This window comes from Bacillus sp. Xin1 (assembly GCF_013314535.1).
GTDB lineage: Bacteria > Bacillota > Bacilli > Bacillales > Bacillaceae_G > Bacillus_A.
Genome location: NZ_JABUAE010000007.1, coordinates 1 through 115343 on the forward strand (window position 1 = coordinate 1; position 115343 = coordinate 115343).

The following is a 115343-nucleotide window of genomic DNA, read 5'->3' on the forward strand; positions in this document are numbered from 1 at the left end:
ATTTAAAAGAAGTCCTTTTTTCATTCCTATCACACTACTATATTACTTTTCATATTCTTAATTATTTCAATAATAACCCTCGAAGATTGATTCGCTGCAACTTTTGCAAAGCTTTCATAAGATATAGTTGCCTCATCATCTGCAGTATCAGAAATACATCGAATGACAAGAAATGGTACATCATTTATATACGCAGCATGACCAATCGCCGAACCTTCCATCTCTACACAATGCGGCGAGTATTCAGCAATTAATTTCTCTTTCAGCTGCGTACTTTCTACAAAGCATTCCCCGCTAACAATTCTTCCCTTATAAACGTTTCCTTCTAGTCCAATTGTATTACATGATTGTAATGCTAGTTCTCTCAATTCCTTATTTGCAATGAACGTTTCTTGAAACGGAAATAAATTTTTCATTTGTCCTTTATCTACATCATGATGTGTAACATTCGTAGAAATTACGAGATCTCCAACTTTCATACCTGTATATAATCCACCTGCAACACCTGTATTAATCATACAATCTACTTCGAATTTGTTTATTAAAGTTTGTGCACATGAAGCAGCATTCACCTTTCCAACACCACACCTTGTAAGAATAATCTCTTTATCCATGAAAATCCCTCGATAAAAAGGCATTTTGGCAATCGTAAATTCCTCTTGAACCTCTAGCTTTTCTAAAAGTAAGTCTATTTCAATTTGCATTGCTCCAATAATACCGATTTTTTTCATTTGTCATTTACCTCTTCTCGATTATATATAAAGTTTAAGTCACTGAACACTTTTCCGGACTCTCTCAGCCATAACGGATACTAAAAATTTTGGAAGGATAAGCTGCCTTTTTATTCTCTTAGGCTGTGTTACTAATCTATATAACCACTCTGTACCAGTATCCCTCATTAGTTTTGGAGCGCGCTTTACCGTGCCAGATAAAATATCAATCATACCTCCAATACCAATAGATAACGGTATGTTTAATTCTTGAAGATTTTCATAGATGAATAACTCTTGCTTAGGAGATCCTAACCCTACCAATAGTAAGTGTGGTTCGAATTGTTGAATTCGAAGTTTAACTTCTTCTATCTGCTTTTCATATACAAAGCCATGTTGTCCTTCAAAAATAGCATGTGGAAAACGCATTTTTAAATTCTCTAACGCTTTCTCATTACTTTCAGGTGCAGCACCAAAAAGAAACACACGGTATCCCTTTTGATTACAATGTTCTATTAAGTCATGGGTTAAATCTGCACCTGTCACACGCTCTTTCAATGTTCCCTTTAAAATTTTAGAACCGAGTATCACACCTATTCCATCTGCTGTTATTAAATCCGCAGATAGTAAAATATTTTTGAAACGTACAGATTCATTTGAAGTTTCTTTAGCAGACATCACAATTTCAGGATTCGCTGTAACAATAAACTTTGGTTTGTGTTCCTTTTCAGATAGCCAATTTTTTAATAAATCTATTACTCTCTTATACTCTAAGTTACAAAATGGTATGCCTTTTATGTATTGTTGTTCCATTTCTTACATACACTTCCCCTACGTGTTCTCTTATAATAAATGGATTAAACTTCCTCTTTTACAAGCTGTAAATACTCATCAACATCCTGATTTATTTGAAGCAATGCTTTCTCCCAAAACTCATGATCAGCAAGATCGATGTAAAAATATTGTTTCACCAACTCTTCGACTGGGCGCTTTCCAGTCTCACACAAGAATTTTTTATATTTTGAATGAAACTCACCACCTTCTTGCTTTGCAATTTCTAGTAATCCTAAACTTAGTAGATAACCAAATGTATATGGATAGTTATAAAATGGAACATTCGCTGTATAAAAATGCCCATACTTCATCCAAACAAAAGGTTGGTATGCTGTTAGAGAATTTCCATAAGCTGCTTTTTGTGAGAGTATAGATAAATTCTCTAATTCATCCGCACTTAATGGTCCCTTTTGACTTTCTTCATAAAATGCTTGTTCAAATTGAAATGAAGCTCGAATGGCCATTACATAATTAAAGCTATTTCTGATTTTCCAGCTAAGCAATGATTTTCTCAGCATTTCACTTTCTGCTGTTTTAACTAAGTAATCTACAAGTACCATTTCAAAGAAAATGGATGCTGACTCAGCCATACTCATTGGAAGATAATCATCCAAAAATGCGGTAGACTGCTCATGGCACATTACATAAAAATGCCATGCATGTCCTAATTCATGCGCTAATACTCTTACACTATCAATTGTTCCATCATACCGTAATGAAATTCGAGACTCTCCTTCGCTTAAAAAAGGAGCGCAAAATCCACTAGGAGGCTTATTATCTCTTGGCTCAGCATCTACCCAACCATCTATAATCGCGCGCTGTGCAAATTGTGCTAATTCTTCATCAATACTCTTTAAAGCATCGTATATATCCTTTACTGCTAGTGAAAAAGGGATTTCAATCTGATTATTTTCTTCTAATGTCATCAAATCATGCCAAGTAAATATCTCTTTATTACTTTTATGAAACGCTATAACACTCGATAACTTTTCCAGATTCCCTTCAATAGCATCCCACATTTCCAATAATGCATTTTTAGAGATACCGTTTGCTTGAAGAGATTGTGACAAGACTCCCTTTTCTTGCAGCAGGTTACTTTTTATATTACGCAATCTCCCCATTTGATTAAGCACGTTAGCAAATACTGTTTTCTCTTTTTCTAGTGCCTTAGTAAAAGAAGAAAATACTGATAATCTTTCATGATGAGTTTCAGCATTCATCGCAAGATAATTTGCTTTTCCAAATGAAAGTACTTCATTATTATTATGTATTTCTAATTTATTTCGTAATTGTATGTACATGTCTTCCCAAGCTTTTAATTCGTTTTCTATAAAGTTGATATTTTGATATTCGGAAAAGTTACTTTTTTCACAATTCGCTTCTTGTAGTACTAAACGAACTTCAGTTTTCAAATCATTTATTTTTGTATGTGGTAAAACAACTGTAGATTCATCTACTTGTTCAGTAGAAAGACAGTAGAAGTAATACTCTGCCTTTTCAATACTTTGTATAATTCTTGAAAGGATTGCTGAGTCTCGATTTTCTTTATATGTTGCTATTAATTGCTCAATTTTCTCTTTTTCTGTAGAAAACATAGGGTCTTTTGTTTCAGGATATAATCTTTCCAAATCCCACCGCGTTGGATGATTGATGATTTGATTCATTTTATAGCCTCCTGCTTTTACAGATACTTACAACCATGCATTCATTAGCTAATTATATACGAATTATTTTAATTTTAATATCTTGAAATATTCCGACTTTTATGCAAGTATTTTATTTTCCTTTTCTATTTCTTCTTATTTATATAGCGTGCATTTACTGCCTCTTCTTTTGGGTATGTATAGATACATTAAACACATCAACGCAACTACAATCGGAATGGCAATTACATCACCAATAAACGGGTATACCATTATGCAACATGTAAATGCTATTACAGAAAATAACTTTCCTATTCTATTCTTTATCAGTCTGATTCCTGCTGCAGTACCTACGATATACGTAACAATTCCTAACGAATTAGGGATTAATACTAATTTATCTAGGTTAATATGAAAAATAAAACTTATGAAAATCCCTGTTACTGCGATGAATCCAACTGTCATTAAGGCATATGTCGGTGTATTCCTTTTATTATTTAAATATCCAAGATACTTAGGTGCAAATCCTTCTTTTCCTAAAGAATAACCAAGCCGACTCATACTTGCTATAAATGCATTTGTTGTACCTAAGCAAATCATGAAAGCTACTAATCCAACTAACCATGCAAATTGGTCACCTAATATATCTTTGATAACGATTACTAGAGCAGTACTATTATCAGATTCTGTAGAATATGATTTCGTACCAATTACTGAAACGGCAATGCCTACATATAAAAATCCAATAATCATAATAGCAACTCCTGTAGAAAAAATGATATTCCTTTTTCTTGGAGATTTAAATTCTGGTGCTAAACTTGAAATTGCTTCCCATCCAAAAAAAGACCAAAAAATTAATAATGACGCATGTAAAATAGGTTGTATATTATTTACTGAAACCTTCATATTCATATTCTTCATTTCAATAGTAGGTAATGAGCAAACAATGGTTATGAATAAAATAAGAAAAGTTAATACGCTTATACACACTTGAAATACTCCACTCATTTGCAATCCAAAGAAATTTGAACAAATAGCTGTACTTAATATAAGAAAAGCAATTACATATGCAAAGTAAGCAGGGAAATCGAAGACTTTAGTAATATACATCCCGCCTGTTAGAGACACGATAATTTGCCCAACACTTCCAGCAATAAAAAAACACCAACCTATTATAGCTCCAACATTTTTCCCAAAAGCTTTTTCAGAAAATGTTGCAATTCCACCTGCACTAGGATACTCAATAGATAAAAAGGCAAACGTAAACGCAAGCGGGATACTAAGCAAAATCATTATAAACCAAGAAATAATAGCATCTTCCCCCGCTATACTAGCTGTCATACCTGGTAAAATAAGAATTCCTGATCCTAAAACTGCTCCTACATATAAAGCAGTTCCCTTTCGAATAGAAATCGTTTCTTTAAAATCATTAGACATTCTATGCACCCCCATTTATATTTAAATTATAGAAAGTTATTTATCTATTTTATATTCAAAAATGAACATAGTTTTTTTCTAAACTTTATATTATGAAGGTATTTTAGTTATTTATTTTCACTTTCGTAAAGGAGTACATATTATGGATGAAATCGATAAAAAAATAATTTTACTTTTACAAGAAGACGCCAGAATGACGATTAAAGAAATGACGGAACATTTACACCTTAGTCGTCCTAGTGTTACGGAAAGACTCAAACGATTACATGATGCAGGGATAATCGAAAAATATACAGCACGTATTTCTGCTGATGCAGTTGGCAAAGGCATTCAAGCGTTTTTAAGAATAGAAAACTTAAAAATCCCCTGTAAAAAATTCGAAGAGAAAATATACAACGAACATAGAATACTTGAATGTCACCGAGTAACGGGAGAAAGTAGCTATTACTTAAAAGTAGCTGTGCAATCAATGAAAGAATTAGAATCATTAATCGATATTGTAATCCCATTTGGTACCGTGAAAACCTCTATGATACTCTCCTCACCAATCCCTTATAGACCAATTATTGTAGAATAAATATAAGAAAGGAGTGGTCATAAGGACCACTCCTTTCTACTTTAAATTTTTATAAAACCATGACTTTACTTGTTTATTTCCAAATCTCATTTACCCATTCAGGATGATCAATAAATGGATTTCGGTTATGTTGATACTTTGTATAGATAATTTCATTGCGATTTCGTTCAAAATCATCAACTGGGTCTTGTTCATTCCATTTTAGTAAGACTGATAGTTTCCCCATATACGGATCTTTATTGTTATTCACTTTTTCATTCAGTTCTAAATCTATTTCACCGTTATCTCCTTCATAACGAACAGCCATGTAAAACAACATTCTAGCAATGTCACCTTTCACACTATCACGAGGTTCCCAAGAATCATTATCGTATTTACATTCTGTCGCTTCTGAATGATTCACACCGCCATTATCAAAATCCAAATTCCCGCGTGAGCTATTTACAGATACATCCGTGGCTCTTAAATGATGCAGATCCGTTCCAGGTCCTGCAGCCGTGCCAAAATCACCGTGGGATTTTGCCCAAACATGCTCTCGGTTCCAATTATCTACTCCTGAACCATTTGTAAATTTCCCTTGCGAACGTCCTGTATATAAAAGAAGTACATTATTTTTATTATTTGGATCTTCGTCAGTATCTCTTAGTGCTTCCCAAACCGCACTGTATGATATCTTTGTATGATTATCAATAATAGTATGAAGTTCTTTTTTTAACTCTGAACCCGTTCTCCCCTTCGCGCTATTATAATATGTATCATCATAATTAGTTTCGATTACCCCTTGATTTACTTTTGAAGACGAAGAAGCTCCTGCACCGTATACGGTATCTGTAAATGATAGGGATGAAGAACCTAAAATAAAAAATGAAGAAATAGTAAAAATAGCAAGTTTTGGATTTCGGAACACCATATACACATATCCCCTTTAAAATTTAATCTTAACTAATGAACGAAAACAATTCTTTCTAAACACATGAAATATTTTAAAACTACATACACATTTTTTTCTATATGATAGAAAATCCTATTCAGCCTGTATAAATTTCCATGTTTTTGGTTTTTCCGTTTTCTTTCCTAACACTATCCAGCTTTTCTCTTTTCCATTTTCTTGATAATTTACTGGGTATCCATCTGTATATAGATAATATTCAGATGGGTTATTCGGATTTGGATACACTTTAAACTGTGCAGTATTTGTTTTTTGTTTTGCAAGATGTACCCAGTTTGTCATGTTAGAGTAGTTTAGAAATACGTAATTATCATAATTTGATTGCGTCATTTTCAGCAGTACACTTTCTCCCCTATGAAGCATACCGTTATTCTCTTTATCAAATAAAAACTGAACTGGCGTACCATGAACTTTATTATCGTCTACGTAATTAGATAATAGTGCATAGTCATTCCTCGCATACACTTCAAAGGTCAAACCTCTATTTGAAAACTCACTCGGCACAATGAAGTATTTTTTATTTTCTTGTATTGCTTCTCCTTTAGAATCTTTTACTACCGTATTTTCAATATCTTCAGCAGCAGTTTTGCCAACGTATGTTTTAAACCATAAATGAATAAATCCCGCTGTATTTCTTTGCGCTTTTTCTAAACTCCTCTGAACAGCTGGCATGACTTCTTGTTGCCAAAGAGCATTGTTTCCTTTATTGTATTGAGTTTTAATATTATCATTAGTAATATTCATAATTTCTGCCTTAGCAAGTTTAGCGGTTTCATGTATCCACTGTTTCGGATCATTAGAATCGACTAAATTATATGTTCCCTTGTCATCCTTCACTTCAAATTGTGTATGAATTGTCGTCACATAATTTTCAAAGGCGCTATGAAACTTTAAGGCACTCATATCGACAGCTGTAAAATTAGCGGCATGCATTGGTTGGGTCGCATCTGTAAAGTAATGCGTTGCAACACCTAAATAATAAAAAGCTTGTTTTTGATCACCCTTCTTAAAGTATTCACCTGCTAATTTAAAATATTTATCTCCTTGCGAGAGGGCTGTTGGCTCTTCTTCCCCTTTATAGTTCTTTCTCGTATCAGGATCGTAGAAATGAGATTTCCATCCTCCCCTAATTAGCCCATCAATACCGATTGTACCTGTACCTCCATCGTTAAACTCATCAAGGTAATCAGCGTCATAAAGACCTCTTTCAAATAACTCCTTATATTCAGGAGTATTTAAAAATTGCAATTCATTTTCTTGAACCGTCTTATCTTGATTACGACTCATAATTTGAATCGCATTTCGTGCAATCCATAAATGCGTACTTTCATTAGGGTGATGCGGATGCTCTGCAGACCATCTCTTCACACGTTTATGCTCTTGATTCTCCTGTTTCATTACTTCTCCTATTCCACAAGCTTGTGCTTCTGCTGGGATTACCACAGTACCAGAAGCTATCGCCGTGACCAGAGCCAGTGTACATAATTTCTTTTTCATACGATTCTCCTAAACCTTAATTTCATCGATAACGTAAACGATTTCACTTTGAAGTAAAAATATCCTTCTACATTAAAAATGTAGTTTAATAATAACTTATATATTTCGATTTTTTTATGCAATTATACATATTTGATTACTAGCTAAAAAGGAAACAGTTCACAATAAAAATTTCTATACAACGAAACAGAAAACAGAATATTAAAAACGAGAGTTACTCTCATTTTCAATCTTCTGACACCTTAGCTAAGAAACCATTTCATTTCAGTATTCTACTTAAATAAGCGACAGAGCATATTCCTAATAGGAGTTCACCTTGTATCATTCCTTTATGTATACGAAATTCAATTTGCATATCTGCTCCCCTCTACCTTCAGTGAATCAAATGCTATTTTTAATTTAATACATTTTCGGCTGCTATTTTAAAATATTTTGCAGATCGTTTATATGCACGACTATCATAGAGATAGTTTCCTAGTTCAAGAGCCAACTCTCGAACTAAAGAATATTGCCTTTTTTCTAGCCCTATTTCAATTTCTTTTTCCATATTTTTCTCAAAACTATCATCATTTCCCCTTAGTTTAGATATTTGGGCTTTAAATCCATAGAGTTGAACATGTGCATAAGGTATATCACAAGTAGATAGAATATCAAATGCATCATCTATCAGTTTATTAACAGTTTGCCAGTCTTTTCGCTCCATATAAATTTCTATTAAATTCCGTAGTATATACACCTTATCAGCTGTTCGCGGGAGATAGTCACTCAGCTCTAAACTTTTTTCATAATATGAAATCGCATTTGCATACTCTTTCAAGCCTTGATAAATTTTCCCGTAATTATATGCAATCAAACATACATTCAAAGGATTGTTATTTGTCTTCGCTTCATTTTCTGCTTGTTTCAAAGATTCAATGGCTTGTTCTTGTAGTTTATCCTTGTTATATTGCATCGCAAGATTGATTAGCACATGTATTTTTTCATGTTCTTTATTAAATTTCCCATACAATTTATAGGCTTTTTTGGCATACATGCGACTAATACTTTGATCTTTATAAAGGTGCATACGTACTTGACTTATGTTGTAATATATATGAGCATGTTGCACCATTTCTTCAGAACCAAGCATATTTTCTATCTTCTTGTAAATTTCATATGCTATAATATAGTCTCCTTTATTTAAAAAGTATAGCCCTCTAGCCATTAAATAATATATAATCTTCCGTATCTTGTGTTTCTACTTGATCTGGAATCACTTGTGATGCCTGTTCTACAAATGGTGTTACATATAATACATTATGATTTCGGGCATGATAGTATATAAGAACTCCACAGACTTTTAGTAATAATGGTATCGAATCTGTATCACGAACATACAACTCTAACGAAGGTAGTTCAGTTTCACTGATACTTTCATTTTTTTTATATGTATCACATATTTTAAGAATATTAGATTCTATCCCTTCACTTCTTCCCTCTATTAAAAAATCACTATCAACATTCAGCTTTTGAGAAATCTTTTGTAAAAAAGAAGAAGATGGTTTAATTTGTCCATTTTCTATTCTACTTAAATAAGCGATAGAGCATATTCCTGATACGAGTAAACCCCTTATGTATACGAATTTGACGGATTCTTTCCCCGATTTGCATGTTTTCGCCCCTTATTTAAACATTCTCAATAATGAAACAACTTTTTATATACTGATGTACTCTATTTTAATTGTACTGTTGTAATTCTATAATTTTTATCCACTTGTTAAAAAAATTGGTAAAAAAGCTAATTTTTTCACTATTTTTTTCGTGGAATTTTACTACTTGTTATTAACATAAACCAAGGTTTATATTTTAAGTACGATAAACTTGCTAGAAAAAATTAAAAAACAAATAGAAACAATTGTTATTTTTATCATATCCCTAGCAGCTTGCACTTATTTTTTCACACAAATATGATGAATAAATTTCATACAATAAATTGGTATTCAATTTATCGCACTATCCTATTGTATATGGACAGTCTATTACCTATTCACAATAAAATTTTAAAAACGTAACAGATAAAATAATAATTATTTTATCAACTACAGTTTATCGATTATTGAAATCAAAAATATTTATTAAATAAGAAAGAGGGATGAATATGATTTGGAGAACACATGACAGAAAGGTACGAAAAATAGTAAGATATGCTGCAGGATTTGTTATCCTTTTAATACTAGTATCCTTTATCTATCAGTGGAATAACGGTTTAGTGATTGATACGCCTGAGAGAGTTTCTTTCGGACTAGTTCTCACTACTTTCCTTTGCAGCTTTTTACCTATTAAAAAGCAAATAAATGAATAATAAAAAAGCACTTGGGGATGGATCTCAAGTGCTTTTTTTGCAAGATAACATGTTATACTATTTAAATTATCTATATTCTTACCTGCATAACAAAAAAGGATTGATCAAAAGATCAATCCTTTACTCTACCTCATTTAAGAAGAACAATGTTAAAACGCCTGGTCCTGTATGAGCACCAATTGCTGCTCCAATTGTATTTACAATAAACACGTCACAACCAAATCTTTCCGTGATTAGTGTTTTTAATGCATTCGCAGTTTCTAAATCATCACCATGTGTGATTCCAATTGTTTGCCCCTTCAGTTCTTTACCACGTTCTTCCATAATATCAACGATTCGGCCTAAAACTTTCTTTCTACCTCTTACTTTTTCAAGCGGTACAAGTTTACCTTCTTCTACATTTAAGATCGGCTTAATATTTAATAAGCCACCGATAAACCCAGCTACTTTACTTAAGCGACCACCTCTTACAAGATACTGCAGGTCAGCTACCGTAAAGATATGCTCCATATGTTTTGTTAGAAAAGTAATTCGGTTCAAAATTTCTTCTTTTGATGCGCCCTCTTTAGCCATTTTCGCAGCTTCTATTACTACAAGCCCTTGACCTAGCGAGGCACATTTTGTATCAATAATTTCTAAATCAAGATCTGAATATTCTTCTTTAACCTCTTCTTTAATAACAACCGAAGATTGGTATGTACCTGAAAGTTCGGATGAAAAAGCTAAATATATACAAGGGTTACCTAGCTTCGCATATGTAGTAAACTTTTCTTGAAATGTTTCTAATGATGGCAGCGATGTTTTGTACGCTTCGCCTTCTCTCATCTTTTGCAACAATTGAGTCGATTCTAATGTTCCTCCGTCTAAATACTCTGTTTCTGCTTCATCATATACACGGAGTGGAATCAAATCAATATCGTAAGTTTGCAGCAATTCTTTTGGTAAATCGGCCGCACTATCCGTAATGATTTTAACACTCATTTTTTAAACCTCTATTCTATTATTAAGTATACGAAAATAAAAATAATTACCTTTAAATTATATACGTAAAACACTTGTGAAGAAATAGAAAGTATTATTAGACTATTCTATGCATGAGATAGCAAGAAATGAACTTCTTTTCAACATGATTTATATGGAGATACGAAACGATTATTTTATTACAAATCACATTATCACCTATATAATGAAAATATCAGAACTTTTCAAGGGGTGTATTTTTATGGGAATCAAGTTTGCTTCATTAGAAGATTTAGAATGGATTAATTGTCAATATGAAGACGCGGGATTTGTGCCAAGTGACTTAAAAAAGGATAAAGTTGCGATTATAACGTACAACGGAGAATATGCAGGGTTAGGACGTTTAGTATATATTGATCATAATACGATAGAGATGGGTGGTATTTACATCCTTCCCAAATACAGAGGTTATAAATTAGCTGGAGATCTCGTTTCTTTCTTAGTAAACGAAGCGAAGCAATCCAATATACCTAATATTTATTGCATCCCTTTTGAAGAGTTGGAAACTTTTTATAAAAGATATGGTTTTAAAGAAGTTAATATTAATCAAGAGACTGTTCCAACTGCTATCCTGGCTAAATATAAATGGTGCTTACAGGAATATGATAAAAATGTTTTATTGTTTAAGTTATAAAACTTTAATCAACCCTCACCAATCAAGTTTAATTTCATATAGGAAACAATTTCATGTTTTCATCAAAAAACGTTATAATGGATTGTAGCCTCTACGACTATGTTATAAAGGAGAATGAAACAATGGCTAAAATTAAAGTATATCAAGCAAAAGAAGAACATATGGAAACAGTAAAAGACATTATTGATGTTCAAGAAGAAAATCCAACTGCTGAACATTTACAAACTCTTTACACATGTGTATTAGATACTGAGGATATGGCATTGCCTGAATCATATATCGAAGAAGATATTTTAATCGATTCTATTGAAGTAATGGTGAATGTTTCTCAAAATAAAGTAAGAGATCTAGGTACATACGATGTAATTGAAGTTCAAAACAAAGGTAAAAAAACACAAATCTTATTATTAGCGGACGAAGAATACGAAGTAATTGAAGGCTAATTTATAGTGTTACATACGAAAAACTCCTTTCTCATTTAGAAAGGAGTTTTTTATGCTGTGATTTACTGATGAATGAATACATACAATTTTATCAACGCTCCGACAACTAGCAACAAAAAAACAAGAGTCCGTTGACTCTTGTTTTTCATCTTTTATGCTTTTCCACTCTCTTGTTCTTTCTTATATACCATTTTCTCGTTACCCATAAAGAAAATAAATATGAATGCTAAACCAGCAGGAACGAGTGCCCACATAAATGTATGAACGATAGAACTCGAAAGAGCTTCAATAATTTTATCTAATACTTGCGGTGGAAGTTGAGATCTTGCCCCTTCTGAAAGGATTGCTCTTGCATCTCCTATGGCGTTGCTATTCATTCCACTTCCCATTCCTGTAAATGCTTCTTCTAATTTATCTTGAAAACCTGTTCTTTGAATCATACCAAAGACTGTAATTCCAAGTGTCATTCCTAATGAGCGAATAAAGTTACTCGTTGAAGTTGCTGATCCTCTTTGGTTCATACCAAAATTATGGATTGCCGCCATACTTAATACGGAGAACGAGAAACCTACGCCAAAACCGATAATAATCATATACATAGTTAACCATACACGGCTTGTTTCTGGTGTTAATGTGCTTAATAAGAACAATCCACCTAACATAATCACAGCTGAAATCATCATAATATTACGATATCTTAACTTTGATGTTAAAAATCCACCTAGCTGCGCTGTAACAACTGACCCTAACATCATTGGTAATAGTAATAGGCCGGAATTCGTCGCGGATCCGCCATATACGCCTTGAATAAATAACGGAATATAGACAGTCGCTGACATAAACGCTGCTCCGTAACATAAAGCGATAATTGTACTCATCCCAAATAAACGCTGTTTAAACATTTCAAACGATATGATAGGTTCTTCCGCTTTTCTTTCAATAAAAATAAACATAATGATTAAAATAGCAAATGCTGCAAATAAGCTTAAAATAAAAGTAGAATCCCAATCATATTTCTGTCCACCAAGTTCTAATGCAAACATGAAACAAACGACTGCACCAACGAGTGTAATTGCACCAAACCAATCGATCTTTTGTTTTTGGTGAACGCGTGATTCTTTATAAAAGAATACAATAAAAATAAGTGATAGAATCCCTAGCGGTAAGTTAATATAAAACACCCAGTGCCAGCTAATATAGTCTGTAATATATGCACCAAGTAACGGACCGAAAATGCTAGATAATCCAAACACCGCTCCAAACAATCCACCCATTTTCCCACGTTTTTCGGGCGGAAAGATATCAAATACAATCGTAAATGCAATCGGAACAAGTGCTCCGCCGCCAATACCTTGAATCGCACGATAAATACCTAACTGCGTAATATTTTCTGATGTACCACAAAGTGCAGAACCAACCATAAAAACAATTAAACCAAAAATAAAGAATTTCTTTCTCCCATACATATCTGATAGCTTTCCGAAAATCGGCATCCCTGCCATTTCCGCTACCATATAGGCGGATACGACCCAGACAAAGTTTTCTAGTCCGCCTAAATCACCAACAATCGTTCCCATCGCTGTAACAACGATGGTATTATCCATTGATGCCATTAAAATGCCTAGCAATAAACCGGAAACTACAAAGCCAAGTTTACTATTCTTCGCAACCATATATCTTGCTCTTCCTCTTACACCTATATTTGTTTATGTTCTTTTACAACTGATTTTCCTTTTTGATTAAAACTCGTATGATATTCCACAACACTGATTTCACAGCCAGGTCCAATTGTAACATTATTCCCTCTTACTATTTCAGCTATTGTGTGTTCTAAATAAATGTCGTCCCCTTCGATAATTGATGTTTGAAGATTGCCAGTATGACTTGTGAAAGGAATAAATCTAGCTTTTTTTCGTACCGTAATCTTTTTACCACCTATTTCTCGCACTTTACTTCCTTCAAAACAGAGTATGATATGAATGTTTTCTGCATTTAATAGACCTTCACTTTCAAGTCCCCCTGTTAGTAATAACTCTTCTACTTCAATGTCCTCCTTCACATGTAAAGCCCCTTTAATATCTACAACATTTCCAGATAATCTGCCTTTGACTTCAAACATACCTCTCACTTTCATCTTCTCAACGTGGCCATTACCTTGTACTTGCGCATTCCCATACACTTTCACATATTCTGACTGTATATTTCCTTCTACTTCACTTTCTCCATAGACGACATAATTTTTTGCCTTCATATCACCGCAAACATCACTCGTTCCATACGTCTTAAATTCATTACAACTAACATGGTTAGAAATCGTTCCTTCACCACGGATTTTCACTTTATTATAAGCTCCACCTGCTGAACTACCTGATCCGTTCACAGTGAGACTATGCTGATTTTCCATATCTACTCCTCACTTCCCCCAAAAATTAAACTTGTTGAATTTCTTTTACTTTCGCATTCTTATCCACATGAAGAACCCCTGTATATTCAATCAGTCCAATCTCACAATTCGGGCCTACCGTAACATTGTTACCTCTTACTGTTTTGATTTGTACGTGATCAATATCAATATTGTCACCTTCTAACAATTCAGCTTCTAAGTGCGACCCAAACACGGTGTTAAAAAGTCTACTAAATGCTGTCGCTCTATGCCTTACTTTAATTGTTTGACCACCTATTTCTTTTGCTCTACATGTACCATGAATATCGATGTCAATTTCATCGGCACTTAGTAAGCCTCCAATTGTAAACTGTCCTTCTGACGAAAAGATATCTACTTCACAATTACCGTCAATAGTCGATTGCCCGCGGATTTTAAGCTCTTCACCTTTCAAAGTACCACCAATTGTTCCTTTACCAGCAATTTTTAAATCGTCAGCCGTTACATCTTTTGTAATCGTTGCTTTTCCATCAATTCGCATATTTTCAGCGCTTACTGTACCGTCAACTTTACCAGATCCACTAATTTTTGCGCTCTTGCTTTTTAAATCACCATTTACACTACCAGAACCGTTACATTCAAAGCTGTCACATTCAACATTCCCGTTCACAGTTCCTTTTCCGTTTAATTGTACTTTATGAAATTCCCCACCGTTAGAAGAACCGTAACCATTTATAATTAATTTTTCTGATCGCATCATTTTTCCCCCACTACAATAGTTTCGATTTTAATGCTTCTGTATATTGCATGATTGCTAAACGTACGACTATCTTTGTTCCTTTTTCAAAAAGTAAATCATCTACATTTGAAACTAAGAAACATGTAGAAACACCAAGCTTTCGAACCACAACTAATTCGCTATTCTTTTGTTTCATGATTTCATAATGTTCGTGAAGTACTTGCAGTATCATCTTGCCTTCTTCCAAGCTAATTTCTCCAGATTGAAGCAATTTCTCTAAAATAAATACATAAAGAATAGCAGCAAACTGAAATTCTGCCTGTTTATTCGTTTGTTCTATAAAAAATTGCACAACCGGTTCTGAAGCAATTCCTTTTCGGATGACGTCTTCTTTCGTTAAAGAAATCTCAGATACACTTGGTGAAAACATATTTGCTAGTTCATCAAGCGAAAGGTCTTCTTTCATCGTTTGAATTTTATCAATGCGCTCTAATATTTTTTCTTTCGGAAAAAATGTTTCTTGCCCTGTAAAAGTCGATTTTCGCACAAACCAATCTTCCGGTATTAAATTCTTTCGTTTCCACCTATATAATTGCCCGTATGAAATACCAGTCAGTTCCAATAAATCTTTTTTTGAAATTAAATCTGTACTCAACTGTATAACACTCCTTCCTGACATCAATGTAACATAACACTGTTACGATGTAAATGGGCGTTTATAAAAATATGCGTAACAATGTTCAAAGTCAAACTTTTATTCCATACAAAAAGGCCCTTTCGTACTCCATTAAATACCGAAAGAGCCCTTTTATATCAGGGTTTAAACCATATATTATAAAAATCAATCCAGCCTTGAGAGTTAATTCTTATATTTTGTACTTTTTCATGTGTACTTATGTGTTGTTTATTACGATATAAAGGAATAATATGAATGTTACGTAACAATGTGTCCTCCACATCGCGTAACAATGTCATTCGATTTTCTAAATTAGGTTCAATAAAGTACGCATGTAATTGTTCATGAAAGTCTAGAGAGCTATGCTGATTTATAAAACTATTTTTCGCAAGAAACATTTGTAGAAAACTTAGTTCTATTTGTTCACTAATTGTCGCACTATCATGAATTAAATCCGCTTGTTCCATTGTTTCCACTCGTAATAATTCCAGTGCATCGAGAAAATGTATTTCAATTGTAATTCCATACTTTGCACATTTTTTTTGAATCCACTTAGAATCTTCCACATGATCTTGTTCTTTAAACGTATACAAGTATAATACTTCGCCACTATATTCGCTCTTTTGTAGAAGAGTGTTCACATCCTCATTTATGCTCCAAGTTGCACGATTTCCTAGTAATAATTCATCTGCTCCCTCACCGCGTTCTCCCTCTAACTCGTCTATTATTTTATTACTATGAATTATTCTATATAATGCTTGCCTAAATGTACTATTTTGCAAAGGTCCTTGTTTTTTAGTATTTAACGTAACATACGTTACGTTAGATTCCATTTTAGAAAGTTCTTTATGAGGGTTCTCTATCTCTTTATGCTCGGCTTTCATCGAAACGTCATACTCATCCGTACTTTTCGGTACATTCCAAAGTTCAATTCGATCAAGAAAGGGTCGTTCACGAAAGTATGAATTATGTACTTCTAATACAAAGATAGAATCATTATTTTCTCGTAGTTTAAATGGCCCTGTTCCACTTACATTCCCTTCTTCATCTTCTGTTACAATAGAACACTGTTCTGCACCTAAAATATGTAATAACAACTTATTTTCTGTATATAAGTAAACCTCCACAATATGTTCATTTACAATATGAATTCTTTCAACATGTTGCAACATCCACAGGTACGGATTATCCTCCGTATTCATAAATCTATTGAATGAGTAGGCAACATCATGAGCTGTGAAACGTTTACCATTATGAAATTGCACACCTTTACGCAAATAAAAAGTCCACATTTTTTGGTCGTCATTATACTCCCAATGAAACGCAAGTCTCGGCTCTATTACATTGGTACTCTCGTTCACATATACAAGTGTGTCGTATACATGTTTCACCATATGACATTCTGAACGCATTGTAGCATACATAGGATCCAAAAGAATCTTCGGACGCATTTCAACTTGTAAACGAAGTACATCTTGTCTACCTTGATTCGTCATTTCAATTTGATAACCAAATATTGAATTTATCCAAGTTTGGAATTGCTTTTGCAACATTGGAAAATACTCCATATATTGTTCAACAAATTCTTTTCCACCTTTTACATCCCCCTGTTTCGTTATTTCTTTCCCCTTTTCTAAAATTAAGGAAGTTGGATCTTTTTGAAACGATACCTTTGATCGATTCCCTCTCCCGCGTCCTGGAGACCAACAAACCCATCCTAGCTCTTCTAATTTTTTAATAATAAATTTACTGTTTCTATCCGTACAAAACAATGTTTCAGATATATTTTGTAATGTTATTTCTATTTTTTCTCCCTCTGGTATCCCTTTTCCATACCGGATCCAAAGCTGAACGTACTGATCTAAAATAACCATATTCATCCCCCTAAAAGGTGAAAAATCCCACTCTTTCATTCTACCCTTTTTCATTCCTTGCTTCTATCTTAAGATTTCCATATAGAGAGGAGGAAATAAAGAATGAATCATCTTATAAAACGTTATAGTAAACCGATTTGGATTCGACTACTAGGTGAATTGTTAACAAGAACAACTGAGGCGATGTTAGCGATAATTTTTATTGTACATGTGAATAAAGCTTTAGAAGGAAATGTCATCTTGACGATGCTTCTCTTTGGCTTGCAACCTCTTTCTGATATTGTGTTCACAATCATTGCTGGAGGTGTAACAGATCGCTATGGCAGAAAGAAAATTATGTTACTTGGATTATTCATCCAAGCAATTGCAATAGGCGGATTTGTTTTTGCTGCATCAGTACCCTTTTTCGCTTTGCTATATGTACTAAATGGTATCGGCCGCTCCTTATATATTCCTGCTCAGCGTGCTCAAATTGCAGACTTAACTGCGCCAGAGCAACAAGCAGAAATATTTGCTGTTCTTCAATCAGTGGGAGCAGTCGGAGCTGTAATTGGTCCGTTCATTAGCGCCTTTATTTATGATAGTCACCCTGAATACTTATTTATGATTCAAGCTATGACTCTCCTGCTATATGCCATTCTCGTATGGACGCAGCTTCCCGAAACAGCGCCAAACATTCAAACAGCTCAAAAATCAACACAAGTCACAACAAGAAAGGAATTTATTTTTAAACATTATGCTGTATTTGGACTTATGATATCTACTCTTCCGATTAGCTTTTTCTATGCGCAAACTGAAACGAATTATCGTGTATTTGCAGAGAATATATTTCCAAATTTCTTATTCGTTCTCGCATTCATTTCAACTTGCAGAGCAATTATGGAAATCCTACTACAAGTCGGTCTCGTCAAATGGTCTGAACGATTTTCCATGCCAAAAATAATCGTTATTTCATATATTTTTTATACATTGGCAGCCATCGGTTATGGTTATTCCACAACATTATTGTCACTCTTCTTTACATTACTTTTCCTTACAATTGGGGAAAGTATTGCTTTAAATCATCTACTTCGATTTGTTTCAGGAATCGCACCGAGTCATATGCGTGGATTGTATTTTTCTATTTACGGGATACACTGGGACATTTCTCGAACATGCGGTCCAGTTATTGGAGCAATGATATTAGGTCATGTAAACGGCAGTACCCTATTTTATATTTGTGCCTGCTTATTAATCATTGGTGGAATCATACAAACTTATTTTGTTTCTTCCGTAGAACGTAACAAAGCAAAAGAGCTGTCTTTATAAAGACAGCTCTTTCTTCTTCCCTTGGCTAACCAGCCATATTATTAATACTATCCCCTGGAGAGAATACAGAAATATGATCGACTTTTCCAGTAGAACTCGGTATAACAAACTTCAGTTCAAATTGGTCATTCACTTTATAAATATATATTTTGTCATTGCCATTTACTTTAACTGACATCGGTTTCCCTAAAACTTTTTCAATGTCCTGTAAAGTAATTGTGTGAAGGTCTGAATGGTTGGAACGAACATCAAAAATTTGAGATCCTTTATTAAACCCAATAACAACCTTTTTACTTTTATAAGTAGAATACATCCCTTTACCTGCTGGTTCAGTTTTATCAGCTTTCCCCCATACCTTTTCAACGTCTTCAATATCACTTGTATGTGCAGCAAATGCAACATTTGGTACTTTTCCTTGTTTAGCTTGTTCTAATATATTTTTAATTTGATTACTTATTTTAGGATCTATAGATGAATTAGGTGGATTGGGCTTTGGTTTAGAATCTGTTGATGAACTCCCTGAATCCTTGGATGGATCTGAAGAAGGTTTTTCATTTTTCTTTTCAGCTGAATCAGCAGAAGAATCCGGTTCCACTTCAGAATTCTTCTCAGGTGTTTGCGTAGTTGATTTCTGTTCATCAGAATCCTTGCAAGCTGTTAGTGCTAGCATACATGTTAATACGAGAAAGCACATTATCAGTTTCATACAAGCTTTCATACTTGCATCCTCCTAAATTATAATCCATCACACTACATTTCAACGTAAATCCATATCCTTTTACATCTGAAAAATCCTTCAACTTATATCCCACTTCTCTCCTGAATCAATTTAATCCTTCATATAATGAAAAGTTAACTGAGGGAGATGGCTCTATGCACTACTGATTATTAGCTCATCCCCATCATGATTTTATTCATCTTTATATGGTATAGAAGTAAATCCTAGTTGCTTATCAAATTTATTTAAAAAAGAAGTAGGTATTCCTTTAAGTGAACACGTTCAAAGAGAACGGGTAGAAGAAGCTAAAAAATTATTAACTTTGACTACATATCCTTTATCCGAAATCTGTACTTGGCTTAACTTTAATGATTAAAGTTATTTCACAAGAATTTTTAAGAAATTCACTGATACCACACCTAAACAATACCGTCAAAAATATGCTGTATTGTAATAATTAAAAAAGCTGCCCTATTAAAGGGCAGCTCCAAATATGTAGTTATACTTCAATACTTTTTCCATCTTCAACGATATGGTAAAGTAAGTGTGCTAAATGATGAATCGGACCATTTTCTTCCTCTTCTTCATCTGTTTCACCTTGGAATTCAAGGTCATTTAAGTACAGCGCTAAAAATTGATAGAATAATTTCAAATCAAATCCGTAGCAAGCACTTGGCTCTTCATGATCTCCTTCATATTGCAACATTAAGTATTGCTCGTTTCCTTCTGCATCTTCTGCATCAAAGAATACAAAGAAACCGACATTTGTATCTAAATCAAATAGATGACGAGTACCATTCTCTGTTGCTTTATTAAAATCCTCTTCACTTAACTTATGTACTGTTGTTGCTTTTGCATTGTCTTCTTGATGAAAGTTTACTGTAAATGATTTCAATGCTGACACCTCCTGATTGTATATCAGTAGCATAACAGATTAGGACAAATAATACAAAAATGGATCGCTGACAATTTTCAGCGATCCACCTAATTTCACTTTCGCAATACACGGAGTAATAGGCTGACAATGAAAATTAAAGCAATGGCACCAATTAATGCTGGAATAATTGCATACCCTCCAATAACCGGTCCAAACGTCCCCAATAACGATGTTCCAAGCCAAGAACCGATAATTCCAGCAATAATATTTCCAATTACACCACCAGGTATATCTTTACCAACAATTAAACTTGCTAGCCACCCTAAAATACCTCCGACAATTAAAGACCATATAAATGCCATATCATTACCTCCTTCATTTTACAAACCAAAAATAATGACAAAAAATTATTGCTTACCATTAGTTATGCTACTTTTTTATTGAGTTATACTATTAACTTACGGATAGTAGAAATACGATTATACTAAACGATTTAAAGTGACATTCCATCGCCAACAGCCCTTTTTTTAGAGAGATCATCCATATCTTTATTCTTTTATCTAATTATTCAAAATTGAGTTTAGGGGCACATGTATAATTCCACTGTAAAGGTACCTACAAAGCGAACGAATGTTTTGACATATTTCTTAATATTCAGTAAACTTAAAATGAGTATATGAAAGAGGGAACATAAATTGAATAATGTCGATTTGTTATTATTAAACCTATCAGAAGTAAGAAGACGAAGCATAAAAGTTTGGACAACTATTCCTGAGGAGAAATTAGATTGGAGACCAGATTCTGAGGCATTAAGTTGTAAAGAGATGATAAGGCATGTTTTGGAAGCTGAATACATTTATCTGCAAATATTAAGAAATCAAGGTAATACCCAAAATATAACGTCACCTTTTGAAGCAAAAGTATTTACATCTGTTAAAGACGAGCTACATTTTGCACAACCATACCATGAACTGTTTATTGATTTTGTCAGATCTTTATCAAATGAAGAATTAGAAAATATAAAAATAGATCGTTCAAACCTAACTGAACTTGGCTACACGGGCTATATTCGTTCTTTAGGTGACATGTTACTACGAATCGCGTATCATGAAGGTGTTCATATAGGACAAATATTAGATTATATGAGAACGATGCAGATAGACCGACCGGATATTTGGGACTAAAGTCCTTGATATTTACATATTTAAGGGAATAATTCTCTTTTAATTAAGCATACCATTGTATTTTCTAACACAGATTGTTCTTGCTTCTTCATGTATTCATATATACCATCTAAGAACAATCTGGTTTCAACATTGTTCTCATAAATTCTCTTTTAAACGCTTGATAGCTAAAATCAACAGCAATTCTTTGTACAGGTCTATTATCAAATCTTTTCAGTTCAGCAATCTTTCTAAAATCAGCTACACTTTGCCCTCTTGTTTCATCATTTGTTGTACTTATCCATACAGCAGACTTTTTATATTTAAAGATATTATCATTGATTAATGAAATGAACGGTAATAGATCATGAATGGGACTTCCACCAATCCCAGGGTATTCTTTTTTATAAAAGTTTTCATAATAAAAATCAATCATTGGTTTAATTAATTTTGCTTGATCTGTTCCTTTTTGATGAATAATATTTACCATTACAGGAGTAATAAGTGCCCGTTGTGTTACATTTAATGGATAGATACTCGCATTCTTCGCGTATTTCATGACAATATTAGTAGCAATTGGATCTCCGTAAAAATTAGCTTCTGATACTGGTGTAACATTACCTGGAAATAAAAATGCACCGCCCATTATATAATAAGAGCATACTTGGTCCATTACATCTGGATACAAAAGAAATAGTGTCGCAAGTGAAGTTAAACGTCCTGTCGCCACAATAATAATATCTTCTGGACATTGTTCAATAAGCTTAATGACTTCGCAAAAGTTTTCTCTTTCCGGCCCTCTCATTTTCGGTGGAATAATTGATCCCAAACCGTGATCTCCATGGATTTCTGGAAAAAATAAAGGATTTTCCGCCGTCAATGGTCGGCTTGCTCCTTTCATTATTTTTACCTTCGTAGCATAGTATTTCTCTAAAAAATAAACATTTTCAGTTACACTTTCTCTTGATACATTACCATAATCTGCTACAATCCCAAGGATATCGATATTGCATGTTTTATCAGCATAAATTAAAGCAACTGCATCATCGATACCAAAGTCTCCAAAAAAGATTATTTTTTTATTTACTCCTCTCACCCTCCTCGCCATATTCTACTATTATTATTATGTGGAAAAGACAAGGCTGTGAAACAGTTTAAAAGAAAAAACCACCTATTTATTGGTGGTTTCCAGCTTTTTATATGATAAATATGCTAACACATTCTTACTGTTCTCATACTTCGGGTTATTTCCTTTTCTCGGCTCCCTCGTATGTGTTTTTTCAAACCCAGGAATTTCAGGCATCTTCTCCAAAAATTCAACAATTTCTTTCTCAGTTCCCTCAATACGTACACGAATCATGATGACTACTCCTTAATTCTCATTTTCTCTGTAATAAGTATAACGTACTCGTGAGAGACTGCAATATAATTATCTTTTTAAAGTTGAAGTTTTCTGACACACAAAGAGTGCCATCTCAGTATAAAATGATTCTACTTGATTATTTTTACATTGTATGTTGAAAAACTCCTTCATTTCATTGGAAGTCTTCATCATACAATCTGTTAACTTTGAACGTGTTACCTGTGGTACGTTCATCATATTGCACCACCAATCAAAATCAAATTGTTTCTCAAATGTGTAACATGATTGCATTTGCAAACCCTTTTTCTCTAATAATGAAATCCATTCTGTTTTTTTCAGCGCCCGCCTATGGCTCGGATCTCGCTTTTTCTCAATAAAGTTATAAAATGTATCGTATTCATTATTTTCAGGAGCAACATTATCAATTAATATAAATAATCCATTTTCTTCTAACGTGCGATGTACTTCAAAAATAAATTGTGAAGGATTTGAGAAATGATGCGCTGCAATACGACACACAATTGTATCAAACGATTCATTAGAAAATGGTAAATCCTCTGCATTTCCAGCTACAAATGAAACATGATCATGCCCATTAGCATGAATGAATTCTTTTGCTTTCTCCAACATTTGTTCCGTTAAATCAAGAGCGACTACACTTTTGAATAATGGTGCTAGCCTATTCGCTACATGTCCACCACCTGTAGCAATATCAAGAAGACGAGTGTTTTTATGATTTTGCACTTGCTGAACTAAATATTGTAAATCTGATCCTTTTGCATGAATTTGACTTTTAACATACTTTTCAGCATTACTACCAAACTGAGTCTTTATAAGTTCTTCATTACTCATTCTGGATCATCTTCTTTCTACATATATTTACATATTCTTTTCAGCAAGAATATATAAATATCCTCTTTTAACTACATTCTGAAGAAATCTTTCACAAAGAAATTTCCCTTTATTCCTTCGATATTCAATGGACCAAGACTTCCATTCTATTCTCACTTTTTTCTCGTTTTATATATTCACATACATTTGTACGATATACTTGTACGGTACAAGGAAGCGACAGTATGAATACTTTGTTTACCATATTTTCTTCATACTCATCCATCCATTCCTTTGCCTCTACATAGTGATTCAAAATCAATGTATAGAAACTCCTAAATTCCATTTCTGTTTTATTCACTCCTATTTCTCTAAGCAATTCTTTACATAATAACGAGCGTCTATTAATAAAATGAGGAAAGTAATATGCATAAATCATTTCACGGCACTTTTCTCTAATCATTTCTTCAAATTTCATATGATATATTTCACTCCCTACATAGAACGCCCCTCTCATTCCCCCACTATACTCCCGTAAAAAATCTTCAATTGTATGATACTTATAATCTTCGTGTGTTTGATTCATATGTACCAAAACACCACTAGAATTCACAATATATTTAGGGGCTGTTATGTAATAATAGACAACCCAAAAACAAAGTTTTTCTATTATTTCCTCTTCTTGTTCCTGTAAAAACTGATCAAGCAATTTCTTGAAAAATTGTTGTATCATCAACTCGCCTCCCCTCATACATTTTAAATTTATCCCCGTTTACTTTCCAATGTGTAAAATTTGTTTTTAACCCTACAAAAGCAAATTTTTATCTAAATCAAACAGATTGAACTTTGATTATCAAACACGTAATATAGACTCTGACTCTAAAAAATAATGATTAACATATAGGAATGAAAAGGAGGATTTATATACGATTTTTCCTAATTTATAAGACGGAGAGGTTTTGTTATGTGGCGTAATAGAAATGTCTGGATTGTTCTTATCGGTGAATTCATTGCCGGACTCGGTTTGTGGCTTGGGATTCTTGGCAATCTAGAATTTATGCAGAAGTATGTACCTTCTGATTTTATGAAATCAATCATTTTATTTATTGGATTATTAGCAGGTGTTCTAGTTGGACCTATGGCGGGACGAGTAATTGATCAATATGAAAAAAGAAGGTTCTCCTTTACGCAGGCTTTGGCCGTGTTATCAGTGTGATTTTTATGTTTTTCGCTATTCAATATGAAAGTATTGCCTTTATGATCGCATTTATGATCGCCATTCAAATTTCGGCGGCCTTTTATTTCCCTGCTTTGCAGTCTGTGATCCCACTTATCGTTCGTGAGCATGAATTATTACAGATGAACGGTGTACATATGAATATCGGAACAATTGCTCGTATTGCTGGAACCTCCCTAGGTGGTGTTCTTCTTGTAGTGATGAGCTTACAGTATATGTACGCATTTTCAATGGCTGCCTACGCTTTATTATTCCTTTCGACTTTTTTCCTACAATTTGAGGATCGAAAATCAAATATATCAAGTAACAAAGCAGCGAAAGATAATAGTTTTATGGAAGTATTCAGGATATTAAAAGGGATCCCAGTAGCATTCCGTGCACTTATTTTAAGTATTATCCCCCTTTTATTTATCGCAGGTTTCAATTTAATGGTAATTAATATTAGCGAAATGCAACATGATCCTACAATAAAAGGATTTATTTATACAATTGAAGGGATAGCATTTATGTTAGGAGCCTTCGTTATTAAACGTTTATCCGAGCATTTCCCACCAGAAAAATTACTTTATTTCTTCGCCTTTTGTACTGCTGTTGCGCACCTCTCACTATTCTTTAGTGATGTAAAATGGATGGCACTTACATCGTTTGGTCTGTTTGGATTTAGTGTTGGCTGTTTCTTCCCGATTATGTCGACAATCTTCCAAACAAAAGTTGAAAAAAGCTACCACGGTCGGTTGTTCTCATTCCGTAATATGTTTGAAAGGGTTATGTTTCAAATTGTCTTACTTGGAACAGGTTTTTTCCTAGATACAATCGGGTTACAATATATGGTTCTTATCTTTGGTGTGATTTCGTTACTTATTATTGTTATGTCTCTATCAAAACAAAAACAAGCAAGTAAAAATGCTTCTCAAGTATCGAACATGTAAAATCCATCTCAACATTGAGATGGATTTTTCCTTTATTGTAAGAGTTGACCTAAGTCTCCGGTTGTTACATTCCCGCTATTGGCTTCATCGGTATCAATATGCATATCTAATGCGTACGTATCTTTTACACGAATTAATACTTGATTAAAAACCAATCCTCTGTCTCCTTCTACTTTAACACTTACATATTGTCCATCTTTTACTTGAAATTCCTCAGCATCTTGAGACGTCATATGGATATGACGCTCAGCGATGATTACACCTTTTTCAATTTTTAAAGATCCCTTTGGACCAATGAGAGTAATCCCTGGTGTTCCATCAATATTGCCTGATGCTCGAATCGGAGCATCTACTCCTAACTTACGTGCATCTGTTTTTGAAATTTCAACCTGTGTAAACTTCCGGATAGGACCAAGAATACGGACTTTCGAGATTTCCGCCTTTTCAGTCTGAATCGTTACTGTTTCTTTTGCTGCAAATTCCCCTGGTTGTGAAAGTTCTTTTGCAACCGTTAGCTCATACCCTTCCCCAAAAAGTTTTTCTAAATCTTCGTTTGTCACATGGATATGCCGATTTGATACACCAATTGGAATTTGTTTCACCTTAAACACCTCTTCATTATGTGGTAGTATTCATACTCTTTAGCCTTCCCTTCTTTTTCTTTTTACACAACTTCGTTTTGAATTCTGACCCAAAAGTGATAAAATGGAATTATGTGTTTTCAGAATAATAAAAGAATATAAAAACTACAACAACGAAAACACAGTTTTTAGGAGGGGTTTTGATGACTTATACGTTAGCAACTAGAATGAAAGTATTTCAATCTTCTATCTTTAGTGAACTAGCAGCTTATAAAAAAGAAAAAATTGCAGCAGGTCACAAAATGATTGATTTAAGTATCGGCAATCCAGATATGCCTCCTGCTGATATTGTAAGAGAAGCTATGATACATACAGCAAGCGGAAAAGAAAATTACGGTTATACTTTAACAGGTATTCAAGAATTTCACGAATCAGTAACTGAATATTACGATAACACTCACAATGTTACATTAGATCCAAACAAGGAAGTTTTATTATTGATGGGTTCCCAAGATGGACTTGTTCACTTACCTATGGTATTTGCAAATCCAGGTGACCTCATTTTAGTACCTGATCCTGGCTATACAGCATATGAAACAGGCATTCAAATGGCAGGTGCAAAACCTTACTTCATGCCTTTAAAGAAAGAAAATGCCTTTTTACCTAACTTACAAGACATCCCTGAGGAAATTGCTAAACAAGCAAAAATGATGATATTAAACTTCCCTGGAAATCCAGTTCCAGCAATGGCTCATGAAGATTTCTTCAAAGAAGTTATTACCTTCGCAAAACACCACAATGTCATTGTGGTACATGATTTTGCCTATGCTGAATTTTATTACGATGGAAAGAAACCAATCAGTTTCTTATCTGTTCCTGGCGCCAAAGAAGTTGGCGTTGAAATTAACTCCCTATCCAAAAGCTATAGCTTAGCTGGTAGCCGCATTGGTTATATGATTGGAAATGAAGAAATTGTAGGTGCACTAGCGCAATTTAAATCAAACACAGATTACGGCGTGTTCTTACCAATTCAAAAGGCTGCATCAGTTGCCTTGCGTCAAGGGGCTGAGTTCTGCGCAAAAAACCGCATCATCTACCAAGAACGTAGGGATACGTTAGTTGACGGATTTGCTTCTTTCGGATGGCATGTTGATAAACCAGCTGGCAGTATGTTCGTATGGGCCGAAATACCAAAAGGCTGGACTTCATTACAATTTGTTTATGCATTAATGGATCGTGCGCATGTTGTTGTAACCCCTGGCCATGCTTTTGGACCTCATGGTGAAGGTTTTGTTCGCATCGCACTTGTCCAAGATAAGGAAGTATTACAACAAGTTGTTGAAAATATTAAAAATAGTGGTATTTTCTCTCTCGAAAAAGCAGATGCATTAGTCAAAAATTAATTACAAATCCCCTGCCTATTTTTAGCAGGGGTTATTTTCACTTTTCCTTTGAAAATTAGGAGGTACATATGAATATGAAAAATATTAAAGACACTCTCCCCCACCGGCATCCATTTTTAATGATTGATAGAATCACAGAAATTGAAAATGAAAAATCCGTAAAAGGATACAAACTAATTACAAGTAACGAATGGTTTATAAATGAGCATCAAAACAGTATGCCTCATATGCTAATTGTAGAGGCACTTGCACAACTTGGAGCATTCGTAGGCACAAGTGAGTCGAACGGATTAGGATTTCTCTCCTCATTAGACGGTGTAACATTTAATGGCACTGCTATACCTGGTGATAAGCTAGATTTACAATATGAAGTTTTGCGGAATAAACGAGGGTTTATTCTCGGAAAAGGAATCGCCTCTGTAAATGGTGAACCAATTGTTATAGTTGAGAAGTTATTAGTTTACATCAGTAAATAAAGAGTCAATGATATATATTTGTTTCTTATAATTACACAATGATAAGGGGTACAAAAATGAAGAGCGCCGTTGGTATTGATGCTGGAGGAACATTAACAAAAATCGCTTATTTTAATGAAGACAATACACTACATTTTGAAAAATTTTACTCCCACGAACAAAATAAGATTAAAAATTGGTTACATAGCAATACATATATTCGTAAATTATCTATAACTGGTGGTAAAGCTGAGCAATTACACACATTATTTTCAGGAGAATATCAAATAGAGTCCCTCCCTGAATTCGAAGCTACGCTTGCAGGTGTTCATTATCTCATTGATGAAGAAAAGCATTCCATAACTAACTTTGTTTTAACAAATATCGGTACAGGAACATCCATTCACTATGTTGATAACAAACAATACACTCGTGCTGGTGGAACTGGTGTTGGTGGAGGAACGATCATGGGATTAGCAAAACTATTAACAAATGTCGATCGCTTTGAAGAAGTCATCAAGCACGCAAAACTAGGATCACGGCAAAATCTCGATATAACCGTTGGAGATATTTATAGTGGAATTCTATCTCCTATTGATAATACTTTAACAGCTAGCAATTTTGGAAAAGCCGCTATCCATGAATCTGATGGTAACCACTCCGATTTACTCGCTACTCTTCAAGGTCTTGTTGGCGAAGTAGTCACTGCGCTTAGCCTTCAGTTTGCAGAAACAAAAAATCTGGATCATATCGTTTATATTGGATCTACACTATCCAATAATACACACCTACAAGAAATTATAGGTAGCTATACTGTGTACCAAAATAAAAAACCTATTTTCTTACAAGATCTTGGTTTTAGCGGGGCGATTGGCGCTTTATTGAGGATGGCAAAATAAATGAATAATAAAGAAAGGAGCCTCTGTGAAAGAAAAAACATTAATCAGAATTGAAAAAGATATCAAAAATCATGACTTAGGAAACGCTAGAGATCGACTTCATGGCTTAATTCAGGCTTACCCTGAAGACCTTTCACTTCGAAAAAAATTAGGCGATATTTATTTCCGCCTGCAATATCCAACAATGGCCGGACGCTATTGGTATCTCGAAGAAAACAAAACACCTGAAATGCTTCAAGCATGCCAACAATTTGAAAAATCGATGGACAATAGTCCCAATGAGATTGTAAGAGCTCTAAAATTTAAAGGTGATTCTGCGATAATTAATAACCTTTCCTTACAATATAATAACCCTACTATACAAAGTCGTGTAGTCGAACAAATTGTCCAAGGACCTGAAGAAAATTGGAAAGATAACTTAGTTCACTTTGGATGTATTTCTATAATAGCGGTAATATTTGTTTGTACTTGTATTGGTCTATATACTATTTTCAATTGGTTATTTTCATAATATATGATTCAATACAAAACCCTTACTTTTATCAAAAAGCAAGGGTTTTGTACTAAGACTTACAAAGGAAAGAAACTCACTAAAATGCATATCATTAAAAAAGAAAAGAACCAATTTTTTTGTTCCTTTTGTACGTCTTCTTGAACTAAAGCGTCTGTTACTTTAAGCACAATTCTTCACAATGTGTTTTGTTAATTACATCAAAAATAGACGATGCCTTATTTTAAAGCGTCGTACCTGTTAGCTAAATATTTGATTGCTGTGTATTATTTGGCATACTTCTACACCAACTAATAACAAATAAATGATTGAATTTGTCGTAAGCTTATTCCAGAATAAACCCATCTAAATCCAGTCCAAATGTAGCCTGAGACAGAGTTTCGACCAACAAATATTGGATAAAACCAAAATTGCTGAAAGCCTCTCAGCCATACATACGTGTATCTGAATAAACATCTTGCAATACCGCCTGGATCAACTGCATATGCTTCTACTTGTTGTGCGGGAACAAAAGATGGCGGTGGTGAAGTTGGCGGTCCAGCCACTGAACCTTGACCAGGTGGTGCGAACGGAAATTGTCTTTCATCAAGGGTTACATGGTAATAATTCTCCTCTCGGAATGGAGTTGAAGATAAATAAGCTTCCTGACCATATGGATTGTTGTAATACAGAGGTATATGACTAAGATACATAAAATGCACTCCTTTTCTTTTTAATCTCACATCATCATATTCTTTAGTCATTGACCTATAAACTTGTTCTCTCATAAATATATATTTATCTATAAAATAGCTATTTCTTAATAATCACCCCTGTAAACCTTACAAAATTGTTAGCTCTTACCTGGTTTTATGGAACAATGGAGCTCTTACTCTCACTATATATCACATTTTCCTAACCTCTTATGGGCATCCACACAGTCATGTAGGTTTTGACCTACATATTGTACACAAAGTAATTACCTACTGTTTTCGGAAGATTATTGGTACACCGCCTACCTTAAATCGATGGAGGTATAAAAATGATAAATTTTAATTCTTTTCATGGGACCGTCACCATGATTAATGATTTCATTGTAGGGCAAAATGCCGAAGGAGAAGGCTGCTATAAATTAATGTCTGTAGAAAACGGATTAGGGAATATAGTAAATTTCGTCGTTTCACCCACAACTTACTTTGTAGACCATGTAGTGGTGTCAGTAGGAGATAAAGTGACTGGATACTATGATGGGAATGCACCTGTTCCTCTTATTTACCCGCCACAATACCGAGCACTTGTAATGGTAAAAGATAGCCCTTATCAGAATGTAAAAGTAGATTATTTTGATAGTCAACTGATAAGTAGTGATGGACGATTACGATTAAATATATCTCCATATACCCAAATAGTATTAACAAATGGGCAACCCTACTCAAGAAACCCTACGAACCGAAATCTAATTGTTATCTATGGACCTACCGCAAAAAGTATCCCGGCCCAAACCACACCCTATAGAATCATAGTTTGGTGTTAAAGGTTATTATAGAAAATGTCTGTTTCGCAAATAGTTGTTCTAATACAAAAAACTCGTCCGTTTTTGACGAGTTTTTTGCTTTATGGCGGGGTCCAGAAACTTCATACGAAGTATGTTCCTTATTTTGGCTTTTAAAAGAAAAGATTGAACTACTATTATAAAAGGCTTTTTCAATTAACCTGCCCCGTTAGCAAAATAAGAAAAATGCGTCTCCACTTATTTTAGAAACGCACCCTTTAGCAAAAGAAGAAATTAATTAATCACCCTAGTCTTATTCCGCAGCAGATGAATGTGTTTTAGTTACATGAACTGACTGTAAGAATACATTCATCTCCCCCACAGAATAAATATATAACTCATGCATCGCGCGCGTACATGCAGTATAAAATAATTTCCGTTCACTTTCTCTGCCATATTTTTTCTTTGATGCATCATAGATGATAACCGCATCAAATTCTACTCCTTTCGATAAATATGACGGGATAATCAAAACACCTGTATCAAACGAACTTGTTTCTTTCTTAATGAGACGAACTTGTAATGATTTTTGTAGTGCAAGATAAGCTTCTTCACTTTCTTCCGCTGTTTTACAAATAACTGCAATTGTTTTGTGACCACTTTGCTTCAACTGTTCGATTTGATCTACAATCTTTTTATGATGTTCCTCTTGATTTTTCACCTCTATTACAATCGGTTGTTCCCCATCACGCTGAAACGGTTCAATTTCATCACCATTCGTAAGTAACTGCTTTGTAAATTCAATGATTTGTTTTGTGGAGCGATAACTACGCGTAAGAACAATTCTCTCACTTGATTCTTCTCCGTACAACGTACTTAACTGCGAAAATTCATTCTCTGACGCGTGCTCGTAAATAGTCTGATTAAAATCACCTAGTATTGTCATTTTTGTATGCGGAAATATTCGTTTCAAAAATGCATATTGAAATGCAGAATAATCTTGCGCTTCATCAATAAATATGTGCTGCACAGATGTATTTTTTTGCAATTCTTCCAGTTGATCTTTTAAATATAAATAAGGTGTTGCATCTTCATATGACACGTAGAAATTTTGTATTTTTTCTATTGTTTCTTTACATATTTCATTCCATCTTTGCGGTAATTTATGTTCTTCTACGAGTTGTTTAGCGAACTGCGGATCTTTAAATAACTGTATATAAAGTGCTGGTGTATGAATAAATTGTAATTTTTTCACACGTCTTTTAAGCGGTTTAAAATGCTCTTTTACAACAATCGCTGCTAGCATCTTCTGTTCCCGCTCAAAATCATCAAACGTACCATTTGAATGTTCTTCTTCTCGTTGCAATTGATGATACACTTTCGCATATGTTTCTTTATCTAATAGCTGTATTTCTTCTTCCACCCACAACTCTTTTCTCGCTATTTTTTCTTGTTTTCTTAACTCTTTTAATAACCACTCAGAAATTAATTTGATTCGATTTGGAATTCGGATTGAAGAATCAAATTCATAAAACTTTTCTTTCATTTGTTCTTTAGAGATTAATACTTCCCCTCTAAATTTTATATCTTTAAATAACATACCTTCTCGTTGTAAATAAGATACATACTGATCTACTACTTCAAGAAAATCAGTGCTTGCTTTATACTTGATTCCTTCTAATCGTGTTTCATAGCTTTTCTCTTCCATTCTTGTCAATACATATTCCATCTGTGTAAATGGATCCTCTAATTCAAATTTCTTATCAATATGACGTGCTAAATATTCTTGGAATGTCGTTTGCTTCATATTGTCTTCACCAAGTTCTGGTAGTACCGTGGAAACATAACTATTAAACATTGAGTTTGGAGAAAAAAGAACGATTTGATCAGCATGTAAAGAATCCCGATATCGATATAATAAATAGGCGACACGCTGAAGTGCTGCCGATGTTTTACCGCTTCCCGCAGCTCCTTGCACAACAAGCAAACGACTTTTCTCATTCCGTATAATTTGATTCTGTTCCTTCTGAATTGTTGAAACAATGCTTTTCATTTGTGTATTTGCGTTATTTCCTAATACTTCTTGCAACAATGTATCACCAATCGTAACACCTGTATCAAACATACTTATAATTTGACCATTTCGAATCATATATTGCCGTTTTAATGTCATGTCACCCGAAATGATATCATGATTCGGTGCTTCATATTTTGCTCTTCCTACCGAATAGTCATAATACAAGCTGGATATAGGAGCCCGCCAATCATAAACAAGAAATTGTTCTGTATTTTCGTCATAAAACGAATGGATTCCAAGATAAATGGCGTCCACACTTTGTTCACCATCTTCTAAAAAGTCTATCCTTCCAAAGTATGGTGATTGCTGTAATCTCTGTAATCCTTTTCGTTGATTATAAGCATGGCGATGACTTTGCTCTCGTTCAGATAATAACTCAGCTTGTTGTTTAATACTTGCTGCCGTCTCTATTGCCTCTTCTGTATTATCAACATTCACAGTTACATCGTCCCAAAAATGTTTTCGAATTTGGACAACATCTTTTGTTACTGCACTTATAGATTGTTCTAACGTATCAATCTGTTTCCCAATCTTTCCAATGACTTTTTCCACACGATGTTGCTCCAGCTTCCACTCTTGACCTGTTTTCTCCATATCGCCACTCCTTATCAACTAATCGTTCTCATGCTCATTGTTTGATACAATAAAAATTTTCAACTAAAAGTTTGACAAACAAGCGAATTTTTTGTTATAATTAAATTGGTTAATTATATAGTTTTTATATCTAGAATAAACAATGAGCGTTTTTCCATTTTAACACATATATATGAAAAATCAATAAAAAGGAGATACAAATTTGTATCTCCTTTTTATTTTGGAAGTCCCACTTCAAATTCTATTATTGATTCTCCACTTTCTCCAATACGTTCTACGCTCACTTTTTCAATTATACATTGCAATACATAAAAAGGCGGTTATCAGTGAAGATGTCTCCCCATCTATTTCCCTTCTCCCCTAAAATATCCATTTAATAACAATATATAATGTGTTAAACGGTTTGTTCTAGAGAAATTTTACGAATAAAGATGCCACTAACCAGGAAGTAAAGCATAATTAGCGCAATGGAAATGATGATAAACGAAGGGATATTCATCAAAACTTCAATTTTTGTAAGTGTCATTTTTAAGCCTGTGTTATAACATACACTTGTTAAGCCTATAAAAAAGATTGAACCAATTGCGCACCCAATCCAGTTAAATCTTTGCTGGAAAATAACAATACCTTGGAAAAGGCTCGCTACCGTAACATAAAGTAAAAACTGCACAAAGAATTGCTCAATTGAACTACCTAACAAGCTGTTACTTTCTGCATGATAAAATAGGCCCGGTAAAAAAAGAATTTGAAGAAACGAAAAGAACGCTGATTGTAAAACAATATAACCAATCGATCCAATAAAAAAATGTAACCTCGTTGCGCCAAAAGAAACAGCTAAGTGAAATAGATCTAACTGTATAAAGAAAGTACTCACTACAACGAAAAATATAACCACAATAGAAGGGTTGTTAATAACATCTTGTAAAAACCCAATTCGTATATCTTTTATATCTATGAAATTCGGTAAACTTTGAATAATGAATGCCAAAGCCCAAAATACGAAAATAGCTTTGTAATGATAATTGATTTGTAATTTCAACTGTTTCATTAACATCTTCACTTTACATCACCATCCGTTATATAAATAAATAATTTTTGAAGCGAAACCCCCTCAATTTCTAAACCTTCACTTTTGATATAATCATAGTCTTTTTCAGATAACTCTCCCCATATAACGCCAATTCCTTTGTTCCCAAAGCATTCTCGATGAACAACATGTTTATTTATCATAAATTCATCCATTTTATCTTTTCGTCCTAATATGTAATGGGCTTGCTGCAAGAAATCTTCAACCGCCGATTGAACAATTACTTGCCCATCCTTCAAAATCAACACATCTTCGACAATATGCGCTACCTCTTCTACTAAATGCGTCGATAAAATAATTGTTCGCGGGTGATCACCGTAATCTTCTAATAAAACGTTATAAAATAAGTCTCGGTGCGCTGCATCTAAACCAGTCGTCGGTTCATCAAAAATCGTAATCGGTGCCCGGCTCGCTAATCCTTTAATGATTCCGACAACAGTTTGCATACCGTGCGATAATCTATGGTACTTTTGATTCATATCCAATTGAAATTTTACCGCGAGCTCCTCTGCGAACGCCCCATCCCAATTTTTATAAAATAGGTTACATAACTTAAAAATCTCTTTCACTTTATAACTCAAATAAACTTCTTCTTTCACCTTTACAAAACAAATATTTTGTAATGCATGACTATTTTCATATACATTTTCACCAAATATAGATACATTGCCTTGGTTTGCGACAATTTGTCCAGTAAGAAGGTGCAATAGCGTCGTTTTCCCTGCCCCATTTCTACCAAGCAAACCATATATTTTATTCTCTTCTAGTGAAAAAGTTAATTCATTTACGGCAATCTTTTTCTTATATTGTTTTGTTAACTTTTCAGTTTTAATTGCAATTGTCATTCTTTCTCCTCCTTAGTTGCCATTTGAATCATTTGAATGAGCTCCTCTTTCGAAATTTCAAGTACTTTTGCTTCTTCCAATACTTTAGGCAAAAATTCATTTTGAAAAGCGCTTTGCCGCTTCTTTAGTACCACTTCCTTTGCACCCTTTGTAACAAACATTCCAATCCCCCTCTTTTTATATAAAATACCTTCATCAACTAACAAATTTACTCCTTTCGCCGCTGTAGCAGGATTAATTTGTAGCATCTTTGCAAATTGGTTTGTTGACGGAACCTTTTCTTCTTCAAGTAGGATCCCTTTTAAAATATCCGATTCAATCGTTTCTGCAATTTGTATGTATATTAATTTATTTTGTTCAAGAGATTGTTTCATATTTTCACCCCCTTCAGGTTCATAGGTTCATTACTTATGTAATTAACCATATCACAAGAATATATTTCCATTCAATATTTTTCCATGATTTCTATCAAAAAAGAGGCATCATACCCTTAAAGGGTGATACCTCTTTATAAAACTCCCTTTCAAAATATACGCATTTTAATCAAAATTAAAAATTTTCATTTTTTATGTTTACAATTATCCACTAATTGTATATAATTACTAACGTAAGAAAAAAATTCTAAAAGGAGGTCGAATGAAATGATGAAATTAAAATTAAATGTTGCATCTGTTTTACAATTAAATACGAATTCGACCACCCTAATGGAGAATTGAAAATCGTTCGGTATTTTCTTTAATTAACAAATTCGCCACAGGAGGTCGTATACTTTCCTGTGGCTTTTTCACGCCCTGCCGCAGGAGAACTATATCCTTCTGTGGCTTTTTTGTGCGATTTTTTAATCTCTAACACTATTTCTTTTCGAAAGGAGCAAATATCCAATGACTTTTCACGTACTATTTTTCAGCATTACAATTCAGCGAAAGCAATTATCTGAAGTCGAAACTATGCACGATCTACACATTGAAAAAGCAATGAGTGATATAAAGGAGCGTCAAACCCCTTATTCTAGTCACCTGTAATTCCTTTACGAAAGGAGGAATTCATTTATGACTTTTCATATTTTCTTTTTTACGATTACTCTTCAGAATGAATCTTTATCTGAAACTGAAATTTTACGTAAACAACAATTAAAAGAGATTATAGACGAAGTAAGAGATCGTAAAAGTTCTTATTATAATCGAATGTATTAAAAAATAATTTTCAAAAGGAGCAATCACCTGATGAAATTTCGAGTATTCTTTTTAACCATTACGATTCATAAAAGTAAATTTTCTGAGTCTGAAATGTTACATGAACAGCAAATCCAAACGATTATGAACAAAACAAAAGAGCGTCAAGTTTCTTATTACAACCATATGTAATAAAAATTTATATACAAAGGAGCAATCACCTAATGAAATTTCGAGTATTCTTTTTAACCATTACGATTCATAAAAATAAATTTTCTGAGTTCGAAATGTTACACGATCAACACATTCAAAACGCTATGGATGAAGTGAAAGAACGTCAACTCCCTTATTGTAGTCACCAATAATTCCTTTACGAAAGGAGGAATTTATTTATGAAATTTCACGTTTTCTTTTTAACGATTACAATTCAAAAGAAGCGATTATCTGAAGCTGAAATTGCGCAAGAACAGCAATATAAAAAGATTATGGATGACATCCGAGATCGTAGAAGCAAATACTATGCACATCTATAATGATCTAACTTAAAATAATGAAAGGAGAAGATTAAAATGTTAATGGTACGCTGCAGGGAAATGATTTGGATTATTGAGAGGGATTCCACATAGTCTAATTTGCATTTAAAAGGCTAATTCTTTCAAAAAAACGAGTAAAAATTATACAATAAAAATGCCTAATTCCCATTTTAAAACTAGGCATTTTTATTGTATTTAAAATCATCATAAAAAAGACACATCACTTAAAAAGCAATGTACCTTTTATGATTCCTATGAATACTTTTTATTTCCGATTATTTCTTTTCATCTTAAATAATCTCACCAAGTTTGAAACAATTGTTTTCGTCACAGCGTAAACTGGTACTGCTAAAATCATTCCAATAATACCAGCGAAATTACCTACACCAAGAATTAATACAATAATTGTTAAAGGATGGATATTCAATTTCGAACTCATTATACGCGGTGAAATGATGTTGCTCTCAAATTGTTGCACGATGGTTACGATAACGATTACCCAAGCTGCTTGCACTGGGGAAACAAACAAAGCAACAATAACTGCTGGCGCCGCCCCAATAAAAGGTCCTAAATTCGGGATAATATTTGTAAATGCCGCTATAATACCTAAAACAAAAGCATAGGGCAAATCAATAATAACATATCCAATAAATGTAAATGCACCGACAAATATACAAACGAGTGCTTGTCCTTGAATATAGGCAGACAATGTTTCTCCTGTTTCTTTTATAATATGAAGTCCTTCTTCACGATACGATTCCGGTAAGAAACTAACAGCCTTCCCTGGAAATGCATGTCCATCTTTAAACATGTAAAACAAGATGAATGGTACTGTAAATACAACTAATGCAACGTTTGTAATAATACCAAATAAAGCCGTTGCACTCGACGTTATCGTGTTTGGTATTTCCTTTAAATACTCAATTGCGTTTTGTTCAATCGTTTCAATCGATACATAATTTTGTGTAGCTAACCATTCAAATAGCCTATGATGCGATAACTCTTGTATGTATACTTTCCCCTCTTTAATATATGTTGGCATATTTTTCACTAAATCCATCAGCTGCTGTGAAACCGTCGGAACGACTACACCAATTGCAATTGCTGTCAATGTAATGATAAAAACATATAACAACAATATCGCTAAACTTCTAGGAACTTTTTTCGCCTCTAAAAACACTAAAACTGGATTAAAGATGAAGTATAAAAACAAGGCGATTAAAATTGGGAAAAATAAAGTTGAAATGAATATGCCAATCGGTTGAAATAAAAATGATATTTTTGTGCAAATAAATATAATTCCTACAACCATTAGCACTTCTAATGTCCAAAAGTGCACTTTCGATTTCAAAAAAACGGCCTCCTTTAAACTAGCACTTCCCTATATTGTATCAAAACACCTGGGAATTTTACACGCTATTTTTTATCTTCAATGTTCCAAAATACGAATAAATACACTACAATGAGATTACATACAAATTTGCAGGGTAAAAGGTGATAAATATGACGCAATGTATCATTTGCAGAAATGAAACGAAAGAACTTAGTGAACAACATGTTATCCCAGAGATTTTATGTGGATACTATATTACAAATTCAATTTGTGACACTTGTTATGAACATCTCATAACAAACGTGGATCGACCATTAATTCGGCATAAACTGATTCAATACAAAATTGAACAAATGAAGCAACAAATTGATTCTCCTCTTTATACGAATGAGTATGGTCAAGAATTAGCTGCAGCAGAAACTGAAGAAGTGGAAACAAATGACGAAATATACTATTCTAATGAGTTAATTATGAAACTATGTAAAAAACATGATATTTCATTACATAATGAAATTTGGAAAGAAGAGCGTGTAACGAAAGTAGCTAGTTCAATTCAACGTGAACTACTTTTAGATAACCGTAAATATAAAATGAGTATCTTAAAAATGGCTTATACATTCGCAGTACAGACAATTGACGGTTATTTTAATGATCCAGATGCAATTGATATTTCTACTATTATATCTAATGTTGACTTTATCGAATTAAAAGAACGAAGCATTGTTCGTGATTTAAGTAAAAGTTCATTGTGGAATACTCTCAATACAACTAGCGATAATCACTATTTTATTTTATTAAGTGATAAAGACGGCTTATTCTGTTTCATCCGTCTATTTGATATTTTTGATGTTGTTGTCCATCTTTCTAGAAAAAAATATCAACTTTCCTCTCCAATTGTTGGAGTGAATGATGTAGAAAAACAAGAATTCTATATTGAGAGTTTAAAACAATACATGGATGAGTTATTTAAACAAAAGAGTACACAAGCTACTCGTGTTTAAAAATAATGAAAGGAAATAACAATGATTATTCCTATTTTACGAAGTTTTAATGAGGAAAAGGCAAAAGAATTTTATATACATTTTCTAGACTTTAAATTAGATTGGGAACACCGCTTTAGTACTGATGCTCCTTTGTATATGCAAGTTTCCTATCTGGATAACATTCTTCACTTATCTGAACATCATGGAGACTGTTGTCCAGGTGCTGCAGTTAGAATTGAAATCTCACAGATCGAACAGTTTCACGATAAATTATTATCCAAACAATATAACTATTCCTGTCCTGGCCTTGAAGTTACCCCTTGGGATGCGAAAGAAATGGAACTATTAGACCCATTTGGTAACAAAGTTATTTTTTACGAATTGAATCATAGTTAAATCACAATTATTCAAAATAAGAACATACGGTCTCCTTTCTTGATGAAAAGACACTATGTTATAATGAATATGAAAAGAACAATACAATCACATAAAACAATTATAAATTGTATATAAATAAAAAAGACTAGTGTGCGGCTACACACCAGTCCATGTAACTTAGCAGATTGGATTGTTCATTTATCCTATTTGTTTCTTACAAACGAGACAACCCACATTCTATTGGCGTAGGTGGGTTGTTATTTTTTGAGCTTATCGATTAAAACGACAACAAACGTTAACAGTGCAACGAGAAATAATCCGCCTTGCAATAATAACGCAATTTCACTCATTCATTATCACCTCCCTTCTAACTGGAGAAGTGATAATTGAACAACCAACCATACCATAAGTTACCTCTTAATTTTACCATATTTTTTAATAGTTTACGATGAAAACCAGCAAGCGAGGAGCTTGCTGGTTTATTCTTTTCTCTCTATTTTTTTAATACATATGCATCCGCTATCATTTCTCCAACAATTTTATCTTTTTGATTCGCCTCATTATTTGATAGAGATAAAAGTGGAAATAATAATTCTGCTACTTTCTAGCTATGTTTACATCACCTATCTTGTTCTATTTTTTCAACAATTGCCTCATAAAATTTTCGTTCATCGTCCACATTTACATGTACGCAATTTACCTTTTTAGTAAACCCATATAATAACTGCGCTGTTAACGGTTCTTTTAATTTTATTTCGAAAGTAGCCGGTTCTTTAATAAATTCCATTACCGTTGCTTCGAATACCTCTTTTTCTTCTTCCTTCGTTAATGCTTCACCTCTATAAAAGGTAATTTCTTCCATTTGAGAAAATGGTACAACAATCTTCCTACCAAATCCGACTTGAATAATCATTTCTGTTTCCGTCATAATATAGGGATTCGTACGAATTGCTTGGATCTCAGCTAAAAAATATAGAATTCCATATATATTTAAAATGAGTAAAATCCAAGCTAAGACCGGATTCCATTGATGAAGTAAATAATGAAATCCAATACTTTCAATTAATATTGCATGAATAAGCATAATATAAAATGGGATTGCCCCAGTCTTTTTATGATACGAAAAAACATACTCGCTTTCTGACATCTTTGTACGCCAAGAGAATAAAGCGTAGTAAAGTAATTTACATTCCGAAACGATTACATTTACTACAGTATTTCTTTTCAATGCAGTATCAAATGCTTTATCAATTGCAAAGGAGAATGATGGATATTCATTTTTATATTGTTTATAACATCGTATAATCTTCGGTAATGCTCTAGCAATCTTATATAGAATAAATAACTCTAAACATAAAAATGCTAGTTCACCTGCAATTAAAATGTATGTCACAAATGAAAACGATTGGAAATAATCGCTCGGAATAATAAATCTTGCTGCAATATAACCCGCTATTACAACTGGAAATAGATGCTTTAAAGAATATCGTTTTCGTATGATAAAGAAATACGTAATAACTGGAATAACAATGAGAAAATCAAATAAAGACCCTAATACCATTTCTTTTGGCACAGCGGGTACAATAGGAAGTGCATATGCGAGATAATTTGATAGTACAATTAAAGCGATAACAGCAATCCATATACTTTTTCTTGTACGTGAAATAGATTCACTCATACAATCCCACCTTTTTATTTAAAAATCTTATGAAGATGATCCTTATAAAATAGAATAGCTCGTTCGTATTCTTTTACACTTTCTAGTTTTACAACAGTTTCAAGCAATAATTTCATTGCTTCTTCATAAGCTTTTACGTTATATTTCGCTATAGAAAGAAAGACTTTCATCACATCATTGTCTGGAAATCGTTTGAGCCCAGCTTCTAGCGTCACAATCGCTTTATCATATTCACCAATGCAACGATATGTACTTCCGAGTCCAATATACGCCCCGCATAATGACTCCCCAGCAAGTCTGTTAGCAATTGCCTGTTCATAGTATGAAGCAGCTTCTGTTTCAAGCCCCATCGCATCATGTGTCCATGCGCATTGGTAGAGGAATTCTGGATTTTCAGTAAGCTTAGCTAATCCAACTAGTATGTCTCTTGACTCTTCGTATTTCTGTTCATTTCGAAGTTGAATCGCTTGCTCAAGTAACTGTTTCACCTACATCTCTCCTTATTTGTTCTAAAATATGTGCTACACCATCATTATCATTACTATTCGTTACATAACATGCCAATTCTTTTAATTCCGAAATCGCATTCCCCATCGCAATTGGATAACCACATTCTTTAAATAAACCGATATCATTCCAATCATCACCAAATGCCATTACTCGTTCTGCACTTATCTCATGCTTTTGACACCAATTTAACACAGCATTCTCTTTCGAAACGTTACGCCCCATAATTTGGATGAGCTGATTTTGATCAGTACAAATTACGTTTACGTTATAAACGACTCAAACTCCCCTCTTCTACACGATTACATAACTGTTCTAACCTATTTACAATCTCTTTCGCCGTTTCGACTTTCCCTTCACATAAAGCAACATTTCCATCTTCTCCAATCACATGATGAATGGCTGCATGTGAATATAACGAATGCGGAGAATTTGCTATCATAAGATTTGCTTTCGCCTGCCTCATTCTTTCACTTGCACGTTGAATTAGCCCTACCTCATTGACATCGCTTTCAAGTTTGAATCCAACTAAAACCGTTTCCGGATCCCATTGTTTAATTTGTTTTAATATTTTAGGCGCTTTTTGAAAATGAATAATTGGTGCTATATCACTTGAAATCTTCCCATTCATATCAAGTACATTTCCATCTTGATCACAAATTTTATCAACGATCCAATCCGATCCAGCAGCTGCCATAATAACTGCATCGATCTTCTCATGTGTAATAATACTCTTCATTTTATCTTGTAAATCAATAATTCCCTCAAATGGATGTAATTCTAATTGGTTATTTATAGCATTCGGCTTTTCAGCAAAATAACCATGTAAGTATATAACATGTGCTCCTTTTGATATCGCTTCTTCAGCAAGCATTCTCCCAATTGTACCTTTTGCTAAATTTGTATGACCGCGTACTTGGTCCCATTTCTCTAAACAGCCACCACTTGTAATTAAAATCTTTTTCCCCTTCATCATAACCATCCCTTACTTATTTTTCGAACGAAACCATTGTACACCAAAGCCAACAATTTCTCGTTGTTTCATTAATCTACACGTTGCATTTCCAACTTTACCAATTGTTACAGCGTTTATTTGCTCAAACTCTTTTCCAATCTTAACAAATATATCAGAATCATAGTCCATTTCATCGAACTCTTTCCATACCCTTGTACCATTTTCTATAATTGGCGCTCCAACTTTTACTAATTCACGTGCTCCTGTACGTATTTCAGATAAATGTACGGATGTGTTAGAATCATAGCCTACACCTAACAACAATACACACCCATCTAAATCATATATTTTCTTTAATGGTGAGTGCTCTCCAAGACTAATGGAAAGGGGATGATCAGCTATAATATCCTCTGCATGTTTCCCCCATGCTGCAAAACTATTTAATGGATGATTACTACGCTTTACATTTGGATATGTTCGAAAACATTCCACCACTTTCCCCATTGCACGTGTAGGAGTTATATCCGGATTAAATGCTGGAACATTGTCTCGAATAATTTGCCACCAATTTTCTGGAACAGGAGGCCTTGCCCAATTTTTTGGATCTGATAAATCTGACGTTTGCGTTGGCATGACAATTGTACCTTCTTCTGTAATTACGTTCATCAACGCTTCAACTACTGAGACTGCTCCACCAGCTACCCAACCAATTGAACTAAGAGAAGAATGGACGATCACTGTCATTCCTTTTTTTAGTCCTAATGTAAGTAAGTCATTTGATATCGTTTCAACTGTATTTGGTAATTGAGTTCCCGCCACTATGTCATGTATCTTCATGATTACTCCCCCGTTTGCTTTATCTCAACTCTTATAAACTTAAATTTTGAACTCACACCTACTATTTTATCATATTTTTCTAAATTTTTAATCTAAACAAACTGAGAGCTCCTAAGAAATTCTGTTCATACTGACTTATGTATCCTAGACAACTGAACCATAGTACCGCTTCATATACACTTGTATTGTTATGGTAAATATTATACAATAAAACCGACTAGTCGGTCTATAAAAAGGAAAATTATGAAAGACTATCACAACCTTGCATAGCGGCAACATACATAAAAGGTCTTTCTGAGTCTATTTTCAGAGGAGATGAAACCATATGTTCAACTGGATCTTTGTATTCAGCATTGCTATACCAGGAATGGGTGCATTTTTCTTATCAAAGATCCAAGATGGAAATATTATTTTACCTAGCAACATTGGTGAAGCCGTTCTAATTGAAGTAATTTTCTCCTTCGGACATGTTATTATGTATTATGGATTCTTTAGAAAAGTTATTGATAAAGAAACGTTTCCACAAATTGAACATCAGCGCCATGGTGCAGGATTAGGAGCCAGATTCCTATATGGTGGAGTTGTTGAAGAAATCATCTTCCGATGGGGTCTTATGTCACTTTTCATCACGTCGATTAGCTTTTTTCATGATGTCACTCAGATTATCGTAATTCTTGGGATTATCCTATCTAGTATTCTATTTGCAATCACTCACTTTCTAGGTGTAAAAGGAATGAAAAAATCAAGATGGCTATATTCTTATGCTGTATTAGGAAATTTGTGGGTAGGTATTTTTTGTGGCTGGCAATTCTGGTCGAACGGTTTAATTTCCGCTATCATTGTTCATATGCTTTTCCATCTATTATTGTATCCTTGTGAACTGTGGTATCGTAAAAAGATAGGGAGTGATGAAACGAACGCTGTAAATATGTAACATTGTAAACAATTGAACATGTATGAACTACCTAAATATGATAAAAGCCCCCTTTTGTATTCACTTTAGAAGGAGGCTTTCAATCGTTTAAAAATAATCAAAAAAGCATGGTGGTGAATCCGGAATTAAATTCTCAAGCACCTCTATCATTTCATGACTTCCTTTTATCCTTCCGATGTCATATAAAAATATAGGACTTTTATAACTTAACAACATTGTTGTTAAGGTTTGAATCGTTAAAGCTACGCCATCAATGTCATTTACTTCTTTCTGATATGTTATTTGTAATTGCTTCTCATGATCCCATTTTAAAATAAAGGTTCCTTTATTCCACTCCAATATAGGATCATCTATATGTAAGACTAATTTTTCTGTTTCTACATTTTTAAATGGATATTGTTCTAGAAAACCAATGACGTCCACAATTCTTCCCATGTAGTAAGGCGCAATTGCCTGTTTGATTTCGCTATCTTCAAGTAAGAAAGCGACTGGTTCATGAACGCATGTCTTTCCTTTCACATAATACACCATCGAAAAATGAGCACTAATGAAATTCCATAACCCTCTTCTCGCCTCTTCATTTAAGTAAATCATTTCTTCTATATAAAATTTTTCCTCAAGGACTCGATAAAATAAGTAGCCATGGGGAATATCTTCATCTGTGTAAAAAATCGCTAATTGCAAATCAATTGTTTCCTCGCGAAATCGTTCTTCCCATGCGAGTGTATTTCGAACCATCGCCCCATTTGTTTTTCTCGCAAAATCATCATAAATTTTTTCTTTTTCTTTACTTTTTAATCCAACTCTCCTTACTCGCCCACTAATGTTGCCACGGTACTTCGGAAGCTGTGTATCTTTAATTTGGTATTCAATGATATCAGAAATAATTTCCCATCCTTTTTTCCGGTAATAAGGGATTGAGTAAGGAAATAAATAAGAAATATACTGTCCATTTTCTCTCATCGTTTTTAAGCTTTCTTTCATTAATGAATTCATTAATCCATGCCCTGCGTACTCTGGATATGTCCCAACTCCAGTAACTCCCCCCATTTCATAAATCACACCATGAATATTGACTTGAAAAGGAAGAACGACAATTTGAGAAATTAATTTATCATGATCAAACCAGCCTAAAGCGGTCCCTGGCTTTAACTGATGGCTTTTCTTTTGCACCATTTTCTCTTCATCATTAATCATTTTTTTAGAAACTTGGAACACGTATTTCATCAAATTTGAAAACTGTTCCACTTCACTTTCTTTAATCGGTCTCATAACCAAACCTTTATAGTACTTCTCATTCATTTTCATATGCTCCTTTGTAACATAAACTAAAATATTATATTCTTTTTTTCATTTAGTTAGTATATACAAAAGATAATGAAAACAAGCATATAGCATCATAAAGACTACGCTTTCAAATTAACACTCCTATTATTTCACCCAATAACAATGAAACCTTTCTACACCTGGGTACTTCTCTCCTAAACTTGTAACAGTAAAGCCACATTTTTTATAAAATCCTACCGCTTCATCATCTGTTTCTGCTTCCACATAAATTAATCCATGCATATGAATCACTTTCTTTATCATTTCGAAAGCAATTCCTTTATAACGACTATTTGGAAAAACTGCTATATGGCATATTCTCGCTTGTTTTTCAGCATAAAATTCCATGCCAATACAAGCTATCGCTTTATAATGATATAGTACAGTATTTCTATTTTCTTCATAGAACTTCATAGCTTTTTGTAAACTTTTTTCCTGGGGTCCCACAGCATACTTTAATATCGGAACCATTTTATCCTCACTTAGATTCCGCTCAATAGCAACCATACTCTTCCTCTTTTACAATACAGAATTATTCCGCTAGTCATGAACAGTAAAACACTCAGCTCCAAATTCGGTAAAATGAAAGAAAAAGGCACCCTTACCTCTGTAAGAAATTTGCCTTTTTCGCGTTCTAACACTCTATAGCACTTTTTATAATTCCACAATTCCGCTTCCTTTTTCAGCATAACCCATATCGCCAACAGACTCGACTGTATATTCTCCATCTTTATAGAGAATTTTAGTTACACTTGCATTTTTTACCCCCATTTTTGTTTTACTACTATCAAGTATTTCTACTAATGCGGTGATCATCAATCCATGAGCTACGACTAAAACGTTACCGCCTCCATTTTGGGCCGTGTCTTCACTAATTGTATCGATTTCTTTTTTTATACGAGTTGAAAATACCTCCCAATTTTCCGCTTGTTTTGTAGAATCTGCTTCTGCAATAAAATTCGTAAATTCTTTAATAGAAAGCTCCATTGGTTCAGTTATATCTTTAACACCGGCAGTATTTTTAATAGCCTGCCTCATATTTTCAACCTTATCGCCTTCAAAAATCCCAAAATTCAATTCACGCAAACCTTTCCGTTGTTCAAGTTTTAACTTTGACTGTCCACTATACTTTAATACTAAGTTAGCAGTTTCAATTGCACGGCCACTATCACTACTATAAGCATCAACAAAAGGTATATCTTGCAATCCATTTCCTAAACCTTTCACTACTTCAATTCCCTTCTCTACTAATGGGGAATCTGCCCAGCCTTGTATACGTTTATTCGTGTTTAATATTGTTTTGCCATGTCTCGTAACATATAACGTAACGATGTTCTCTTTATTTTTATGTGTTGTATTCATATCTTTTTCCATATTTCTCTCCCTTTAGACTACTTCATTTATTTTAATCTTCATTCCTTTCCAAACCCAAAAACATCTCAGTAAACATAAAAATCTGCTTCATTTACTAATATATTATAAATTTAGTTTATAACGATTCATATTATATATTATGAAAACGCAACAAAAAAGGAACCGACTCACAATCATAAATCAATTCCTTTTCACCCTTTTTATACTGTTATCTTTTCTCCCGTCTTCATAACACCTGCAACCTGAAAGGTCAGTCCTATTGTTATCTATCTTGAAATCTTGCTAATTTCTTTACTTAATCACTAAAATCTGCAAACAGGAAATCAATCTCTTTCTCATCATAAAAATCACCATCAGCAATAAACTTTTCAATTTCAACTGTACCATCTTCGATAAATTCAATCTCCCATCGTTGGCCTGGCACAGCTATTTCGACCATAAGACTTTCCCTTCTCACTTTACTTAGTTTATAGAATATATGATTGTCTTCTAATCTATTTAAAAAATGAATGAATTCTTTTAATTTCATGTAATTTCCTCCATATAAAAAATATTAGCTCTTTATTTTCAAAGAGCTAATATTTTTTCACGCTGTTATCTTTTCTTCCTTTTTCATAACAACTGCAACATAACTATGCAAAATCATTCCTACAACAACAAGGCTCATTCCAATCCATGATAATGATGATGGAAATGGAGCTGATAGCCAAATTAATTCTCCTAGTAATGCAAATAAAACTTCACCAGATTGTGTCGCTTCTACAGTCGCTAATTTCTGCGGATCATCTTTTACAAGATCAGTTGCAAAGAAAAATAATACAGTAGCAATTAAACCAGAACTAATCGCTACGATAAAGCATTGAAAGACTTGATTACTTGATGGTAATCCACTTGTTGCAACCTCATATCCAGATAGCAAAAACCAGAACGGTAAACTTGCTAATGTCATTCCGAGAACGCGCTGAAAGACATCTAATTCTCCTTTACACACCTGCATCATTTTTCGGTTTCCAAGTGGATAAGCAAACGCTGCTACTATTACTGGAACTACACATAACATGGTTTCACGAATCCCTAAAGAAGAAGCATGTTCTACTTGCATAAGAAGAACACCAAGTAATATAACCGCAGACATCATCAATTCTTTCATTGGAACTTTTTTATGTAGTGAATTTGTTGCGAATAATGGCGTTAATAAAATTCCTGCTATAATTGTAATTTGCCATGTGGAAGCAACTAGCCACCCTGGTCCAAATGCACCAGCAAAACTAAGTGGCGCGTAAAAAAGACCGAAACCGACAATGCTCCATAATAGCCACTCTTTCGGATTACTTTTCATATATTGAAAGAGTTGCTTTAAGTTTCCTCTATACATGACAATTATGACAAGTAGCGGAACCATAAAGTAATACCGCAGTGATGCACTCCAAATCCAGCTTCCCCCTTGTAAGTCCATCGCACGGTTTAAAATAAACGTAAAGGCAAAGAAAAACGATGCCAATACTCCCGCTGCAATTGCTTTCATCCTAAAACCCCTTATATAATTTTCTTATACTATATAACAGAATACGATTCATTTAAAATAAAATTCGAAAATTTCATACTAAAAATGGTGCTTTTATACGTTTTTCCCGCATTAACGGACAGTAAGACTCCCACCTCAAAATTTGGCAAAAGCAAAGAAGTTAGGTGGGAAATCGACTGTCCGTAAAAACCCGATTAGTGAGGGCTGATAATCAGCGGAGGATGAAGCTCCCGACTGATTAAAGTCTCACTTTATTTCTTGTCTATACGATTTTCGCAATCGGCTTATGTGAGCTTGATGATAGCGGTTATGATCAGCTATATGCCAAATCCCCCACCTAATCGTAGCCGTTTGACCATTTTCATAATAGACTTCGCGAGTTAAATCTACTTCTGTTAGTTTCATACATTCATCATAAAACATATTTTGAACATTTTGATAATCTTGCATGAGTTCTTGTAAAGAACCTTTTTTGATATTAGGTAATTCTCCTTTGTCATCAAGCATAGGACCATATTTCCTTTGCAAGAAAGCAGGAATTTGTTCACCTTTCAAACGATACACCCAATGTAAATCTACGACTGCTAAATGCTGAAGAAGCTGTCCGATGCTATTTTCATCATTAAAAGGGCCTTTGTAATGCAATTCGTCTTTTCCTACCCCTTCAACTAGATTTCTTAATCTTTTGAATGTATCACTTACAGTAGCATATAATACTGCAACGTTAGAATTCATGTCTCTTTCTAAAGATAAATCTTTCACCGCAATTCTCCCATCCAACTCTTTATCTTTTCATTGATCTCATTTGCCTGTTCATGATGAATATAATGATTTGTACTTGGAAATATAATATGTTCCGTTCGTGAAGATATTTTTAACAGTTCAATCTGCGTTTTTTCCCAATTTTCATATCCATTATTCGCTGCGGAAAATTGTACTATTGGCAGGATTCCTAACTCCCCATTTTCTATTATCTTTTTACCGTTTTTACTCATCCACTCTAATTCTTCTTTCATATTTCGATTATTTGTATTTTTAAGAGCCATTGAAATTTTAAGTTTCTGTAATTCTTTCGGTAAATTTGGGATATCTATAAATACTTGATCTATAATTCCGAATAATGATAACGCCCGCAATATTCCGAGATTTTTAGCTATATTCATTGTGTGCCAACTAACTTTCCTATCTATATCCATTTTAAAATTCTGTGCGTATTCTGGACTAATTCCATCGATAAAAACTAATCCCGCAATTTCGTTGGGATATACTTGTGCATACCGAATACTTTCTAAAGTTCCCATTGAATGTCCTACTAATATAAAGGGAGGTTTCTCACCTGCTTCTATTAATAATGAATGTAATTCGCTTACCACTGTATCAATATCCCTACTTCTCTCTGTTTGTTCACTATATCCGTAGCCAGGTCGTTCATACACAACTATTCTATTTTCTTTCTCTAGTTTATTATATAGTGGGTAAAAATCCGCATACGGTGTTGTCGTACCGCTTCCTGCTGTCATAATTATCGTTGGTTTATTTTCATGTTTCCCTGTTGTAAAAATATGTATATCATGATTGTTAACTTCAATTATCTTACCAGGTACTTTTGTATCGTTATTTACACAAACAGCTTGATACAGTGTGCTAGCAATAAAAACAATTAACGCGACAAACAATGCAATTCGCTTCTTGCTTTTAAACATTAGATACTCCTTTTTTATATACTGTCAGAGAAATAAAACCATTAATTCGTCATCACGATATATACCATTCATTTTTAATGCCTTTGTTTCTATTCCATACGTTTTAAATCCCATTAATTGATACAATTTTTTCGCTACTTCATTAGCTGAAACAACCCCTAAATTAATTTGCTCTATTTCTAGTTCTCTTGCTTTTTCAATTAACGCTCGAATTAAATCTTTTGCTAACCCCTTTCCTCTACTTTGATGATCTACATACATCGCAACAAGATGTCCTTTATGTTTATAAGCTGCTTTTTGCTCCGTAAGCAACGTGACTACACCTAGCAGTTGATTCTCTTCATTAAAAGCACCGAATGTGTAACTCGTTTTTGAACTTAAATTTTGAGTAACTTCCTCCACGGGATTTTCTTTTTGCATCGCTTCCTCATACGTTGTTACAAATGCGTCTGGATTTATTTGCAATGCTTGTAAACGTAAATCCCAATATTGTACTGCATCTAAGTCTGATAAAACTCGAATCATTTATATACATCCTCTCATCATTAAGTTTCTAAATTCAATCCACTTTTGTTTACATAATAATATTATACATTACATTCTTTCTTGTTAAGAATTTCATATTCTTCTTTCAACATACTAAAGCGATAACGATTAATAAATACACCTTCTCGCAATCTATCATTTCTCATGATTCCTTCACAAACAAACCCTGCTTTTTCATAACTTCTCATCGCTTTTACATTATCAGCATCTACACGTAGCCAAACTTTCTCTAAGCCAAATTCATAAAATCCAATTTGTAACATGCGATGTAACGCTGCAAAACCATAACCACGTCCCCAGTATTCTTTTCTACCAATCGCAATTCCTAATTCAGCATTTTTGTTCGTTGTATCAAAGTTTTTTAAATCGACCCATCCAATATGCACACCATCTCCAGTAACGATAGCTCGCTGTTCATACCCATTTTCACGATTCATACACATCTCAATCCATCTTCTTGTCTCATCACGTGTAAAAGGTGGATATTGATCGGGTACAACTAAATGTTTTGTTACTTCTTTATCTAATGACCATTGATATCGATCTTCTATATCATCTAATGTAAGTTCTCTTAATACAATAACTGGTACACTCATTTTTCTATCTCTCCTTTATTTCCCTACAGAAAACCCCTCAAACAACCTGCCACCATATTTTTCTAGCGTTCCTTCTATAAAATCAATCAGTTTCAGCTTCTCACCAGTTCTATAAAAATGATCAAAAGCTTCAACAAACTCTTCCGCAAATGTTTCATTATACGTTCTTAATACCTTAATAAACCATTTAGAATTGCCAATCCATTTTCCGTTTACTCTAAGGACATATTCATGAACTAAATCAGCGAGAAGATTCGCGATAAACAATTCCTCTTCCCTCTTTGTTGCCCCAATAAAATCGTCTAGCGCATCGGTAATAAAGTAACGCTTCTGTCTCATAAGCCCTTCTGTCCACTTTTCAGGACCTTCATTTAATAATTGCTGTGCTTCCTGTTTTAAACTCGTTACAACTGCTTCCTTCCCTTTTAAAACAATCCCTTCCGAAACCATTTGCGGTAAACAAGGTCTCCCCCTCTCACAATCACTTTTAAAATATTTTTTATACGTTTCAAAATTATGTACAAACATTTCCACTGGCCAACCGTTACTAATAAAAGATTCGCGATAACAGTTTGATAGATTACGATCAATAATTACAATATCAAGATCAGAAGTTTTTGTTGCTTCTCCTCTTGCAACGCTTCCTCCTAATAAGGCAACATCACAATTTGGAAATTGAGATTCAATAATTTTTTGTGCGGCATCAATTGCTTTCATGCTGTTTTCCTTCTTTCATTTTCTTTTTTATTTCTCCTTGCCTTAAATATGTACTTACGATATATTCGACACTATTTCTTATTTTCCTAGTTTTTTTCTTTCAATTCGGTATGTGAAATTTAATTTACCTTAAAAAAAACAGGAATCACTTTATTCGATTCAGACTATATTCAGCCAAAACGTCTAATGGATTGATTATTCTCTTCCCTGTTTCCTGTTCACACTTTTCAGCAGCATCTACCATTGATAATTGAGCAACCGAAATAATTTGATTTTCATCTTCTATGAGCTGATATATATATTTATTCACTCTATCATCATATTCTTCTTTACATCCCTGCATAATTAATTCAAAAGTATCTTCAATAATCCTTACTTTAATATCTATAGATTTCTGTTTTTGCTGTGCGTATCGATTCAGGCGCTCCACTGTCCCAGTGACAGTACTAGGATTTGTGAATAATATCGTTTGCGGCCCTTCAATATTACATATCATTTCAAAGAATGATTCATCAATTTTTAATATAGGTTTTGCAATTAAAAACTCTTCCTCCTGTATTAGCGTGATATAATTTGTACATGTAATTAGAACTGCATCAATATTACTTTCTGCTATCCACTTCAGCTGATCCTTCAACTTGTTTTGGGCTTGCTTTCGTCCAAACCCTTTATCACTTTCCATCCTCTTAGATAATATGGGATCTACAAAGTGGATTAATTCTATCTCAAATAATTCAAATGCCCTCTCTATATACTCAATATTTGAATGATGGGCATGTAAACAAGCTAGTTTTTTCACTTTTATCACACCTTTTTCATTTTTGCTTTGTTCATATAAATTGTTGATATTTTGAGATATAAAAAGCCACCACCTACAAAAGTGGTGATTTTTTTCGTATTTTACTGTTTAAAATGCTGTATAACGACTCCTTTACCATCTCCAACTTCAATTTCTGCGAATACTCCATTTATAAAATTGATTTGTGGAGGGACATGACCACAGTCTATATCATAAATAATTGGAATTTGAAGCTCATCAGTAAGTTCTCTATATACATCTTCAACAGTATAACCATCGATTGAATGGTTTGCAGAGCTACGTCCAAAAAGTATACCTGGACAATTATCAAACCAACCTGCTAGTTTCATTTGAACCAATGAACGTCGTAAATCAGTAGTAGTTAGGTCGCAATTTTCCAAATACCAAATTAAAGGTTCGTTATCAAAATGCTTCTCCCTAAAATCTTGTACTCTACCAAATGGTGTGCCAATGAGATGTCTAATCACATCAATACAACCACCAAGTAATCGACCTTTAATGTTTATTTTTTCAGTTGAAACTGTTTTCCAGTTTGTATTTTCTGTTAAGTGAAAAACACACGGAGATGGATTATTATGTTGCCACTTCTGTTGATATTTCTCTGAAGAGTATTGGGTGATTGAAGTCCCTGTTCCCGCTGACAAAACGCTTTGCCACATTGCTGTTGTGTCATCGGAGTATTCCCCTCTTACATCTACTAGATTTGTCCCATGAGCAGTGGCTATTCCAGTATTTAAAGTAATTGCTAACAATAAAACACTTACATCCGAATATCCTAATACCCACTTATTATTTGTCAAAATCAATTTTTTCGAGTATTTCAACCAGCAGTTCCCCACCCCAAGGAGGAATTATGATATCAATGCTCTCGTCCTACATCATGTCAATAAAGTGAAACTTCAATCAGTGGGGGTTTTCTCCATCCCCCACTGATTGTTAGTTGAACCAATCGGGCTTTTACGGGCTGTTTATCTCCCACCTAAACTTCTTCGCATTTTCTTAAGTTTTGAGGTGGGAGTATTACAGCCCGTTAATGCGGGATAAATTCATTTGCCCTCTTCGTAGCAGTAGAAGACTTAGCTTTCTCTTGTGTCCAAACCGTTTGTATACCCTTTTCTTTCCATACTTTCACAAGCTTGCTTAAATATATTATGTAATTCTGCGTTTACACCTGAAGAAGGTGCTGTTACACCAATTGTTGCCCCTTTTTTAAGAACGGATATTTTATCATCTCTATCTCTCCCGTATTTTCCTATGCACCTAGAGTAAATTTAATATAGTCAGTTTGATAATGAACAACAGCTACTTGTCATCATTTCCCCTTTTATATTCGTTACATTCCCATCAAAAACCTTCATTATAAAAACTGCTAAACAACAAAATCTTGCACACCTTTTTTGCAATTTGTTTTGCATTTACCTCCCTAAAATTGCTAATATAATAGAGTAGAACTATTATAGAGAGAAGGAAAATTATGCACAATAGAATTCGAATGACAACTTTAGTAAAGAGGGCACTGTTGATTTGCGTCGGAGTATTATTTTTATACGAAGCAGTTTATGGATCAACTCATATTGCTTTAGCAAGTACGGAAGATGAAACGAAATCTGTTCAACTTGTAAGTGAAATTCAAACGGCTCTAACTCCAAAAGAAGCACCAAAGCAATATAACGGGCAAGTTAGAAAAGTTGCTTACTTAACATTTGATGATGGCCCTGGTAAGTACACTGCCGAGCTGTTAGACATGTTGAAAAAAGAAGATGCGAAAGCTACATTTTTCCTAATTGGAGCAAATGTTAAAGCATTCCCTGATCTTGTAAAGCGTGAAGACGCTGAAGGGCATTATGTTGGTATGCATAGTATGACACATAACTACAAAAAGCTTTACACAGAAGGTCTTTATGCAGATGAAATGAAAGAGGACCAAGGATTAATCGCTGGAGTTATCGGAAAATCACCAGTATTAACTCGTCCATGTTACGGATCCATGCCAGGATTAAATGAAGCGCTTCGCAATAAAGTTGTTGAAAATGGTTTGAAAGTTTGGGACTGGACAATCGATTCATTAGACTGGAAATATAATAAGATGCCAGTAGATGCTGCTGCTGCACAAATTGCACAAAATGTTCTTGCTGGTGCAACAAATCCAACAGAGGTCATTTTAATGCACGATATTCATCCACAATCTGTGAAAGCTGTACCTGCTATTATTAAAGGTCTAAAAGAAAAAGGTTATGAACTGGAAAGTTATCAAGAAGATGAACATTTCCCATTAAACTTTTGGCACGATAATCGTATGTAATAGAAAAGACTTGATTTCTTTTATTGGAAAATCAAGTCTTTTTTCTTTTTATTTATTTAGAATATAGAAGTTATTATTTTTGCAATTTCACTTAGTGAACTACCCGCCACTTAGTAACTCTTACGAGTTTACTTGAAGTGGGGGCTTCTCGGTTAGTCGTTCCTTTTGACAGCTAACGAATTCGTCCTAAGACAGCCGAGCTAACTCCCTTGTTCCAAAGGTTATTTTGTTGCTATTTATGCTAATGCTACATCGAGAAAGGCAATCTATTTCACTCATCTATATCGCTTTATACAAATAAATTTCCCAAGCGGATGTCTTTGATGTAAACACTTTCTCAAGGAATAAATTGTTTTCTACTGCATTTTCAATAGGGACAGCAGAAAACATGTATCGACCACCCATTTTCTTAAAATGCTCTATATTTAATTGTAAATTTTCCAAGCGTTTTTTTGAGTTTTTCTTAAACATATAGTGTTTTCCAAGTTCATCGGTGAAAATATAACAGCGGCCACCCCACTCGTCAAAATACGTACGAATCGTTTTATTTTTCGCCAGCTCCTTCTCGATTATTTTTCGAAATTCATATTTATATGATAGTGGATAAAAATTGTTATATGTATCAAGTGTATAGAATCCGTTGTACTGAGCGATAGCAGGATGTAAACCAAGACTAGCGACACGGTACTGCTCCAAAGGTAAACCGATATACTCTTTTATCTCCTGAAATTGTTTTTCTGCAAAAAATTCCTTTACTGAAGGTTTACTTTGAAAAATAATTTCCTCATTAAAAAAGCTTAACAAAATAATTTGAGCTATCACAAAACCTGTCACAGCGTGTCTCCATATTTTCCCTTGTAACCATAAAACTTTTAACCCAAGAGCAAATAAAACATAAATAACTAACGGGCGCAAAAAATGATAACGTGCAAAATTAAACGTATCCAAAATGTGAAAACGTTTTGTTAATGGAAGCCAACCTTTATAAAACCAAAAAGCATACCAAATTGACAATCCTATGTTAAACCAGAACAAAAAAACAAAGACTTTTTCTTGCTTCCATCGCCTCTTGGAAATGATAAAGTACAACGCAATAAGTATGACAGGTAAAATAACAAATGTATGGACTGTCATGACATGGTTATGTCCTAAAAGAAAATTTTTCACTGTAAGACGGAGAGACCGCCATAACGATAATCTTGCATGAAAATATTCATCTCTGCTGTTAGGTGCAGTGGATAAGAAGAAGGAAGATACTAAGCGATATTCTACAATCATGTAAATGAGCGTCATATAAACAATTGAAAAAAGAAAACGAAAGTTCCATTCTTTCTTTATTACTACGTCCACTAACCAAAGAATCCCCATCCCGCTTAAAAAGAAGAAAAAACCTAAAACAATACTCGAATATAGAGGAATAAGAGTGAGTACGAAATAGTTCTTCCACGATCTTTCCCCTTTTCGAATATTTAAAACTGCCCAAAGTGCAAGAGGCATTCCGAGAGTACTAAGCATTCCTGACGGCCAAAAAGGAGTTAGAGCAAAAGCCAATGAAACTCCAACCGAAATGACCATCCATTCCTCTCTAGGTAAAAAATGATGTTTTAAAAGAAGATACATCCCTATAAAAGCAACCACTCTTGTAATCGTCTGACTTAATGCATACGCAACCATATTTGGAAAAAAAGCATACAACCAAACAATACCACTAAATTCCGTGCTAAATGCGTTTCTTGATAATTGATTGTTTATCACCTGTGGAATTGTAGCATCAATCGGGCCTATTATCTCCCCGCTCCTTGCCAAAACCTTATACCAGGATAAATTGGAATCAAGATTATCATGAACGCGAATATGCGCATTTTCTCCAAGAATAAATAAAGGAGACAAATAAAGAAAGAGTATAATTGCTGCAAAAACAAGTAACTTTTTTTCCTGGTTGTTCTGGATTGAAAACATTCACTACACCTCAAGAAATTCTTAAAAAGTTTACTTATAAAATTTCCAAAACGAAAGAAATTATCCCCTCGGTAATCAAGTTGCTATCAATTTTTTATAAACAAGAAAAATCTATTCTTATTGTTAAAGTAAGGAATGATATATTTCGGAGAGGAATTTTATCGTATAAAAAAAGAATACTATCAATTTGCGTAGCTGCTAGTTTATTAGTGCCAGCTTCTTTTTATGGGGAAAGAAATGTACAAGCTGAGAATAGCAATACTGTACAACAGCTATACAAAGTAAAAATGGCTGGTTAAAAAGAAGGAAGTTCATGGTACTACTTAAATCCTCATTGTTATTACATGTATACAGGTTGGGATATAATTGATGGGAAATTCCATTATTTTGCTCAAAATGAGGCTTGGCAGTACTCTGAATCGTAAGTGGCTCAAATGCTAGATAGAATTCTTTATTTAATCTAAATGATAAAAAGGATTGTGGCAGTGAGATACACATGCTACAATCATTTTTATTATATTTAAGATATATTTGTTTTTTCCTTATTGTATAAAGTTACATCATCTTCTTCTATATTCACAGTCTCTTTTACAACATAAATTGGTCGGTTCTTACTTTCGTCATAAATACGAGCGATATATTGACCAACAATACCAAGACCGAGCAGTTGCATACCGCTGAAGAATGTGATAGCAACCATAAGAGAAGCCCACCCAGTTTGGATGTCTTGTCCAATAATTTTAACGATAACTGAGTATATTAAAACTGCTATAGAAATTAATACAGAGATTAAACCTAAAGTCATAACCATTCTTAATGGCTTTGTAGAAAATGCGATAACACCATCTGAAGCAAATTTAATCATTTTCTTTAATGGATACTTCGTTTCACCCGCAAAACGTTCATCTCTTTCGTACTCAATATATGTTTGGCGGAATCCAATCCAAGACATCATTCCACGTACGAAACGATTTCGTTCTGTCATTTGTTTGAATATATCTGCTACTTTACGATCGATAAGGCGGAAGTCACCTGTGTCTTTAGGAATATCGATATCAGACATGCAATTTAAGAAGCGGTAGAAATATTTAGCTGTAACAAGTTTAAACCAAGTTTCACCGTTACGCTGTTTTCTTCTCGCACAAACAACCTCATAACCTTCTTCCCATTTTGCAATAAGTTCTGGGATAACTTCAGGTGGATCCTGTAAATCAGCATCAATGATTATGATAGCATCACCTTTGGCAACATCAATTCCTGCTGTTACAGCTATTTGATGTCCAAAATTACGAGCAAAGTTTACGATTTTAGCACGAGGATCTTCGGCTGAAATACCTTTTAAAATTTCCATCGTCCGATCGGTACTACCATCATTTACAAAGACAAATTCATAATTAATATTATTTTGTAGCGTAACAGACTTTAAGCAATTATAACACTCTTGTGCTACTTCTTCTTCAAAATACATAGGAACGATGATTGAGATAAGTTTCTCCAAGTTTTTATCCTCCTTGTAGCAGCATTATATATTAATTTATTAGAAATGGTTTTGTTTGTTGAATGTCCAAATTTTATTAAGAAAAAAGTTCATAATCATACCAACACCAATAGAAAAAAGTTGTGAGATAAACTTATTTATGAAAAATTTATCAACTAATATGAACAGGCTAATTGTATTAAAAGTTAATACAATTAAATTTACAGTTAGGAATTTAAAAAATAATGATACATCTTTATTTTCCGATTCAAAAACCCAATTTTTGTTCCAATAATAGCTGTTAGCAACACCAATTAAATAAGCAAAGCAGTTAGCGATAAGGTAATTCATACCAATTTTAATGAGAAATATATAGCTAATAATTGTGATAAGCGTATTTAATACTCCTATTAGGCTAAACTTTAAAAATTTCTTCATAATGTAGTATCCTCATTTTTATAAAAGATATAAAAATATATGTATAATAACCATCTTAAGTTTTTGTATAAATCGATGATTACTTTAACGATTTTATTATTTAAGCCAAGTATATGCAGTGGCTAATTGTATGACAATGGAACTGAAGACAAATAAAGGAGTGGCAAGGTTGTTTACACTTTTAAATGGATTTTCTAATTTTTCAACACGTTTTATATATGCTCTCTATGGGATTTTTGCTGCGGTATTAATATTTACTTATTTTACAGATATAAAAAAAGATAATTATCTGATTTTATTATTGGGTTTTCTAGTTTTATGTACGTTAGGAACCTTTATGTTAAGAAAAGGTTCTTTATATCTTGAAAAGTTAAATGAAAAGAAATGTTTCATTATATTACTACTTACTTGTTTTGTAGTGAAAGTAACATGGATTTGTTTGTACAAAATTGAACCACTTGTCGATTATGCAACTTTCTATAATACAGCGGAATCTTTAAGTGCAAATTTCCAAATTGAGAATCGGTATGTAGCATTATTTCCACATATTTTCGGATACTCATTATTTTTAAGTGTTTTCTTCAAAATATTTGGAACAAGTTATATGATTCCACCTATTGTGAATGTTATTCTAACTACGATATCAATGGCATTCATATATTTCATAGGTAGAAAAATTGATGGAGTAAGAACGGCAACCATAGCGAGTATATTTTGGATTCTGCTACCTTCACAAACAATTTATAATATGTTTGCAATGTCGGAACCCCTTTATTGCACTGAGCTATTGTTAATTTGGTTTATTATGATTACTATTGATGAAAAGTTATCTAAAATAGGTATGATGAAGCTCATTTTTTACTCTCTTTTATTGTCCCTATTGCTTGCATTAATGAATATGGTACGCCCAATTGCAGCGGTACCTATTATTGCATTAATTGTTTGGGTATTTGTTATTGATATAAAACATCTTGGTCATAAAAATATCCTTTTTAAAAAAATTGTATATATATCAACGGTGCTAGCTGGCTATTTTGTATTTTCTTCAGTTGTACACAACTATACAACTGCACGATTAGGCGAAGAAATAGCAAAAGCACCTGGGTATAACATGTATGTAGGGTTTAACAAAGAAAGCTTAGGAACGTGGAATGAAGAAGACTCAAAGTTACTTATGTATTATAGTGAAAAAGAAGGCTGGACTGCTAACGATGCTCAAAAACAGATGTTAGAGGATACAAAGGATAGATTGAAAAATGATAATATTGATTTTGCTAAATTGTTTTTTGATAAATTCATTATTTTCTTAGGTCATGATAGGGCAGCAGTTTTATACGCAAGCCCGGTATTAGACCATCAGCTCCGATATATGATTATATGTGATATTTTTTATTATTTCTTAATTGTTATTTCGCTGTTAGGTGTATTTATTACATTTAAAGATAAGAATAAATCAGCAGCGCTCTTTATTTGTCTTTATACTATTGGTTTAACAATGGCGCAAATGCTGGTAGAAGTTGCAGGACGATATCATTATTCTGTTACAATGTCTATAGTTATTTTAGCTGCTTTGGGTATGAATCGTCTATACAAACATAGTAATGTCCGTTAGTATGACAGAATTAAATATATGTAAACGTCAAGTAACTCCAAAATATACAATAAAAGTTGGTTTTGGAGTTATTTTTTGTTTACTTCACTTTTTTTCGGCACTCTGCATCTAGTTGGAAAATCTGTTGACCAGGGCAAGACTTTATCAATTTCTTCTTTATTGTTTAAATTGATATTGAGGAGTGTTTCAAACAAATAAAGAAGATAATGATAGGGACTTAAATTGTTCTCTTTTGCGGTTTCAATCACTTTCTACTAATATAGTATCCCGTATCTCCTATAAAATTAAGTCCGAATTTTTGTTTCTACATTGTGCAAAAATTGTACTCTTTTCATATAGTTATCATACTCTACAAGTACGGTATGTGAAATTACATCGCGCTCAAAAATAAAAAAGCCCCCTCACAAGGATATTTATCCTTATAAAGGAGACTACCGTTACTTTATTACGTTTAACCTTCTTGCTACGTAGTTTCTACTTTCTTATTATTTTTATCACGATGATTATAGTTATACTTCGAACGATCTACTGGCGTAAATCCTTCTGGTGTATAGAACCTTAATAAGGCTCCGTTTACTACTTAATCAGAAAATTTAAGTGTTTGTTGAACCATTTGTTCATTTTGTTTAATCTCATCCGTTACCTCTACTGAGTTCCCGGTATTTGTATCATAGTATTTTCCGTTCAGTGCAGTAACAGACGGACTTACATAGTTGCCATTACGGAATGCCACAACTTGCTTATGCTCTGGTGATAATAAATCGGTACCGAATTGGATATAATTTTTTGTATCCGTACCTAATAAATGTAGTAACGTTGAAAGCACATCAATTTCTCCGCCATATTGATGTTGAACTCCCCCTTTCATACCTGGTACACGGATAATTAATGGTACACGTTGCAACTGTGCATTTTCAAATGAATTCATTTCTTTACCCATTATTTGCGACATTGCTGCATTATGGTTATCTGAAATACCGTAATGATCTCCATACATAACGATAATGGAATTATCATATAAAGCAGATTGCTTCAAATAATCCATAAAGCTTTTTACTGCTTCATCTAAATAGTGTGCTGTTTGGAAATATGTATCTACAGATAAATCACCTGTTTGGGCTGGTTCAATTGTCGCTTCTTCCTTATTCATTGGATAAGGAAAATGATTTGATAGTGTAATAAATTTCGTATAGAACGGTTGTTTTAACGTTTGTAACAACGGAATAGATTCATTAAAGAATGGCTTATCTTTCAAACCATAGTTTACAACATCTTTCTCATTCATATCATAATAGGTTGCGTCAAAGAATTTATTGAAACCAAATGATTTATAAGTTAGTAATTTATTCATGTTAACAAAATAGTACCTACAATTGAATATTTACAAAAAATAAACCCCTTGCTCTTCAATCTTAGAGCAAGGGGTTTATCTAATATATTATTTTCCTTGATACATTGCATCTACTTGCTTTTGAAGTTCTCCATTTTCTAAGAACTCATCGTATGTTGCTTCTTTATCGATTACACCGTTTGGCGTTACTTCGATAATACGATTTGCAATTGTTTGTACGAACTGATGGTCATGAGATGTAAATAGTAATGTTCCTTTAAATGCGATTAAACCGTTGTTTAATGCTGTGATAGACTCAAGGTCTAAGTGGTTCGTTGGATCATCAAGTGTTAATACGTTTGCTCCGCTTAACATCATTTTAGAAAGCATACAACGAACTTTTTCTCCACCTGACAATACAGAAACATTTTTCTTAACTTCTTCACCAGAGAATAGCATACGGCCTAAGAAACCACGTAAGAAACTTTCTGTCTCATCTTGTGGAGAGAACTGACGTAACCATTCAACTAAGTTATATTCACTGTTCTCGAAGTATTTAGAGTTATCTCTTGGGAAGTAAGCTTGTGATGTTGTAACGCCCCACTTAAACGAACCGCTATCTGGCTCCATTTCACCCATAAGAATTTTAAATAATGTTGTCATTGCAATATCATTACGTCCGATAAATGCAACTTTATCACCTTTATTTAATGTGAAGTACACATTATCTAACACTTTTTCTCCATCAATTGTTTTTGAAAGACCTTCTACAGTTAATAAGTCATTTCCTACTTCACGCTCTGGTGTGAAGCCAACGAATGGATAACGGCGTGATGATGGTTTAATATCATCTAATGTAATTTTATCTAATAATTTTTTACGAGAAGTCGCTTGCTTCGCTTTAGATGCGTTTGAACTAAAGCGTGCGATGAAGTTTTGTAACTCTTTTACTTTCTCTTCTTTTTTCTTATTTGCATCTTGTGTTAGTTTTAATGCTAATTGGCTTGATTCATACCAGAAGTCATAGTTACCAACATATAATTGAATTTTACCGAAATCAAGATCCGCCATGTGCGTACATACTTTATTTAAGAAGTGACGGTCATGAGATACAACGATAACAGTATTTTCAAAGTTCATTAAGAAGTTTTCTAACCATTGAATCGCTTTTAAGTCTAAATGGTTGGTAGGCTCATCTAGTAATAGAATGTCAGGTTGGCCAAATAAAGCTTGAGCAAGTAATACTTTTACTTTTTCTGCCCCCGTTAACTCAGACATTTTTTTATCATGAAGATCTTCCCCAATGCCTAGTCCTTTTAAAAGGATAGCAGCTTCAGATTCAGCTTCCCAACCGTTTAGCTCAGCAAACTCACCTTCAAGTTCTGCCGCGCGCATACCGTCTTCATCGCTGAAATCTTCTTTCATATAGATTGCATTCTTTTCTTGCATAACTTGATAAAGACGTGTATGACCCATAATTACTGTTTCTAATACTGGAAACTCCTCATATTCGAAGTGGTTCTGTTTTAATACTGCTAAACGCTCACCCGGCGTAATATGTACATCGCCTGTTGATGGGTCAATTTCTCCAGATAAGATCTTTAGAAATGTTGATTTACCAGCACCGTTTGCTCCGATTAAACCGTAACAGTTACCCGGTGTGAATTTTATGTTAACATCATCAAATAATTTTCTGTCTGCAAAGCGCAATCCTACGTTACTAACTGTAATCATGTGTTTCCTCCAATTTCGATACTTTTATATACATACTTCACTTACTATAACATACTTAGTCATCTAAAGGTATATCTAATCATCTTTCTATTTCAACAACCGAAATTTTCTATTCGAAACAAAAAATAAAAAAACACTTAAAAGAAGTCATAAAGAAATGGTTTATGTAATGGAATCAAATGTTCAAGCTCTTTTACTTCTTCCTCAGTTCCTAAAAGAGTACCTATTTCGTATAACTCTAACGGACGCTTATATCCAAATAACATTGCTGATAAATCATTTATGTTTAGATGGATTCCTCCTATGTTTCGCTTTTCTGTTTCTCCTTTATTAATCATTACTATTTCTTTGTTCTGTAATTGAACCGTTACATTATTCCATGGTGCAAATGAGTCTGAAATATGTAAAATGACTTCATTTTGTTGATTACTCCAAACAAATGAATATTGATTTAAAAAATGCTCCACGTCTACAATTCGAACCATAAAATAAGGAGTAAGTTCAGCCTTAACTCGAGGCTCTTGTAAAGCATACAGTAATGGCTCTGTTTCACTTAGTATCATCTTAAGTTCTTTTATCATCGAATCGTGTTGACAAATAAAATTCCAAAGGCCATTTCTAGCTTCATTGTTCAGCGGAACAAATTCTTCTACTGTCATTTTTGAATCATTTATTTTGTACAACATATAGCCAGTAGGTTCATTTTCTTCATTGTAATAGACCGTTGCCGTCAAATCATGATAAACTGCCTGCTTCCACCATTCACGGCTACGAATTAACATACCTGCAAACCGTTGCGCAAACGTTTCATATATTGCCTCAATTTCATTTGGATGATTATCTTTGTTAAAGCGTCTTATATTCCCTTTTACATGCTTTTGCATCACTAAATCACTCTTCGTCATTGAGCATATGAAACGATTGACAAATAGTTCCCATCCATACTTTCTGTAAAATGAAACCGCAAATGGATGTAACATGGATACACTCAATCCGTCTTGTTTCATTTTTTCCAGCGCATACTTCAATAGTTCTTTTACATGTCCATTCCGTCTATACTCTGGGTATGTCGCTACTCCTGCAATTCCACCCATTTTAAAAATTTCATCACCAATATTTATTTCTAACGGAAGAAGATGTAATTTTGCTGCAAGTTGACTTCCTTCCAAAACCCCAAACAGTTGATGGTGTTTTTTCATTAATGTAAGACGCTGTTCAATCTGATCTTCCGGTACTTTATATTGAAAAGCATATTCAGATAAGGCCATCGCTTCTTTATATTGGTGCTCTACTAATTCAACTACTTTCATAAATATCTCCTCCTATCCCCTTTATTACATTCGTACTCATACAGATAAAATCCTATCAAAAAAATTAGAAATATCGATGTAATATATAAATATTTTGATACAAAACAAAAAGCTGTACCTACTAATCACTTTTATCATGTCTCCTGTATACCATATAAAAATAAAACTTTAATCAGTGGGGATTTCGTCATCCTCCACTGATTATTAACCCTCATCAATCAGACTTTTATGGACATTTGATTTCCCCACCTCTCTTCCTTGTTTCTCTCTGAATCTAGAGGTGGGCGTCTTACTGCCCGCAAATAGCAGGATAAATAAAGAAGGAGAGAAGAAATACTTATGAGCTCTTATTACGATAAATTAAATAGATTGAATGCAACTAGAGATTTCCTTTCTCAAAGAAGAAATCGAAGTCTTAGAGGAGAAAATTCCGAGTCTACAAGGCCATCAGCATTTAGAGCCGTCAACATGTCTACACTTCAACAAATACCTGCCAATACTACAGTTAAAGTTTTATATCCTAACATACAATTTGATTTAGCAAATGAATTTAACTCCGCTGCATCTATGTTCATTCCTGAAACAAAAGGTGTTTATTCATTGACTGCAAGTGTTCTTTTCTCACCTAGTAATTTCAATGAGGCCTACAGAGGAAGAATAAATATTCAAGTAAATGGCCATGAGGTGGCTGCTGATAATGATTTCTTTGGAGCAAATATCGAGATTAAAAATATCATTTCCGTTGCTACTATAACTGAATTAAAATGCGAGGATGTTGTTGAGGTATTTTTTATATCTAGTGTAGCTGGTACAATCAATTTACTTAATAGCATTACACGTTTTGAAGGAGCGAGGTTCCCTTCTCCAACGACTTAATCAAAAACGTCTATAACAATCATGTTATAGACGTTTTTACATTGAAAATGTTACATAATTTGTATGTAACATTTCGTTTAAATTGTGTAGACAGAGTTGCTTTTTCAACACCTTGGAAACAAATAAATCTTTGTTCTGTACACATTTTTGCCAAATTATCGATAAAATTTCAGCTTCATATAATTACTTCGTATCAATCATTTTCTTTTTATAATTCTGTATTTTACTCGTTAACCCTATTAATGCAGTTGACCACTCCCACAGCTAAAGCGTGTGGACTTTCCCGTTCACAAACTCTGTAAAAGGGAAATGCCGACAACTGCTGCAACTTGTATATGCGTTAATACAACCGAAGGAATTAAAGCTGCAAATGTCCCTCCTAAAATAAGCGCTGCTGATAATACGACTCCTCCTATATGACGAGATGCTGTTACAATTTTTGTTATTGAACCTCCTTCCAATTCGTTATAGCGTATCATCAAGAAGGTGCTATAAATTCTGAGGGTTACGGATTAGTAAATGAAATTATATCGGTCGCAACTTAAAATATATCAGCGATTCGACACGAGATATCGATTTACAAACAAATAACGACATGCGTTCACATAAAAAAGCAGATACATTACGCATCTGCCTCTCATCATATTATTTCGCTAACTTTTGAAGTTCTTCGAAAAACGTAGGATACGATACCCCTACTGCTTCTGCATCTTGAATTGTTGTTTTTCCTTCAGCTATACAGCCGGCGATTGCAAGCATCATTCCGATGCGATGATCACCGTAACTATGTACTGTATTGCCTGTTAAAGCTGATTTACCGTAAATTATCATTCCGTCTTCTGTTGCTTCAATGCGAGCTCCTAGTTTTGTTAGCTCAGCAACAACTGTGTCGATACGGTTCGTTTCTTTCACTTTTAGCTCATGTGCATCTTTAATAACCGTAATTCCCTCAGCTTGCGTTGCCGCTAATGCGATAACTGGAATTTCATCGATTAACCTTGGAATCATATCCCCGCCAATTTCGATTCCTTTTAGTGAAGATGTTTCAATTGCAATGTTTGCAGCTGGTTCTGATGCTCCTTTGTTAATTGGTTCTACAGTAAACGCAGCACCCATGCTCTCTAAAACATCTATAATACCTGTACGAGTCGGATTCATTCCTACATTTTGTAATACTAGTTTACTGTTTGGAATAATCGCACCTGCAACTAAGAAAAATGCCGCTGATGATACGTCACCTGGCACTTGAACATCTGTTCCAGTTAGCTTTTGGCCACCTGCTAGTTTTACAGTTTTCCCTTCACGAGTTACTGTAACACCAAACGCATCAAGCATTCTTTCAGTATGATCGCGTGAAATGTGCGGTTCTGTAACAGTTGTTACACCTTCTGCCCGAAGGCCTGCAAGTAAAATAGCTGACTTTACTTGTGCGCTTGCAACTGGGGAATTGTATTGGATTGCTTTTAAATCTCCACCTCTTATTGTTAGTGGTGTGTACGTCCCGTCTTCTCGACCATCAATGTTGGCGCCCATTTGCTTTAATGGATCTGTTACACGTTTCATCGGTCTTTTTGCGATAGAAGCATCACCTTGTACGCAAGAAAAGAATGGCGTGTTTGCCAATATTCCCGACATTAAACGTATCGTAGTTCCAGAATTACCAACATCTAATACAGCTTTTGGTTCTTGTAAACCTTCAATTCCTTTTCCGATTACAGTAACTTCATCACCGTTTTGTGTAATATCTACTCCCATTTCTTTAAAGCAAGAAATCGTACTTAAACAGTCTGCACCAGGTAGGAAGCCTTTAATTGTTGTTTTTCCCTCTGCAATTGCGCCGAACATAACAGCGCGGTGTGAAATGGATTTATCACCAGGAATTGTAATGATACCGTTCAATCCGTTATTAACAGGTTGTATAGTTCTTTCTTTCACGTTTTCACCTTCTTATTTAAATTGTTTCATATGTTTGGTATTCTTCTTTTCCAAGCGCTAGTTTTGCTTTCATACGATCTTCTTCTCTTTGGAAGCTAATACGTAATACCCCAAGCAATCCTTCACGCGCTTCTAATATTTGCAAGTTCTTAATACTAATTTCTTCGCGCGCCAGAATACTCGTAATATGAGCTAATGCTCCTACTTTATCTAAAACATCGACGTATAAGTCGTGATAGGCAGGAATAGCTCCTCTTTTTCTCACTGGTAAAGAATCACGATATTCTTTCGCATCTGCAAAGTAGTTTTGTATTTCATCTCCATCTCCTATAGAAACCGTCTTATATAACTCTTCCATTTCAGAGATCCACTCTTTTAATAATACCATTAAATGCTCACGATTTTGCTTTACAATGTCACTCCACATTTTCGGACTGCTAGATGCGATACGTGTGATATCTTTAAATCCACCAGCAGCTAGTTGATGAATGAGCGGATTATCCCCTGCATGTTTCTCGACTTGTTTTACTAAACCTGCCGCAATAAGATGTGGAAAATGACTAACGATTCCTGTTACATAATCGTGTTCTTCTGTATTTAAGACGAGAAAATGTGATCCTGTTCCTTTTAACCATACTTTTAGCTCTTCCACTTGATCATTTGGCACATGATTCATCGGTGTTAAAATGTAAAATGCATTTTCAAATAAATGTGCCTTTGCACTTTCCACACCAGTTTTATGAGACCCTGCCATCGGATGTCCGCCAATAAAAGAAACTTTCTTTGAAAATAAAGCTTCCGCTTCATTCATAATTGTTCCTTTTGTGCTCCCTACATCGGTCACTATTACATCATCTCGTAAGCGAAATAACGCTAGTTTGTGTAATAACTTCTTTGTTTCTTCAACTGGAGAGGCAAACACAATTAAATTTGCCTCTTCACATGCACGCTGTAAATCTATTGCTATTTCATCTACTACATGCAATTCTTTCGCACGCTCTACCTGCTCTTTAAATATATCATAACCTGTTATCGTTACATCGTGCTCTTTCTTAATTGCTAATGCAAGAGAGCCTCCTATTAATCCTGTTCCAATTAATACTACCTTTTTACACATTGGTCTCATCTCGAGACTTATGTTTTTTATTTTCAAAGTGTTGTTTTAACACTGAAATCACTCCTTCATTTTGTTCCCTTGTTCCGATTGTAATACGAACGCCGTTTGGGAATGGACGAATAATAAACCCTGCGTGTGCGCAAGCTTCATAAATTTCTCCAGCATCATCTACCGGCAAGAAGATGAAGTTTGTTTGCGACGGATAGAATGGAATTTCATTTTCCTTACAAAAACTTTCGTATTGCTCTAATCCTTCTCGGTTTACACGAACGATTTCTGTAATGAATTCTTCATCCTTACAAGCGATTGTTGCTGCTTTTTGTGCAAGTGAAGAAACATTAAAAGGCAAACGTACAACATTTAATTTCTTGATTAACTCTTCCTGTCCAATTGCATACCCTACGCGAAATGATGCTAAACCGTATGCTTTAGAAAATGTTCGTAATATAAGAAGATTTTTATGTTTTTTCAATAGCGGTATGCTCTCTGGAAAGTCTTTCGCTGTGACATATTCATAGTACGCTTCATCGATTACAATTAGTGCACTGTCATCCACGCTATTTATAAATTCATTTAATTTTCGCTCATCAATATATGTGCCCGTTGGATTATTCGGGTTACAAATCCAAACGATTTTTGTGTTATTATCGATTGCCTTAGCGATTGCATCTAAGTCATATGCCCCTTGATTTAGCGAAACTTCTTTCACTTCGCACCCCTCAATAATTGCATGATGACGATATTGCGGAAACGTTTCTCCCGCTGTTACAATATTTTCCCCTGCGCAAAGTACGGCGCGGCTGATGATTTGAATCACTTCGTCAAGTCCACTTCCGCACATGATTTGTTCCTTTTGAATTTGCAGTTTTTCTGCGATTGTTTCGCGGAGTTCTACAGCTCCTCCATCAGGATATAAGGCATGTTCATGCCACGCTTTTTGTAAATTTTCCATAACACGTGGCGAACAACCAAATGGATTTTCATTTGACGCTAATTTTACAAATGAATGATCCCCATATACTTCTTTCATTTGCTCTGGTGATTTACCTGGTTTATATGGCTGTAATGATGATAATTGCCCTTTTACCTTCATTTATAACTCATCCTTTTTAAAATTCTTTTGCATATTTGTTATGCTGCGTAATATTTTGCTGGATTAATTCCATGCGATCTTTTCCGAATTGTTCAACTAATGCATCTGCAAGCTCCCATGCAACAACAGCTTCTGCGACAACACTTGCCGCCGGAACTGCGCAACTATCTGAGCGTTCAATACTTGCTTGAAATGCTTCTTTCGTATCAATATCTACACTTGCAAGTGGTTTATATAATGTAGGAATCGGCTTCATAACACCTCTTACAACAATCGGCATTCCCGTTGTCATACCGCCTTCTAATCCACCTGCGTTATTTGTTTTTCTTGTATAACCTTTTTCTTCATCCCATAGGATTTCATCATGTACTAAACTTCCTGGCTTCCTTGCTGCTTCAAATCCAACACCAATTTCAGCACCTTTAAAGGCATTAATACTCATGATTGCGCCTGCAAGTTTTGCATCTAATTTTCGGTCATAATGTACATAACTCCCAACGCCGATTGGCATCCCTTCTGCAATGACTTCTACAATTCCACCAATTGAATCCCCGCTGCTTTTCGCAGTATCAATCGCATCCATCATTTGTCGCTCTACCTCTGTATCTAGGCAACGTACAGGTGAATTTTCTGTAATGTTTTGGATGTCTTCTATTGGTAGTTGACCTACACGATTTGCTTGTACTCCACCAATTTCAAGAACATGTCCAGCAATTTGTACACCTAATTCTTTTAAAATTTGCTTCGCAACCGCGCCAGCAGCTACTCTTACAGTTGTTTCTCTTGCAGAAGAACGTTCTAAAACATTTCGTATATCACGGTGACCGTACTTAATTGCACCGTTTAAATCTGCATGTCCAGGGCGTGGTTTTGTAATTGTACGTTTCATCTCTTTACTTTCTTGCTCCGAGATCGGTTCTGCTCCCATTACTTTCGTCCAATGTTTGAAATCATCATTTTTTACGATTAATGTAATTGGTGAACCAAGTGTCACCCCATGGCGCACGCCACTTACGATTTCTACTGTATCTGTTTCAATTTGCATCCGTCTTCCGCGGCCATGCCCTTTTTGTCTTCTTAATAATTCCTTATTAATATGTTCTGCTTGTAGCGCTAATCCTGCAGGTACACCTTCTAAAATAACGGTTAACTGCGGACCATGTGATTCTCCAGCTGTAATGTATCTCATTTCTCTTACCCCTTTATTATTTTTTTGTACAAAAAAATCCCTACTGAGCGCTCAGTAGGGACGATGATTATCGCGGTACCACCCTAATTGTAGACTACATTCGTCTACCTCTTATCATTTTTAACGATCTATGAGACCGTCTTTCCCTTCATAAAGATTATTATCTTTACTACGAAAAAGATGCTCTAGGGCTGTAATTCATGCTTATCTTTGTACTGATTCTCAGCATCCATCAGCTCTCTATAAACAGGGAGATAAGCACTACTGTTTCCCTTTCAATGCATATTTAATATGAAATTAAGATAATTTATTTTTGAATCCTTTTAACTCTTCCATGAATTTATGGAACTCTGGAATATCCATTTGCTGCGCTGAATCAGATAATGCAACTGCTGGATCTGGATGAACTTCTGCCATTACTGCATCTGCACCAATTGCTAGTGCTGCTTTTGCAGTAGGTAATAATAAATCTCTACGTCCTGTAGAATGCGTTACGTCCACAACAACAGGTAAATGTGTTTCTTTCTTTAAGATTGGTACAGCTGAAATATCTAACGTATTACGCGTTGCTCTTTCGTATGTGCGGATACCGCGCTCACATAATATAATCTGATCATTTCCTTGTGCGATGATGTATTCAGCTGCATTAATGAACTCATCAATTGTCGCTGCTAAACCACGTTTTAATAACACAGGTTTATTTACTTTACCCACAGCTCTTAATAAATCAAAGTTTTGCATATTTCGTGCCCCGACTTGAATGACATCAACGTAATCAAGAGCCATTTCTACATCGTTTGGATTTAAGATTTCACTAATAATCGCTAAATCAAATTCATCAGCTACTTGTCGTAAAATTTGTAGTCCTTCTACCCCTAATCCTTGGAAATCGTATGGTGATGTTCTCGGTTTGAAAGCACCGCCGCGCATTAATTTTAATCCTTGTTTTTTCATCGCTTGCCCTACTAGGCGAACTTGCTCTAAGCTTTCTACAGCACAAGGTCCCATGATGAATGTTTGCGTTCCATTTCCTAATAACTCACCTTTTACATCAACGATTGTATTCTCTTTTTTCTTTTTACGTGAAACAAGTAATGCTTTACGGTTGTCATCTTCTTGCAGTTCTAAGCTCGCTTTGAAAATTGTTTTGAAAATGTGTTGAACTGTTGAAGTTTCGAAAGGACCTTCATTGTGTTCTGCGATCATATCAAGTACTTCACGCTCACGGACAGGATCAAAACGTTTCGTACCTTGTACTTGCTTTTGCTCCCCAATCTTTTGAACGATTTTACCTCGTTCATTTAAAAGCTCTAGTAACTGTAAATTGATTTTATCCACCTGTTTACGTAATTGTTCTAATTCATGATTTGCCATTTTAAAATCCTCCTTTTAATGTTGAAAATTATTGCAAGAGAATAAAGATTCCCTATTTTCTGAATTGAATACTTACAAAAATTTATTATGAGATCGATACCGCCTTTTCTGTGTACAAAAAATCCCTACTGATCTACTCAGTAGGGACGATATTTATCGCGGTACCACCCTAATTGTAGACTGATTTCGTCTACCTCTCTTCACTGTTAACGATCGTTCGACCGTCTTTCCCTTCATAAAGAAAACAAATCTTTACTACGAAAAAGATGCTCCAGGACTGTAATTCGCACTTGTCTTTGTACTGGTTCACACCAACCACCAGCTCTCTGTTACAGGGAAACAACTACTACTCCTTTTCCTTTCACCGCATATCATATTCCATTGTCAAGCCATACCACAAAAAATACAAAAAGTCCCTACTGATCCAATCAGTAGGGACGATATTTATCGCGGTACCACCCTAGTTGCAGACTAATTTCGTCTACCTCTCTTCACTGTTAACGATCATTTGACCGCCTTTTCTTCATAAAGAATATATGTCTTTAATCCGAAAAAGATGCTCCAGGACTGTAATTCATGATTATCCCTGTACTGATTCACACCAACCATCAGCTCTCTGTTACAGTAAGATCCTCACTACTGTGATCCCTTCATTGCACTTTGTTTATCCAAATGTTTTTTGAAATTGAATAAGTTATGATTCGTATTATAGAATGCTTTTTCAAAGACTGTCAATAACTTTTTATTTATTTTTTAAAAATCCACTCTTTACCCATTATCCATCTTGTAAATTTGCCATTATAATCCCGATCCGAATCATTTCGTTTTGAATAGATATTAGTAATTTATTCTCCACTTGGTACTCTGTTAACAATTGCTTAATTTCGATGATTTCATTTTCAAAATCGTTTGCTTCATGAAGGTTTTGTAAGAGCGAAAAAAACAACTCACCATAGGCTTCTACATGGTCTTTTATATTCTTTTTCTTTTCCAAAACAGACAAAAATAGTTGCCTTATTTCTGCTTGATTGTAACGTTCTGATGGTGGCGAAAAATGGGTAAGAATTGTTTGCAATCCCTTTTCTGCAACTTCATCCATACATAAAACAAAGCGTAAAAACATGACATACTCCCTGCCTGTTATAGAACTCATTTTTGGACGTTCCATTAAAAATTCAGCTAACCAAGTTTCCCAAAATTTTTGTTGTTCTCTCGCGCTTAATGTTTTCACATAATAACATAAATGTTCCATAAACTTCATTTTGTCATTTTCCGTTTCTTGTATAAAAAGTGGATATAACCAATCTGCTCGCTGCTCCCAATATAATACACATTTAATAAAAACAAAACTAAGCCACTTTAAGAACACTTCTTTTGTATGTGGATGTAACAAATATAAATGCTGAGCCGCATATGTAATGTATCTCTTTATCTCTTTAAATAACGGTAAATTTATTTGTGTATAACAGAGTCCTGCCCATGCATATTTGATTGCTTTTTCTTGTTTTTTTAAATCGAGATACGGCAGCAGATTTTTTCTACACCATTGTTTCTCAATATGATATAAAAATGTTATATCTGCTGTTAACCGTGCAAACATGAAATTTGTACTCTGTGAACATGTTCGCATTTGTTCTTCAAATAAAAACAAGTACTCGTAAATATTTCGGTCGTATAAGTGGTCATATGCGAGTAACTTTAACAATACTGACGTCATCTTTCCAATAGGATGCTGGATAGACTCATTATAAAAATCATGCTCTTCTAATTTGAAATTCAAATTACTTTTCATTACTTGAGGAAATACAGAGACGGAAAATCGTTTCACAACACGTATACTATCCTCTTGAAATTCTTCTAATCGATTGCTAATTTCATAAAGAAAACTGCTAATTAACCAATGAAAAGATGTATTTCTTACAAATTGTTGTAAGAGTGGAATGATTTTTTGTATTTGTTCATTTGTCAGCTTGCGATTATTCCTCCATGCTCTAATGCAAACAAACCATACTTCATTACTTACTTTACTTTCTCCTGCAAGTTGATACGCAAGTGAAATACTCCACTCTGTATTTAATTTACATGCTTTTGATAACATCTCTAAAAAATGACGTTGTTCAAAAATACCGTCATGAGAAAAGAGCCTAACTTGTTTCATCATCTCATGGTCTTTCAACTGCAATAACCCATCGGCTGTTACATTACATGTAATACTTTGTACAGCATCCTCTACTTGTTTTTCACCGTAACGTTCTGGGGAAAAATGAGGGTGTTTTTGTTTCATTTTTTTATATGCTTCTGCTGTACAATTACTATCTGGATCACATGTATAAAGTAAATCCATAATAAGACAAGCATCAAAAGCCCTCTCATTAACAAGATGTTTCATAACCTTTTGTAACACTTCTTGCTTACTTTGTTCCGAAGCAAGTGAATAATGTTTCTTTAAAAACTTAAATACTTCATGCCTATATGTAACATGTAAAAGTAACTTTCGCTCTAATAACCATTTGATTTTTTCATCGTCAGTCGCAAATATATTTTTACTCATCGCAGCTATGGCAATTCGTTTTTGTAATATACTATCAGTTTCAATCATTTGGGTGATATAGTAGTTAGCCTTCCACTTATTATTCTTACATAAATAGGTGAGACACTCTTTTACAATACGAATTAAAAATGTAAAATCTTTTGGCTGTAAATCATGCTCTGAAAATTCGACTGTATTATATGTCACACCGTCCTTTTTCTCCAGTGCAGCCTGTCTTAAAAATAACATTTGCATTTTTTCTAATCCCATAACCATAATAGGATCGACAAAATACGCGATATGCGGTTTCATTCTTTCATCCCAAATCTGTTGTACAAATGAAAATACCGGAACTGGTAAGCGACTTGTCTCCTCTAATTCAATCGAATCTTGCATATCGTGTTCCCATTTCCTAACACGTTTTAATTTAATTTTTCCGTCCAAAATAAATGCCAATAATAAGATGAAAATCTCTTTATGTTCAGGAAAGGAACATTTATGTAACAAGTATGAAACTAATTCTATAGAGTTGCTATTTTTTTCTGCTGTTTCTAGTAAAAGTAATGTCCATTTTGCGAATAGTAGCGGTTCAATTGGCTCTTTTGTCTCGTTTAAATACGTACAAATCGTTCGCCAAAACAAAGGAGAAATTTTCGAGTGATTTCTATAAATAAGCTGAAATAATTCCTTTTGATGGCTAAAAAGAAATTGTTTGACGAGCCAATCAGCCAGCAATTCATCCTCTTCGTTATGAATAGCAGACAGCAAAAATAAATTTTGAAGTTTTCCTTCTGCCTCTAACCATTCTACCCACTCATAATCGCGAGCAAATTCTATAAAATACCGAAGTGTTTCAATTTTTTTTACTGATTGTTTTATATATGATAATTGCTCTTGTTCAACTGAAGGCGGAACTGTCACAATATCGCGAATCCGCATTCTTTTTGTAATATAATTATCTCCCATTAATTCAGCCCAGCGCTTCACCGCTTGCACCAGGGCCTGGTGATTGTTTGCTTTATTTGGATAGACAATAGGCCTTACTCCTAAATGCTCCCAATGATATGTATTATCTCCTTGTGCAACAAATGCATAACGTCTTGTACTTGGTGGTAAACCGGTTGCTAAATATTTCATAACAGGATCATTATGACTATATCCGATGAATAACACCGTGTAATTTGAAAATAGATCAACTAAAAATCTTCTTGCCCATCCTTCCGTCAAGTAAGCCCTTCCAAAGTCGCCATCTGTTAATATTAAATTTTCTTTTTCCTGTTCTACATTACCATGTATATATGCTAATCCTTTAAACGCTCTACCTGTTGGAAGTGCAGGTGCATAATATATATTGATATCTCGATTCATTTCTCGGATTACACTTGTAAAATGTTGATCGAAATTTGTTGTTACAATGCGAACATCGATATCATCTGAAAAAAGCCGCGGAATTGCATAATGTAATGGATTCGGTTTTGAATTTTTCACATCAACAAGATTTTGTGCCACTTGATGTACATCTTTTGTCTTCGCAACTTTTCCGAGATAATAATCATGCGGTTCTGTATTTTCACGCTTTTCAACATATAAAGCTTCCGCAATTTCATCCACTAAATCATCGAAATTTGGTAAGTTTGATTTCCCTTTCATAGAAACTCCTGCTCCGACAAATAATACAAGCCTTCCTTGCTCAAGATTATCAAATAGTTCATCTGGAATTTCTACTTCTGAAGTAATCCACATCCGGATCCCCCCTTACCTAAAAATGTCATATACTCTCATTTTACTATAACATTTTTTCTTTATTTTTTTAATATTTTGACAAGGTGTTTCACATGAAAAAATTTTATTTACAATCATGTAGAAATGTATGAACTTCTTGTTTTATACCAAAACTATGTAAAAACAGGAGGTGTGCAACTTGAGCAATTTTACTATTGTGCTTATCAAATTTATATCATGTATCATTGCTTTTGCTATTGGACTTGATTTGTTTTTCGATGCAACATTTGTTGATGTTATTTCCTTTAGCCTGTTTGTAACAATTGTTTCTTATATGTTTGTTGATAAAATCATTTTGGACCGCGTTGGCAATTCCGCTGCGATTATGGCTGACTTTTTGTTAACATATTTAAGTGTGTGGATTTTCGGTAATATTTTATTGGACAATTATATGCAGATCGCATGGGGAAGTATTCTGTCCGCTATTGTTTTTACATTATCTGAAGTATTTGTCCATCGTTTTTCTCATACGCATGAAAGACATAAAAGTGATCGAATCAACATGAGTGGCCGGTTTGCCTATGGAACTGAGTTTGCTGAGGAACAAAATGTTTTAGATAAAGATAAGAAAAAGTAAAAAAATAAGGATGTCACAATCTATATCATGACATCCTTATTTTTCATTAACGATTCTTTCGGTAGTATTGCTCCATAACAGATTATGGAAACATTTCGCCACCTGTTGTCACTATTTCCTTTTAATTCGATCTTATGCTTCTATCTTTATGTTTTTGAAATCCACAACATCAGCAAATGCACCCAATACTGCATTATGATGCTTAACAATTTCTTCCGCACTTAATTGCTCCGAATCAAATGTACTATGTGCATCACGAACCAAAGTTACTTTGTATCCTTCACTAAAAGCGCTACGCGTTGTTGTATCCACACAGTATTCTGTTTGCATACCTGACATAATGACATGTTCAATTTCATTATCTTGCAATATTTTATGTAGATTTGTTTTATAGAATGAATCTGGTGTTTCTTTTTCGATCATGATGTCACCATCTTTCGGTGCAATGGCCGAATGAATATTCCATTCCGGTTTTCCTTTTGCTAAAGGATGACCTTGGGGCCCATTATGCTGGACATAAATAACAGGAATTTCATGTAAACGACATTTTTGAATTAACTCTTGCAACGTTTCTAATAACTCCTGCCCTTTGAATACTGGTCCACCTGCTGTATACATACCTTCTTGCACATCTATTACTAAAAGTGCCTTCTTCATTCCATACAACTCCTCGCCGCTTATTTTTTATACTCTACCATCCAGCAATCTTCTAAATTCCCTTCATGCAGCTCATGTTCTTTTAAAATTTTCACCTTTTGGAATCCACACTTTTCATAACAATGAATCGCTCGTTCATTACTTACTCTTGGATCCATCGCAATTGCTTCTGCCCCTAATTCATCGGTTATATATATGATCGCGGCTTGTACAAGCTCTGTACCGATTCCTCTATTCCAATGTGTTGGCTCTCCAATAAATTGGTCCATGCCCCATATATTCTGATTTTCTCTATATCCATATAACTCTTTCCACTCTGCATCTATCGGGTAAATTTGTATGTAACCAATTGGTTCTCCAGCATATTTCACTAGACACCTTTTCTCATCACTCTTTGGAGTATGGATAAAATGCATACGTACTTTTTCTGGAGATTGTGGATTATCTCTGCCTTCGTAATACTGTAAAACTTCTGGATTTGTTAACCATTTTGAGATTGTATTTACATCATCTTCTGCAACATATCTAATCGACAATTTACCTATTTGTAATAACATACTTTTCCTCCTTATTCATAACATTATAATATTCTAGACTCATTGAGTTTACTCCTTTTATTAGACAGTGAGTACGATACACCGACTTGCCATCATACCTTCGTATCAGTTTTTATTCAAAAAAATACTACTCTTGCTGGATGTTATAGAAACTTTAATTTAGTAATCTATAGATATCAAACCAACATAGGAGGAATAAATATGTCTAAAGCTTTTAATTCAAAAGAACAACAACAAGAAGAAATACATGCAATCCAGCATACAATTACTGAAGTTGAAAATGCATTTAATGCACATAATGCGGATGAATTAGACCGCCACTTCACCTTGAATGCCACATGGGTTAACGTATTTGGCAAGAAGCTATCTGGTTGGAAACAAATCAATGAGACACACAAAGTTCTTTTAGCGGGACCTCTTCGTGATTCATATGCTTGTTATACAGTTGAAAGTATTACATTTATACGTTCCGACGTAGCTATCGCACATATTAGACAATATCCAACAACCTCTGAAGGAAAAATAATAGAAAGTGAGCAAGGCAGTCTTGCTGTTTATGTAATGGTCAAAGAAAAGGAAACGTGGAAAATTGCTGCTGGGCAGAATACACTAGTTCAATAGCTTTTCCCATATCCCTATTTAGAGTGGAGGTTACGACTTATGTCTCAAGTAACTTTGAAGAAAATAACTTCTGACAATTGGCGAGAGGCTCTCACGCTTTCTGTAAACATTGAGCAGCAAAAGTTCGTTTCTGAAATTACACCACCTGTTGCTATTGCACTTGCTAAAGCATATATTAGGCCGGATGATAGGATGATTGAACCTTTTGGAATTTATCATAATGAAAAAATGGTTGGTTTCTTTAATTTGCACTACGAACCGGATTGTCAAAAGGACTTTTGGCTGTTTCATTTTTTTATCGACAAAGGATATCAAAGAAAAGGGTTTGGAGTCGCAGCAATAAACGAATTAATTAACCATTTAAAAATCGTTCATCCGTCTTGCCATCGTCTTCGCTTAACTGTACATCCTGAAAATGCTTCGGGCCAAAAATTCTATTCAAATCTGGGATTCACCGATGATGAAATTCTCACATACGGTGAATCAACCTTTTTCTTGTATTTTATTTCAGCATGATAACGAATAAAGAGTGCCATGAAACGCTCTAATGACACTCTTTGTTCGTATGGAGTACTATAGGTTATATTGGACTGTCTTAAAATCTCAAATACCAATATATTGCAACTTCATCACTTTGCTCATTTATCCCTTTATATACAAGAAAATCAAAGCCACCTATTACGAATCCACAACTCTCATAAAACTTACATGCTCTAACGTTATTATTTTGTGTCTCTAGCATGATTCCTAGCATTTTACCAGTTTGCGCCCAATACTTTGCCCGCTCAATTAATTTTCTACCAACTCCAAACTGTCTAAACTGCTTATCTACTTTTATATCTTCCACGTAAGCAAAACCATTCCAATTCTTCTTTACTATAATCATTCCAATCATTTGGCAATTTATAAACGCCAAATAAATGATTTTATCTGGATTATTAACATATTCGCTATAATCTAAATCATTCTCTTGCTCCTCCTTATATATATCTTCTGAATAATTTTTCTCAAAACCTGGTATGTCTTGCACAGTGTATTCTATTTGATGACCCATCGCCTCTAATGAAAGAACTAGCTTAGAATCAACCGTAAAACTATCATCAATTTCAGGAAATTCATTCAAATCTTCTAATTCTAGTTTCCTAATAAAAATGTCCATCTTTATCTCCTCTAAGTAAAACATTATATATTCCTCATACTAAATATTTATAGCAATTCCTGCAATGAATAAACTAACCATTAGGAGAAAAGGCGTACCAATCATTGCTCCTCGTAGATGCATCTTATAATCTTTATATCCCTTCATCCCTTCTGTACTAGGAATAACAACAAATCTCGGATTAATCCGGCAAAATATAAGCCAATCTAGAATGAGTAAATCAACTAAGTTAAAAATCATTAAAATTCCAAAAGAATGTAAGAAAGCATCTATAAACAATACTTCCTTATGTTGATTTAGTAAAAAGGTTGAAATGAAGGGTGTCCCAAAAAGAATTACATTATATACAATTCCAAAGTATACAGTTTGTCTTTTTTCAGTAATTGTTTTTGGCAGAACAACTTTTTGAATATCCTTAGGATATTCATTTAACCATAGACGTGGATTATAATATAATGATCCCAAAATCATTACGGATAGTATAATAGACATAATTGTTCCAACGAGCAACATTTGTTCATATTGACCCATAAATCATTCTCCTCCTTACTCGTAATTACCGCAAAAACATTAAATTACTCTGTAAAGACTCATTCTATTAAAAATCCTATGTATTCCCACATCAGAAAATTAACATAAATCTTTGCTAAATAACTTTTTCATTTCTATATTTATAATTGATTTCTTCCAGCATCCACTCTTGATTCTTGACATATCATTTCAAACTTCATAAAGTGAAATTCTAATTGGTGTTTTTCATCTTCACTGATTTTTAGCCCATAAATATTTGGCTAAGTCTATATAAACTCACACAAGAACAGGACTGGTAAAACAAATGAAAATTGAACATATCGCGATTTGGGTAAATGATCTAGAAGCAATGCGTACTTTCTATACAAAGTATTTTAATGGAAAAGTAAATTCTTTATATCACAATGAAGCTAAACACTTCGAATCTTATTTCATTACATTTGAATCTGGAGCACGTCTCGAAATTATGCGAAAAAAAGGAATAGAAAACACGCCTACTTCTGATTTAATTGGATATGCCCATATCGCTTTCTCTGTTGGTAGCGAAGAAAGTGTGAATCAACTAACCAAAACATTACAAGAAGCTGGATATCCGGTATTAAATGGACCACGCTTCACTGGAGATGGCTATTATGAGAGCGTAATTAGTGATCCAGAAGGAAATCAAATCGAGATAACTATCTAGCAAAATACATTTATTATTTGATATTTTGATTACGAAATACAATAACACTAAAAACCGTTCGAAAATTTCGAACGGTTTTACTACCTAATAATGTTGCATTACAAGGGTTACGTGGTATGCAAACTATGATATATTAAATTTTCACTGATTGTTCTTCTTGATAGATAATTTCACCATCAATAATAGTTGTTTCTACTTTTAAATCTTTAATTTGGTTTGGGTTGACACTTAAAATACTGTCATTTAATATAACTAAATCCGCCAACTTTCCGACCTCTATGCTTCCTTTTATTTCTTCTTCAAAACTCGCATAAGCACCATTCCAGGTGTATAGTTTAATAGCTTCCATTACGCTTATAGATTGATTAGTACCAAACTCCATTCCAGACTTGCTTTTTCTATTAACAGCAACATGAATTCCTAATAAAGGGTTATAATCAGTAACTGGCGCGTCCGATCCACCTGCTGCCATGATGCCGCGATCAATAAAATCACGAACAGCGTACATGTGATTAACACGATCACCATAGTGCTCTACATATATCTCTCCGAATTCATATGGAAATGGAGGATTTGGAATAGGAACCACCTCGAGTTTTTTTATTCTCTCTTGTAAATCTGGTGAAGAAATTCCCGCGTGCTCGATCCGATGACGGTGGTTTTTTCTTGGTGATTCCTCCAACGCCTTTTCTACACAATTTAAATACATTTCAATGGCTTTATCGCCTTGTGCATGTACAGTGATTTGATAACCTTTTTTATGTGCTTCACCTAAAACCTGATAGATTTCTTCCTCACTATAATAAAGAATACCATAATTGTTAGAGTCACTGGCGTACGACTCACGGGTTGCAATTGTAGGCCCGGTGCTACTTCCATCTGTAAACAATTTAGCTGGTCCAACTTTGAATCTCTCATCTCCGGTACCAGTTACCACACCAGCTTCGACCATTTTATGAACAAATTCATGGGAGTTATTTATCTGACATATCATTGCATATATTCTGACACGAATATCCTTACTCTTCACAGCTTGTTGTAGTAAACGGAAACTCTCAGGTCCGTCATATCCACCTGCATCATGTATACTTGTTATGCCCGCTGCAACGAAATGATCTGATGCGATTTTCACAGCCTTCATCAGTTCACTTTCTGTATAACTTGCAACCTCGCTCATTTCCATATTTGCTGCTTCAATTAACTTTCCTGTAAGCCTTCCTGCCTGATCCTTTTCAATAACTCCCCCATTAGAATCCGGTGTGTTCTCATTAATTTGCGCAATTTCTAATGCCTTGCTGTTCACCACGCTTATATGGTTGCAAGTACGCGATACCATAATCGGGTGTTCAACTGAAATTTCATCCAGCTCAGTGATTGTTGGATAACGCTTTTCCTTCACAGCTGTTTCATTAAAGCCCCAAGCACGTATCCATTCACCTTTTGGAGTTTCTAAGGCCTTCTTTTTCAGGTCCTCTAATAAAGCCTCAATAGAATCAATATGTTCAGCTTTACAACTTACCGCCAACTGATTCAACCCTTGAGAAATGAGGTGAATATGAGAATCAATAAATCCAGGAAGAAGCGTTTTTCCTTGCAGGTCAATTACATCAGTTTTTTCTCCTATAAAACTCTTAACCTCCTGATTTGAACCAACAACTGCGATACGATTATCTTTTATTGCTACAGCTTCGACTACTGTATTCTTTTGGTCCACTGTAATAACCTCTCCATTTATCAATACAACATCAGCTTTCATAAACTCAGCCCTTTCGGAATTACTCTTTTAGAGTGATTAGCTCAGTATTTAAGGCTATATCTCTCGATATGCTATTCTGCTTTACTATTCTGAATTTCTTATCCATTAAATACGCAGGAGCATTCATCTGCTTAGCATTTTCCCACTCCCCATTTCACATTATTTCAGATTAATCTCATGGTTCATTTTATAATTCTTTTTCAAAAATACTGGACAATTCCATTCACAAACAAGGTCCTTAGCCAAGGAAACGACCCAACCCTTTGTTAAATGATACTTTTTCCCATCAACAGTAATAAACACTTCACCGTCTGTCACATAGAAAACTTCCTGTTCTTCTACATGCCACGTTCCTTTATTCGGTTCGCCTACCCATGGTTCCCATGTATAGGCACCTAGTTGCTCTGCTTCTTCTGCTGTAAGTTTTTTCGCAAAAAACATGATGATCCCCTCTCTTTCTAATTGGTAATTTTGACGGAATACATTCCTATAAATCTACTGTCTTAACATTTGGATCTTTTAAACGTTTAAACTCTTTTTTAATAAAGTATATGGCAATGAGAACACCTGGAATTTCTGCAGCAGGAGCAGCGTACCATACACCTTCTACACCCCAGAATTTCGGGAAAATAAATAGAAACGGTAACATGAACAATAATATTTTGCTTACACTAATAAACGTTGCGGACCAGTTTCTCTCTTGTGATTCGAAATAACCAGAGATGAGCAAGCTGACTGCACTAAGTGTAAACAAACAATTGAATACAACTGTCGTCCAAATGCCCAGTTTCTGCAGTTCAGGATTACCACCGGAAAAAAATGACACAATTGGATCTGCAAAAATGATTAGGACGGTTGTCACAATCACAAAGAAGGAAACTGTAAAAATGAGTCCCATCTTAATTGCTTGTTTCACACGATCAAGGTTGCCCGCACCGTAATTATAACTAATGATCGGTTGAAGTCCTGTCATCCCACCAAGCGCTGCTAAGGCGAGCAGATTTGTAATGTAACCGTTTTGAATCGTGAAAGCTGCAACGTGTAGACCACCACCGTAGCTTTGCAGTAAGTTGTTGGTGAAAATAATTGCAATAAACATCATGAACTGACTCGAGAAAGATGCAAATCCCGTCCAAACTACTTCACCAATCTTTTTGAGATTAATCATCATATCTTTCATTTTTGGCTTAAGTTTTGTTTTACCAAACCAGAAATAAAAGATTAGGAGAACAGGAATTGATTGCGAAATCGTATTAGCCCATGAAGAACCCATCATCCCCATATCATACTTCGTTACCATAATCCATTCTGCAATCCCAGCAACAACTGCTGCGACTAACCAACTGTTCATTGATAATATAGGTTTTTCATCGATATTAGTTAAAATGCTTAATACAACGGCCAATATCGTTAATGGCAATGAAATCCATAACAGTCGGCTATATTGCACCGCATATGGAAGCGCTTCATTACTTGCTCCAAATAAGATCATAATTTCATTTTCAAAGACCACTCCAAGTACAGCTAAAAAAGTGGAAAGGAAAAGAGTAAACCATAAGGTTTGTCCCATAATCCCTCTAGCTTCTTCGATTCTCCCTTTTCCAAGTCGAAGTGAAATAACCGCTCCGGCTCCCACACCCAAAAGAACGCCAAGCATACGGGTAATAACCATGACCGTAAATCCAATTCCGATCCCTTCGATTTCCAGCTCTTGAAAGCCACTGACGAAATAACCATCGACAACCGCTACAACTCCTAGAATCACGTTAGCCATAATTCCTGCCAATGCAAACCGTAAATATAGTAACGGAATACTTTTGGTTCCCAGCACTGAATCATACGCCGGCTTATTCATTACTTCTAGTTGCTCTATCTTCGATGACGGACGGTTGTCTACTATTTTCATGAGCATGTCCCCTTATAAATAATTTATATAGCAAGTTAAACTCAATTAATTCGCATACCATCCTACAGGTTTGGCATGCTGGTGGATATTGATTTGCTTCGTTTCCATAAAGTGCTCCAGCCCAATGGCACCTAACGCTCTGCCGATTCCACTTTGCTTATATCCTCCCCAAGGACCTTCAACATAAGCGAGATGATAACTATTAATCCAAGTAATTCCCGCACGCAATTTACTAATGACACGTTTTGCTCGATCCATATCTTCAGTAAATACAGCACCGGCTAAGCCATAAATGGAATCATTCGCTTTTTGGATGGCATCTTCCTCATCTTTAAATTTCTGTACAACAAGGACTGGACCAAAAATTTCTTCCTTAACAATACACATATTCGCATTTACATCAGCAAAGATTGTTGGCGCAATAAAAAATCCTCGATCAAGCCCATTTTCTGTTAAGCGCTTACCACCACAAACTAATTTTGCACCTTCTTCGATTCCTTTCTTGATATAATGTAAAACTTCATTCATATGAGACTCGTTTGTGAGAGCTCCCATTTCAATGTTCTCGCTTTCCCCGTTTCCAACTACAATTTTGCTCGCACGCTCGGCCAGTCTTTCAACAAACTTATCGTAAATGGTCTCTTGTACAAGCAAACGGGATGCAGCTGAACAAACTTGCCCAGCGTTGTGGAAAATACCAAACATCGCATTATCGACTGCAGTTTCAAAATCTACATCGTCGAACACAATAAGTGGAGATTTACCACCCAGTTCAAGTGTAATTTTTTTCATATTGCCCGCAGCTGCGCGCATAATACTTTGACCTGTTTTTGTTCCACCGGTAAAGGCAATTTTGTCAACATCGTGGCTCTCTGCAAGCTCATTCCCAACCTTTGAGCCAGGTCCCAATACCAAGTTTGCCACTCCGTCCGGAAGTCCAACCTCTTCGATAATTCCAAATAATTTGAATACGCTTACAGGAGTAACATCAGCAGGTTTAATTACAATTGTATTCCCTGCGGCGAGTGCAGGAGCAATTTGCCAAACGGCTAGCATAAGCGGGAAGTTCCAAGGGACAATAATTCCACAAACACCAATCGGTTCATGAATAATAATTGTTTCCGAAGAATCAGTACGAGTGTAAGATTCCTTTTTCATACCTTTGATCAAGTCAGCATAATAGCGGAAGCATTGAATCGATACTGGAATATCCACATGGGTTGTTGCACGAATAACCTTACCGTTATTTTCAGTTTCCAAACGGGCAATTTCAGCTGTCTTCTCTTCAAGACGGTCTGCAATCTTATATAGATAGTCAGCTCTTTCATCAGCCGATAAATTCGACCAGATCCCGCTGTCAAACGCTTTACGAGCCGCCTTGATTGCTATCTTCGCATCATCTGCTGATCCATAAGCAGACATTGCGATAATCTCTCCGGTTGCAGGATTGATAATGTTTCGTCTAGCACCGGATAATGCTTCTACCCATTTCCCGTCAATGAACATGTTAATTTTCATAAACACCTCTCCTTTACGCAATAATATCTACCAGCTTGAAACCAATATGTGCTAGATTGACCAGCATCGTTTTCTGATTATAGAACGGGAATGATTTAAGGCGTTCCTTTTCAAATCGGTATCCACCTGCACTCCCCGTAACGATCCATTGTGCCAATAACTTACCAAACAATGTCGAGAGAGATGCGCCATGGCCCGTATAACCCGTTGCGAAATATGCGCCTTCTTTGGATCTGCCAATAACTGGGAACGTATCAATTGTAACCCCGATAAATCCACCCCACCGGAAATCAATCTTGCTTCCTTCTAGTTTTGGCATTATTTTAACCATGGCATCGTAAACATTTTGATAAACAGCATCGCCTAAGTTTGGACGAATATCGCCACCGCCAAATACGATCCGATTATCTGGTGTACGTCGGAAATAGTAAAGGAAACTGCTTGTATCAAAAACCATGCGATCTTTAGGAATAACGGCACTCACCAATGATTCTGGAAGCTGTTCAGTAGCAATAATACGTGCTGAAATTGGCAGTACGCCTTTATTCAGTTCAGTCATGATTTTTCCAGAGTAACCATCTGTAGCCACAATAATGTCTTTCGCAGTAACTGCACCTTTTTCTGTTACAACTTTCACACTGTTTCGACCGTACTCAATAGATAGTGCTTTCGAATGCTCAAAGATTTTTGCACCGATCGATTTAGCTGCTTCTCCCAAACCAATTGCATAGTTCAGTGGCTGGAACGAGTAACTCGAGTTGTCGACTAAGCAGCCATAATAATGTAGGGAATCGATCTCTTGATGCAACTGACTTCGATCAAGTACGCTTGATTCGTACCCGAAATTTTTGTTTAAGTATTCGCTTTCATGTTTCAATCCTTCAAAATGCTTGGCTTTGTAAGCCGCCACAATGTGACCTGTCTTTCTAAAGTTACAGTTGATTTGATGCTCGTCGATGATGTTTTTAACCAGTTCAACACTAAACAGGGAGAGGTCGTTAAGCTGTCTCGCTTCGTCGGCACCATACTTTTTGGCAAGCTCCTGCATCGTTGGCTTATAGCCTGGCAATACCATCCCGCCGTTACGACCGCTTGCGCCATATCCGATTGTTTCCTGCTCAAGGACAATGACACTCTTCCCTAATTTTTGCATATGATATGCAGAAGAAAGACCTGTGAAACCTGCGCCAATAATAACAACATCCGCCTCTTCATTTCCTTCAAGAGGTTTTCCTTTGTCATAGCTATTCGCAGTCGCTGTCCACAGTGAGAGAGTATCCATTCGATCCATCTTATCCATAGCTAAACCTTCTCCTTTCGTGACATGTATGTTACAATACAGTCAAAAATATTCATAATATTCACACTTATCGAATTAATAATATGACTTGGAGCTTCCTCCAAGTCAATAGCCATTTGAGAGTTTTTTGAATTCATTTTGCGAAAAAAGTGGAGTAACTCCACTTTTTTCATCGGGGGGACATCTATGAAGATTGGTACATTTGCAAAGCTCTTTCATGTTACGACCGATACCGTTCGTTATTACATTGAACTGGGATTATTAATGCCAGACAAAAAAAATACCCAGTATCAAATGAACCAATTGTGTCTCGACGACATGGCTTTTATTACTGAGCTGAAAAAATTTCATTTTTCACTACTAGAAATTCAACAAATTTTATCGTATCAGCGTGTCACAAACTTCTCGGACCATGAGGATATCGACTACTACAACAATTTGCTCATTGATAAAAAGAACCAGCTGACCAAGAAAAAAGAAGACCTATCAAAAGCTATCCAATTGATTGAAAAAGCGGTTCAAACCAACTCGCCTTCATCCAAAGAAGAGAATCTTACAGGGATCCCACTTTCCTTTGTAAATCTGCTCTATTGTCCGAAGTGCCACATTCCGCTTGAAATGAAAGATGTAACGATTAAAAAAGTCTACATTCAAACGGGGAGTTTAACTTGTACCTGTGGATACGAGGCAGCTATCGAGGAAGGTATTATCATTACCGCGAACTTGTATGAGACGTCTCCTTATCCATCTTATTTTTACGATAAAGAAACGATTAAAGAGATCAATCCCAAAATGATTAACTTATTTGAAAAAAGTAATTTTTGGTTTCAAAAAATTCTACAAAATGTAGATTTGAAAAACAAATTAATCGTGGAAACCAACGTTGACGCTTTTGTGTCACTACCCAAATATATCGATGTTCTTGAAACGAGTGCATCCTATGTATTCAGTGGCTATTCGCTTGCAATGCTCAAGAAGGTTAGAAAAAGAATTGAGCGTATGAATCCGAAGCCAAACGTCCTTTATATTTTGAATTCTGATTTAAATCTGCCATTGAAACCGCTTAGCATCGATATTTTTGTGGATAGTTTTACAGCAACTGATTTTTCACTGCTCAATCCGCAGTTCCCAATTCATGTTCTAAAAAACTATTTTCATAGCAGTTCAACAATTGTCGGCGGGTACTCCTATTATGATAGCTCGGCCAAATCCTTGAAAAACATTTCAGCCTTATATCCAAATTCCCACGAGCATATTTTATATCCAAAATACTTAGAAGAAAATTTATCAGTCAACGGATTTCAAATCACGCAAAGTGAAAATATCGGTTACTGTACAGATCCAGGACCTTTTTTTGATTATCATGTAATAGATGAAAAATTCCACACGCTAATGTATTTGGCTAGTACGAAAAAATAGCACACAAAACACAAAATCGCTTTAGTTATTGGAGACAGAGAATTAGATTTATTACCTGCTAAAGAATTAGGAATTTCAACATGTATGTTTCAAAGTCAAAGTGATTTAGCTGATTATCATTTACAGAATTACTCAGATTTTTTTAATACTGATATTTCGTTAGCGAAACGAGTGATTGGTTAACAATACATACAGAAAAAGGACCAGAGTTTGGCTCTTTTTGAAGGGCTTTATGTTAAATGTTCACTTCAAGTATTTTAGTACATTGTCTTTATTTTTTCTGAATATATCGAAACGAAGAATTTATTACTTGATTATAATTACATTATGTAAATCAAAAAGTTATATTCTCTCTTTATTTTCAACATGCAAGTCGTAATTTATTACCTTTACTCACTTTACTATAAATAGATGCTAAAAATTAAAAAGACAACTAATTTGACAATAGTTGTCTTTTACTTTTGACATGATCATATAGACAAATCTAGCACAAAGTTTTATTTTCTAATCTCCAACTAAACCACCGTGCATGACCATCTGTTTCTCCAACGGTCTCATTATATTCTTTTCCATTTATAAAATAATCGAGATGAAGATCTCTATCCCACATGTTGTTGTAAAGGTGGAAAACATCCCGTTTCGCACCAATGTCTTTCACTTTTTCTACTAAGTTATGTTTTTTACTCTCCGATATTTGATTCGCTACATGTGTATGGAAAATACAAATCACCGAATCCTCTGGAACTTGTTCTGCAATACTTGAAAGAAGAGCTACTCCATCCCCTTCTATCAGTTTCACAGATTGTTTTTTTAAACAAGCTGCTGCGTGATCAAACATTTCAAGCCTTTCTGTATGCTCTGGCCAAATAAGTGAGCGTAACCATAAATAGTCCTCCTCATTATTTAGATCATTTATATGTAAATCAAGTCCGATTTTTTCTGTGACAGAAGGACTTTGTTTTAGGAAAAATGGCTGATTCTCTCCTTTTATTTCCGATTTCAAGTGAACGTTAGAGTCTTTATTTCCAAACACCTCTTCTGTTCCATACGAATAACTATATTGATCCCAAAGCAGCTGTAAACCAGCACTTGTCCCGATTTCAATTAAAGCTAAAGGTTTATTAACTTTATGAAACATATAACAAAAACTCGGATATAAATATGTGCACCTTCTTACTTCGTTTGTTTGTACTAGTTTCGTTTTTAATATAGTGATAATCTCTTCTCTATGAAGCTCACAAAAATCTTTAAACAAAGGAAAGACTTGCTCTAAATTTTTTTCAGGGTTTATAACAAGACTTTCATAATAGTTTTTCAGCTTATGGTTATGCCCTTTTAATAATAAATAATGAATGGCACCAAGCAATAAATTAGGAGTTGGCTGACCAAGTTGTGCATGTGATGCTAATGTAAGAATTTCTTCATCTTCTGAAATTTTTACTGATAAATGTTCGTATAAATCGCTTGATCCTTTACATTCTTTTATAGAAAAATTTTTGAATAAGTTGGAAATTTGTTCTTGGGTAAGCATTCTGTTTCCTCCTAATTAACATAATTCAATATTCAGAATAATTTTAACATAAATTCTTAACATAGAATATTTTTACAAATATCATTTAAATCTCAAATGAATTTTATACATATATCTCCACACCATTCGGATCTGTTTGTTTCCTTAGATAGAAAGAACGCAAATATACATGTTTCAATGTCGTTTTATTACCACGAACGGTTTCAATACTATTTATTTCTTTTCGAAATAGAAACGAAAGGTCCCGTTCTAACCCTGTTTGCTTTGTTGCCATTATAACTTTCTGTAATTCGTCTATACTCCCGCCATAATCTATTACATCAAGATGTGTTTGAAGCTCAATGCGAAATCCATATGGTGTTAAAATAAAAGTTCTCCGTTCTCCCACATCTACTTTCCAGTGTAGCTTTTCTGCTTGCTTACAAATTGTTTCGCACTCCTCTTTTGACACGAGAAAACCAATATGATCAAATGAAACCTTTTTCCCATAGCCAAATGTGATATTTATCTTGCCTTTTCTAGCTTCAATAATCCGAAACAGTATCTGTTTATCTCGAAAATCATCCCATGTTAATGGTGGATCAAATTGTTGAAATTCTCCATTATACTTTCCGATTCTTGTAGAAATGCGGAAACCACATTTTTTATAAAAGTTCTCCATTTCTTCTAAATGAGGCGTCCAAAAATGATAATGAAACAGCATTAAAATCTCCCCCTTGCATTCTATATCTTTCATATAATTGTATAAACATAGTGTTATCATCACCTCTCTCTAAAGTGGTAATTATATAAAAATCCCCTCATACTTTTGTATGATAAGTTTCAACAAAATCAAAAGAAGTTCATTCCCTTATACACAGGAATGAACTTTCCATATTAAAAATTGTACTTATCAATATTATCTTTTGTAAACACAACTCGTTCCGGTAATACGATAATTCCATTCCCATCCGCTTCGTAGTCATAACCTTGAATAGAATTCGGTTCCACTTTTACTTTACCTATATTCGGAACTTCAAAGCTATCCCCAACTTTTAATTTCTTTCCTTTTACCACAATTTCATTTGCAACATAAGTTGCAAGTGCACCTTGTTGTTTTACATCCCATAATCCAAATTGCTGAACGGTTCCTCGTTTTACATAGTCACGCATTACATTAGGTGTTGAAAACCCTGTCACAACTACCTTTTTATCCATTTTCAAGTTTTCAGCAGCTTGCGCCATTGCTGGAAGTGCCGTTGCATCTGGACAAATGATAGCATTAATATCTGGATACGTTTTTAAAATACTTTCTCCAACCGATAATGATTTTTGTGCGTTATTTTCCCCGTACTGCGTCGTTACAATTTCCCAGTTTGGATATTTTTCTTTTATAATCTCTTTTGCTTTTGTTACCCATTGATTTTGATCTGTTACAGTCGGACTTGAATAGAAGAATGCTACTTTTCCTTTATCTCCGATTTGTGATGAAGTCATTTGAATTAATAGATTTGCAAGTTGCTCCGGCGTTCCTTGACTTATATAAAATGAACGATCTTTCGGATTCACATCAGAATCCCACGTTAATACTGTCATTCCCTTTTTCTTTGCTCTCTGTAATGATTGTGAAAGCCCATCAACCGATGTAGATGAAACCATTAACGCATCATAGTTTTGATTAATAAAATTATTTATATATTTCACTTGGCCTGATACGCTCGCTTCTGATGGTCCATCATACTTCACCCGCACGCCTAACTTATCTCCCATTTCCTTTGCGCCTTCACCACCTGATGTAAAGAAGCCAACCCCTGTTAATTTTGGAATGAATGCAAATCTCACATCATCTGCTTTTTTCTTATCTGCTGTTTTGCTAGAACATGCGATTAAGCCGATGATACAAACGCACATAATCATAAAAATCCCCAGTTTTCTTTTCATGACATTTCCCCCTTATGCAATTTCCTTCTTCTCCACATAGTGAGTTGCTGTAATTTGAAATGCCTAATAATAACCGAGAGGATAAGTATAATACCAATAACTACATTTGACTGTTCGTTTGTTAAACCTGTCATTTGTAAACCGTACTGCATCATACCAATAAATATACTTGCTAGTACTGTTCCAAGAATACTTCCTTTTCCCCCAGTGATGAGTGTCCCGCCTAATACAACTGCCGTAATAACCGGCAAAATTGTCTCGTTTCCAATATCAGCTCGAGCTGAGCCGAAATATGCTGTTAAAAAAGCTCCTCCTAATCCACCTCCTAACCCAGACAGAATATAGGTAAGAATGACTACCTTTTTTGTTCTGATACCAGAATATCGAGCTGCCTTTTCACTCGCACCTGTCAATATGACAAAACGCCCATACTTTGTTCGATGAAGTAAGATTGTAAATAAAACAGTCAAAACGAAAAGTAACCATAATAAGTTAGGAATTCCTATAAAATTCCCATTTGCAAGCTGCACGTAGGCATCTGGTAAACCACTTATCCCTTCATATCCACTGGCATTTGATCCACCCGAGATAACAAGAGCAATTCCTGAGTATAAAAACATCGTTCCCAGTGTAACAACAAGAGGTTCTACATCTGTCATTTTAATAATTAGCCCATTGATACAACCGGCTAGACAACTAATAACCAAAGCAATAATCACAGCTAAAATAACCGGAATTCCATTTATCCAAAGTACCCCAATAAGGATTGAGGTAAGACCCATAATCGAGCCTACAGACACATCGATTCCACCTGTTACAATTACAAAAGTCATTGGAATTGCGGCAATCGTAATAAAAACGAAGTCATTCATACTGAAAAGTAAATTACTAATATTAAAGAAATCGCTGTTTAACAAATCAAAGAGAATGAACTCTATAATAAGCAATACTATAAGAACTCCTTCCCATCTTAAAAACCCACGTGCATACTTCATAGATTCATCCTCCTTTCTTCTAAACGGTGCTTTTCTTGCCATTTTTTCAAAATACTATCTACTATAATAATGAGCAAAAGTAAAAAACCTGATATTGCGCTATTCCAAAAAGCAGGTATTTTTAAAAAAACTAGTGAACTACTTATAACTTCTAAAAAAATCGCTCCTAGCGCTGCTCCAAATATAGAACCTGTTCCACCTTTTAGATGAATTCCACCTAGTACAGCGGCAGCAATTACTTGCAACTCAATTCCAGTACCAGTTTGATTTGGTACAAATCCGATATTCATAACAAATATGCATCCTGCAAGTCCTGCGCTTATTCCCGAAATAATAAATGCATATATTTTCACCTTATCTACCGGTATTCCGATGAGACGTGCTCCATCTTCGTTATCTCCAGAAGCATAAAAATATCTCCCAAAAGGAGCTTTCGTTAAAAAAATGTATAATAATAGTAAAATAGCTAGAACGCTCCATACTGTAACAGGGAGACCTAATATCATGACAGAAGACATTTGTTTATAAGAATTAGGAATATCTTCAATCCATTTGCCACCTGTATAGATCAACATCGTTCCTCTAATAACTCCTAACATTCCTAATGTCATAATAATTGCCGGTACACCGAACTTGGCGACCCCTATTCCATTTATCAGTCCAATGAAAGCCCCAAGCAAGATTGCAGCAATCATTGAAATGAGAATACTATTACCATTTGTCAAAAACATCCCACAAATCGCTGCGCTTAATCCCATAATAGATCCGACTGAAACATCGATATTTTTCGTAAATAATACGAACGATTGACCAATAGCTAGTATGACTAAAATAAGACTTGATTTCATCATTAAAGAAAGCGAGCTAAATTGAACAAAACTAGGATTTATCATTCCTACGAAGGCTATGTAAATAAGTAATAAAATGATAATAGAAGTTTCATGTATTTTAAATATATTTGGAAAGCGTTTCATTCCGTTACACCTTCCCTTCCCCCATATGCGAGACGTGTAACTTCATTTATACAAACTTCTCCTTTCTCTAAGTGAGAAACAAACTTCCCATTTCTCATCACATATACTCTGTTTGCCAATTGAACAATTTCTTCTACATCTGAGGAAATCAGTATAATTGCAAGTCCTGATTGTTTTAAACTTTGAATTACCTCATACACTTCTAACCTTGCTTTCGCATCAATCCCGCGCGTTGGTTCATCTAAAATAATTAATTTTGGGTTACAAGCAAGGTATTTTGCTAATACAACTTTTTGCTGGTTTCCTCCCGATAAAGATGTCATCTTTTCATTTATATGGGAAGCAACAATCCGAAACTTATTCATATACGATTCTGTTAAAGCGCTTTCTTTTTTGTGATTTAAGAAAAAGTGGCTCATTCGTTGTAAGGAAGCTGCCGTTACATTCTCTTTAATAGACGCAATTGAAAAGATACCATTTCCCGCTCTATCTTCTGGAACATATACCATCCCTTTATCTAATCTTTCATTCGTTGAACATTTTGTAATTGACTCCCCTGCTAATGAAATTGTCCCAGACAGTATTTTCCTTAATCCATATAGTACTTCTGCTAATTCCGTTCTCCCTGCCCCAACCATACCAGCAATTCCTACAATCTCCCCAGCATGTACAGTTAGTGATATATCTTGAAATGCATAGCTCGCCAAACTTGTTACCTCTAATATTTGTTGAGAAAGTTTCGTAGTTTCTTGTGGTATCTCTTTCTTCTCTTCATGTTTATAATCTTTAGGTAATAATCCCTCCATTAGCATGTCATATGTATAGTCTGATACATCCCCTTGACTCACAATTATTCCATCACGTAAAATAGCTACCTTATTAGCAATCTCAAAAATTTCTGGGAAACGGTGTGTAATATAAATCATACCGATTCCTTTTTCCTTTAAATTTCTCAGCAGCACAAAAAGACTCTTTATTTCATGAGTTGTTAATGTCGATGTTGGCTCATCTAAAATAAGAATCTCGGCTTCTCTTATTAATCCTCTTACTATTTCTACTAATTGTTGTTGCGCAATAGATAATGAACTCCCAATTGCATTTAGCTCTATATTCCACCCTAAACTTCTTATCAAGTCCTTTACTTTTGTACGAAGTTCTTTATTCTTTGCTTTTATTCCAATACATATATTTTCTTCAATTGTCATATGAGGAAAAATTAACGGTTCTTGTGGAATTAAATAAACACCAGTTGCATGTGCTTCTGCTGGATTAGAAAAACTTTGCACCACTCCTTTTACATATATCTCCCCGGCATCATAAGAGTATAAGCCTGTTAATATTTTCATCAATGTTGATTTTCCAGCACCATTTCCTCCTACTAGAGCGTATACATCTCCGCGTTGTAATTCTAAAGTAACCTCTTTTAATACATGTTGATCTGAAAATGATTTACTAATTTGTTTCACCTCTAATAAAGGCACGTTCTCCACATCTTGTTACCCTCCTTTATGTGGAACAATTTTTGAGAAAATGATTTTTTGTTCTACTTGTTTTGTAGCATTGTATATCTCTTTTTTCATATCTAGAACACATTTTTTCTTGAAATCCCTGCTTGTGTCTAGCGGTATAATCTCAAAATGAAATACATATGTTTAAGCATCGGTCAATTGTTGAAAGGAATGAAGAGAATGTCACAGCTGAACTTTGAAGAAAATTTGTTAACAAAAGTAGCCTGGTATTACTATAAAGATCATTTAACGCAGCAAGAGATCGCCTCCTTGCTTCACATTTCACGGAATAAAGTCGTTCGTTTATTAGATAAAGCGCGCACCGAAGGCATTGTTACATTTCATGTAAAAGGCACTGGCTTACATTGTTTGAGTATTGAACGTGAACTCATCCGGACGTTTCATTTAAAAGACGCTTTCATTATCCCTACACCAATGGAGAATTCTACCTACTCTTTAGGAAAAGCTGCCGCACAGTATTTAGAAACTCATCTACAACAAGGAGATTTACTTGGGATTGGTTGGGGAGAAACAATATCAAAAATGCTAGAAAACATTCATTTTGAACCATCTATGCAACTTTCAATTGTTACCCTTACAGGCGGTGTAAATCACTATCTTCCTAGAAAACAAAATTATTTAAATCACGTGCAAGGAGAACTGCATATCATTCCTACTCCATTTTTAGCATCTACGGATGAAATGGCGCAAAGTATCCTTTCAGAACCGTCCGTTAAAGATATGCTGCATGTCGCTTCGCTTGCTAATACAGCAGTAGTCGGTATTGGTGGTTTATCTCAAGATGCAACGATTTTAAAAAAAGACAAAATAACGCTTCGTGAAATGACCTATATACGTAGTCAAAATGGTGCCGGAGATATTCTCGGACAATTCTATAATGCATATGGAGAATTGCTTGAGCTCCCTCACCATACTCGACTAATCGGTACACCTCTTTCCATTCTTCGAAAAATGAAACATGTAGTTGGTGTAGCTGGCGGCGAAGAAAAAATAGATGCCATTTACGGAGCCTTAAAAGGTAAATTCATTCATACCTTAATTACAGATGAAGAAACCGCCCTCTCTCTATTAAGAAAGGAAGGTGAATCATAATGTCTTCTCTATTAGCTTACGATGCAGGTACTGGCAGTATCCGGGCTGTCCTTTTTGATTTAGAAGGAAATCAACTTGCGGTGAGTCAAAAAGAGTGGCTTCATAAATCAGACCCTCGCTATCCTAATTCTATGAATTTTGATGTGGTAGAGAATTGGAAACTCGTTCAAGAATGTACAAAAGATGTCCTTCAAAAAAACAATACACCCCCTTCCTCTATTAAAGCGATTAGTGCCACAAGTATGCGGGAAGGTTTTGTTTTATACGATAAAGAAGGCCGTGAGATATGGGCATGTGCGAATGTTGATGGTCGTGCTTCTCATGAAGTAAGTGAGTTAAAACAAATCCGCTCCCTTCTTGAAGAAGATTTATATGCAAAATCAGGGCAAACCTTTTCTTTAGGTGCTTTACCTAGATTGCTTTGGATACAAAAGCATCAACCCGACATATACGATAAAGCCCACTCCTTTACAATGTTAAACGATTGGATTCTTTATAAATTGAGTGGTGTACTGCAAATAGACCCTTCAAATGGATGTACCTCTGGTATCTTTAATTTACAAAATAGAACTTGGGATAATTCAGTTGCTAAACAATGCGGGCTTTCTTTATCATTTTCTCCGACTGTCAATGAAGCTGGTACAGTCATTGGTAGTGTCACAAAACAAAGTGCGGAGCTGACAGGGTTACAAGTAGGAACACTGGTAGTTGCTGGTGGCGGTGATGCACAGATGGCTTCACTCGGTTCGGGAATCGTAAAGCCTGATCAAACCTTTATTTGCGGGGGTAGCTTCTGGCAACAAGAAGTAAATATAACAAATCCAAAAACGGATCCACATGCTCGTATTCGTGTGAATTGCCACGTGATTCCAAAACTTTGGCAATATGAAACCATCGCGTTTTTCCCTGGCCTTGTTATGCGATGGTTTCGTGATGCTTTTTGCCAAGAAGAAAAACAACTTGCAGATGAACTTGGTGTGGATGCTTATGAATTATTGGAAGAACAGGCAAAGCAAGTACCTGTCGGCTCATATGGCATTATGCCGATCTTTTCAAATGTAATGAATTATATTTCCTGGCGTCATGCTGCCCCTTCCTTTATCAATTTAAGCTTAGATGCTGATAAATGTGGGAAGAAAGAATTGTTCCGTGCAATTGAAGAAAATGCTGCATTTGTAACACTTGGTAATTTAAAGTTAATAGAAGCATTAACCGGAAAATTCCCTTCTAAAGTGATATTTGCGGGCGGTGCTGCAAAAGGCAAACTATGGCCGCAAATCGTTGCGGATGTTCTCGGAATTCCTGTCAAAGTACCAGTTGTCAAAGAAGCAGCTGCTTTAGGAACAGCCATTGCGGCAGGTGTTGGTGCAGGTATATATGACTCTATGGAAGCAACCTCTCAGAAATTCGTAAAGTGGGAAAGCACATATGAACCGAATGCTGAGCATCACAAACTATATCAACAATTTTATCAAACATGGAAATCCGTTTATGAAAAACAACTCCCGCTAGCGGATGAAGGATTTACATCACATATGTGGATTGCACCAGGTGCATTGTAATCCATTACATAAAGGAGTGAACAACATGCTTAAAGTGAATGAAGAGGATTTCTCCTATCGCTTTGGTAACCATGGTCCTAAATATTTATTGAAAGGCCCTAATATTGACCTTGGTATTGTAGTCATTCAACCTGGTCAAGAATTTCAAAATCATTATCATACAACTTGCGAAGAAATTTTTTATGCGCTAGAAGGTGAAATTGATTTCTACATTAATAATGAAAGAGTTCCTGTAAAACAAGGTGACGCCTTACAAGTTCGCCCTCATGAATCCCACTACCTGATTAACCATTCAGACCAAATCTTTAAAGCTGTTTTTATTAAATCACCACATTTACAAGAAAAAGATACGGTACAAACAAAAAATCCCAAATTAACGAAGGAGTGATTCACAATGACTTGGGGATTTCAAAATCGATTAAATACAATATTACCTGATGGAAAGGCTGTTATGTTAGCGATAGATCACGGTTACTTTTTAGGGCCAATTCATGGATTAGAGCAGCCATTAGAAACAGTAAAAAACTTACTTCCCTATACAGATTCTCTCTTTTTAACAAGAGGTGTACTCAATTCCTGTATTCCTGAAGACTGCAAAACACCGATGGTACTGCGTGTTTCAGGCGGAGCAACTGTAGTTGGTAAAGATTTAGCAAATGAAACGATCGTTACACCAATTAAAGAAGCATTGCGACAAAACGTGGTCGGAGTCGGCGTATCTGTTTTTGTCGGTTCGGAATATGAAACACAAACCGTTGCGAATTTAGCTAACGTTGTTTCCGAAGCACACGACTACGGATTACCAGTTCTTGGTATTACAGCCGTAGCAAAGGAACTACAAAAACGAGAAGCTCGTTTCCTAGCACTCGCATCACGTGTATGTGTAGAAATGGGGGCTGACATTATTAAAACATATTACTGCGAAGGATTTGAAAAAATCACAAGCACTTGCCCTGCCCCAGTCGTCATTGCAGGAGGACCAAAATTAGATTCGATTGAAGACGCATTAACCATTACGTATCAGGCATTGCAAGAGGGTGCAATTGGGGTTGATATGGGACGCAACATTTGGCAGTCTGAACATCCAGCGGCAATGATTCAAGCGATACATGGTATTGTCAAAAATGGCTTACATGTAAAAGAAGCACTTGAATTATATAATGAAGTGAAGAACTAGATTGAACTACCACCACCTACCTTGAAGTGACCCCGTAAAGTTAGACAGGTTATTTCGTTAGGCGGCGATTAAGGTCTGAATTCGGTATTGCACTGGACTCAGACCTTTTAATTTCGCCATAATTCGTTTGTGATTGTAGTAATCTATATAGTACGCTAGTTCTTTCTTAAATTGTTCTACACTTTCAAATTCCTTCAAACGGTATTTCTTCATACGTACCAGACATTTCAAGCCCAATTCTTTCATGATACGTTGCACCTTTTTATGGTTCACACGTTGGCCTCGATTTCCGAGTTCATCTCGAATAAGGCGATATCCATAACGTCCTTCATTTTCACTATAAATCGATTGAATTAAGATTTTCAGTTCCGCATCTTTATCCGGTTTCTCAGCGTTTTTCACCCAGTAATAGTATGTGCTACGTGGGATATCTGCGAGTTGTAGGAGTGCTTTCACCGGGAATTCAGTCCTTAGTTCATAGACTACTTGTGTTTTGTCTTGTTTGGTGATTTTTCCTTGTTTTGAACTAAGGCATTCAACTTTTTTAAGTACGCATTCTCCATACGCAAACGCTCTAATTCGATTTGAAGTGCCTCGATAGATCTTTCAGCTGGTACTGATTTTGTCATTTGTTTATCTGTTTCGCTTTTCATAGATTGACGCCCCTTTTCCTTTGGTTTTAGGGCGTCGATTCCACCAGATTCAAACTGTTTTTTCCCAAGTTCGAATCATCTTCGTTGTAGATATGTTGAAAATCGCAGTTATTTCCCGGATAGACGTCCCATGTTCGATCATATAATTCAGTACGTCTCTAGTTTATACTGCATAGAATACGCTGTATAGCTTTTTATAAAAGCCTTTACTCCATGATATTCATATCGTTTAATCAAAAGTAGTAAATCACCTTTAGCCATGCCAAGTGTATCGGCGATTGCCCTGCATGATTCATTTCCATTTACATAACGCTGAACAGCTGCTAATTTTTCTGATTCAGAGAATTTCTGCATATGAAAAGCACCTCCAATTGTTAGATTGCCGCGTCTAACAATTGGGGTGCACTTCACGTTTAGCGGAGGGGGGCTTCTCGGTTAAAATGATAAAGAAGGAGAAAAAACCATAACGGATTCTCCTTTAAGGTGGTTCCATCCTGTGCTTTTTATTTGAATATCCCTAATTGTTTTATTTATATTTAAATAGAACACTAAATAAGAACTGTTATACCCAACAAAGAACCGTGGAACAATTTCCACGGTTCTTTGTTTACATCTAGTAGCCTTTATTATGTAATGGGGCAGCAAAAAAGTGAAATCCTAATATAAAGGCTTCACAGCTAATAGCAGATACAACTAATCCAGCCAAGTCATTGGGTAATACCCCAATATCAATTGATTAATACATATCTATTCCCCAAAAAAACATATGAACATATTATATTATAGTACAACTCTTTAACAACCACTCTAAGAAGGGGGCTATCTATATGTTTGAAGACAAATCTAAAGTTAATTACCCATATGAATTTGCAGAAACTATAACGACACCAATTAAAAAACCAAATTATACAAAATTTAAAAATAGTACAAACACACAACCTTTGGTTATTTCAAAACATTACGTTGAAAAACCTCTATACTCCGAAAGAATCAATACCCCTAAAAACAAATAATCAAAGTTCTTTAAAAAAAAGACTACATCCATATATAAATGTAGTCTTTTCCTTGCTCTGTCTGCAGACGGACTTTATAATTTTTTTCATCCCTGGAAAGATAAAGTCTGGGGTCCAATTTATTTTCCAAGATTTCTTATCTCCATCTTTTTCTTGCACAAGTTTTGCTTCATGTGAGAAAGAGATTTTTCCTCCTGCTGTATCCATACTTACAGTAAATAAAATGACCTTATTTTCCGTTTTATCTTTAATTACTTCCTTTCTTTTAACTTTTAAATTCTCAACTCCAATACCTTTGTGAATTTTTTCATTTTTCTCTGTAAACTCTTTTTTTGAAATGGATTCTTTTGCGTGTTTTGACAGTTGATCATACATATCTGCAAATTTTTTGTCATTCCATAATTTTATATATGTTTCAAATGCTTGTTCCGAAGTTTCGCCTTTATTGCATCCTACCAATATAAATGTGAAACAAAAGAAAAGTAGTATCCATTAAAGAATTAAATTTCACTGTTACTGATTAGAATTCACTATATTAGTAGCTTCACCATTCATACGTTGGTTTTTCAAGTCAAAGTATATATCTAATATATCCTTTCCAATTAATGAATTAATACCGCTTTTATCATTGTGAACCCAAGGGACTACTACAGAAAATGCTATTTCTGGATTATCGTATGGAGCATATCCAACTAATGTTAAATTGTAACACTCAATACGTTCTCCCTTCTCATTCCTTCCAATTTTACTTTCTCCTCCATATACTGTCTGAGCTGTTCCTGTTTTCCCAGCTGGTTTATATGGTGCCTTTTGGAAATATTTCACACCAGTTCCATCGCCTTCTTGAAATACCCATCTAAAGCCTTCTTTTACTCGATCAATATACTCCGATTTCACTTCCACTCGATTTAACACAACAGGTTCTATAGATTGTACAACTTTTCCAATTTCTTCTTTTTTGCTTGTTTGTTCTCGAATCTCTTGGACAATTTGAGGCTGCATTCGGTATCCATCATTTGCAATGGTTGAAATATATTGTGCCAATTGTAGTGGTGTATACGTATCATACTGCCCAATAGAAAAATCTAATAAAAATCCTGGTTGGCTATCTTTCTGTCTCGTTTGTCCAGTTATTTCATTTGGTAAATTAATTCCTGTTGGGACGCCTAAACCAAATTGTTTAAAATAATAACGCATTGTGTCAAATGCTGCTTGTTTAATATCCAATGAACTATTTGGTACATAATTCACTCCAGCTATTTGTAAAGCGGTATGAAACATGTATACATTTGATGATACTTGTAAAGCCCTTAAATCATTAATATTTCCAAACCCAGATACATTCCATGATTTTTTAACTCTCGTACCTTTAAACTTCATAGGTGTGTCATAAAATTGAGTCCCTGGTTGTATAGCTCCGGTTTCGTATCCAGTTAATAAAGTAGCACCTTTTACAGCTGATCCTAACTCATAAGAAGTTACCATGTTGCCTAATGCAAAATCTTCTACTTCTGTTTTCCCATCTTTTTCTACCAATCTCTTACCAGCCATAGATAATAGTTGTCCGGTTTTCGGATCCATCATGACAACAAAAGCACGATCCATTAATGGTTCAGAACTCTTAAAAGCTTTTAAATTTTTTTCTATACTTTCTTCTACTTTTTTTTGTAACTCCATATCGATTGTTAAAGTTAAATTGTTACCACTTTTTCCTTTAGAGACTGTTTCCGTTTGAATAACGTTTCCTGCTTTATCAATATTATTTTTAACTTCTTTTTTTGTTCCATGTAATACATCTTCATATCGTTGTTCAATATAACTTTTCCCCACGCGATCGTTCCGATTATATCCGCGAACCAAATAAGAATCTAAATGATCTTTTGGCAATCCTTCTTCAGCGCTTGTTATATTACCTAATACTGAACGGAATAAATCACCATTTACATAGTTTCGTTCCCAATCAACTGTCGCATCTATTCCTGGAAATTTTGCTAAATTTTCACTTATCCTCGTATACTCTTGCTCTGTCACGTCTTTTTTAATAATTTGTGGTGTCATTTGATAACCAGAACTCATTTTGCTTTTAATAACTAATACTTTTAAGTCTTGTGGCGTGAGCTCTGCTAATTCATCTTCTGTAATGCGCTTTCGTCTTAACTCTTCGATTCTCTTGTCTAACTCTTTCCCTTCTATACCCTTTTCTCTAAATTTTTCCTCGTCTTGCTTCGTGACCTTTGCTTTAGCACGCTTTTTATTTAATTGCATCCAATAATCTTTTTTATCTACTTCAGTTAATTTATTTATTTCTTCTTCCGATATTTCAAGTATATTTGCAATATCTTCTGCAGTTTTTAAAACGTCTTCAGAGCTTACTCCCTTCAATCTTGTATACGTAATCGTACGAAGCGCTCTATTATCAACAACCGGTTTCCCTTCTCGATCATAAATTTTTCCACGCGGAACTGAAATACTCGTTGTTGCATTTTCATTTTTTTCCACTTGATTTTTATAGGTCTCTCCGTCAACAATTTGTACTTTTCCGAGCTGAACAATAATAGCCGAAAATAGTATAAATACGCAGAAAAATAGAATGTTTAATCGGATAGATATCGATGTCTTCTGCTTCTTTCCTGTTCGTTTTTTCATACATCCTCCGTATATATTTTAATAAATTTTGTTCAGATTACAGTTTTGTATGCAAATTCGTGCATACGTTATCCAATCTTAGTAGCATCTCATTCAATTACTGAAATGAATAGATGAAGATGGAACCGCTCCTCTATTTACAAAAAGAATAAGAGAAACTACGTTCAATCATAAGCAGTTCCCCTTATTTTTTATAAATATATCTAAAACAAGTGTTAGACTGTTCCTCTATAGTATGTGGCCGTCATATCATATTAATTTTCGTTATTTTTTAATAAATTCAATGTATGAGTAAATAAACGCTTATCTCCGGGATCTCCATGTCCTGGTACAATCATATTTATATCATTGTATTTCTTTTCTACTTTTTTAATTGCCTTTGACCAATTAGATACATATGAACCTGGAGTCTGTACAATCTCTTGTGTATCTAATGATTTTATTAAACATCCTCCAAATAGGATTTTATACTTTGGTAACCACACTGTAATGTTATCTTGTGTATGTCCTTTTCCTGGATAAAATGTTTCCACGTTTATATCACCAAATCGCATATTATCACGTTTCTTCAAGTCACCAAGAGGCTTATCAAAACCTTGTTTCTCTGCTAAATCAGCAGTTAAAGCCGTACTGTGTACCTTGACACCTTTTTTAATCAGCGTTTTAATTCCTCCTATACGATCGTCATGAGCATGTGTCACAATTGCTTCCGTGACCTCTTTTGTAGGAAATTGCTTTTTTAGTATTTGAAGCAGTTGATCTGTAAGATCATCATTCCAAGGTGTATCAATCAGTACCAATCCTTTAGATGTTTCAAGAATTAAACCATTTGCAGGAATACGTGTTCCGTTTACCACTCCAATACTCGTATGCATCCATACCTTTGGATGCAACTGTGAAATAGATACATCTTTCTCTTGATCTTTATTTTTTATTTGCTCTACTTTTTCAGCAGCCTGTACTGGAAATATCGAACTAGCAAATTGGCTAAATCCCAATATACTTGCGCATAAACCTACTTTTAATATTATTTTCTTTTTCATTATCATTGCTCCTTTCTTAGCAACTTCTTTCTCTAAAAGTGCTATTACACCTAATAGACAATCCACATGATAAATTTGTTCCCACATTTACAAAAAAAATAATAAATTTTAATATAGAATAGAATCTGGGTAAGGGAGGATTTTATGTTACATAAAAAATCGAAGAGGTGGATAATTTTAACGAGTTTTTTCATTTTAGGAGTTGTTTGGACGTTTTTATTCACAACAAGGTTTATTTCGTTTACTATTACAACTTCTGCAGCTGAAAGAGGAAAAATTATTGACCAAAATGGAGTCATACTAGCCACAAATAAAAAAATAAAGTCTTTGTATTATGTCTATAATAATGGTTGTCCAACCAATCAAGAAGTAGCGAAGATATCAAGTTTTCTAAATCAGTTTTCATCCAAGTTTAACCATAAAATTTCAGTAGATGACACACATTCACAATTACAAATATCTTGTAAACATCATGATAAAAATGAAATACGATTACTTACAAACCTAAATGATAAAGAGTCCGCATTTATAAACGAAAATAATTTCCAAAATGTAATAGTAAAAAATGAAGTGGTACGTGTTTATCCACATCATGAAATTGCTTCACAAGTAATTGGGTATGTTGACTATGAAAAAAACAACTCGGATTCTAATTATGTTCCTGTTGGTAAAAACGGAATTGAACTTCAGTATGAAAATGATTTAAAAGGGAAACCAGGAAAAACTCTCACTTTTAAATTGAAAAATAAAAAGTTCTTATGGAACATACAAAGTCCTCAAAGAGGAAAAGATATTCAGCTAGCACTAGACTATAAACTTCAGCAAAAAACAGAAGAAGCACTAAGATCCCAAATTCAGAAAACCCCTGATGCTACTGCTGGTTATGCTGTCGTAATAGATGTTAAAACAGGAGAAATATTAACTATGGCTAACTCGCCAGTTTTTGATCCAAATATGTTCAATACACCTTTATCATCATCTGAAAAAGAAAATGTCAAATTACTTGCCCAAAATAAAACAATCCAAAAATTAAAATATGGTGATTCCTATGTAAATATGGCATCAACTATAAAACCGCTTACTATATTAATTGGGTTAAACGAAAAGCTTTTTCAGCCTGAAGATACATATTTAGATAAAGGGCGTTTTCAGTATAATAATCAAAATAACATCACCAATGCTGCTGGAACTCCAACTGGTGAAATTACACCGAGTCAAGCTATCATTAATTCATCAAATACATTTATGACAGCAAAAGTAGCAATCCCATTATTCAACAAAAATAATGGGAATTTAGAAAAAGTAGCAACCTTGTGGACAAACTATTTAAAACAATTCGGCCTTCGCTCCAAAACAGAGATTGATTTACCCTTTGAAGAAGAAGGACAATATAAGTTGCATGCATCTAGTGAGTTTGAGAGTGGAATTTCTGCCCTATTGAATGCTTCTTGGGGCGCAAATGAAGTGCACACCCCTCTCCAACTCGCTCATTATGCAGCTACTCTTGCAAATAAAGGAGACAAATACAAACCTCAAATCGTACATGCTATCATGGAAAACGGCGATAAAAGAACAAAAGAATTTAAACCAATTTTAGAAAGTTCTAATCATTATCCTTCAAGTTCTTGGAATGTCTTACAAAGTGGAATGAGTCAAAATATACAAGAAATTAAAAACTTGCCCTTTGACGTTTCTGGTAAAACAGGAATAACAGGTTCGCCAAACGAACAAGAAAAGGTTATCAATCATTCTCTATTTATTTCATATGCTCCTACTAAAAATCCGCAAATTGCTGTTTCTGTCATTATTCCTGGTGGTAATTCTGAAACAAATAGTGCAGCCCTTGTTGCAGCGGAAATTTTAAAGGCTTGGGATACTCTCCAAAAAGAGAATAAAAAATAAAGAAAAAGGTTCAATAAAGTGAACCTTTTTCTTTTACCATATAGAATCTATACTCTTTATTTTCCACATGCCATCATTTTGTTTTTCAAAAATGAAAGAATACTGGATATCTATTGATACATAGTCTTCTTTTACATAGCCAGTATAACCATTCATTGTAGTTATTTTTATATATCCATCATTCTTCACCTTCTCCGGAATCCATGCTTTTACCGTTTCGTTGGATACCTGGTATAAAACGCTTGAATCAGGTTTTGGTTGAGTTAAAATTTTTGTCTCTTCACCAACAACAGTAGCATATAAAAAACGTTCCTGCTTCGTTTGGTTACTTTCTGCCAATCCACTAGGTATTTTATATACTGTTTTCGTATCATTCACAAATTCTCCCCCCATTGCAAGAGCTACTTGTAAATCATGAAAAATACTATCATCAAACTTCCATTCATTTTCACTATACTGTTTTCCCTTAAAAACAAATTCTTCATCCAGTACTCTATATAAATCGTTCTTATTTTTTAAGCTCGTGTTTTGATTTAATTCATCCATAAATTGTTTTAGTGATTGATCTTGATTAGATTCATCTTTCATCTTCACTTCAATTTGAGTACTACTTTGCACTGGTGGTTCATTTTTGCCCGGCCAGAATTGTTGAAAGTTAAACAGCACAGCCGTAAAAACTAGAACAACTGCAGCAGTGAACACCTTTATACGAAATGGCCGTCTAATTTTCGGACCATCTTCCTCCCTATTTTGGTATATAGATTGTTTTATTTTATAAATAAATTCCTCTTCGTCTTGAGGCTGTTTCACTGGCCCGCTTTTTAATTCTTTATACCAATCCGGCTTTCTATCATTGTTCATAATTCATCCTCCGATAATATTTTTGAAACTCGTGCACGAGCGCGATGTAGCCTAGATTTCACAGTTCCAATAGACACGCCTAATGTTTCAGCAATTTCATCATAAGATAATTCATATTTTGCATCTAGTATTAATACTTCACGATGTTTTTGTGGCAATTTTAATACACTGTCCCAAACTTCATTCATAGTTTCTTTTTCTAAAAATTGTTTTTCTGCTGACGGATATTCCTTATCATTTCGAAAGAAACTTACTAAAGAAATCCTCTTAAAATAGGAGGACTTCAAATAATTTAAAGCTGTATTCCTTGTGATTTTTAATAACCATGTTTTAACAGACGACTCATTTCGAAAGGAATTCCATTTTTTAAATACTTTTATAAACACCTCTTGCGTTATATCATCTGATAAATGGGTATCTTTTGTAATAATAAATGAATAATTCCATACATCTTGCCAATGTTCTCTTATAACATAATCAATTTCATCATGGTTGCAATTTTCAATAACCTTATGTTCCATCTCAACACCTCAAGCTTATTTGCATAAGCATAAACACCTTTCCTTATGTTTTATTATTGACTCCATTATATAGACAAGATAAAAGTTGCTTTTGTTCCATTTTCTATTAAAAATCATACTGAAGAGTTCTGTCATGAAAATCCCAAGATACTTGTATGCAATCTTATAACATTTGACATACGAATTGCTTCTCTTTTTCAAGTACTCACATATCCAATTACTTGTATAGAATCTACCATTGCCCTGCAACAGATTGTATCATTTAGAAATATGTACATTCACCCTATATGTGGATAGAATTATCATTTCATGTCTATTTTGCTTAACCTAGCTTTTCAAAAGTACTGACGATACCTTTCACCAGCAAAATAAGATTGAGTCTCCAAAGGTCTCTTTCTCATGTTGTTTACATGTTTAATATTATTTGTGTTTCTTTAAACATTTACACGTATCAATCAAATAAAAAAGTACACCACTACATATCGTGTGATGTACTCTTTTCATATATTATAGATAAGACATTGATATTTAAAAACTTTATGACACTTCCATGTCTTTTATTTCACAAAATTTATTTCCTTTTTTGATTAAGACTGCTGATACGCAGATTTCGATGATTTCACATAATAAACCGCATGCTCTACTTGAATAATATGATCCGGCTTCGGCTTCCCGCGGCTTGCTCTATGTCCTCCTAAGTGCTCTTCACTTGTTTCCCAGTTTTTCCATGCTTCTTCTGATTCCCAGCGAATCATTACAACAACTTCTTCGTCCCCTCTTCTGACCTTTTTAACAAGAACGCTTAAGTCGATAAATCCTTCAAATTTTTCAATGATTCCTTCTCCAGTAAAATGTTGCACAACAAGATCCGAAGTACCTTCTTTTACTGTAAATGTTTTTGTTTCGATAAACATAGATCCCACTCCCTTTGTATGTAAATATTTCTAGTATTCTTTTATTATAATTGATTATGATAATTATTTTCAATTAAAATATTTAAGCGGATTTTTCTCGAATCGGTTCATCGAGAAATTTAAAATATGAAAGCATGATACCAGCGAAAGATGTCACACATATAATCGATCCGATACATATGTACAACGCCCTTACTCCCCATATTTCACTCAATATCCCTCCAACTAAAGTACCTAATGGCATCGCACATCTTATTAAGAATAATCGTACCGAAAACACTTTTCCCATCATTTCATTTGGCACTGTTTGCTGGCATATGGTCGTGTTGTGAACATTAAAAACCGCCATACATACGCCTGCTACAACTTCGATAATGACTGCTAACATAACGCTATAATTGAGACCTAATGAAACATAAGTTGCGCCTCCTATGAATAACGCCCCAAGCATGAGATAGCGCCGACTATTATACTTCACTTTTCCTACTAGCATAGAACCGATTACATACCCAAAAGGAAAACCTGCTAAAAAATAGCCATACGCAGCGTAACTTGCCGATAGTTCATCTATTATATACGGTAAATTCGTAACCATCGTTACTCCCACTCCAAATTGAACAAATGTGAGGAAAACTCCTAACCAAACGATAATGGGCTGTTTGAAATAGTATGTGAACCCTTCAATAGATTGTTTGAACCAACTTTTACGAACTGCTTGAGTCACTCTATGCTCCTGTATAAATAGCAGTAAAGTACCACTTATAAATAGAAATAAGCAAACGAAAAATAAAGTTAGCTTTACTCCTATAAACTCAACAACAACTCCCCCTAATACAGGGGCTAAAAACATCATAAGACGAACCATTCCATCAATATACGCATTCGCTGTTTGCAATTCTTCTTTAGATACAATTGTCGGTGTAATAGCTTGATTAGCTGGTACATAAAGTGGTGTAATCAAACCAACTATGATTTGTACAACAAAAATATGCCATACCTCTATACTGCCAGCAGTCAACATGAATAGAGGAAGTAAAAAAACGAGTCCACGTACCCACTGTGTTATAATCATAATCCACTTTCGGCTCCATCTATCAATAAAAGGACCGATAACAAGTTGCAAGAGAAGTGATGGAATAAAATAAAGAAGCCACATACTTCCTAGGGCCATTTCCGATCCTGTTAATTGGTAAATCAGAATGGAATTACATAACGTACCAAATGCAACGCCTAATTCTGAGATCGCGCTACCAATCCACATAAAGAAAAATGAGCGATTTCTTAACATACTTTTCTCCATTTTGCACCAACTTTTCTTTTTTTCTCCTCCTATTGTGCGTATTCTAGAAAGGTAAAACATTTTTACCTTTTGATGTACAAATTCATAACGAACGAGTTAAATAGATTTCTAATTCTTTCGAAATAGCCTCTACCATCTTCTTCTTCAACGTATACTTAGCACCTTGAATATCAACTAACTTCGCTGATCTTAAAATCTTCAAATGATGGTGCACAGTCGATTTCCCAAGATTTAATTGTTCCGTTATTTCCTGCAATGTACGATCTTGTTCAAACAATAATTTTACGATGCGCAATCTTGCTTCATCGCCAAGCGCCTTATGTTTATGGACTAAAAAATAGCTCGGCTCATATGGATCTTCTGGATGTATGCTTTCATTTGCGATTGGATAATGAAATATTTTTGTACCTTCTATATCCGCTTCAATATTCCAAGGACGATATGTATATTGAGGAATGAGAAGAACATGATATACACTTGGCTCTGGAAAATATGTAACGCCGCCTGTTGCCCATTCAACAAACTCTTCGGCTTGCATCTTTTCCTTCATTTCACATTTTGTTTTATAGTCTTGTTTTAGTATGCGTGATAGCTTTTCTACTTCCGGTTCTATAACAGCTTCATACCAGCCTGTCATAACAGCGATGAGGTGTTCTTTAAGTAACTGTATATCCACTTTACAAATAAACTCGATGTAAGCAGGGAAAAATGGATTGCTGCTCGTTACTTCTTGTAATTCCTGTACCGCCTCCATACCGCCATTTGCTGCATTCTTTCTCTTTTCTTCATATTTATAGCCGACAAATGGAATGCATATATACTTTAATTCAAATTCTGACAACAAATTGATATACTGAGTAAACTCATATAAATCTTGAAAATCTTCTTGATATAGTAGTTGCAGCAACGCTTTCCACGTATTATGTTTCTCTACAAAATGTAAATGCTCTTGCATTTCTACCGATACAGATTGTCTCATCTCTTCCCATTCATTTCGAGATTTTTCTAACGTATCAATCAGCCTCGTATTCGTAATCGCTGCAATTCCTAAAGCGCATTCGAAAAGTATCGAATACTTTACTTGAACGTCATATGTTTCTCTTTTTCTACTTGTTACATGTAAAACTTCCATTGTATCCCTCCTTATTTTGTTACGTATTAAATTCTACAAACATCGAATTTTACCTTCTATAATTTTAGAATATTAAAAATACATCGATAAAACAAAATTATATTATCAATTTATAGATATAATTCATGTTATAATATTTTAAAAGTTTCGGAGGGAATAATGATGAAAGGAAATACAAAAGAGGTACAAACAAAAGACAAAGTGATCCGCTATACACATATAGACATGGGTTTCAAAACGATTTGCTTTATGTTTTCAGGTTCCGGTTACAATTACGATAAACCTTTGTTTTATTATTCGACGATGTTAATGCTTCAAAACAAAATCGATGTTGTCCATATTCATTACTCCTACGATAAACAAATGATGGAAAAACCGATTGAAGAAATAACAAAAATAATGATGGATGATATTCACCCTGTAATGATAGAAGTGTTAAAAAACGGGCAATACAACAACTCGATTTTTTTAGGAAAATCACTCGGGACAATTCCAATTGCGAATCACTTAATGAAGAGAGAGGAATTCTTAAAGTCAAAAATGATTTTACTCACCCCTCTCATACATTTCGATTCGATTTTTGACTCAATCTTGAATAGTCGTCATGAAGGGCTTTTCGTTATCGGGGATAAAGACCATTATTACAATGTAAATAAAATTGATCAATTAAATAAATCAAGCGTAACAATTCATGTTATCCCAAATGCAAACCACTCCATGAATGTTGGAGAATTTGAAACAGCCTATTCAATTTCAGCTGTTTCAAGAGTGATGGAAAAACTTCAAGAAACTGTTAGGAATTGCTAAAATACATATAAAAAGGATAGTAATTGTGTCATAGCCATCCAGTAAAAAAAATAAACTACCTGCCCCAATTCAGCATAGGGAACAGGTAGTTTATTTTTTCACTCCGATCTACGAAGCTATAATGAAGCGAACTAAAAGTATTACGTTGATTATTGAGAAGGGTGGCTCGTTCATAAAAAATAAAAAAGGTATAAATCATACGACAAAAAAACGTATAGGGAATTTAAAGATTTGCATACGAAATAAACCATAATGGATTACCGCACAAACAAAAAAATCCGCATTTGCGACTCTTGAACTTATAGAACTAACGCATGCGTTAGTTGAATTACTTACCGTTTAATCGCATCAACAATTAGCGATGGAAAACCAAGTTTATCTCCTTGATTTCTAGAATCATACCTTTTTGAACGGAAAATGACACCATCTTTCGCATCCCATTCGTTGTAATAAAATTGCCCATTTTCATCACAATATTCAAGTAAAACTACTTCAAATCCAGCAGTTTCAAACATTTTAGTTAATGTTTTATAATTATGAACTATTTTATGGCTTGCAGCTGGATGGTCTTTAGGTCCAGGTCCGCCTACTTGAACTATATTTTGGTAGGTTTCATCTGGGAAAAATGCATCAGGGACGCCACAACGAATATGACCTGATGGTTTTAAAAATTCATAACAAATTTTAGCTGCTTTTACACCTTCTTCAAAAGTAAGATGTTCCCATACATGCTCAGCTAAAATAGCTGAAATGGAATTATATTCAAATCTTTCTTCCCAGGTAGTTTCAACTAATAAGTTAAGTTCATCTTCTTGAGTTTGAATCCAACCTGGATTATTGTTAAATGCTCCAGCTCCAACTACTACTTTAATTTCGTTTTGTTTGATTACCATCACTTTCACCTCATAAAAACTTTAATTCATTTCCCATAACAATAAATAATTCGATATATACAAATTAGATAGCATTACTAGGATGACAATGTGCTAATTCTCGTTTTGGGG

The 115343-nt window shown here is 34.5% G+C and carries 112 protein-coding genes, 13 pseudogenes and 3 other annotated features; of the genes and pseudogenes, 38 read left to right on the plus strand and 87 right to left on the minus strand.

The features are described 5' to 3' along the window. Positions 1-29: 29 nt before the first annotated feature. The 4 genes from HRG09_RS09240 to HRG09_RS09255 all read right to left on the minus strand — a co-directional run bounded on the left by HRG09_RS09240 (position 30) and on the right by HRG09_RS09255 (position 4624). A complete protein-coding gene (locus HRG09_RS09240) occupies positions 30-731 on the minus strand; it encodes a 5'-methylthioadenosine/adenosylhomocysteine nucleosidase (RefSeq protein WP_174100518.1) in 702 nt (233 codons plus the stop codon). A gap of 39 nt (positions 732-770) precedes the next feature. Next, positions 771-1523: a WecB/TagA/CpsF family glycosyltransferase gene (locus tag HRG09_RS09245; protein WP_174100519.1), complete on the minus strand. Its 753-nt coding sequence runs from the start codon at positions 1521-1523 to the stop codon at positions 771-773. A 44-nt stretch (positions 1524-1567) separates the two neighbouring features. Next, positions 1568-3208, minus strand: coding sequence for a M3 family metallopeptidase (locus HRG09_RS09250; RefSeq protein WP_174100520.1), 1641 nt, complete (start codon positions 3206-3208; stop codon positions 1568-1570). Between the two features lie 135 nt (positions 3209-3343). Beyond that, on the minus strand, positions 3344-4624 hold the full coding sequence (locus tag HRG09_RS09255; RefSeq protein ID WP_174100521.1) for an APC family permease: 1281 nt from the start codon (positions 4622-4624) through the stop codon (positions 3344-3346). Between the two features lie 142 nt (positions 4625-4766). Here HRG09_RS09255 and HRG09_RS09260 point away from each other — a divergent pair, with 142 nt between their 5' ends. After that, the gene (locus tag HRG09_RS09260) at positions 4767-5201 is read left to right on the plus strand and encodes an Lrp/AsnC family transcriptional regulator (protein ID WP_174100522.1); all 435 of its coding nucleotides are present in this window, start codon (positions 4767-4769) and stop codon (positions 5199-5201) included. Positions 5202-5274: 73 nt separating this feature from the next. On the opposite strand, the gene HRG09_RS09265 is transcribed toward HRG09_RS09260, so the two are convergent. From HRG09_RS09265 to HRG09_RS09275, 3 genes and pseudogenes are all read right to left on the minus strand, one after another. Further along, positions 5275-6111 (minus strand): endonuclease I family protein, encoded by an 837-nt coding sequence (locus tag HRG09_RS09265; RefSeq protein WP_174100523.1) that lies wholly within the window; start codon positions 6109-6111, stop codon positions 5275-5277. Positions 6112-6225: 114 nt separating this feature from the next. Then, a complete protein-coding gene (locus HRG09_RS09270; RefSeq protein WP_174100524.1) occupies positions 6226-7647 on the minus strand; it encodes a zinc dependent phospholipase C family protein in 1422 nt (473 codons plus the stop codon). Between the two features lie 394 nt (positions 7648-8041). Next, positions 8042-9297, minus strand: a pseudogene (locus HRG09_RS09275) (helix-turn-helix domain-containing protein). A 487-nt stretch (positions 9298-9784) separates the two neighbouring features. Here HRG09_RS09275 and HRG09_RS09280 point away from each other — a divergent pair. After that, positions 9785-9988, plus strand: coding sequence for a hypothetical protein (locus HRG09_RS09280; RefSeq protein WP_174100525.1), 204 nt, complete (start codon positions 9785-9787; stop codon positions 9986-9988). 120 nt (positions 9989-10108) lie between these two features. On the opposite strand, the gene HRG09_RS09285 is transcribed toward HRG09_RS09280, so the two are convergent. Next, positions 10109-10969 carry a DegV family protein gene (locus tag HRG09_RS09285; protein ID WP_174100526.1) on the minus strand — a complete coding sequence of 287 codons (861 nt, stop codon included), beginning with the start codon at positions 10967-10969 and terminating at the stop codon, positions 10109-10111. 241 nt (positions 10970-11210) lie between these two features. Here HRG09_RS09285 and HRG09_RS09290 point away from each other — a divergent pair, with 241 nt between their 5' ends. Both HRG09_RS09290 and HRG09_RS09295 read left to right on the plus strand, forming a co-directional pair. Beyond that, complete coding sequence (locus tag HRG09_RS09290) at positions 11211-11642, plus strand: GNAT family N-acetyltransferase (RefSeq protein WP_174100527.1); 432 nt, start codon at positions 11211-11213, stop codon at positions 11640-11642. 122 nt (positions 11643-11764) lie between these two features. Further along, positions 11765-12085, plus strand: a complete 321-nt coding sequence (locus HRG09_RS09295) for a hypothetical protein (RefSeq protein ID WP_001062726.1) — start codon at positions 11765-11767, stop codon at positions 12083-12085. 152 nt (positions 12086-12237) lie between these two features. Here HRG09_RS09295 and HRG09_RS09300 read toward each other — a convergent pair whose 3' ends face one another. From HRG09_RS09300 to HRG09_RS09320, 5 genes are all read right to left on the minus strand, one after another. Further along, complete coding sequence (locus HRG09_RS09300) at positions 12238-13758, minus strand: MDR family MFS transporter (protein WP_174100528.1); 1521 nt, start codon at positions 13756-13758, stop codon at positions 12238-12240. A 23-nt stretch (positions 13759-13781) separates the two neighbouring features. Continuing rightward, positions 13782-14489 carry a polymer-forming cytoskeletal protein gene (locus HRG09_RS09305; protein WP_174100529.1) on the minus strand — a complete coding sequence of 236 codons (708 nt, stop codon included), beginning with the start codon at positions 14487-14489 and terminating at the stop codon, positions 13782-13784. 25 nt (positions 14490-14514) lie between these two features. Continuing rightward, positions 14515-15225, minus strand: coding sequence for a polymer-forming cytoskeletal protein (locus HRG09_RS09310; RefSeq protein WP_174100530.1), 711 nt, complete (start codon positions 15223-15225; stop codon positions 14515-14517). Between the two features lie 13 nt (positions 15226-15238). Beyond that, a complete protein-coding gene (locus tag HRG09_RS09315) occupies positions 15239-15862 on the minus strand; it encodes a YhbD family protein (RefSeq protein WP_174100531.1) in 624 nt (207 codons plus the stop codon). Between the two features lie 158 nt (positions 15863-16020). Beyond that, complete coding sequence (locus HRG09_RS09320; RefSeq protein ID WP_174100532.1) at positions 16021-17811, minus strand: ABC transporter substrate-binding protein; 1791 nt, start codon at positions 17809-17811, stop codon at positions 16021-16023. Positions 17812-17859: 48 nt separating this feature from the next. Here HRG09_RS09320 and HRG09_RS09325 point away from each other — a divergent pair, with 48 nt between their 5' ends. Continuing rightward, positions 17860-19065, plus strand: a complete 1206-nt coding sequence (locus HRG09_RS09325; protein WP_174100533.1) for an MDR family MFS transporter — start codon at positions 17860-17862, stop codon at positions 19063-19065. 25 nt (positions 19066-19090) lie between these two features. Here HRG09_RS09325 and HRG09_RS09330 read toward each other — a convergent pair whose 3' ends face one another. Continuing rightward, positions 19091-19783 (minus strand): YjgB family protein, encoded by a 693-nt coding sequence (locus HRG09_RS09330; protein ID WP_174100534.1) that lies wholly within the window; start codon positions 19781-19783, stop codon positions 19091-19093. A 223-nt stretch (positions 19784-20006) separates the two neighbouring features. On the opposite strand from HRG09_RS09330, the pseudogene HRG09_RS09335 reads away from it, so the two are divergent. Continuing rightward, positions 20007-20237, plus strand: a pseudogene (locus HRG09_RS09335) (helix-turn-helix domain-containing protein); the annotation flags it as partial. A gap of 45 nt (positions 20238-20282) precedes the next feature. Here the strand turns inward: HRG09_RS09335 and HRG09_RS09340 are convergent. Together HRG09_RS09340 and HRG09_RS09345 are read right to left on the minus strand one after the other, a co-directional pair. Continuing rightward, the gene (locus HRG09_RS09340) at positions 20283-20678 is read right to left on the minus strand and encodes a cytosolic protein (protein WP_174100535.1); all 396 of its coding nucleotides are present in this window, start codon (positions 20676-20678) and stop codon (positions 20283-20285) included. Positions 20679-20773: 95 nt separating this feature from the next. Further along, entirely contained in the window at positions 20774-21022 is a 249-nt protein-coding gene (locus HRG09_RS09345; RefSeq protein ID WP_174100536.1) for a GlsB/YeaQ/YmgE family stress response membrane protein, read from the minus strand. Between the two features lie 333 nt (positions 21023-21355). On the opposite strand from HRG09_RS09345, the gene HRG09_RS09350 reads away from it, so the two are divergent. Further along, a complete protein-coding gene (locus tag HRG09_RS09350) occupies positions 21356-21844 on the plus strand; it encodes a DinB family protein (RefSeq protein WP_174100537.1) in 489 nt (162 codons plus the stop codon). 109 nt (positions 21845-21953) lie between these two features. Here the strand turns inward: HRG09_RS09350 and HRG09_RS09355 are convergent, their stop codons facing one another. The 4 genes from HRG09_RS09355 to HRG09_RS09370 form a co-directional block, all read right to left on the minus strand. After that, positions 21954-22919, minus strand: a complete 966-nt coding sequence (locus tag HRG09_RS09355) for a nucleoside hydrolase (protein WP_174100538.1) — start codon at positions 22917-22919, stop codon at positions 21954-21956. A 75-nt stretch (positions 22920-22994) separates the two neighbouring features. Continuing rightward, positions 22995-23183 carry a YvzF family protein gene (locus HRG09_RS09360; RefSeq protein WP_174100539.1) on the minus strand — a complete coding sequence of 63 codons (189 nt, stop codon included), beginning with the start codon at positions 23181-23183 and terminating at the stop codon, positions 22995-22997. A 69-nt stretch (positions 23184-23252) separates the two neighbouring features. Beyond that, complete coding sequence (locus HRG09_RS09365) at positions 23253-24038, minus strand: class I SAM-dependent methyltransferase (RefSeq protein ID WP_174100540.1); 786 nt, start codon at positions 24036-24038, stop codon at positions 23253-23255. 124 nt (positions 24039-24162) lie between these two features. Next, positions 24163-24750, minus strand: coding sequence for a hypothetical protein (locus tag HRG09_RS09370; protein ID WP_174100541.1), 588 nt, complete (start codon positions 24748-24750; stop codon positions 24163-24165). 231 nt (positions 24751-24981) lie between these two features. On the opposite strand from HRG09_RS09370, the pseudogene HRG09_RS09375 reads away from it, so the two are divergent. Then, positions 24982-26183, plus strand: a pseudogene (locus HRG09_RS09375) (MFS transporter). Positions 26184-26215: 32 nt separating this feature from the next. On the opposite strand, the gene pduL reads toward HRG09_RS09375, so the two are convergent. Then, positions 26216-26785, minus strand: a complete 570-nt coding sequence (gene pduL / locus HRG09_RS09380; RefSeq protein WP_174100542.1) for a phosphate propanoyltransferase — start codon at positions 26783-26785, stop codon at positions 26216-26218. 182 nt (positions 26786-26967) lie between these two features. Here pduL and HRG09_RS09385 point away from each other — a divergent pair, with 182 nt between their 5' ends. The 4 genes from HRG09_RS09385 to HRG09_RS09400 all read left to right on the plus strand — a co-directional run bounded on the left by HRG09_RS09385 (position 26968) and on the right by HRG09_RS09400 (position 30032). Continuing rightward, complete coding sequence (locus HRG09_RS09385) at positions 26968-28167, plus strand: LL-diaminopimelate aminotransferase (RefSeq protein WP_174100543.1); 1200 nt, start codon at positions 26968-26970, stop codon at positions 28165-28167. A 68-nt stretch (positions 28168-28235) separates the two neighbouring features. Continuing rightward, positions 28236-28643, plus strand: coding sequence for a 3-hydroxyacyl-ACP dehydratase FabZ family protein (locus HRG09_RS09390; RefSeq protein WP_174100544.1), 408 nt, complete (start codon positions 28236-28238; stop codon positions 28641-28643). 56 nt (positions 28644-28699) lie between these two features. Next, on the plus strand, positions 28700-29521 hold the full coding sequence (gene coaW / locus HRG09_RS09395) for a type II pantothenate kinase (RefSeq protein ID WP_174100545.1): 822 nt from the start codon (positions 28700-28702) through the stop codon (positions 29519-29521). 25 nt (positions 29522-29546) lie between these two features. Then, positions 29547-30032: a DUF6584 family protein gene (locus tag HRG09_RS09400; protein WP_174100546.1), complete on the plus strand. Its 486-nt coding sequence runs from the start codon at positions 29547-29549 to the stop codon at positions 30030-30032. Between the two features lie 290 nt (positions 30033-30322). Here the strand turns inward: HRG09_RS09400 and HRG09_RS09405 are convergent, their stop codons facing one another. Then, positions 30323-30724, minus strand: a complete 402-nt coding sequence (locus tag HRG09_RS09405; protein ID WP_174100547.1) for a hypothetical protein — start codon at positions 30722-30724, stop codon at positions 30323-30325. Between the two features lie 329 nt (positions 30725-31053). Here HRG09_RS09405 and HRG09_RS09410 point away from each other — a divergent pair, with 329 nt between their 5' ends. After that, a complete protein-coding gene (locus HRG09_RS09410) occupies positions 31054-31545 on the plus strand; it encodes a hypothetical protein (RefSeq protein ID WP_174100548.1) in 492 nt (163 codons plus the stop codon). Between the two features lie 271 nt (positions 31546-31816). Here HRG09_RS09410 and helD read toward each other — a convergent pair whose 3' ends face one another. From helD to HRG09_RS09430, 5 genes and pseudogenes are all read right to left on the minus strand, one after another. Next, on the minus strand, positions 31817-34174 hold the full coding sequence (gene helD, locus HRG09_RS09415) for an RNA polymerase recycling motor HelD (protein WP_174100549.1): 2358 nt from the start codon (positions 34172-34174) through the stop codon (positions 31817-31819). A 215-nt stretch (positions 34175-34389) separates the two neighbouring features. Next, positions 34390-34479, minus strand: a pseudogene (locus tag HRG09_RS28795) (2'-5' RNA ligase family protein); the annotation flags it as partial. A gap of 89 nt (positions 34480-34568) precedes the next feature. Next, on the minus strand, positions 34569-35228 hold the full coding sequence (locus tag HRG09_RS09420) for a DUF4052 family protein (protein WP_174100663.1): 660 nt from the start codon (positions 35226-35228) through the stop codon (positions 34569-34571). A gap of 2 nt (positions 35229-35230) precedes the next feature. Then, positions 35231-36106 (minus strand): ABC transporter ATP-binding protein, encoded by an 876-nt coding sequence (locus tag HRG09_RS09425; RefSeq protein WP_174100550.1) that lies wholly within the window; start codon positions 36104-36106, stop codon positions 35231-35233. Next, the gene (locus HRG09_RS09430; RefSeq protein ID WP_174100551.1) at positions 36103-36480 is read right to left on the minus strand and encodes a GntR family transcriptional regulator; all 378 of its coding nucleotides are present in this window, start codon (positions 36478-36480) and stop codon (positions 36103-36105) included. The genes HRG09_RS09425 and HRG09_RS09430 overlap by 4 nt, the downstream gene beginning before the upstream one ends. Before the next feature lie 507 nt (positions 36481-36987). On the opposite strand from HRG09_RS09430, the gene HRG09_RS09435 reads away from it, so the two are divergent. The 5 genes from HRG09_RS09435 to HRG09_RS09455 are packed head-to-tail and all read left to right on the plus strand — an operon-like array spanning position 36988 to position 37811. After that, positions 36988-37128 carry a YrzI family small protein gene (locus HRG09_RS09435; protein ID WP_174100552.1) on the plus strand — a complete coding sequence of 47 codons (141 nt, stop codon included), beginning with the start codon at positions 36988-36990 and terminating at the stop codon, positions 37126-37128. 27 nt (positions 37129-37155) lie between these two features. Then, positions 37156-37299 carry a YrzI family small protein gene (locus HRG09_RS09440; RefSeq protein WP_174100553.1) on the plus strand — a complete coding sequence of 48 codons (144 nt, stop codon included), beginning with the start codon at positions 37156-37158 and terminating at the stop codon, positions 37297-37299. 30 nt (positions 37300-37329) lie between these two features. Further along, positions 37330-37470: a YrzI family small protein gene (locus HRG09_RS09445; protein WP_174100554.1), complete on the plus strand. Its 141-nt coding sequence runs from the start codon at positions 37330-37332 to the stop codon at positions 37468-37470. A gap of 32 nt (positions 37471-37502) precedes the next feature. Further along, positions 37503-37643, plus strand: coding sequence for a YrzI family small protein (locus HRG09_RS09450; RefSeq protein ID WP_174100555.1), 141 nt, complete (start codon positions 37503-37505; stop codon positions 37641-37643). Between the two features lie 27 nt (positions 37644-37670). Beyond that, positions 37671-37811, plus strand: coding sequence for a YrzI family small protein (locus HRG09_RS09455; protein ID WP_174100556.1), 141 nt, complete (start codon positions 37671-37673; stop codon positions 37809-37811). A 265-nt stretch (positions 37812-38076) separates the two neighbouring features. On the opposite strand, the gene HRG09_RS09460 is transcribed toward HRG09_RS09455, so the two are convergent. Then, a complete protein-coding gene (locus HRG09_RS09460; protein ID WP_174100557.1) occupies positions 38077-39162 on the minus strand; it encodes an AI-2E family transporter in 1086 nt (361 codons plus the stop codon). Between the two features lie 152 nt (positions 39163-39314). Here HRG09_RS09460 and HRG09_RS09465 point away from each other — a divergent pair, with 152 nt between their 5' ends. Both HRG09_RS09465 and HRG09_RS09470 read left to right on the plus strand, forming a co-directional pair. Beyond that, positions 39315-40145, plus strand: a complete 831-nt coding sequence (locus tag HRG09_RS09465) for an HNH endonuclease (RefSeq protein ID WP_174100558.1) — start codon at positions 39315-39317, stop codon at positions 40143-40145. A gap of 21 nt (positions 40146-40166) precedes the next feature. After that, positions 40167-40523 (plus strand): glyoxalase superfamily protein, encoded by a 357-nt coding sequence (locus HRG09_RS09470; RefSeq protein ID WP_174100559.1) that lies wholly within the window; start codon positions 40167-40169, stop codon positions 40521-40523. A 239-nt stretch (positions 40524-40762) separates the two neighbouring features. Here the strand turns inward: HRG09_RS09470 and HRG09_RS28800 are convergent, their stop codons facing one another. From HRG09_RS28800 to HRG09_RS09495, 7 genes and pseudogenes are all read right to left on the minus strand, one after another. Beyond that, the gene (locus HRG09_RS28800) at positions 40763-40855 is read right to left on the minus strand and encodes a putative holin-like toxin (protein ID WP_001289320.1); all 93 of its coding nucleotides are present in this window, start codon (positions 40853-40855) and stop codon (positions 40763-40765) included. A gap of 143 nt (positions 40856-40998) precedes the next feature. Continuing rightward, positions 40999-41109 (minus strand): annotated as a pseudogene (locus tag HRG09_RS28805) (alkanesulfonate monooxygenase); the annotation flags it as partial. Positions 41110-41124: 15 nt separating this feature from the next. Beyond that, entirely contained in the window at positions 41125-42183 is a 1059-nt protein-coding gene (locus tag HRG09_RS09475; protein ID WP_174100560.1) for a hypothetical protein, read from the minus strand. Positions 42184-42197: 14 nt separating this feature from the next. Continuing rightward, positions 42198-42671 carry a tetratricopeptide repeat protein gene (locus HRG09_RS09480; protein ID WP_174100561.1) on the minus strand — a complete coding sequence of 158 codons (474 nt, stop codon included), beginning with the start codon at positions 42669-42671 and terminating at the stop codon, positions 42198-42200. Further along, positions 42655-42948: an HAD family hydrolase gene (locus tag HRG09_RS09485; protein ID WP_309232088.1), complete on the minus strand. Its 294-nt coding sequence runs from the start codon at positions 42946-42948 to the stop codon at positions 42655-42657. The genes HRG09_RS09480 and HRG09_RS09485 overlap by 17 nt, the downstream gene beginning before the upstream one ends. A 10-nt stretch (positions 42949-42958) precedes the next feature. After that, positions 42959-43672: a phosphopantothenoylcysteine decarboxylase domain-containing protein gene (locus HRG09_RS09490; RefSeq protein ID WP_174100563.1), complete on the minus strand. Its 714-nt coding sequence runs from the start codon at positions 43670-43672 to the stop codon at positions 42959-42961. A 3-nt stretch (positions 43673-43675) separates the two neighbouring features. Beyond that, complete coding sequence (locus HRG09_RS09495) at positions 43676-44482, minus strand: AAC(3) family N-acetyltransferase (protein WP_217447985.1); 807 nt, start codon at positions 44480-44482, stop codon at positions 43676-43678. Positions 44483-44807: 325 nt separating this feature from the next. Between HRG09_RS09495 and HRG09_RS09500 the strand changes: the two genes are divergently transcribed. Continuing rightward, the gene (locus HRG09_RS09500; RefSeq protein ID WP_174100564.1) at positions 44808-45416 is read left to right on the plus strand and encodes a CPBP family intramembrane glutamic endopeptidase; all 609 of its coding nucleotides are present in this window, start codon (positions 44808-44810) and stop codon (positions 45414-45416) included. An 87-nt stretch (positions 45417-45503) separates the two neighbouring features. Here the strand turns inward: HRG09_RS09500 and HRG09_RS09505 are convergent, their stop codons facing one another. The 12 genes and pseudogenes from HRG09_RS09505 to HRG09_RS09560 all read right to left on the minus strand — a co-directional run. Beyond that, complete coding sequence (locus HRG09_RS09505; RefSeq protein ID WP_174100565.1) at positions 45504-46718, minus strand: GNAT family N-acetyltransferase; 1215 nt, start codon at positions 46716-46718, stop codon at positions 45504-45506. Between the two features lie 129 nt (positions 46719-46847). Then, positions 46848-47249, minus strand: coding sequence for a GNAT family N-acetyltransferase (locus HRG09_RS09510; protein ID WP_174100566.1), 402 nt, complete (start codon positions 47247-47249; stop codon positions 46848-46850). A 147-nt stretch (positions 47250-47396) separates the two neighbouring features. Then, positions 47397-48116, minus strand: a complete 720-nt coding sequence (locus tag HRG09_RS09515; RefSeq protein ID WP_174100567.1) for a histidine phosphatase family protein — start codon at positions 48114-48116, stop codon at positions 47397-47399. A 295-nt stretch (positions 48117-48411) separates the two neighbouring features. Further along, a complete protein-coding gene (locus HRG09_RS09520) occupies positions 48412-48645 on the minus strand; it encodes a hypothetical protein (RefSeq protein ID WP_174100568.1) in 234 nt (77 codons plus the stop codon). A gap of 57 nt (positions 48646-48702) precedes the next feature. Beyond that, on the minus strand, positions 48703-49641 hold the full coding sequence (locus tag HRG09_RS09525) for a DMT family transporter (protein ID WP_174100569.1): 939 nt from the start codon (positions 49639-49641) through the stop codon (positions 48703-48705). Positions 49642-49887: 246 nt separating this feature from the next. Then, positions 49888-50403 carry a DinB family protein gene (locus HRG09_RS09530; protein WP_174100570.1) on the minus strand — a complete coding sequence of 172 codons (516 nt, stop codon included), beginning with the start codon at positions 50401-50403 and terminating at the stop codon, positions 49888-49890. Then, a complete protein-coding gene (locus HRG09_RS09535) occupies positions 50400-51344 on the minus strand; it encodes an alpha/beta fold hydrolase (protein ID WP_174100571.1) in 945 nt (314 codons plus the stop codon). The genes HRG09_RS09530 and HRG09_RS09535 overlap by 4 nt, the downstream gene beginning before the upstream one ends. Before the next feature lie 24 nt (positions 51345-51368). Continuing rightward, a complete protein-coding gene (locus HRG09_RS09540) occupies positions 51369-51869 on the minus strand; it encodes a GNAT family N-acetyltransferase (protein WP_174100572.1) in 501 nt (166 codons plus the stop codon). 62 nt (positions 51870-51931) lie between these two features. Continuing rightward, positions 51932-52486 carry a GNAT family N-acetyltransferase gene (locus tag HRG09_RS09545; protein ID WP_174100573.1) on the minus strand — a complete coding sequence of 185 codons (555 nt, stop codon included), beginning with the start codon at positions 52484-52486 and terminating at the stop codon, positions 51932-51934. Between the two features lie 15 nt (positions 52487-52501). Continuing rightward, a complete protein-coding gene (locus HRG09_RS09550; protein ID WP_174100574.1) occupies positions 52502-53203 on the minus strand; it encodes a nucleotidyltransferase domain-containing protein in 702 nt (233 codons plus the stop codon). A 145-nt stretch (positions 53204-53348) separates the two neighbouring features. Continuing rightward, positions 53349-54002 (minus strand): hypothetical protein, encoded by a 654-nt coding sequence (locus HRG09_RS09555; RefSeq protein WP_174100575.1) that lies wholly within the window; start codon positions 54000-54002, stop codon positions 53349-53351. Between the two features lie 101 nt (positions 54003-54103). Continuing rightward, positions 54104-54896: pseudogene (locus HRG09_RS09560) on the minus strand (S66 family peptidase); the annotation flags it as partial. Positions 54897-55497: 601 nt separating this feature from the next. On the opposite strand from HRG09_RS09560, the gene HRG09_RS09565 reads away from it, so the two are divergent. Continuing rightward, a complete protein-coding gene (locus HRG09_RS09565; protein ID WP_174100576.1) occupies positions 55498-56325 on the plus strand; it encodes a peptidoglycan-N-acetylglucosamine deacetylase in 828 nt (275 codons plus the stop codon). A 279-nt stretch (positions 56326-56604) separates the two neighbouring features. On the opposite strand, the gene HRG09_RS09570 is transcribed toward HRG09_RS09565, so the two are convergent. After that, complete coding sequence (locus tag HRG09_RS09570; protein WP_174100577.1) at positions 56605-58284, minus strand: DUF6044 family protein; 1680 nt, start codon at positions 58282-58284, stop codon at positions 56605-56607. Here HRG09_RS09570 and HRG09_RS09575 point away from each other — a divergent pair. Next, positions 58275-58583, plus strand: coding sequence for a hypothetical protein (locus HRG09_RS09575; protein WP_174100578.1), 309 nt, complete (start codon positions 58275-58277; stop codon positions 58581-58583). The genes HRG09_RS09570 and HRG09_RS09575 overlap by 10 nt on opposite strands. 221 nt (positions 58584-58804) lie before the next feature. Here HRG09_RS09575 and HRG09_RS09580 read toward each other — a convergent pair whose 3' ends face one another. Both HRG09_RS09580 and HRG09_RS09585 read right to left on the minus strand, forming a co-directional pair. Next, positions 58805-59782 (minus strand): glycosyltransferase family 2 protein, encoded by a 978-nt coding sequence (locus tag HRG09_RS09580; RefSeq protein WP_174100579.1) that lies wholly within the window; start codon positions 59780-59782, stop codon positions 58805-58807. Between the two features lie 39 nt (positions 59783-59821). Further along, positions 59822-60199, minus strand: a complete 378-nt coding sequence (locus HRG09_RS09585; RefSeq protein WP_174100580.1) for a GtrA family protein — start codon at positions 60197-60199, stop codon at positions 59822-59824. A 169-nt stretch (positions 60200-60368) separates the two neighbouring features. On the opposite strand from HRG09_RS09585, the gene HRG09_RS09590 reads away from it, so the two are divergent. Continuing rightward, positions 60369-61811 (plus strand): glycosyltransferase family 39 protein, encoded by a 1443-nt coding sequence (locus HRG09_RS09590; protein WP_174100665.1) that lies wholly within the window; start codon positions 60369-60371, stop codon positions 61809-61811. A 68-nt stretch (positions 61812-61879) separates the two neighbouring features. Here HRG09_RS09590 and HRG09_RS28815 read toward each other — a convergent pair. The 4 genes and pseudogenes from HRG09_RS28815 to HRG09_RS09610 form a co-directional block, all read right to left on the minus strand. Next, positions 61880-62059: pseudogene (locus HRG09_RS28815) on the minus strand (transposase domain-containing protein); the annotation flags it as partial. Positions 62060-62274: 215 nt separating this feature from the next. Next, positions 62275-63144 (minus strand): annotated as a pseudogene (locus HRG09_RS09600) (LTA synthase family protein); the annotation flags it as partial. Positions 63145-63249: 105 nt separating this feature from the next. Further along, entirely contained in the window at positions 63250-64875 is a 1626-nt protein-coding gene (locus HRG09_RS09605; RefSeq protein ID WP_174100581.1) for an ABC-F family ATP-binding cassette domain-containing protein, read from the minus strand. 137 nt (positions 64876-65012) lie between these two features. Then, positions 65013-66185, minus strand: a complete 1173-nt coding sequence (locus HRG09_RS09610) for a GNAT family N-acetyltransferase (RefSeq protein WP_174100582.1) — start codon at positions 66183-66185, stop codon at positions 65013-65015. Positions 66186-66524: 339 nt separating this feature from the next. Here HRG09_RS09610 and HRG09_RS09615 point away from each other — a divergent pair, with 339 nt between their 5' ends. Then, positions 66525-67061: a hypothetical protein gene (locus tag HRG09_RS09615; protein ID WP_174100583.1), complete on the plus strand. Its 537-nt coding sequence runs from the start codon at positions 66525-66527 to the stop codon at positions 67059-67061. Positions 67062-67244: 183 nt separating this feature from the next. Here the strand turns inward: HRG09_RS09615 and HRG09_RS28820 are convergent. From HRG09_RS28820 to HRG09_RS09650, 7 genes and pseudogenes are all read right to left on the minus strand, one after another. Beyond that, positions 67245-67555 (minus strand): annotated as a pseudogene (locus HRG09_RS28820) (MMPL family transporter); the annotation flags it as partial. A gap of 151 nt (positions 67556-67706) precedes the next feature. After that, a complete protein-coding gene (aroA, locus tag HRG09_RS09625) occupies positions 67707-68996 on the minus strand; it encodes a 3-phosphoshikimate 1-carboxyvinyltransferase (protein ID WP_174100585.1) in 1290 nt (429 codons plus the stop codon). Between the two features lie 16 nt (positions 68997-69012). Beyond that, positions 69013-70113: a prephenate dehydrogenase gene (gene tyrA, locus HRG09_RS09630; RefSeq protein ID WP_174100586.1), complete on the minus strand. Its 1101-nt coding sequence runs from the start codon at positions 70111-70113 to the stop codon at positions 69013-69015. Continuing rightward, positions 70106-71206 carry a histidinol-phosphate transaminase gene (hisC, locus tag HRG09_RS09635; RefSeq protein WP_174100587.1) on the minus strand — a complete coding sequence of 367 codons (1101 nt, stop codon included), beginning with the start codon at positions 71204-71206 and terminating at the stop codon, positions 70106-70108. Before hisC ends, tyrA begins: the two co-directional genes overlap by 8 nt. Positions 71207-71222: 16 nt before the next feature. Then, entirely contained in the window at positions 71223-72395 is a 1173-nt protein-coding gene (gene aroC, locus HRG09_RS09640; protein WP_174100588.1) for a chorismate synthase, read from the minus strand. 53 nt (positions 72396-72448) lie between these two features. Then, positions 72449-72683: a binding site (T-box leader), on the minus strand. 9 nt (positions 72684-72692) lie between these two features. Next, positions 72693-73769, minus strand: coding sequence for a bifunctional 3-deoxy-7-phosphoheptulonate synthase/chorismate mutase (locus tag HRG09_RS09645; protein ID WP_174100589.1), 1077 nt, complete (start codon positions 73767-73769; stop codon positions 72693-72695). Between the two features lie 139 nt (positions 73770-73908). Beyond that, positions 73909-74143: a binding site (T-box leader), on the minus strand. A 56-nt stretch (positions 74144-74199) separates the two neighbouring features. Next, positions 74200-74432: a binding site (T-box leader), on the minus strand. 112 nt (positions 74433-74544) lie between these two features. Beyond that, the gene (locus tag HRG09_RS09650; RefSeq protein ID WP_174100590.1) at positions 74545-78042 is read right to left on the minus strand and encodes a DUF4020 domain-containing protein; all 3498 of its coding nucleotides are present in this window, start codon (positions 78040-78042) and stop codon (positions 74545-74547) included. Between the two features lie 178 nt (positions 78043-78220). Here HRG09_RS09650 and HRG09_RS09655 point away from each other — a divergent pair, with 178 nt between their 5' ends. Continuing rightward, a complete protein-coding gene (locus HRG09_RS09655) occupies positions 78221-78658 on the plus strand; it encodes a YndM family protein (protein ID WP_174100591.1) in 438 nt (145 codons plus the stop codon). Positions 78659-78790: 132 nt separating this feature from the next. Here the strand turns inward: HRG09_RS09655 and HRG09_RS09660 are convergent, their stop codons facing one another. Next, a complete protein-coding gene (locus HRG09_RS09660) occupies positions 78791-79315 on the minus strand; it encodes a cysteine hydrolase family protein (RefSeq protein WP_174100592.1) in 525 nt (174 codons plus the stop codon). Positions 79316-79335: 20 nt separating this feature from the next. After that, positions 79336-79872 (minus strand): GNAT family N-acetyltransferase, encoded by a 537-nt coding sequence (locus HRG09_RS09665; RefSeq protein ID WP_174100593.1) that lies wholly within the window; start codon positions 79870-79872, stop codon positions 79336-79338. Between the two features lie 201 nt (positions 79873-80073). Here HRG09_RS09665 and HRG09_RS09670 point away from each other — a divergent pair, with 201 nt between their 5' ends. Next, the gene (locus HRG09_RS09670; RefSeq protein WP_174100594.1) at positions 80074-80493 is read left to right on the plus strand and encodes an SgcJ/EcaC family oxidoreductase; all 420 of its coding nucleotides are present in this window, start codon (positions 80074-80076) and stop codon (positions 80491-80493) included. Positions 80494-80532: 39 nt separating this feature from the next. Further along, complete coding sequence (locus HRG09_RS09675) at positions 80533-81009, plus strand: GNAT family N-acetyltransferase (RefSeq protein ID WP_174100595.1); 477 nt, start codon at positions 80533-80535, stop codon at positions 81007-81009. 79 nt (positions 81010-81088) lie between these two features. Here HRG09_RS09675 and HRG09_RS09680 read toward each other — a convergent pair whose 3' ends face one another. Further along, positions 81089-81652, minus strand: coding sequence for a GNAT family N-acetyltransferase (locus HRG09_RS09680; RefSeq protein ID WP_174100596.1), 564 nt, complete (start codon positions 81650-81652; stop codon positions 81089-81091). Between the two features lie 39 nt (positions 81653-81691). Further along, the gene (locus HRG09_RS09685) at positions 81692-82183 is read right to left on the minus strand and encodes a nitroreductase (protein ID WP_174100597.1); all 492 of its coding nucleotides are present in this window, start codon (positions 82181-82183) and stop codon (positions 81692-81694) included. A 304-nt stretch (positions 82184-82487) separates the two neighbouring features. Here HRG09_RS09685 and HRG09_RS09690 point away from each other — a divergent pair, with 304 nt between their 5' ends. Next, a complete protein-coding gene (locus HRG09_RS09690) occupies positions 82488-82868 on the plus strand; it encodes a VOC family protein (RefSeq protein WP_174100598.1) in 381 nt (126 codons plus the stop codon). A gap of 133 nt (positions 82869-83001) precedes the next feature. On the opposite strand, the gene HRG09_RS09695 is transcribed toward HRG09_RS09690, so the two are convergent. The 5 genes from HRG09_RS09695 to HRG09_RS09715 form a co-directional block, all read right to left on the minus strand. Continuing rightward, positions 83002-84624 carry an amidohydrolase gene (locus HRG09_RS09695; protein ID WP_174100599.1) on the minus strand — a complete coding sequence of 541 codons (1623 nt, stop codon included), beginning with the start codon at positions 84622-84624 and terminating at the stop codon, positions 83002-83004. 159 nt (positions 84625-84783) lie between these two features. Beyond that, positions 84784-85065: a cupin domain-containing protein gene (locus tag HRG09_RS09700; RefSeq protein ID WP_174100600.1), complete on the minus strand. Its 282-nt coding sequence runs from the start codon at positions 85063-85065 to the stop codon at positions 84784-84786. A 46-nt stretch (positions 85066-85111) separates the two neighbouring features. Then, the gene (locus tag HRG09_RS09705; protein WP_174100601.1) at positions 85112-86530 is read right to left on the minus strand and encodes an MATE family efflux transporter; all 1419 of its coding nucleotides are present in this window, start codon (positions 86528-86530) and stop codon (positions 85112-85114) included. 45 nt (positions 86531-86575) lie between these two features. Continuing rightward, a complete protein-coding gene (locus HRG09_RS09710; RefSeq protein ID WP_174100602.1) occupies positions 86576-88048 on the minus strand; it encodes an aldehyde dehydrogenase family protein in 1473 nt (490 codons plus the stop codon). Between the two features lie 13 nt (positions 88049-88061). Continuing rightward, positions 88062-89348, minus strand: coding sequence for an NAD(P)/FAD-dependent oxidoreductase (locus HRG09_RS09715; RefSeq protein ID WP_174100603.1), 1287 nt, complete (start codon positions 89346-89348; stop codon positions 88062-88064). Between the two features lie 186 nt (positions 89349-89534). On the opposite strand from HRG09_RS09715, the gene HRG09_RS09720 reads away from it, so the two are divergent. Both HRG09_RS09720 and HRG09_RS09725 read left to right on the plus strand, forming a co-directional pair. Then, positions 89535-90767 (plus strand): MerR family transcriptional regulator, encoded by a 1233-nt coding sequence (locus HRG09_RS09720; RefSeq protein WP_174100604.1) that lies wholly within the window; start codon positions 89535-89537, stop codon positions 90765-90767. Next, positions 90768-90950, plus strand: a pseudogene (locus HRG09_RS09725) (HAD family hydrolase); the annotation flags it as partial. A gap of 301 nt (positions 90951-91251) precedes the next feature. Here HRG09_RS09725 and HRG09_RS09730 read toward each other — a convergent pair. The 6 genes from HRG09_RS09730 to HRG09_RS09755 all read right to left on the minus strand — a co-directional run bounded on the left by HRG09_RS09730 (position 91252) and on the right by HRG09_RS09755 (position 97677). Continuing rightward, entirely contained in the window at positions 91252-92298 is a 1047-nt protein-coding gene (locus HRG09_RS09730; protein ID WP_174100605.1) for a DUF2332 domain-containing protein, read from the minus strand. Between the two features lie 103 nt (positions 92299-92401). After that, positions 92402-93001, minus strand: coding sequence for a VOC family protein (locus HRG09_RS09735; protein WP_174100606.1), 600 nt, complete (start codon positions 92999-93001; stop codon positions 92402-92404). 173 nt (positions 93002-93174) lie between these two features. Then, the gene (gene lsrB, locus HRG09_RS09740; protein WP_174100607.1) at positions 93175-94218 is read right to left on the minus strand and encodes an autoinducer 2 ABC transporter substrate-binding protein LsrB; all 1044 of its coding nucleotides are present in this window, start codon (positions 94216-94218) and stop codon (positions 93175-93177) included. Next, positions 94215-95213, minus strand: coding sequence for an ABC transporter permease (locus HRG09_RS09745; RefSeq protein WP_174100608.1), 999 nt, complete (start codon positions 95211-95213; stop codon positions 94215-94217). Before HRG09_RS09745 ends, lsrB begins: the two co-directional genes overlap by 4 nt. Next, positions 95210-96187: an ABC transporter permease subunit gene (locus HRG09_RS09750; protein WP_174100609.1), complete on the minus strand. Its 978-nt coding sequence runs from the start codon at positions 96185-96187 to the stop codon at positions 95210-95212. Before HRG09_RS09750 ends, HRG09_RS09745 begins: the two co-directional genes overlap by 4 nt. Continuing rightward, a complete protein-coding gene (locus HRG09_RS09755) occupies positions 96184-97677 on the minus strand; it encodes a sugar ABC transporter ATP-binding protein (protein WP_174100610.1) in 1494 nt (497 codons plus the stop codon). The genes HRG09_RS09750 and HRG09_RS09755 overlap by 4 nt, the downstream gene beginning before the upstream one ends. Before the next feature lie 180 nt (positions 97678-97857). Between HRG09_RS09755 and HRG09_RS09760 the strand changes: the two genes are divergently transcribed. Genes HRG09_RS09760 through lsrF form a run of 4 tightly spaced genes read left to right on the plus strand, consistent with a single transcriptional unit; the run spans position 97858 to position 101547 of the window. Beyond that, positions 97858-98808, plus strand: coding sequence for a sugar-binding transcriptional regulator (locus tag HRG09_RS09760; RefSeq protein ID WP_174100666.1), 951 nt, complete (start codon positions 97858-97860; stop codon positions 98806-98808). Further along, positions 98808-100370, plus strand: a complete 1563-nt coding sequence (gene lsrK, locus HRG09_RS09765) for an autoinducer-2 kinase (RefSeq protein WP_174100611.1) — start codon at positions 98808-98810, stop codon at positions 100368-100370. The genes HRG09_RS09760 and lsrK overlap by 1 nt, the downstream gene beginning before the upstream one ends. Positions 100371-100395: 25 nt before the next feature. Continuing rightward, positions 100396-100758 (plus strand): cupin domain-containing protein, encoded by a 363-nt coding sequence (locus HRG09_RS09770; protein ID WP_174100612.1) that lies wholly within the window; start codon positions 100396-100398, stop codon positions 100756-100758. Between the two features lie 6 nt (positions 100759-100764). Next, the gene (gene lsrF, locus HRG09_RS09775) at positions 100765-101547 is read left to right on the plus strand and encodes a 3-hydroxy-5-phosphonooxypentane-2,4-dione thiolase (protein WP_174100613.1); all 783 of its coding nucleotides are present in this window, start codon (positions 100765-100767) and stop codon (positions 101545-101547) included. A gap of 57 nt (positions 101548-101604) precedes the next feature. Here lsrF and HRG09_RS29805 read toward each other — a convergent pair whose 3' ends face one another. Together HRG09_RS29805 and HRG09_RS09780 are read right to left on the minus strand one after the other, a co-directional pair. Then, positions 101605-101760 carry an IS3 family transposase gene (locus HRG09_RS29805; RefSeq protein ID WP_483862107.1) on the minus strand — a complete coding sequence of 52 codons (156 nt, stop codon included), beginning with the start codon at positions 101758-101760 and terminating at the stop codon, positions 101605-101607. Further along, positions 101746-102554, minus strand: a pseudogene (locus HRG09_RS09780) (helix-turn-helix domain-containing protein); the annotation flags it as partial. The pseudogene HRG09_RS09780 and the gene HRG09_RS29805, both read right to left, overlap by 15 nt. 473 nt (positions 102555-103027) lie before the next feature. Here HRG09_RS09780 and HRG09_RS09785 point away from each other — a divergent pair. Beyond that, positions 103028-103213, plus strand: coding sequence for a hypothetical protein (locus HRG09_RS09785; protein ID WP_174100614.1), 186 nt, complete (start codon positions 103028-103030; stop codon positions 103211-103213). Between the two features lie 46 nt (positions 103214-103259). Here the strand turns inward: HRG09_RS09785 and HRG09_RS09790 are convergent. The 3 genes and pseudogenes from HRG09_RS09790 to bla all read right to left on the minus strand — a co-directional run. Beyond that, positions 103260-103702 (minus strand): annotated as a pseudogene (locus HRG09_RS09790) (NTF2-like N-terminal transpeptidase domain-containing protein); the annotation flags it as partial. Positions 103703-103726: 24 nt separating this feature from the next. Continuing rightward, positions 103727-105859, minus strand: coding sequence for a peptidoglycan D,D-transpeptidase FtsI family protein (locus tag HRG09_RS09795; protein ID WP_174100615.1), 2133 nt, complete (start codon positions 105857-105859; stop codon positions 103727-103729). Positions 105860-106113: 254 nt separating this feature from the next. After that, positions 106114-106902 carry a subclass B1 metallo-beta-lactamase gene (gene bla, locus HRG09_RS09800; RefSeq protein WP_174100616.1) on the minus strand — a complete coding sequence of 263 codons (789 nt, stop codon included), beginning with the start codon at positions 106900-106902 and terminating at the stop codon, positions 106114-106116. Between the two features lie 144 nt (positions 106903-107046). Between bla and HRG09_RS09805 the strand changes: the two are divergent. Further along, positions 107047-108826: pseudogene (locus HRG09_RS09805) on the plus strand (peptidoglycan D,D-transpeptidase FtsI family protein). 11 nt (positions 108827-108837) lie between these two features. Here the strand turns inward: HRG09_RS09805 and HRG09_RS09810 are convergent. The 5 genes from HRG09_RS09810 to HRG09_RS09830 form a co-directional block, all read right to left on the minus strand. Continuing rightward, positions 108838-109665 (minus strand): SH3 domain-containing protein, encoded by an 828-nt coding sequence (locus HRG09_RS09810; RefSeq protein WP_174100618.1) that lies wholly within the window; start codon positions 109663-109665, stop codon positions 108838-108840. Continuing rightward, positions 109662-110186 carry an RNA polymerase sigma factor gene (locus HRG09_RS09815; RefSeq protein WP_174100619.1) on the minus strand — a complete coding sequence of 175 codons (525 nt, stop codon included), beginning with the start codon at positions 110184-110186 and terminating at the stop codon, positions 109662-109664. The genes HRG09_RS09810 and HRG09_RS09815 overlap by 4 nt, the downstream gene beginning before the upstream one ends. A 587-nt stretch (positions 110187-110773) precedes the next feature. Further along, complete coding sequence (locus HRG09_RS09820; protein WP_174100620.1) at positions 110774-111100, minus strand: antibiotic biosynthesis monooxygenase family protein; 327 nt, start codon at positions 111098-111100, stop codon at positions 110774-110776. 82 nt (positions 111101-111182) lie between these two features. Next, positions 111183-112400, minus strand: a complete 1218-nt coding sequence (locus tag HRG09_RS09825; RefSeq protein ID WP_174100621.1) for an MFS transporter — start codon at positions 112398-112400, stop codon at positions 111183-111185. An 82-nt stretch (positions 112401-112482) separates the two neighbouring features. Continuing rightward, positions 112483-113532 (minus strand): ArsR/SmtB family transcription factor, encoded by a 1050-nt coding sequence (locus HRG09_RS09830; protein WP_174100622.1) that lies wholly within the window; start codon positions 113530-113532, stop codon positions 112483-112485. 162 nt (positions 113533-113694) lie between these two features. On the opposite strand from HRG09_RS09830, the gene HRG09_RS09835 reads away from it, so the two are divergent. Then, positions 113695-114339, plus strand: coding sequence for an alpha/beta hydrolase (locus HRG09_RS09835; protein ID WP_174100623.1), 645 nt, complete (start codon positions 113695-113697; stop codon positions 114337-114339). A 332-nt stretch (positions 114340-114671) separates the two neighbouring features. On the opposite strand, the gene HRG09_RS09840 is transcribed toward HRG09_RS09835, so the two are convergent. Beyond that, positions 114672-115232, minus strand: a complete 561-nt coding sequence (locus HRG09_RS09840) for a class I SAM-dependent methyltransferase (RefSeq protein WP_174100624.1) — start codon at positions 115230-115232, stop codon at positions 114672-114674. Positions 115233-115343: the final 111 nt, after the last annotated feature.

What these genes read in the sequence shown, in the direction of transcription:
- HRG09_RS09240 (WP_174100518.1), bottom strand. Translation starts at nt 731, where the DNA reads ATGAAAAAAATCGGTATTATTGGAGCAATGCAAATTGAAATAGACTTA.
- HRG09_RS09245 (WP_174100519.1), bottom strand. Translation starts at nt 1,523, where the DNA reads ATGGAACAACAATACATAAAAGGCATACCATTTTGTAACTTAGAGTAT.
- HRG09_RS09250 (WP_174100520.1), bottom strand. Translation starts at nt 3,208, where the DNA reads ATGAATCAAATCATCAATCATCCAACGCGGTGGGATTTGGAAAGATTA.
- HRG09_RS09255 (WP_174100521.1), bottom strand. Translation starts at nt 4,624, where the DNA reads ATGTCTAATGATTTTAAAGAAACGATTTCTATTCGAAAGGGAACTGCT.
- HRG09_RS09260 (WP_174100522.1), top strand. Translation starts at nt 4,767, where the DNA reads ATGGATGAAATCGATAAAAAAATAATTTTACTTTTACAAGAAGACGCC.
- HRG09_RS09265 (WP_174100523.1), bottom strand. Translation starts at nt 6,111, where the DNA reads ATGGTGTTCCGAAATCCAAAACTTGCTATTTTTACTATTTCTTCATTT.
- HRG09_RS09270 (WP_174100524.1), bottom strand. Translation starts at nt 7,647, where the DNA reads ATGAAAAAGAAATTATGTACACTGGCTCTGGTCACGGCGATAGCTTCT.
- HRG09_RS09280 (WP_174100525.1), top strand. Translation starts at nt 9,785, where the DNA reads ATGATTTGGAGAACACATGACAGAAAGGTACGAAAAATAGTAAGATAT.
- HRG09_RS09285 (WP_174100526.1), bottom strand. Translation starts at nt 10,969, where the DNA reads ATGAGTGTTAAAATCATTACGGATAGTGCGGCCGATTTACCAAAAGAA.
- HRG09_RS09290 (WP_174100527.1), top strand. Translation starts at nt 11,211, where the DNA reads ATGGGAATCAAGTTTGCTTCATTAGAAGATTTAGAATGGATTAATTGT.
- HRG09_RS09295 (WP_001062726.1), top strand. Translation starts at nt 11,765, where the DNA reads ATGGCTAAAATTAAAGTATATCAAGCAAAAGAAGAACATATGGAAACA.
- HRG09_RS09300 (WP_174100528.1), bottom strand. Translation starts at nt 13,758, where the DNA reads ATGGTTGCGAAGAATAGTAAACTTGGCTTTGTAGTTTCCGGTTTATTG.
- HRG09_RS09305 (WP_174100529.1), bottom strand. Translation starts at nt 14,489, where the DNA reads ATGGAAAATCAGCATAGTCTCACTGTGAACGGATCAGGTAGTTCAGCA.
- HRG09_RS09310 (WP_174100530.1), bottom strand. Translation starts at nt 15,225, where the DNA reads ATGCGATCAGAAAAATTAATTATAAATGGTTACGGTTCTTCTAACGGT.
- HRG09_RS09320 (WP_174100532.1), bottom strand. Translation starts at nt 17,811, where the DNA reads ATGAAAAAGGGTAGAATGAAAGAGTGGGATTTTTCACCTTTTAGGGGG.
- HRG09_RS09325 (WP_174100533.1), top strand. Translation starts at nt 17,860, where the DNA reads ATGAATCATCTTATAAAACGTTATAGTAAACCGATTTGGATTCGACTA.
- HRG09_RS09330 (WP_174100534.1), bottom strand. Translation starts at nt 19,783, where the DNA reads ATGAAAGCTTGTATGAAACTGATAATGTGCTTTCTCGTATTAACATGT.
- HRG09_RS09345 (WP_174100536.1), bottom strand. Translation starts at nt 21,022, where the DNA reads ATGGCATTTATATGGTCTTTAATTGTCGGAGGTATTTTAGGGTGGCTA.
- HRG09_RS09360 (WP_174100539.1), bottom strand. Translation starts at nt 23,183, where the DNA reads ATGATTCGTGTACGTATTGAGGGAACTGAGAAAGAAATTGTTGAATTT.
- HRG09_RS09365 (WP_174100540.1), bottom strand. Translation starts at nt 24,038, where the DNA reads ATGAGTAATGAAGAACTTATAAAGACTCAGTTTGGTAGTAATGCTGAA.
- HRG09_RS09370 (WP_174100541.1), bottom strand. Translation starts at nt 24,750, where the DNA reads ATGATACAACAATTTTTCAAGAAATTGCTTGATCAGTTTTTACAGGAA.
- HRG09_RS09385 (WP_174100543.1), top strand. Translation starts at nt 26,968, where the DNA reads ATGACTTATACGTTAGCAACTAGAATGAAAGTATTTCAATCTTCTATC.
- HRG09_RS09390 (WP_174100544.1), top strand. Translation starts at nt 28,236, where the DNA reads ATGAATATGAAAAATATTAAAGACACTCTCCCCCACCGGCATCCATTT.
- coaW (WP_174100545.1), top strand. Translation starts at nt 28,700, where the DNA reads ATGAAGAGCGCCGTTGGTATTGATGCTGGAGGAACATTAACAAAAATC.
- HRG09_RS09405 (WP_174100547.1), bottom strand. Translation starts at nt 30,724, where the DNA reads ATGTATCTTAGTCATATACCTCTGTATTACAACAATCCATATGGTCAG.
- HRG09_RS09410 (WP_174100548.1), top strand. Translation starts at nt 31,054, where the DNA reads ATGATAAATTTTAATTCTTTTCATGGGACCGTCACCATGATTAATGAT.
- helD (WP_174100549.1), bottom strand. Translation starts at nt 34,174, where the DNA reads ATGGAGAAAACAGGTCAAGAGTGGAAGCTGGAGCAACATCGTGTGGAA.
- HRG09_RS09420 (WP_174100663.1), bottom strand. Translation starts at nt 35,228, where the DNA reads ATGTTAATGAAACAGTTGAAATTACAAATCAATTATCATTACAAAGCT.
- HRG09_RS09425 (WP_174100550.1), bottom strand. Translation starts at nt 36,106, where the DNA reads ATGACAATTGCAATTAAAACTGAAAAGTTAACAAAACAATATAAGAAA.
- HRG09_RS09430 (WP_174100551.1), bottom strand. Translation starts at nt 36,480, where the DNA reads ATGAAACAATCTCTTGAACAAAATAAATTAATATACATACAAATTGCA.
- HRG09_RS09435 (WP_174100552.1), top strand. Translation starts at nt 36,988, where the DNA reads ATGACTTTTCACGTACTATTTTTCAGCATTACAATTCAGCGAAAGCAA.
- HRG09_RS09440 (WP_174100553.1), top strand. Translation starts at nt 37,156, where the DNA reads ATGACTTTTCATATTTTCTTTTTTACGATTACTCTTCAGAATGAATCT.
- HRG09_RS09445 (WP_174100554.1), top strand. Translation starts at nt 37,330, where the DNA reads ATGAAATTTCGAGTATTCTTTTTAACCATTACGATTCATAAAAGTAAA.
- HRG09_RS09450 (WP_174100555.1), top strand. Translation starts at nt 37,503, where the DNA reads ATGAAATTTCGAGTATTCTTTTTAACCATTACGATTCATAAAAATAAA.
- HRG09_RS09455 (WP_174100556.1), top strand. Translation starts at nt 37,671, where the DNA reads ATGAAATTTCACGTTTTCTTTTTAACGATTACAATTCAAAAGAAGCGA.
- HRG09_RS09465 (WP_174100558.1), top strand. Translation starts at nt 39,315, where the DNA reads ATGACGCAATGTATCATTTGCAGAAATGAAACGAAAGAACTTAGTGAA.
- HRG09_RS09470 (WP_174100559.1), top strand. Translation starts at nt 40,167, where the DNA reads ATGATTATTCCTATTTTACGAAGTTTTAATGAGGAAAAGGCAAAAGAA.
- HRG09_RS28800 (WP_001289320.1), bottom strand. Translation starts at nt 40,855, where the DNA reads ATGAGTGAAATTGCGTTATTATTGCAAGGCGGATTATTTCTCGTTGCA.
- HRG09_RS09475 (WP_174100560.1), bottom strand. Translation starts at nt 42,183, where the DNA reads ATGAGTGAATCTATTTCACGTACAAGAAAAAGTATATGGATTGCTGTT.
- HRG09_RS09490 (WP_174100563.1), bottom strand. Translation starts at nt 43,672, where the DNA reads ATGGTTATGATGAAGGGGAAAAAGATTTTAATTACAAGTGGTGGCTGT.
- HRG09_RS09495 (WP_217447985.1), bottom strand. Translation starts at nt 44,482, where the DNA reads ATGAAGATACATGACATAGTGGCGGGAACTCAATTACCAAATACAGTT.
- HRG09_RS09500 (WP_174100564.1), top strand. Translation starts at nt 44,808, where the DNA reads ATGTTCAACTGGATCTTTGTATTCAGCATTGCTATACCAGGAATGGGT.
- HRG09_RS09505 (WP_174100565.1), bottom strand. Translation starts at nt 46,718, where the DNA reads ATGAATGAGAAGTACTATAAAGGTTTGGTTATGAGACCGATTAAAGAA.
- HRG09_RS09510 (WP_174100566.1), bottom strand. Translation starts at nt 47,249, where the DNA reads ATGGTTGCTATTGAGCGGAATCTAAGTGAGGATAAAATGGTTCCGATA.
- HRG09_RS09515 (WP_174100567.1), bottom strand. Translation starts at nt 48,116, where the DNA reads ATGGAAAAAGATATGAATACAACACATAAAAATAAAGAGAACATCGTT.
- HRG09_RS09520 (WP_174100568.1), bottom strand. Translation starts at nt 48,645, where the DNA reads ATGAAATTAAAAGAATTCATTCATTTTTTAAATAGATTAGAAGACAAT.
- HRG09_RS09525 (WP_174100569.1), bottom strand. Translation starts at nt 49,641, where the DNA reads ATGAAAGCAATTGCAGCGGGAGTATTGGCATCGTTTTTCTTTGCCTTT.
- HRG09_RS09535 (WP_174100571.1), bottom strand. Translation starts at nt 51,344, where the DNA reads ATGTTTAAAAGCAAGAAGCGAATTGCATTGTTTGTCGCGTTAATTGTT.
- HRG09_RS09540 (WP_174100572.1), bottom strand. Translation starts at nt 51,869, where the DNA reads ATGATTCGAGTTTTATCAGACTTAGATGCAGTACAATATTGGGATTTA.
- HRG09_RS09545 (WP_174100573.1), bottom strand. Translation starts at nt 52,486, where the DNA reads ATGAGTGTACCAGTTATTGTATTAAGAGAACTTACATTAGATGATATA.
- HRG09_RS09550 (WP_174100574.1), bottom strand. Translation starts at nt 53,203, where the DNA reads ATGAAAGCAATTGATGCCGCACAAAAAATTATTGAATCTCAATTTCCA.
- HRG09_RS09565 (WP_174100576.1), top strand. Translation starts at nt 55,498, where the DNA reads ATGCACAATAGAATTCGAATGACAACTTTAGTAAAGAGGGCACTGTTG.
- HRG09_RS09570 (WP_174100577.1), bottom strand. Translation starts at nt 58,284, where the DNA reads ATGTTTTCAATCCAGAACAACCAGGAAAAAAAGTTACTTGTTTTTGCA.
- HRG09_RS09585 (WP_174100580.1), bottom strand. Translation starts at nt 60,199, where the DNA reads ATGAAGAAATTTTTAAAGTTTAGCCTAATAGGAGTATTAAATACGCTT.
- HRG09_RS09605 (WP_174100581.1), bottom strand. Translation starts at nt 64,875, where the DNA reads ATGATTACAGTTAGTAACGTAGGATTGCGCTTTGCAGACAGAAAATTA.
- HRG09_RS09610 (WP_174100582.1), bottom strand. Translation starts at nt 66,185, where the DNA reads ATGAAAGTAGTTGAATTAGTAGAGCACCAATATAAAGAAGCGATGGCC.
- HRG09_RS09615 (WP_174100583.1), top strand. Translation starts at nt 66,525, where the DNA reads ATGAGCTCTTATTACGATAAATTAAATAGATTGAATGCAACTAGAGAT.
- tyrA (WP_174100586.1), bottom strand. Translation starts at nt 70,113, where the DNA reads ATGTGTAAAAAGGTAGTATTAATTGGAACAGGATTAATAGGAGGCTCT.
- hisC (WP_174100587.1), bottom strand. Translation starts at nt 71,206, where the DNA reads ATGAAGGTAAAAGGGCAATTATCATCATTACAGCCATATAAACCAGGT.
- aroC (WP_174100588.1), bottom strand. Translation starts at nt 72,395, where the DNA reads ATGAGATACATTACAGCTGGAGAATCACATGGTCCGCAGTTAACCGTT.
- HRG09_RS09645 (WP_174100589.1), bottom strand. Translation starts at nt 73,769, where the DNA reads ATGGCAAATCATGAATTAGAACAATTACGTAAACAGGTGGATAAAATC.
- HRG09_RS09650 (WP_174100590.1), bottom strand. Translation starts at nt 78,042, where the DNA reads ATGTGGATTACTTCAGAAGTAGAAATTCCAGATGAACTATTTGATAAT.
- HRG09_RS09660 (WP_174100592.1), bottom strand. Translation starts at nt 79,315, where the DNA reads ATGAAGAAGGCACTTTTAGTAATAGATGTGCAAGAAGGTATGTATACA.
- HRG09_RS09665 (WP_174100593.1), bottom strand. Translation starts at nt 79,872, where the DNA reads ATGTTATTACAAATAGGTAAATTGTCGATTAGATATGTTGCAGAAGAT.
- HRG09_RS09670 (WP_174100594.1), top strand. Translation starts at nt 80,074, where the DNA reads ATGTCTAAAGCTTTTAATTCAAAAGAACAACAACAAGAAGAAATACAT.
- HRG09_RS09675 (WP_174100595.1), top strand. Translation starts at nt 80,533, where the DNA reads ATGTCTCAAGTAACTTTGAAGAAAATAACTTCTGACAATTGGCGAGAG.
- HRG09_RS09680 (WP_174100596.1), bottom strand. Translation starts at nt 81,652, where the DNA reads ATGGACATTTTTATTAGGAAACTAGAATTAGAAGATTTGAATGAATTT.
- HRG09_RS09685 (WP_174100597.1), bottom strand. Translation starts at nt 82,183, where the DNA reads ATGGGTCAATATGAACAAATGTTGCTCGTTGGAACAATTATGTCTATT.
- HRG09_RS09690 (WP_174100598.1), top strand. Translation starts at nt 82,488, where the DNA reads ATGAAAATTGAACATATCGCGATTTGGGTAAATGATCTAGAAGCAATG.
- HRG09_RS09695 (WP_174100599.1), bottom strand. Translation starts at nt 84,624, where the DNA reads ATGAAAGCTGATGTTGTATTGATAAATGGAGAGGTTATTACAGTGGAC.
- HRG09_RS09700 (WP_174100600.1), bottom strand. Translation starts at nt 85,065, where the DNA reads ATGTTTTTTGCGAAAAAACTTACAGCAGAAGAAGCAGAGCAACTAGGT.
- HRG09_RS09705 (WP_174100601.1), bottom strand. Translation starts at nt 86,530, where the DNA reads ATGAAAATAGTAGACAACCGTCCGTCATCGAAGATAGAGCAACTAGAA.
- HRG09_RS09710 (WP_174100602.1), bottom strand. Translation starts at nt 88,048, where the DNA reads ATGAAAATTAACATGTTCATTGACGGGAAATGGGTAGAAGCATTATCC.
- HRG09_RS09715 (WP_174100603.1), bottom strand. Translation starts at nt 89,348, where the DNA reads ATGGATAAGATGGATCGAATGGATACTCTCTCACTGTGGACAGCGACT.
- HRG09_RS09720 (WP_174100604.1), top strand. Translation starts at nt 89,535, where the DNA reads ATGAAGATTGGTACATTTGCAAAGCTCTTTCATGTTACGACCGATACC.
- HRG09_RS09730 (WP_174100605.1), bottom strand. Translation starts at nt 92,298, where the DNA reads ATGCTTACCCAAGAACAAATTTCCAACTTATTCAAAAATTTTTCTATA.
- HRG09_RS09735 (WP_174100606.1), bottom strand. Translation starts at nt 93,001, where the DNA reads ATGCTGTTTCATTATCATTTTTGGACGCCTCATTTAGAAGAAATGGAG.
- lsrB (WP_174100607.1), bottom strand. Translation starts at nt 94,218, where the DNA reads ATGAAAAGAAAACTGGGGATTTTTATGATTATGTGCGTTTGTATCATC.
- HRG09_RS09745 (WP_174100608.1), bottom strand. Translation starts at nt 95,213, where the DNA reads ATGAAGTATGCACGTGGGTTTTTAAGATGGGAAGGAGTTCTTATAGTA.
- HRG09_RS09750 (WP_174100609.1), bottom strand. Translation starts at nt 96,187, where the DNA reads ATGAAACGCTTTCCAAATATATTTAAAATACATGAAACTTCTATTATC.
- lsrK (WP_174100611.1), top strand. Translation starts at nt 98,808, where the DNA reads ATGTCTTCTCTATTAGCTTACGATGCAGGTACTGGCAGTATCCGGGCT.
- HRG09_RS09770 (WP_174100612.1), top strand. Translation starts at nt 100,396, where the DNA reads ATGCTTAAAGTGAATGAAGAGGATTTCTCCTATCGCTTTGGTAACCAT.
- lsrF (WP_174100613.1), top strand. Translation starts at nt 100,765, where the DNA reads ATGACTTGGGGATTTCAAAATCGATTAAATACAATATTACCTGATGGA.
- HRG09_RS29805 (WP_483862107.1), bottom strand. Translation starts at nt 101,760, where the DNA reads ATGAAGAAATACCGTTTGAAGGAATTTGAAAGTGTAGAACAATTTAAG.
- HRG09_RS09785 (WP_174100614.1), top strand. Translation starts at nt 103,028, where the DNA reads ATGTTTGAAGACAAATCTAAAGTTAATTACCCATATGAATTTGCAGAA.
- HRG09_RS09795 (WP_174100615.1), bottom strand. Translation starts at nt 105,859, where the DNA reads ATGAAAAAACGAACAGGAAAGAAGCAGAAGACATCGATATCTATCCGA.
- bla (WP_174100616.1), bottom strand. Translation starts at nt 106,902, where the DNA reads ATGAAAAAGAAAATAATATTAAAAGTAGGTTTATGCGCAAGTATATTG.
- HRG09_RS09810 (WP_174100618.1), bottom strand. Translation starts at nt 109,665, where the DNA reads ATGAACAATGATAGAAAGCCGGATTGGTATAAAGAATTAAAAAGCGGG.
- HRG09_RS09815 (WP_174100619.1), bottom strand. Translation starts at nt 110,186, where the DNA reads ATGGAACATAAGGTTATTGAAAATTGCAACCATGATGAAATTGATTAT.
- HRG09_RS09820 (WP_174100620.1), bottom strand. Translation starts at nt 111,100, where the DNA reads ATGTTTATCGAAACAAAAACATTTACAGTAAAAGAAGGTACTTCGGAT.
- HRG09_RS09825 (WP_174100621.1), bottom strand. Translation starts at nt 112,400, where the DNA reads ATGGAGAAAAGTATGTTAAGAAATCGCTCATTTTTCTTTATGTGGATT.
- HRG09_RS09830 (WP_174100622.1), bottom strand. Translation starts at nt 113,532, where the DNA reads ATGGAAGTTTTACATGTAACAAGTAGAAAAAGAGAAACATATGACGTT.
- HRG09_RS09835 (WP_174100623.1), top strand. Translation starts at nt 113,695, where the DNA reads ATGAAAGGAAATACAAAAGAGGTACAAACAAAAGACAAAGTGATCCGC.
- HRG09_RS09840 (WP_174100624.1), bottom strand. Translation starts at nt 115,232, where the DNA reads ATGGTAATCAAACAAAACGAAATTAAAGTAGTAGTTGGAGCTGGAGCA.